Below are 115,343 nucleotides of genomic sequence, written 5' to 3' on the forward strand. Positions count from 1 at the left end.
GAGACCTATATGGGGATCAGCGACGATCATGATGGGTCGACGCAAGCTCAAACGGCATGGACTCAATTTCTTAGTAATGCAGACAAAATTGCTGAAGTTGAAGCACAGTTGAATAACGTGAATCTAATTCAAGATAACGAAGAGAGAGTCGCGACAACAACAGGCCTACAAGGTTGGTTAGCCACTTTCAAAGCTCATGCCATAGAGGGTGATGAGGCACAAAAACTCAAAGCAGAACTGATTGCATTCGAAGCTGAACTGTTTGAGAAAAAACAGAATCACACCATGACCTACACCAACGAAGAAGGTGAGCAAGTCGAAGGCTCGCTTCCTGTGCTGGGTTCTGCGATTCGAAACAGCGGCAGTGAGGCTGTGCGTCGTTCTGCTCACCAATCACTGCTTGATCTTGAACAGTGGCTCCTCGGCAACGGCTTCATTGAGCTCATCAAACAGAGAAATGCTTTCGCACGCGCACTAGGTTACAAAAACTACTTTGATTATTCAGTGGTGAAAACTGAGCAGATGACTTCGGAAGAGCTATTTTCGATCTTAGATGACTTTGAAGTGCGCACCCGAGACAGCCATTTAAAGAGTCTGGCTAACCTAGCGAAAGAGAAAGGCGAGTCAGCATTACTAGGTCACAACTTCACCTACTCTTTTGCTGGCGATGTGATGAACGAACTCGATCCTTACGTGCCGTTTTCAAAATCTCTGCGCCGTTGGGTAGAGTCATTTGGTCGTCTGAATATTGAGTACTCACAAGCCACATTGAAACTCGACCTGCTAGACCGTAAAGGCAAATACCCGAATGGTTTCTGTCACGGTCCAACACCATCATTTTACGACCAAAGCCAATGGGTACCTGCACAAGTCAATTTCACGAGTAACGCAAAGCCAGATCAAATTGGCAGTGGCTTTGACGGAATCAATACCCTCTTCCATGAAGGTGGTCATGCCGCGCACTTTGCTAACGTGAAGATGAACGCACCTTGCTTCTCGCAAGAGTTTTCACCAACGTCGATGGCTTATGCAGAAACACAATCTATGTTCTGTGATAGCTTGCTTGATGATGCTGATTGGTTAAAACAGTACGCATTAAATGAAAAAGGCGAGGCCGTACCTGATTCACTAATCAAAGCGATGATCGACAGCAAACAACCGTTCAAGGCGTATCAAGAGCGTTGTATTCTGGTTGTTCCGTACTTCGAGCGTGCCTTATATCAGCTTAATGATAACGAGCTAACGCCAGAAAACATTACTCAGCTTGCTCGTCGTACTGAGTTGGAAATCTTAGGGTTAGAATCAAGCCCACGTCCATTGATGGCAATTCCACATCTACTTTCTGATGAAGCCGCTTGTGCTTACCAAGGTTACCTGCTGGCACATATGGCGGTATACCAAACACGAGCGTACTTTACGAACAAGTTTGGTTACTTAACCGATAACCCAGAAATTGGGCCTCTATTGGCGGAACATTACTGGCATGCTGGTAATAGTGTTAACCACAACACCACCATTGAGCGTCTAACTGGGGAAGGTTTTAATGCTAAGTATTTAGCTGATGCCTGTAACCTGACGGTTGAGCAAGCTTGGGAGATTGAGCAAGAGAAGATAGCGGCATTCGCAACAAGAGAAAGAGCACATGCAAGTAGCTTGAATGCGAAGATCAGCATTGTTGATGGCGCCTTTGAGATCGCCAACAACCAACAATCAGATGAAGCTATGCTTACTGCATTTGAAGGTTATATCGCAGAGAAATACCACGCTTAGTGATCCAATCAATCTACGCTAGACCGCGCAAGCAACAGCCGCTCTCATCATTGTGATTTGAGCGGCTTTTTAGTAACTCAAGTAAACCAAGCACTACCTTAACGGGTGACAGCTAAAAGGCTTTGGTCTTGCTAAGCTCACTTAACATCCTAACTAGACCGATGTGGTAGTTTCAGTACCATGATAAACAATGTCGACAGAATCGATGCTTCGTAATGATTTACGATGAATACCAAAAACTTTCCCTGATAACACAATGTAGTAGTGATGGGTTTTGAGAAGCTTCAAAGCCTCTTCCAACGTATCAACATACACTTTGTTTTGTAAGTCTTGAGGGCGCGTTCCAGGCTCTCGACCTACCTTACGAGCCAGTTCATATTTACCTTCACGGTTTGGCTTGCACGTAAACAGTGTAGGGTTACCATAAATCACTCCCTGCGCTGTTATCTCTTTAATCATTTATAAATCTCAGAAAAAATGACACAAAAAGGCCACCTCAAGACGAAGTGGCCGAAAAATTAAACAGTGGATATATCATTAAGACACATAATCAGAGGGAGACCGGGCATGCCCCCTCAATACATGACTATTAGAAGTAGTAGTAAGCCGCTGCAAACACGTGAGTCTCTTCATCGTATTGTGTGTTACCACTGAAACGAGCGCCTTCTAGGTCTTGTTTGATATCGATACCCATGTCAGCGCTTGCAGAGATGCGGTACATTGCAGCAACGTTGATGTAAGAAGAGTCGATGTCAGATGCGTTGTCTTCTTCGTTGGTGTTGAACGCGTAACCTGCAGCAATAGTTAGGTCTTCAGATAGCGTGTAACCACCAGAGAAGTAGAAGCCTGTGTTCTTCATTTCATCGTTTTGGTCGATCCAAGAGTTCAGACCTAGAGTCATTGAGCCTAGCTTCATGTTGCCTGATAGAGAGTAAACCTCGTAGTCTTTCTCATCATCACGAGTTTCGTAACCCGCGTATACGCTGAATACTTCTTGCTCAAGACCGATGTAACCATTCACACCTTTGTCTGCGTCGTTGTGGTCATCGTCAGTTTCGAAGTAAGAGATACCATAAGCAAAGCCGTTAGTTGCACCTTGGAACTTAACTACGTTAAACGCATCTGATGCATCACCTGCAGAAGCACCGAACTCGTAAGTTGTGTCGCCAGCGCCGTCAACTTTATCTAGAGCTGTATCATTCTCCCAACCGAAAGACGCGATGCCGTAACCGGTATCAAAACCGATCCAAGCTTTATCAACGTGCGTTGCAGGGCCAGTATCGATGCCATTAACCCAATCAGAAGTTGCTGCGTCAGCATCTGCAACGTTGTTGTCTGTCGTATACTGAAGCATTAGGTCTGTTTCTACGTAAGCAACAACGCGGTTATTTCGGTAATTAAGAGCCAGTGTTAGACCTGTCGCCCAATCATCGTAAAATGCTTTTGAACCTGTATCGTAGTAACCACCAACACCGAAAGAACCAGACACAGAGAACTGATCTTTGTGCATTGGATTAAACGCGAACATTTCTTCGTTTTGGCTATTTTGGCTGCTTGTGTTTACAGCGAACGCAGAGCTAGAGATGCTTGCAATCGCAAGTGCAATTAGAGTTTTTTTCATGGTGACCACTACCTATATGTTGTGTTTGTTAAGTCTTTTATCAGCAAGACTTTTGGTGTGGCGCCATTCTTATTAAATTTCGTTTCATGAGGTACCGTAGATTTACGGCATTTCATAATTTCCCTGAATTTTATTTGAACTCTATATATACAACTCAGGTTATATTTGAATTCTAAAACTCAAGGTGAAAGCGATGTCCGTGCTGTTATCCATGTTACGGATGTTTTCAGTCATCAACGCTTCAATCATGACGGGGTGCAAGCGGTAGCGATAACCAAGCACCACTTCGTTAGAAGGTTCTGAAAAGTCAGGATCGTTGGTCGCCCAACCATGATAGTTCAATGACTCAAGAACAACACTGTGGCGTAAATTGAACATGTATTCGTATCAGACAGCCCAACTAAAGCTGAAGTTTTCAAGCTCAGTTACGTATTTGTCGCCGTTACGATGGACTAAACCCAAGGTTGAAAAAACTCGGTGCTGCGGGGTCATAAAGCTGTAGTTGGCCTGTACTCCTTGTTCGAAGCTTGAACGTGCGAATTCGCCATCTTTTACCTTGTTGTAGAACAGTGAACCACCCACAGACAGTGAACTTGGGCCTTGTGCATACAGCAGCAACTCGTTGTACCAAGTCACGGCATTGGTCAGGTCGTCTCCTTCAAAGTCCGATATCGAGATACCCGCCTTATGAAAGTCCATGGTGAACTGGTCGTTATCGACTTGGTCGCGACCATTTTGCCCAATGCCAAATAGGTCATGAAACCCCATCACAAAGCTGTCTAGACCATTATCTACTGCCGTTACTTTGCGATATTCCAACTCTGTTTTCCATACAGGAGATGCCTGCCATTGCAACGCTAGATGAGTCTGGTTTTGATAATAATCCAAAGCATAGTCACTGGTGTGAGCCCAAATACTTGCTTGTGTGTAGGAGGACTTAAACTCAAACGTCCCAGCCCTATTTGGCTCGGCACTCCTAAGTTGCGTCGACAACACATTAGAGTGAATGGGCGACTGAGCGTAGACAAACATCGGAGAGGAAACTGCATCAAAAGATAAGAACAACGTGGGAGAAAGAGCAGTTAATAAAGTAATGGGGTTTAGAGGCTTCATGACGATTACTGACTATAATAAAAACCGATGAATTGTCGTAAATTTCACCAATAGTTTATGCAGTACATCTACTGCTTTGCAGTCATCCAGTTTTCTTATCTATCATTACATGTTATAAATTTGCAATTGAACAGTGTACATAATCACTAATTTTTACCCATCTAATCGTTACAGTAACACCCGGTAGACACATGGACACAATCAAAAAGAGCTTCGAACAACTTGTCATGGAGCAGTCATCAGCCCTGATCAACTGCGACCCTACTAACTTCAATCAAGCCTGGTCTGAAGCGGGGTTTGATGTTCTCGATTGGTTTGATATCGACAGGTTAACGCTTTTCCCAAACTCAATGGTCTGTCTTGAAGAGGGGAAGACTTGTTCGGTATCCAAAAAACATATCCCTCAAATCAATAAGATTCTATTTGTTGGTGGGAATCATCTTGATTACCTAAAGCTACTGAAAACTTCAAAGACGTACCTGACTTTCAACGAGTATGAAATGCAAAACAGCGATAATTTTGTGTTGCAGCAGCTCTACCGAGAAGGGGGAAGATGGCACTGCATTATCCCGCTACAACTGTTTGGCCAACGCTGGGGAGCACTGTCGTTCAGTAACTTTCACGATCCATCAAGACAGCTTGCGAAAGAGGATATTCAACGCCTTAAGTTGATATGTGAAATTTGGCTCTGTTACTGGCAACACTCAACGCTAGCGCGCTCACTGAAACAGAGCGAAACCTGCCTTCAAGACGACAGTGATAAGCTGTTGCTGTTATCAAAGAAGCAGTCTCGAGTACTGGCGTTGATCGCTCAAGGCAATAGCGCAAGAGAATGCGCAGAAAAACTTCACCTGAGCCCAAGAACCATTGAGTCACATAAGTACCGAATGCTCGGGCTACTTGGGCTAGATAACCATATTGAGTTGACTCAGTTCGCACTGAGAAACGGACTTGGGATTGCTGAAAACTCCAACGCTATTCGTTAAAGCCTTCAACCTCGGCGAGAGCAAACTTAATCTCATCAGAAGAAAAACCTTTACGAGTGAGCATGGCATAGGCCTTTGCTCGCTCTTTATGATCACTCACATCATAAGATTTCTTTTGCAGTTGCTCTAAACAGCTTGAATAGAAATCTAATTGCTCCTCATTGATCAACCTGTCGACAAGTTCAGCGATGCCGCTGGTATCTATTTGTCGCTGTTTTAGCTCTTGCTTGATCGCTGTGAGACCTTTGCCTTTTCGAGCGTATTTCAAGACCTCCTTTTCCAAATCCGCCTTTTCTGCCTTTATCTGAATGTTGGTTTTCAGGTTTGAGCTACTCGGGTGTTGATCGATAGCGATCTTAACTTGTTGATAGCTAAATCCACGCTTCTGTAAGGTAGAAACCAACTTCTCACGACTCATATTGAAGTCATTGTAGTAGTTATTAATTCGATCATTGAGGAGCGATTGCTCGTCTATATTCTTGTCACTTTTAACCTTATGGATCGCATCATAGATATCGGAGTCTTTCAGACCTTTCTTCTTAAGCTTTTCAACAATATACGCGGAACCGAACTCGCCAAAAAACGACTGTTCAACAAACTGCTCAGCGAAATCTTGGTTTGATTTTAGATACCCAAAGTCACGCAACCGTTGAAGCACTTCGTCGATCCACTCTTGGTTGTCCGTTTTAACCTTCAACTTTGAGACAAGCTCATGTTCTGTCATGTCTCGCTGAGTCAGATGCCACATTGCAGAATTCATAACACTCTCAATGCGTGTCGCTTTTCTGATTCGAGGTTTTTGCTCTGGGTTATCCATGTCACTATTCTTCACTAATTCAGTCTGTGGCTATCATACCGAATTATTTGGCTTAACAGTCATTTATCGCTTAGCACTTATACCCTAAAAAATAGACGCCTACTTAGGCGTCTATTAATCAGTCCATTTTGTAACCACTCTATTTAGCTTTGCTCGTGATTGTAAATGTGCACATCGCGTTGAGGGAATGGAATAGTAATGCCTTCCTCGTCGAATCGTTTCTTCACGGTTTCTGTCACATCCCAATACACATCCCAGTAATCGTCGGTTTTCACCCAAGGCCTCACCACAAAATCCACCGAAGAAGTATTGAGTGTGTGCAGCTTGATCATATGCTCTGGCTTTTTCAGCACTTTAGGATGATTAACGATGATGTCATTCAATACCGATTTCGCTTTGTCGATATCATCGGAATAGCCAATACCGAAGACCATATCTACACGACGCACGCGCTCCGCTGTAATGTTGTTAATCACATCGCCCCAAATTTTGTTATTTGGAATCACTAAACGCTGGTTATCAATGGTCTGCACCGTGGTCGACACCAAACTCATGTCTTTTACTGTGCCTTGTACTCCCGCCACTTTAACCATATCGCCAACGTCGTAAGGGCGGTAGATGAGAATCATCAAACCTGAAGCGAAATTAGAGAGCGTATCTTGCAACGCGAAACCGATGATCACACCTGCTACACCAAAACCAGTGAGCAGTGGCGCAAGCTCGATTCCAATCTGAGATAGCGCAATCAGCAAGCCGATGAAGACAACGGCCTTAGATGCGATAGAGACAAAGAAATCCTGCATCAAGACACTAAAGTCCATCTTGGAATGAGAGACGCTCTTTCTCACTGTTTTTCGAGCTAACTTGGCAAGTAAACTCGTCGCGTAAAGAATCCCCAAGAACAGCGCAAGCTTCACCACAAACGATGGAGTATTCTCAAACGCCCATGAACCAAAGTTTCTTACCCAACCCTCTAACAGATCGCGAGCGACGTTCCACTCCAAAACGTCCGCATTAATATCGCCTGTGGTTGCCAATAACACTCGCTTGAATGATGTAACGTCAACCCCATAAGGCTCCATAAGTGAGATGGTTTCTTCTAAGCTAGCAACCATAACACTGGTGCGTTCACTAAAACGCTCTAGCTCGCTGTTAATGGTCGCCTTTTCTTCCTCTCCGACAAAAGCGAGACGTTTCTCTAAATCTTGACGTTGTGTATCTGTGTACAAAATAGCGTTGGTTAGATATTCAGACCGGACAACGAGCGCCTTTTTTAGTTTCTCTTTCGACGCTGCAACATCGATTCCACGATCGCTCGACCAAGTCAGCGTTTTAGCTAATTGACGATAATAGTCGTCCATCATGCCAATGCGTTTCTGTACACGTAGCTCAATACTCTTTTTGGCTTCGCCCTCTGTGGTCCGATTCTCCTTACTCAGAGTTACGATTTTAACTTCATTCATTTCGAGCAGTTGCTCAAGCATCGTCACTTGCTGCCCTAGGACTTTGTCCACCAGCTGTTTGTTATCGGAAGAGAGCTGAGTGAAAAGTTCATCACGTAGTGCTTGATTCTTACGCCTCAAAATATCTTCTAGAAAAGGCTTTTCAGCCTCATGAGCAGATTGCAGCTCTGCTAACTCCACCATTAACTGATCTTGAGTTTCTGATATTTTCTCTATGCTTTCTGCAAAACTCACAGACGTTACCAGTGCCAACATCAACAGTAGAAATCGCCAAAAATTCATCATCCTTAACCTCTAATAAAGTCCGAAAACCACTTTAAAGAGTAGTAAAAAGAATATGGATAACAATTATTTAAATGAAATTAATTCAGCTCTCACTCAGAATTACTAGAGAGTTCAAAAATTTGAGAGTTTCAATCTGTGCGGATGACCTGTAGAGTAGCGCCCAACAAGAAAACGCAACTCTATGACAAGCTATAATAGAAGTCGCTAAACAGTAAAAGAACGAGTAATAAAGATGAACAACGAACTTGAAATTATTGATTCTTTAGAAGAGCTAGAGAAATTTCTGATCGACGTAGAATCTGGCGGTCTAGGCCTAGAAGGTGTTGAAGGCGTAGGTATGGCAACCAACAACTCCGACGGTCGTCACTTCGTAGCGGTATTCAACAGCAGCCACCAGGTTCTTCTTGCTCGCTGGATCACTGATGAAGTATACGAAACGGGTAAAGACCTAGTGCGCAACGGCCCACGTCGTACTCACTAAATTAGCCTCACTCGCTAAGTTAGCCGTACTCACGAAATAAATCGTTTAAAGCCAGCCAAAGGGTTGGCTTTTTTGTATCACTTTCCCGTTAAGTCCGTTCTTCATTAACGATTGTTTTGTCCTAAATATCAGCCTCCCCATTCAACTTGTTACATTTGTTGTTGGCTTTAACGCGATTATGACTTGTCGACCAATCATTTATTCACTACCCTAGTTCACTCAATTTTATAATGTGCAGGATTCTACACTGTCTGTTTTACCTAACTATCACCAAACCCAGCAGCGCTCAATTTGGGCTTTAATGCTAACCGGGTTAGTCATCATGACTTGCTTGGCGTTTGGTATATCTCAAGGTAAATCACTCTCGAAGCCTGTACTTTCTATGGCTAATTCAGCTCAAGTTGCATCGTCTGTTGAATCAACCTCAGAGATGCAGTCGCTGTTCAACAATGTATTTGGACCTGAGGCTTCTCAGCCTTTAACTTCTCCTGATAAGAGTAGTTGTAGCCTTTCCAAAAACTTACCATCTTTTTCAGCGCCACTGACTGGCTGGGTTCTCCCTCTCACTTTCTTACTTGTTATTGCACTCGTTAGCGCGCCAAGATCATCTCGAATCCCAGCGAATCATGATCGAGCAGCAAGAACAGTAAAGCACCGCATTCATCTAGAGCACTGTATATTTAGAGAGTAGATAAAGGGCTTCTCACCCTTTTTATTTACTTTTTGGAGATACATTTGTGTACAACACACGAACCAATAGCGTTGCTGCGCGTTTAGCAACCATCACTCGCACATGCGTAAAATTTCTGGCTACGTTGTTAATACTGTTGCCAATGCTAGCTTCTGCTCAAAGCACAGGCTGGATCAGCGCGCCTGAGCATCCACCCGTAAAAATGCGGATGATGTCGACAGGTGAACAATCTAATGACGGCAAAATCATTCAAACCGTCCTCGATGTCGAGCTGTCTGGAGACTGGAAAACCTATTGGCGCAGCCCTGGTGAGGGTGGTATTCCGCCAAGTTGGGACTGGTCAGAATCCAACAACATTGAATCTGTCGAATGGCATTGGCCGATTCCGAAATATTACGAACAATTAGGCGTGATGACGCTCGGGTATAAAAAGCACGTCAGCTTCCCTGTAACACTGACGCTAAAAGATCCAAATCTACCCGCGCTGTTTCGAGCCAATCTGACGTTCCCATCGTGCACGACTATTTGTGTACTTCACGACTATGCGATCGAGTTGCCAATAGATGGCCAATCATTAGCACTTGATGAACAGGCCATGTTCTTGTTTAACCAAGGCATGAGCCGTGCACCTAAATCTGCTTATCACGTATCTAACGAACAACTTTTCTGGGACAAAGCCAATCAGCAGCTAGTTGTTCAACTCGACAACGATCAAGCTTGGGATAAGCCACAAGTCTTGATTGACGGTGAGTCTGTCATTGATGATTTCTTCGCTCAACCTGCTTTGCACATAACAGACAACACTCTAACCGCAGTGTTTGATGTTTCTAACTGGCTAGGCGAAGTCGACCTGACTGAACGCGTAGTTAACGTAACCGTTTCAGATACTAACTTTGCTGAAGAACTGTCTGCTAGTGTCGGCACCCAGCCGATTGTGTATGAGAACACTACCCAAGGCTTCTGGGTCATGGTTGGATTCGCGCTGGTTGGAGGCTTGATTCTTAATATTATGCCTTGTGTTCTGCCCGTACTTGGCATGAAACTCAACAGCATTATACAAAATCAAGGTGCGTCAAATAAGCACATCCGACTGTCCTTTATCGCATCGGCGTCAGGCGTCATCACTTCATTCGCGATTCTGGCCACTGGAATGACGTTACTTAAGCTCGGCGGCAACGCCGTTGGTTGGGGTATTCAATTTCAGAGTGTATGGTTCATCGCCTTAATGTTGATTATCACGTTGCTGTTCTCACTCAACTTACTTGGCCTATTCGAATTCAGACTGCCGTCGCGCATGAACACTTGGATGGCAACTCAAGGGGATAACTCGCACTCGGGTCATTTCGTGCAAGGCATGTTTGCGACCTTGTTAGCAACACCTTGTAGTGCGCCGTTTTTAGGAACTGCCGTCGCTTATGCCCTTGGAGCAAGCTACGTTGAACTGTGGGCTATCTTCTTGGCTTTAGGTCTGGGTATGAGTTCCCCATGGCTACTGTTCGCGCTTTTCCCAAGCCTAACCAGACTGCTACCAAAACCAGGCAATTGGATGAATCACGTCAAGCTTCTGTTTGGCTTAATGATGTTCATTACCAGTCTTTGGTTGGCAAGCCTGCTTAAGCCATTTATCGGGCTGTTTTCGACCATTGTGCTCTGCGCGACTATTTTCATCGCTGTATTGATCTGGGTGGGAGTGAAGCTCGGGCGCAAAGTAATGGTGCCTTTATTAGCAATCACGACAGTATTGTCTGGTGTCGGTTTGATTGCAGGAAGCATGACGGCTGAACACTGGAGAACGCCAATTGTTGACGATCTTCCTTGGCAACCACTTGATGCTAAGCAGATTCCAGCTTTAGTCGCTCAAGGGAAAACCGTGTTTGTTGATGTCACAGCAGATTGGTGTATCACTTGTAAGGCCAATAAAGTCGGCGTGATCTTACAAGACCCTGTCTACTCTCACCTACAGCAACCAGACATGGTATTGATGAAAGGTGACTGGACCACACCAAGTGAAAGCGTGACAGGATACTTACAAAGCAATGGCCGTTACGGCGTTCCATTCAATATTGTATATGGGCCGAAGGTTCCAACAGGCATACCACTGCCAGTTATTTTGGATGGCGATACCGTGGTTCAAGCAATTAACACTGCGAGGTAATCATCATGACTAAATCAAACCAATCCGAGCAGGATGATCAAACCGAGAATAAGGAGCAGAAGAGTCTAGGTCAGCGCATCAAGCGTTGGTCCAAAGAGCTGCTTTCTATCCTATTGATCGTCGGGGTGATTTCAGCGGCAATGGACTTCTATCGCTCACAGTCCATGCCTCAAGGTAACGCTATCCCTATGGTCGGTACTTCGATTCAAGGAGAAGAGATCGACTTGATAGAGTTGAGTAACCAAGGCGAGCCCGTGATCGTCTATTTTTGGGCGACCTGGTGTGGCGCTTGTAAATTTGTCAGTCCGAGTGTCGATTGGTTAGCCAAATCTCACAATGTCGTCTCTGTCTCTCTCTCTTCTGGCCCCGATGAGCGAGTGTCCCGTTACTTGCAAGCTAAGGACTACAACTTCGATGTACTCAACGACACCAGTGGACAAATTGGCCGTGACTGGGCGATCAGCGTTACACCGACCATCGCTATCATTAAAGATGGAGAGATCAAAAGTATTACAACGGGTGTTACCACACCGCTAGGTATTTGGTTGCGTGCTGCTTTGGCATAAACCAACCGAACTAATAATAATGCCACTCTTGCTAAAAAGAGTGGCCTCAAGAAAGAGAATCAATAATGAAGAAACAACTACTGGCTGGCATGATTTTAAGTGCTCTATTTTCGACGACTGCACTAGCAGCGCTTAGCCCTCAACAAGAGCAGCAACTGGAAGAGATCAATACCTTTTTAAAAGAGAACCCTGAAACCATTTCAGGTCTGCATACTAGCCTTCAACAATACTTAGCGGGTAAAGAGCAAGCAGAAAAGGCGCAAGCTGATAGTCAAGAATGGCTCTACAATAATCCGGCTCACCCGATTATGGGTAACCCAGATAGTAAGAACATCATCATTAACTTCACTGACTACAACTGTCCTTTCTGTAAACGATTAGAGAAAGCTCTTGGACAACTGGTAGAAGAAGAGAAAGATCTCAAAGTCATCAACGTTTACGTGTCGTTCAAGCAACAGAAGCTCGATAAGATCGAAACCAACTCTGCTCTGTATGCAATGAACGTTTGGCAACAAAAGCCAGAAGCGTACACCGAAGTTCATGACCTGCTCGTAGCAAAAAGCGGACTGCATACTACTCGTTCTTTAGAAGCAGTAGCGAAACGCACGGGTACAGAAGAGCTGCTAAAATCGACACCAGAGCTTGATTCGGTTCTCACCACTAACCATCAGACATTTTCAGCGCTGGGCTTAACTGGCACACCGACAATGATCATCAATGGCCAGTTCCTTCCGGGATACATGCCTTATGACAAACTTAAAGACGTCGTAGACCAAGCATTTTAATCAAGCATAAAAAATGGAAGCGAGTCACGCTTCCATTTTTCGTCATCTCAATGAAATTAAAGTGGTTTCAAAGTGTCATCATTAGTCCACATAAGTTTCACTTACAGCGACTAACTTAAAGGCGTTGAAACAAAGAGTTCAACACCCACGCCTACTCTATGGCACTGTCCTTTAACCGAGCTCTGCTCGGTTTTTTTTGTCTTCTGTTTGATGCGCTCTTTGTATCTAACAAAGTAAACGAGCAACCAAAGCACCTGGCTCCCTCAGAGCATCAACGTTATAGCTCAATACATGCCCTTTCGAAGGCGACAAATAACGACGACATTCGTTACCAAACGCATCGTATTGGATCGCTAACAAGTCACCAGCAACAACCTGCTGCAACATAGAGACTTGAGGCAATACAAAACCACCAATATCCGCTCGAATAGAGACAACACTGTCACCTGCAACCCAATCGATATCAGGTAAGACTGCAGCTTCAAGGTTTTCACTTAACATGTCGTAGTAGCTAAGTATATTGAACACACCATCCACAGCACGTTGAATCATCTCTGGCTGCGTGACTTTACCCATACCCACTTCAACGGTAACGCTTGGAATGCCACTACGGTTCCAAACCGTTTCCAAAATACCCGGATCACCCGGATCATTCAGAACACAATCAGGTTTCATTAAGCGTGCCATTTCAACACATTGCTCAATGCGATAGTCAGCAAATACATACAGAGGGTAAACTGCACCACGGGTTTGGGTGTGAAGATCAACAGCAAACGTCGCATTATGCTTGAGTAGATGCTCCCACAATGACGCGACAAATCGCTCTGCTGCCAAACCATGTGCATCTCCAGGAAATAGGCGATTTAAGTTGGCAGGGCACGACCCCGGATCCGATGATACAAAGTCACGGCTATGATTCAGCAGACCCGGCAAGTTGACGGTTGGGACGATTGTTACCGTTCCTTTCAACTCTTTTCCAACCAGTTCTCGAATGATCTGTTGTGCCGCGAGCACGCCATTCAATTCATCACCGTGAATACCTGCGGTTATCATCAACTTCGGACCGTCTTGGCTCCCTTTGAAAACAGACACTGGCATGTTTTTAGGTTGACCAAGGCCATCACTGGTCACTTGGAACCAAAACTGATGTTCGCCCACTGAGAGATCATCAACATTAAGAGAGGTAATTACCTGTCTTCCTTGTAACACATCTCCTAAATACTCTGTTTTCATTCAGTTTCCCCACAAGTGCGCCTAATTTGATCCGTTTGCCACAGTTTGAATCATAACCTAATCGATCCTTAGAACAACCTTTAATTCTATGAATGAATTGAAGCATAACAATAAGTTACCTATAGAGTTCCCTCTTACCCTAGGTGTGAATAGTTAGTCAAAAAGCACAAATAAAACCGACCAGATATGCAAACCAAAAAATAAAAATGAAACAAAAGTGCAATGAAATTAATAACTAAGGAAAAGTTCCCTATTCACGAAAATGTAATTTCCTAGAAATGAAAGCTTAATTTGGCTGCTCTAAATTAACCCCATCTCGAAAAGAACGAGCACAGCGCTCACGGAATTTACAATACAAGGTAAGTGATTATGAAAAAGGCAGTTCTAGCTTCTGCAGTGGTAGCAGCACTAGTTTCAGGTTCATCTCTAGCAGCAACAGTTTACAGCTCTGACGGCACCGAGCTTAAAATCGGCGGTCGTGCGGAATTCCGTGGCGATTTCATCGGTTCAGGCGGTGCTGAAGTTGAAGGGTCTATGGAAGACAAAACTCGCTTCCGTCTAAACCTGAAAGGTGAAACTCAATTAACTGATACAGCAACTGCGTTTGGCTTCTACGAAGCAGAACAAGGGTCTGGTGACAGTACGTTCAAAAACCGCTACATGTACGCTGGTGTTGATTTTGATGGCCAAGCTATCTCTTTCGGTCGTCAAGACATGGCTTCTGTTATTGTTTCTGATTTCACGGATATCACTGAGTTCTCTGGTGTTCAGCAAGTTATCGATTCAGCTTCTGACAAAGAAGACGGTGTATTCGCATACCGTGGTGGCTTCGATGCACTTCAACTAGAAGCAACTTACAAAACAAACAGTACAAAAGATTCTGATGGCTACGGCATTTCAGGTGTTTACTCTCTGCCAATCGGTCTAGATCTTGGTCTGACTTACGCAGCTGAAGACCTAGGTGCAGGCGCAGGTAGCGCAAACCAAGTTCTAGCTGGTGTTGCTTACTCGCTAGATAGCCTATACCTTGCAGCGACTTACTCTATGGGTGACCTAGATGATAAAGCGACGGGTACAGACGAAGAGTCGTTCACAGCTATGGAATTTGCAGCTCAGTACAAGTTCACTAAGCAAATCTCTGCAGCAGCGGTATACACTTACCAAGAGAACGAACTAGCGAACGGCACAAAAGTTGACGCTACAGACGGTATCGAACTTGCGGGTTACTACAAGTTCAACAGCAACTTCCGTACTTACCTATCGTACTACCTTAATGGCTTAGACGAAGTGAAGACTGCTGGTGTTGTAACTGAAGGTGAAGATACACTTCGCCTAGGTGTACGCTACGACTTCTAATCTCGTCTTCTAGATAGACTTTCTAAAAGCTGGGCAATTGCTCAGCTTTTTTGTTTCTTCAATTATTTTGACCAAGTTCATCAACGCTTTTTTCTGGTTTCATTGGCCTAAATCCGTATCATACGTAAACCACATCAATGAATTAGAAACATTATGTCTCAACATCACCCGATTCAAGGCGCAAGCTGGATGCTTACCGCTGGCCTTGCATTCGCGATCATCAACAGTTTAACCCAAATCGCCAGTATTCATTTTGGGCTCGCTTCTACTACTGTTGCTGTTATTCAATACGCCATTGCATTCTTTGCGATTCTTCCTTATTTGCAGACTCTGGGTATTCGTAGAGCCTTGCAAACCAACAATCTTAAAATGCACATCGCACGCGTATTTTTATCGGTTATTGGTATTCAGTTGTGGATATGGGCACTCGCCTATCCCGTGCCGATTTGGCAAGGTATTGCTCTACTGATGACCTCTCCACTATTTGCGACTGTTGGTTCAGGGTTGTTCTTAAAAGAGACTGTCGGTACTGCGCGCTGGGGAGCAACCATTGCAGGTTTTGCTGGTGCGATGATCATTTTAGAACCATGGGCAGAAGACTTTAGCTGGGCAACACTTTTACCTGTTGGCGCTGCTTTTTTCTGGGCATGCTACTCACTGATGGTGAAAAAGCTCTCTTCTGATGACAGTCCTTCAACCATGGTGGTGTACCTACTGCTACTCATCACGCCATTTAACATCCTGTTGGCAGCACCTGAATGGCAAATGCCAAGTGGTTTTAACATCTGGGCAATTCTGATTGTTATTGGTGTACTTACTGCACTGGCACAGTGGGCCATTGTAAAAGCGTATTCGGTTGCCGATGCCTCATTTGTTCAACCATTCGATCACGCGAAATTACCACTGAATGTGTTGGCGGGCTGGATTGTATTTAGCTGGGTACCACCTGGTCGTCTCTGGCTTGGTGCCGCGATCATCATCGCTTCAGTTGCTTTCATCACCCATTGGGAAACCAAGAAAGAGCGATAAGATTGTTGCGCTCATGCAAAATGCTGTAAGTGCTAAAAGATAGGGAAATACAGATAAATTTAAATTTCTTTGAAAGAAAAATTTGAGCTTATCGTTCTATATTTACAAGAGATTTAAAACGAGGATGTCACTATGAGCAAACCAATTAAAATTACCTTGTATCGCTGGGGCGGAAGCTGGGGACCATTCAAGGTCAATATCCCTTGTGGTGAGTGTACCCTAACCAAAGATATTCTACAGGACACGTTTGATAACGAGTTGTCTGATGTGGATGTCGAGCTAGAGGTGAAAGATTGGTTGTCTCACTGGTGGGAACCATTGAGATATGGCGCTTGGCATGCTCCAATCCTTGTCGTTGAAGGTAAAGTTGTTAGCCAAGGTGAAGCCCTAAACCGTGGCGTATTGGTACAGTCCGTCATCAAAGAGTGGACAGAGCGCGACACGCTAAAAGGCAACATTGTTTATGGTAAAGCGACCTGCCCTTTCTGTGTAAAAGCGAAGAAGATGCTTGATGAAGCGGGTATCGAATACCAGTACCACGACGTTGTAAAAGACAGTGCTGCACTGTACCGAATGATCCCTGAAGTGAAGGCGCACATTGGACAGAAAACACCCGTTACCGTGCCTCAAATCTGGCTAGACGGTCAATACATTGGTGGTGCTGACAACCTAGAGGCTTGGATGAAAGAGAAGGGTTTAGATGCCATCCCAAACAACGTGGTTGATCTTTCTAACCAATCCACTGGCTAAGATAGAGTTGCAAAGATCATCGCTCAGAATTTTGTGTCCATCCACAAAGAGACGTATCAACAGTAATCGCATTTGAACCGCTGTTCTGTTGAATACGAAAAAGGCCTTAAGCTTTTCGCTTAAGGCCTTTTAAAATCCTTTTAGATCAATGACTAGTTTGCCATTTTCTTCATCATTCGCTTAACGAATGAGATTTTCTTCTGTTTTGGTTTGCCATGTAGCGCTTCGTGCATCATGTTTTTCGCCACAATATGACCCACGTAAACATTGCCTAATTCGTAACTCATAATAATCACCACAGATGTAATAAATTTTCTTTATGTGGTAATTTTACACCTAAAAACCCCAAAAACAAGATTTAAATCACACTTTTTAGTAATTAATTTACATCACTAGTTAGATAGGCTCATTTATAGCTACAAAAAAGCTCTACCGAAGTAGAGCTTCATTTTTAAACTATTTGCGCTGCAACTTTTATCTTATAGCGTGGCTTGGTCTTATAACGTACTTACTCTTATAAAACAGACCAGTACAGACAATGCTGATTAGCTACGCTTAGGTTGACGATATGTTTTGCCTGCCGTTTGGTAGGTTTCTTTTTGCTTAACACCAAACATTGAGTCAAAGAACCACGCTGCGAATTTGATCAAGTCATCGCCTTCGTTCATTACATGCTCAACAAACTCTTGCTCTTCACCCTGCTCATTCTCTTGCTGAGTAACATGGTAAATACGCTTTTCGTTTTCTACTTCAGCAAGCGCAAATTGACCACTCAATGACGCTGCTGCTTCTGCGACTTCAGTCTCTTCGCTGCTCTTTAGCAGTTCTAGAGCTTGAGGAAGCGTCTCAAGATCACAGATAGCCTTTACCAATGTTTCGAATTCTTTATGCTGCATGATTTATTTACCTATTAAATGAACCCGCACATTGTAAGAAACGGCGTCGTTAAACTCAATCATTACGATGCATACTGCTTCGAACGGCTACTCTCTTCGACACCACGCTTATTTGAAGTAAACAGTACCAGCCCCATCACACTGCCTGATACCAGATAGAACCAACCAAGTTGCACATGAGTCGTAACCCAAGTTTCAACTAGGTATCCGCCTAACAAGCCAGCCAAACACATCTGAATTGAGCCAGAGAGTGCAGATACCGCACCCGCTTGTTTCTTATGAGGTTCAAGAAGCATACTGATCGATAGTGGAAAAGAGATACCTTGTGCGATAGCCAACCAAGTAAATGCCCATACCAGATTAAAGATCGTCAGTTCACTCATTAATAACCAAGTACCAGCCGCAAAAATGATCGTTATCGCCGCCGCCATTAGTTGAGTCGTTGAAAAACGTTTATTGAAGATATTCAACAGCACGCTACCCATCATCAGCCCAGCGGAAGGTACTATCATTAGTGAGCCGTAATCCGCGGCACTCAGCCCGAGTTTCTCTTGCATCAAAAACGGGAACAAAGACAATGTCACCAAACTGGCAAGATAACTCACCCAGTTATAGCTCGCACTACCAACCACTTGGCGATTTAACAGCAAACTGCCGTAATTCTTAATCACGCTTTTCCATTCAAAGCGGCTCTTACCGTAAGGTAGGGTCTCTGGCAGGACAAAGTATCCCAAGGTATAAATCGCCGACAAGTAAATCAGAACAAACAAGAACACCGATTCCCAACCTAAATGGAATGCAATCCAACCACCAAAAACCGGCGCAATGATAGGAATAATCGATGCCGTTAGTGAGATGTAAGAGAGCGCTTTGGTAAGTTGCCCGCCATCGTAGCTGTCTCTAAGTACGCTTCGTCCTAGTACCGAAGCACTACCTGCTCCCAAGCCCTGTAATAGACGACCAAACTCTAATGCGCCAACGCTATCTGAGAAGGTAAAACAGATCACTGTGCCAATCAGATAAACGCCCTGACCAAGCAAAAATATTGGTCGGCGACCGACCGCATCAGACATAGGACCGTAAAAGAGCTGAGATGCACCAAAACCCACTAGAAAGAGTGTGACAAGAAGTTGAACATCGACCTGAGAAATACCCAGATCCGATGAAATCAGTGGCAGTGATGGTAGATAAATACTCACCCCAACCTGCCCAGTCGCAATGATCATCATCGCAAGGAGCAGTGGCGTCTTTTTAAAGTCAGATGCGTTCAATATCGTTCCTTTTGGCTTAAATTTATTCATATAATGAGTCTACATTCAAAGCTAAGCGATGATAATTAGCCAATTTGGAATTAGATTAAGTCTTACTGGGAACGAATATGGATTGGATACTGAACGTTAAGAGTTACATCAAAGTGGTTGAAGAAGGCAGTTTTAACGGTGCGGCACGTTCGCTGAATACCACCAGCTCAGCCATCAGTAAGCGCGTTAATTGGTTAGAAGATCGCATTGGAACACAACTCCTGAAGCGCACTACTCGTTCTATCAGTCAGACTGAAGCTGGAGCCCTTTTTTATACTCGCTCAAAAGCGCAGTTAGAAAACTGGCAATCGATCGTAGATGAAACACGCTCAGTAAATCAGACACCTGCAGGCTTACTGAAAATCGGCGCTACCATTGCGGTAGGTTCCAAGTTTCTAGTGCAATATCTTGATGACTTTTTGGAAAAATACCCAGATATCAAGGTTCAACTGATCACCACGACTCCCGGCCAAGTACCTGAGCTCAGACTAGATTTGGTCATTAGCCGAGAATTAGAGCAGCTCAACTCACTTGCTTTTAAAAAGTCGCCACTGTTTGAGCACAAAGCGGGCTTTTATGCAGCGCCGAACTACCTAGAAAAGCACGGCACTCCACAAGATATTACAGAACTCGCTCAACATAATTCGTTGGTATGGGGAGAACGCCCTGACCGTGAAGTGAAGTTGGCCACAGGCAAACGGATTACCCTTCGCGGAAACTTTGCCACCACTAACCCAGAAGCTCTCTTTCATGCAGCAAAGCGTGGTATTGGCATTCTGTTAACTAACGGCACCATCATCAAAGAGGAACTCAAACAGGGTAACTTGGTTCGTATTCTGCCAGACGTCACTGCGGACGAACTGATGGTTTATGCCTACTACCCTAAACTCGACTACTCCCACACCTTGACCACGCTATTTCTGGATCACTTAAAAGAGCGTTTAAGACAAGAAGGGAGCCCACTCTATTAATCGCTCTGTCCCCCCCGAATCAGCGAGAAAAGTTCTCAACGCCATTTGAAATCTGATTAACAAACGCCATACTAACTAACATGCATATACTAAATTAGATAAGCAATGGCTAGGGGGTGCATATGGTATACGCCCATAATCGCACTGAAATTGAGCTCAAAACTGTCGGACAACTCCTCGAATTGGATGGGTTAGATCTTCTAGAGTCTGCCGTTTTGAGTCTACATAGCGCTTACGATACCGACTACACAAGCCTCGTTGAACGTAAGTATTTTCCCGATCAGATCTCACCGATGATCATCGCCCACGATCACCACATCCATCACGATAGAATTAATCCTCTGCATCGTCAGCTCTATCAAGAAGCCGTGCGTCATCATCATCCTGATAGTCACGCTGCGAGACACGTTATTGACATTCTGCCGTCAGAGGCCTTTACCCAAGTTGTTCAGACGAACCATTTGCTAGCAATCCCAACCAAAACGCCGAGCGGCGAAGTCATGGGGGTATTGCTGTCATCATTTAAGACGCCTTTGGATCAAGAGATTAAGCAAGAAATGATTCAACACCATCAGATCTTCGCCAACATCATGACGCATACCCTTAGAGAAATGTGGTTCAATGATCGATCTGAACAACTCGTTCACCAACTCAGTTACGAGGTTTCTCACGATAGTCTAACCGGCCTGCTCAATCGTTCTTGTTTAGCGGATACGCTGGAGTCGATTACTCAACAGAGCCACCCACCTTTCGCCTTGGCGATTCTCGACATAGACAGTTTTAAAGCCATCAACGACATGCACGGCAACTACATTGGAGACAAGGTATTACAGAAATTAGCCGACATTCTAAAAGCAGTGGTACCCGAGAAGAACCTAACATTCCGCACCGCTGGCAACGAGTTTGCCTTTATCACCTATCATTCAGATCCATTCAGTGTTTGTGACGCCATTTTAAGAGAGCTCAAACACAGTCGTATCGGCAGCACCTTGCAACTCGACTTCAACGTCAGTATTGGGTTAGCCCGCTCCCAGGACGGAATGAAAGACATCGAGCAACTCATCTTTAATACCAGCCTCGCTTTAAAGGCATGTAAACAGGCTCCCAATACTCGTGTTAAGTGTTATGACACGCACCTCAGTGCTGCTTATCATCGTAAGGCAGAACTTGTCACTGCATTAAAAGACGAGCTTTCACTACCCATCGATCCACGTTCAGAGCAAGGGTTATACGTTGCTGTTCAACCTATAGTGAGTGCTCAATCCCAACGCTGGGATTATTTTGAAGTCTTGGCGCGTTGGCGCACGAAAAAGCACGGAAATATCTCCCCTGTCGAGTTTATTGAAGTGGCTGAGGAGTCTGGGCTGATAGTCGAACTGGGAGAAAGAGTCATTGAACTCGCATGCCGAGCAAAAACACTTCTAGAGAAAGAGTTAGGGTACTCAGTGAAGCTTGGTATCAACTGTTCAGCGCACGAGTTACATGACAGCCAACGCTACCTCAACTACTTGACCAAGATGATTAAACATTTTCACTTCGACAAGCGCGACTTTGTTATCGAGCTAACAGAGACGGTGCTGCTGTCCCCGACTGAAGGGACTAAAAATGTGCTCAGCACGATGAGACAACAAGGCTTCACTATCGCACTTGATGACTTTGGTACTGGATATTCGAGCTTGAACTATATTCATAGCTACCCCATTGATTGCATCAAGATCGATGCGACCTTCATACAAGGGTTGCTGACCAGTGATACTGCTGAGAGCGTCGTCTGGCTTATTGTACAACTAGCAAATCGCCTAGGGGTATCGTTGGTTGCGGAGGGAGTTGAGCATAAAGAGCAGCTCGAAACATTGCACGCTATGGGATGCGATAAGATACAAGGCTTTTTCTTCTCTTGTCCCTTGCCCGCGCAAGACATGATCGCCAAAATCCAAGGGCGGCCAACTACTGAGTTAACTTCTAACAAAGATGAGATAGAGCTGGAGTGAACAGCCAACAACAGACAAACAAAAGCCATAAACAAATAAACCGTGAATAGCTAACTATTCACGGTTTATGTTTGAGCTTCACGATGACTTAAATGTTAGCTTGCTTCTCTAACAAAGCATCAGCTTTATCGCGCAATGCAAAGAACTCCGCTTTCTCTTTCTTAGGCACCGAGTTTGCCATCGGGATATTCGCTTTCATTGCGTCAACTGGGCGACCGCGTTCGATCAACTCATAGTGAAGGTGTGGACCCGTCACTCGACCTGTCTTACCCGATAGACCAATACGCTGACCACGCGACACTTGCTGTCCTTTGCGCACCAAGATCTTGCTTAGATGCAGGTAGCGGGTTTTGTAAGTGCTGCTGTGTTGAATGACCACATAGTTACCCGCGTAAGGGTGTTTGCGGGTCATAATAACCGTACCATCACCTGTCGACTGTACTGGCGTACCAATTGGCGTCGCAAAGTCAGTACCGTTATGAGGTGAAACGCGGCCCGTCACAGGGTGCAGACGCTTCGGATTAAAATGCGAGCTCAAGCGCCAGTTGCGGCTAACAGGGTATCTCTGGAAAGCTCTCTGTAGGCTATCACCCTTCGCATCATAGTATTGACCATCGCTATGCAGATAAGCGGAGACTAAACGCCCGCGATTAACGATCTTCACCGCTTCAATTTCACGTTTACCTGTCGCAACACCATCAACATATTGAGCACGTTGCAATACTTCAAAGGTGTCGCCAGCACGTAGGTCACGGCTAAAGTTAAGCTTGTCTTTAAGAAGAGAAACAACTTGGTCAATCTCGACACTACTTAGACCAAGTTTATTCGCTGAGGTAGAGAAACTGCCATGAATAGCCCCCACCATTGGCTTCTGCTTCCACTCGCCAGGGATAGAGATATCTTCAAACTCATAGCTGCCGTCTTCAAGGCGACGATAGACGACCTTATCAGCAACGTTGAAGCTTAGCTCCATCTTCTCAAGATTGTTCGTCTCTTCATTGCGCCAAAAACGCAGCTGGTTACCCGGCTGAAGCGTATCAAGCGCTAGGTAGTTTAGATCCGTCTCCATAACACTCATCATCGACTGATAAGAGAAGCCTAACTGAGTGAAAATACCACTCAAGCTGTCGCCAGTTTGGATCTGATATTCGAATGTCGGTGGTTCAGCCACGTTATGCGATGGAGAGAGAATTGACTCAATCACGGTTGAGTCTGGCAAGTTGAGTTCAATGGTTCCAGTTAAACTCGACTGGGATGAGTTGATTGCGACGCCGATTAAGGCGAATACAGGCAATCCCAAAATGGTTATCTTTTTTACGGGCGAAAGCGCAGCAAACGGAGATGAAAATAGTTTTGAATACACGGTAAACAGGTCTTTCTACGATATAAAGACCATAGGATATGCTTTTCAAACGCATAAATCATCAATACATTGTCATAATATGACGCTAATCTTACTCGATCATGCTAAGTCATTGAGTTATTATCGCCGAACTTTCCTAATATCTATTCACTAAAGAAATAAAAAAGCAGAGGCATTACAGCCTCTGCTTTATCATCCTTTAAAATCGCTAACCGCCGTTATGCATTAGCCGTTGATACTAAGCAGTTATCTTCGCCAAACTCATTCGGGATGTAGCTGTCAGCATTAGCGTCATTGACCCATTGCTGATCGTCCACTAAGTAACGGAATTGAAACTCTCCATCTTTTGGTAGACGTGTTTTAAACTTGTAGACTTTCCCTTTTGCCAACTTCTTCATTGGCGTGGCCTTCCAATCCAGGAAATCAGCGACAATAGACACTGAGTTCGCTTCTTGAGCCTCCAGCTCAAAGGTCACTTCTACTTCATCTTTGGTTTTAAAAAAGCGTTTGTTAATCATTCGCAAGCTCCATTTGTAAAAATCGTCCAACACAAAACCGATTTTGTGTCTAAATTTCAGTCAACTATCTAAGATAATATGTAATTTAGCTCACATAAACAACAAAACAATGCACGATTAAAACCTTTAATGCACTTCAATTGATTGCTTATTTACCGTAAAGCTCGATATCACTTTCTCGTCAGGGGCCTCTGCGTAAGACTGTTGAGCACTGTGTTGGTTGAAGCTCACCAAACCCTGATAGCTGTTTTGAGCTTCACCACCCGCATTTGTGATATCCAGAGTTTCTAATTGAATGCGATCACCTAAAAGAAGCTCATCCACCAACACTACACGACTGCGTGCTTTATCAAATTTAAACAATGCTAGGTAATGAAAGACGCCAGAGCCTTGATTGGAAACCCACATCGGTGCGACAAACATCTGATCTTGTCCAACGGTGAGTGCAACAATCATATCTGTAGCCACTTGCACCGTGCCGCGCTCAGCACCAGAGTCGTAACGACCAGAGGCTATATGCTTAGAGTCCATATATTCATCAATAAAAGCGAACGCTTGGGTCTCTGGCACTTTAATTGTCCAAGGGTTAGTTGCTTTTAAGTCAAACACCAACTCAACCACAGGGTCATAACTCACCTGAGACGAGGGGAATTTGGCCAGTATCTCTTCATCAGTCAAACTAAAGCGATATAGACCCGCAACAATCACAACCACCAGCATCACAATTGGGATCAACAGGATCAGGGGAATCGGTAAAATTTTCTTTTTCATGAACTTCTATTCTTTGATTTTCATCGACTTGTGCAGACCTTAAATGGCTTTAGTATAATTAGCAATATGAGCTTAACCAGAAAGCGAGTTGTGCATGAATACAAATAGTGCGAATGAAAAAGCTGTAAGAAGTTGTGAATGTCGTTGTGGTGCCACCAGTTTGGTCTGTCGTGGCGAGCCACTCAGAACCGCGGTATGCCATTGCTATGAATGCCAAAAAAGAACAGGAAGTGTGTTTGGCGTACAGGCTAGATTTGCTAGCGAACAAGTCACTCTCAGTGGAGAAGTCACCAGTTTTTCACGCATTAGCGATAGCGGCAATGAAGTCCACTATCAATTCTGCCCTAAATGCGGCACCACCATGTTGTTACAAACCACAGGAGCACCAGATGCTCTGATCGTTCCCCTTGGTCTTTTCAAAGAGCGCGACTTTCCTATCCCTAGTTTTTCCGTGTATGAAGAGCGCAAACATGGCTGGGTTAAGTTTGATTGTGAAATGGAACGCTTTAACTAAATCGCTATTGATTGCCTAAGATCAAACTCTATTAATGGACAACGCTAGCGTTAGATTTTGCTAGCGTTATAATCCGCCCCTTCTTTCATTCATCAGGCCACGCGCATGATCTCTAAACTCCCTCGTTGGATCGAATATGGTGCACTGCTGCTTGCCGGTTTGGCAGGAAGTGTTAATGCAATTGGCCTGCTTGGATTCCAACATCAAGCGATTTCACACCTATCAGGAACCCTCTCTTTATTAGGGAGTAGCCTACTCACACCCTCATTGATCTCTTGGCATCTACTGTTAATTGTTGTCAGTTTCATGCTTGGCGCCGCATTCAGTGGTTTCTTCATTGAGAATCAAGCACTCAAGCTGGGAAGACGTTACGGTGTGGCACTTTGTATTGAAGGAACGTTGCTCTTCATAGCGTTATGGGCACTGCTTAATGGTTACGCTTATGGTCAATACTTCGCATCAGCGGCGTGTGGACTGCAGAATGCGATGATCACCACCTATAGCGGCGCTATCATCCGCACCACTCACATGAGCGGCATCATTACTGACCTTGGCATTATGATTGGCGCTCGTTTAAAAGGGACGCCTTTCGATCGTCGTAAAGCAAAACTGCTACTCTTTATCGTAGTCGGCTTCTTATCAGGCGGTTTGGTGGGTGCTTGTCTATTCCAAAAATTCGAGATCACTGCATTGGCTTTCCCTGCATCTTTTGCATTTGTGATCGCGTTTGTCTACTGGCTATACCTCTACCGCCAAACGAATAAGCTAGATATTTTATAAAAAACTAGCAACATAACCAAAACAAAAGTAACATCTGCGAAACTTTATACTAGGCTTTCTGGCAATGGCAGCATGCAGGTGGTGAATATTTACCGATCCACGATGAATAGTATTGCAAGTTTGCATAATACTATGTAGTCTTGCCGCCAATGAAAGAATACGGATGTTTAGTGCATAAAAATGCCAAGGATGTGGCTTTTTACGAGTAGATATACGAGAACTATACAATGTCTAACAACATGAACACTGCGAATACTGAAAAATCAAAAAGCAGTTTCTGGATTTTCTTAATCCCATCGCTCATCGGTTTATTCTTATTCATGGCACCTATCAGCTATGAGGGTGATCTAACCATTCCTGTTGCAATCCTTGCAAAATCCATTCAAGCCGTTTTTGGTGATGTTTTGGTACCTGCAATCACAGCGATTGTTGCTTTTATGGCGCTCGCGTCTATTTGCACTAAACTTTTCAAGCCTACGTTTATTCAATCTAGCCCATTCCTAAACGGCCTATTCAACCCATCTCCATTGTGGTTAGCGGTACGTGTTATTGGTGGTGCAGCTGCTGTCATGACGTTCTTCCAAGTCGGTCCAATGGCTGTATGGGAAGAGAATACTGGTGGACTAGTGCTTGAAGGCCTACTGCCAACACTGTTCTCTGTTTTCATCTTTGCAGGTCTTCTACTGCCACTGCTACTTAACTTTGGTTTACTAGAGTTGTTTGGCACACTACTGAGTAAAGTAATGCGCCCTATCTTCAACCTACCAGGCCGTAGCGCGATCGATTGTATGGCATCTTGGTTAGGTGACGGCAGTGTCGGTATCCTGCTAACCAGCAAGCAGTACGAAAACAAGTTCTACACTCAGCGTGAAGCTGCAGTTGTTGGTACTACGTTCTCTGCGGTTTCTATTACTTTCAGCCTTGTGGTTATCGCACAGGTAGAGCTAGAGCACCTGTTCCTACCTTTCTACGCTGCGATCTGTTTAGCAGGTTTCGTTGCGGCGGTTGTTATTCCTCGCTTACCGCCACTAAGCATGAAAAAAGACACGTTTATTGACGGCTCTAAACCACAAGAAGATGCTGATGCAATCCCTGCAGGTCACAGCACTTTCTCTTGGGGTCTTGAGCTGGCGGTAAATAAAGCATCTCAAGTGAAGTCAGCGAAAGGTGTCTTTGGTGAAGGCGTGCGTAATGCTGTAGACATGGTATTTGGCGTACTTCCAGTTGTTATGGGTTTAGGTACTATCGCTCTTATTATTGCTGAGTACACCTCTATCTTCGCTATTCTTGGTCAGCCTTTCATTCCATTCTTGGAGCTACTAGGCGTACCTGAAGCGGTAGCAGCATCTGAAACGATCGTAGTTGGTTTCGCTGATATGTTTATCCCAGCAATCCTTGCAGCTTCTATTGATAACGAGATGACACGTTTCGTGATTGCAGCGATGTCGGTAACACAGCTTATCTACATGTCTGAAGTCGGTGCACTACTACTTGGAAGTAAGATCCCAGTTAACATCTTTGAACTGTTTATCATCTTCATTCTGCGTACGTTGATTACACTTCCAGTTATTGCTGGTGTAGCACATATGATATTCTAATTACGCATTGTGCAAAGATATTCAAAGCCTCACTTAACGTGAGGCTTTTTTATTTCCCACCTATACCAAACCGTTTGTATATTATTTAAACAACCGTTTCATTTATTGATTAAATTAAATTGATAAGCTTTAAAAATAATTGAGTAAGTAGCTCTTCCCAGTAGGCATTGTAATCGCCCAAGCCTTATGCATCATGCCCGCGCAAACGATTAACAAACTTGACACACAAGTCTATGAACTTAAATGAGAAATATATAAATTAACAATATATGGAATTTTGTGTTGTTTATTTTGTTGTGGTTTTGTAATCTTTTTTGTGAAAATATCTTCAAGTAAGGAATTTATTTGCCGATATATATAAAACAATAAAAACAAAAGTTAATTTGGTCTTCGCAAAGCCTGTGAGAAGGGGAATACTCAATGAAATTTAGCCATAAGGTGGTCGCAGCATCATCGGCCTTACTGCTAGTCACAGTATCACTACTGTCTATTCAGCAGCTATACACTGTTCGAGGTGCGGTTGAGAGTCACGTCAATGCCAGCCTCAAGGAGATGGTTGCAGGTGTAAAAAATACCGTTGTATCTGAAATGACGGCCAAAAAAGCACTTGCCCAATCGACAACCGAAGTTATCGAAATTGCACCGCAAGATCGTGACTACGTGAAAACTATTTTGGAAAAACCAAAACTAAAGAACAGCTTCTTGGCAGTGGGTTTCGGTTATGAAGCCAATGGATTTGTTATCGAAAACGATGACGGTTGGGATGCAGGTCCAGACTACGATCCTCGCGTTCGTCCTTGGTATATCGATGCGAAAACAAATAACTCTCTTGTTGTAACAGCTCCATACGTGGATGCATCAAGCAAGAAAGTCATCATCTCTGTGGGTACACCAGTTAAAGATAATGGCCAGTTCACGGCTGGTATGTTCTACGACCTAGAACTGACCAACTTAGCGACACTGGTAAACAAGGTGAACTTGTTTGACGCGGGTTACCTATTCCTAGTAACGGCAGACGGCACGACCATCGCGCACCCAGAAGCGAAAAATAACGGTGAGAAGCTATCAAGCTACCTACCACAAGCTTCTATTCGTGAAGGTTCACAGAGTATCGAGATTGATGGCAAGTCTTACCTAGTAAGCTTTACGCCAATCCCAAGCGAAAACTGGTACGTGGGTGCAATCCTAGATGAAGAGATCGCTTTCCAGACGGTTTCTGAGCTGAAAAATAGCTCTATCATCTACTCTTTGATTGCTGTTGTTCTAAGTGTTATCGCACTAACCGTTCTGATTCGCGTGCTAATGCGCCCACTGGATGCTCTGAACGAAGCGATCAATGACGTTGCAAGCGGTCAAGGTGATCTGACTAAGCGTCTAGATACCGACACTGACAAAGAGTTCTCTGAACTTGCGAAAGGCTTCAACACCTTTACCGAGAACCTTCAGAAACAGATCATTCAATCAAAAGCAATTGGTGTTGAAATCAAACGCGGCACTGAAATCACCGTTCAAGGTGCTGAAGAGTCTGCACACGCGATGAGCACGCAGCTTCAAGAGCTTGAACAGCTAGCAACCGCAATGAACGAGATGGCAGTTACGGCTACCGAAGTTGCTAACAATGCTCAAGGCGCAGCAGCAGCGGCTCGTGAAGCGGATGAAGCGACACTAGATGGTACTTCAGTAGTAAGCGATACAACGCAAGCCATTGACAACCTATCTTCTCGTATCGACCAAGCGGTAGCTGAAGTAGAAGTACTTGAGTCTGCGACAGCAAACATCGAAACGATCTTGAAAGTAATCAATGACATTGCTGACCAGACTAACCTACTGGCACTAAACGCGGCTATTGAAGCAGCACGTGCAGGTGAATCAGGTCGCGGCTTTGCGGTTGTAGCAGATGAGGTTCGTACTCTAGCCCAGCGCACACAAGAGTCGACTACTGAGATCCGCAACATGATCGAACAACTTCAAGCAGGTGCAAGCTCAGTATCGAACGCGATGAACCAGAGCAAAGACACAGCAACTGATGCAGTAGAGCGCGCTCAAGAAGCGAACTCGGCACTTGATCGTATCCGTGATGCAATTCAACGCATCTCTGATATGAACATTCAAATCGCATCTGCGGCGGAAGAGCAGAGCCTAGTAGCGGAAGAGATCAACAACAACACTGTTAAGATCAAAGACCTATCTACTCAGGTATCAGAGTCTGCACAGCAAGCAAATGAAGCGATGCAAGTTCAAACAGACAATGTTCGTCAACAAGATGAGCTATTGAACAAATTCATCGTGTAACTTGCGTTAACGTGCAATGGTTTAATCACCGTTAGTTAATGAAAAAAACAAAGGCCGGTTTGATAATCAACCGGCCTTTTTAATACAACTAATATACAGTCTGAGTGTTCAGTTACGCCGATTCATCCTCAGGGGTAGCAAGCAGCATCAAACAACTGTTGGCTTCCACTTTCAGCGTTAGCGTCTTTTCATCGCTCTCAAACACTTTACCTGAAAGCGTATCCGTCACAGAGCCACACCAAGTCAGATTGGCGGTTTTACTGCGCTTAGACTTGTTAATCACCACAATGCCTTTATCACCACGAACAAACACTAGTAGGTCATCATTCGCTTCAACGACACGCATTGTTTCTCCGTGCGTGCAGTTGTGGAACTGAATCATGCCGCGCATATATGGCGCTTTCCAATCGTTAAGCCAACGAGGCTGACCATCACGGTCTTTAATGCCACTGGTATCGAGCTCGCTGTAAATCAGAGGTACACCGCCATCACGTCCTAAGATGAAAGCAGTAGCCAACTTCTCAGCGTCTTCATCCATCATGTACTCAAGGAACACATCGTTATTTGGGATATCGTGTGTCACTGCAAAGGTAATCGCGCGCGTGTTTGAGAGTGCTTGTCCAAAACAGTATGGGTTAATCAACGACTTAAAGCTTCCCTTCTTATCAAACGCCTTAAAGATGGTATTGAACAACGGGAAATCATAAGCGCCTAAACGAGTGTGCTTAAGGTATGGCTCCAGAAACAGCTCGTACTCTTCTTCTGTTGCACCACCATCGGTAATGATCTCGCCGAAAATATGCATTTGCTCGCAAATATCGTCCGTCCATACCTTACGTAGGTGAGCTAACGTCATGTGCTTAGCGGCATCGATACGGAAGCCTTTCACACCCATGGATTTCAATGCCTTCAAGTAGCTACGCTGTTGCTCAACGACATTTTCATTGTCTAACAGAGTTGGTAAACCCGGATCGGTAGGGCCACCAGTAATACGACCATTCTGCACTTCCCACTTATCACGCCAGTTCTTAATGCCGAACGCTTCCACAAAGTCATTCTCATCAAATAGTGGCTGTGACAAATCACCGAACAGGCGAATCGATTCGTAATATTCAGGGTCTTGTTGGTAATCGTTGCGATCGCTTTGATTTGGGTACGTCAAGTCACTACGAATACTCGACTCATTCGCCATATGGTTAAACACCACGTCAACGTAGGTTCTTAGACCATGCTGTCTTAAGGTATCGACCATTGCAGCAAAGTCTTGGGTGTCACCCAACTGGTTGTCGATGACACGATAATCTTGGGGTTGGTAGCGCTGCCACCATTGGGTTGGTTTCTGTTGTGGTTTGTTCTTGTCACTACGTAGCGACTTCATTGCTGGTGAAACCAATACCGATTTGTAGCCTAATTCTTGAATCAGTGCAGCGCTATCCGCGATGTCTGCATAACGCCAATCGAAGGCGTGTAAAATAACATCCGTGGCTGGTTGGTTTAACATTGCTGAACTCTCCATGTGGTTCTCCTACCAAACTCAGTCGCAACCTTAAACTACAGAGTAAAAGACGAAGGTTGCAGATAAATTCTCTCTAAGAATGGCGTTCATTATATTGCTATGCCTAAGTTTTCCATCCTCCTACCTAGCAAGGGCTTAGGGGGATAAAACAGGGCGTAGCCTAAAATATCGCACAACATTTGGGATGAAGAACTCCGCCATATTTGAGTAAAACTGGCTTCAGGTATCAAAAAAGGAGCGTATTTACGCTCCTTTATATTCCATTGAATGCTTACAGCCAAGCTTATTCGCTATGAGCAGCACTAATCAGCCCGGCTCATATAAGGTTTTGATTGACGGTCTAAAAGAGCCAAAGATCGTTACAAGGCATTACAAAATCGTAGACAGGTGACCGTCAGCGGTTATGCTCACGAATTAAAACAACTGAACAAGTTTGTTCTACGCTGCAAACACAATTACTCATAATCATAAAGACACTGTGAAGGTTGATCATGTACATGAGTTTACTCCACTTAATTTAGAGCATTACTTATGAAGAAAGTAACAGCGGTGGCTTTGTCACTATTATGTACCCAAGCGAACGCAGGTGCTGAGGCTCACCTCGATGCAACGGAGCATTTTAAGCTCTTTAATAAGCTTGTAGCATGCAGCGCATTGATTAACGTCTCCAGTCAAAACATAGACACGCACGATTTAGATGTAGCGGCCGCTGAGCATTACCTCAAGGCAAGGGACTATGTACTCACTCCAGGAGGTGGTGGTGGGAAAGACCTCATGCTCCTCGCAGCAGGGATCGCGGTCGGCGAACGAAAAAGTGAAATGGTCGAAGTGTACAAGAATTACAATAACCAAGATGGTAACAACATTGAAGAGTACTTGTCCGAGTCTGAATGTAATAACTTGTACTCATTAACAAAGGGCTCGGCACTTGAATGGGTAGCCCAACCTTAAACTTTGAGTTTTGTCCCATAAGTGATGGCTCATGGCCAGAGCATTTTCATTGTAGGCATCTACCCATTCACTACCTTTCCTATGAGCCGATGTTTAGGGATTATTTTGTCTCGATATCTAGGGTAATGGAGTCAATCTGTTTGAGTGGGGAAAAGTCGTGGGTAGGGGATACTGTTTTCCATAAAACCTCCAAAAATCAGGAGGTTTTATGGGCGTAACAAGCGCTGTGTTAGGACTCTGAAAATTATACTAAGTTCTATACAGCACTTTCACTACGTGCCAGCCGAATTTGGTTTTCACCAAGTGTGGCACTAATGTTTCTCCGGTAAAGCACACTTTATCGAACTGAGGCACCATTTGGCCCTTTTTGAACTCACCTAAGTCGCCGCCTTTTTTGCCTGATGGGCAGGTTGAATACTTTTTAGCAAGAGTCTGAAATTTAGCACCTTTTTTCAGTTGCTTAATGATGTCTTCTGCCTGTTCTTTATGCTTCACTAAAATATGAAGCGCTGCTGCGGTTCTTGCCATGATCTTTCTCATTGTGTTGCGATGCGGTGATTTTAACTCAAGACTGACCAATCTTCACTCCATTAAGCTCGGCTAGGCCCAAAACAACGGTAAAATTGATTAAGTCCCTTGCCGCAGTGCGTGATTCCATTTACATTGCTTTTTATAAATAAAAAAACAACGACGAAATCAGGTGACAACAATGGCGAAAACGATCAGTAAGGCGAGCCAGTCTCAGGGGATGCTTATGTTTAAGCTTTCTTTGACTCAGAGTTTTGCAATCGGCACGTTGAAAGTAAGAGAGATCGTTCCCTTTCAACCAATGACTCAACTGCCCTACTCGCACCACCATGTTATCGGCACGGTCACCATTCGTGACTTAACCGTTCCTGTCATTGATATGTCGGCCGCAGTAGGCTTCCGTCCAATTTCACCTCAAGAGTACCAAAGCTGTGTTTTGATCGTCACAGACTGCTTGAGAACCGTTGTTGCATTCTTAGTCCGTTCTATCGATAAAATCATCGAGTGTGATTGGCGCAGTATCGAATCACCACCATCAAGTGTTGGTCAAAATGTGTTTGTGACTGGTATTACACGCTATGAAGATCGCATCGTACAGATGCTAGATGTCGAGCTACTGCTATCCAAAATCTACCCAGAATATGAGAATGCTCAGATCCCAATGCTGACCGACGTTGAACGCGAGCGACTCAAAGCTCTGAACATTCTTTTGGTTGATGACTCACTCATCGCCAGAAAGCAGCTCTCTGATGCGCTCGACAGTATCAATATTCCTTATAGCATCTGTAACAACGGTATGGACGCGCTGAAAATGATGCGTGAACAAGCGCAACGTGGGCAAGCGATCGACCTTCTGGTAAGTGATATTGAAATGCCCGGATTAGATGGCTATGAACTAGCCTTTGAAGTGCAAAACGATGATTCGCTGCGCCATGCTTACTGCATCTTACATACCTCATTATCAAGCGAAATCTGTGTGGATAGAGCCCAGCAGGTAGGTGCACACGAAGCACTAGAAAAGTTTAATGCAGGTGAGTTGATAGAAGCGATGCTTAAAGGCGCAAAATCGTTAGAAAACACACCTAAAAAGCAGCAAATTACGATTTAACGGTGAGAATCAGCTCACCGCTATCTTGAGCTTTATTTCTTCGGCATTGGGTAGCTTTTACTCACAAATTCTACCTCTTCCACACCTTCGATAAAATTGGTTAGCGACGCCAATGCATACAGAGTGTTGGCGACTAAGTTGGCGTATTTGAACAAGATATCAGCAGGTGATTTTTTACCGCTATGTTCGATCGCCACCAGTGCTCTTACCACTTTCTTTGCTTGGCAACGCGCTAGGTGCAACTCACTGGCTACTCGACAACCTCCCGGCAATACAAAGCCTGAGAAACCGCCCTCTAAGCGTTCACGTATCGCATGATAATCGGTTTTAAGTTCACTCAACTCTAACTCAGTGATCGCCAGCTTTCCTCGAACCGAACCATTCAAGTGATAAACATTCGGCTGCAGGCGAGTTAATACGTCACGTACTTGTGGTTCAAGATCCATGGTAAGAACTAAGCCTATGCGACAACAAAGCTCATCGGAAAGGATCTCAAAGTCGCACGCTGGACTCTCTTCGTAAATAAACGGATAACAGAACTCATCCCAATCTCGGCTTACTGGTTTCACTTAATGCTCCTAATAGGTATCTCGCGCACACTATTAGATAATACCTTGGCAAAAGCAAACATAAACCCAACCTTAGGCGCATAAAAAAGGCCCTCACCACAAGCGAGAGCCATTTATCAATCAAGCAAAAGCTCAGACTATTCGTTTGATACTTTTTTGTGACCTTCTTGTAGGTGAACGAAGTCTACCAGATCATCGCCAGACACTTGGTATGCTTGACCAAAGCCTTTAACGAACAGGCCGTTTTCAGCTTTAAGGTTAAACAGTGAGAAATCTTGAAGTTGGCTTAGACCATCAATGATCTCGCCAAAACGGTCCTTCATTTGTCCGATAACTTGAGTCCAAAGCTCACTCTCACGCTCAACGACGGATGCCGTTGCATCAAACGTTAGACGCTTGCGTGCATAAAGCTGCTTTGAGCTCTCTTCGTCTTCGATCATCATCAATGACACGTTCGGGTTCGCTTTCAGATTGCGAGCGTGACGTGCGATATCAGAAATTAAAACAAAATAGCCCTCTTGGTTTTGAACAAACGGCGCGTAGCTCACGTTTGGACGACCTTCTTCATCAACAGTAGCCAGTTGCAGCGTACGACGCTCTTGACGGAACTCTTTGATTTCAGGACCTAAACGACCTTGAAGACGTTCTTGTTTTACTTGCTGTTCCATGGTGATTCCTTTATTTACTTTCTCTAAATTATTATATTTTTAGCCAAGGAGAAACTCCGATGCCTCTCCTTGGTTCGCTCTAATCGTTGCTTGTCTCAAGTCGTGAAACTTGAAAATTAGCCTTGCGCCTTCAACGCGTTGAAGCGTTCTACTTGGTCAGCAATAAGCTCACGTTTCTCATCACGGCCTAGGTAGATCTTAAAGATGTTTTCGCCAGTCTCACTGAAGAAACCAAAGTAGTGACTCTCACGCCCCATGAATGGTTTGCTTACTAACGCCACATGTTTAACGTTGTCTAGTTTAAGGTGACCATGAAGCTCGCCCTCTTTGCCCATTAGGTTGTAGTAACCACGCGCCACTTTACCTTTAGGGAAAGGCGCTTTAACTTCAAAGATTGAACCGAACGAATGCACGATCGTCGTTACTGGGCCCCAGCCAACAAGACCTTCAAGGATCTCTTGAGCACGAGAGCCGTCTAGCATCACAGACATATCGCCTGGAAATGCAGCGACGACTTCTGCTTCTGTCACGTTCAGCTTTTCAGCAATAGCTGTAGGAAGTAGCTTTGGTTCTTCTTCAAGAATACGAGCGACGCTTTGCTCTAATGTGTCGATCATCTCTAGCGTTGTATCTGTCATTGAATTCATTTCCATTATTAATTATGCGTGTTTCTTTACAGCATGAGGGTGATGAGCAGGACGCGACGGTCTTGCTTGTGGATTCGCTTCAAAGTATTCCGCATTCAAAACTTGAATAACGCTTTGCGCTAATGTCACAGCCCAAAAGCTGCCCGCAATGGTTAAAGTTAAGTAGTCTTCAGACAATTCGACCAGTCCGTTACTTTGCCAATGCGAAAATAGAGGTTTTAAATAGTCAAACGTGTCTTGCCCCATGAAGGTCGGCAGTAAGCTTCTGCGTACCACTCCAGAATCAAAACCCGCTTTAAGTGAAGAGAAAATAGGTTCAAGCTCGCTTTGCTTAGTCATCATGGCGATTGGAAGCTCACCACGCTTAACCGAGTCCATGTAGGTCTCTAGCGTTCGATGCTGCATGATGCCGTGACCACCGACATTACCACCGGCACCACAACCGATAGGCAGTACTTCGGCGTATGTCTTAGCTAAGCTGTTGTAGATGCTGCGTTCACGATTGTCGCGAGCCCAATGGTTCACACTCAGTTTCTTAACTTTGTGTTTTTCCATAAACTCGACGCCTGCCAAATACATGCTTGCTTTATCAGGCGTTGTCGCAGGAGGCGGAATCTTACCTTTATCAACTAAGTTCAGCATTGGTGCATCACCACCCACGATCAATTGGTATAGATCAATACCGTGTGCGCCTGTCGACATGTAATCGTGTAAATCTTGCTCGAAGACATCCATGGTTTGATGTGGCAAACCATAAAGTAAGTCAAGTACGATTGGTGCTTGCTCGGTTTTACTCAACGAGCTGATTCTCTCTAGAACCACTTCGCGATCATCTAACCTTTTTGCACTGCGACGAACTTTGGTATTGAAGCTTTGAATACCAAAAGAAAATCGGTTGAAGCCACCTTCTAGCGCTCGGTCGAACATTTCATCACTGAAACGGTTAATTCGCCCTTCGAGAGTCATTTCCACGTCGTTCGCCAATGGGAAATGCTCACGAATCGCTTTGCCCAACAGTTCAACTTGCATTGCAGACAAATCCGTCGGAGTGCCTCCACCAATGTAAACCGCATGGAAAAGACCAGATTGAGCCCAAGGTGTTTTCGCTTTTTGCTTCAACTCACAAAGCAAGGCTTCGAAATAATCGTCAACAAGTTTGCGGCTGGCTGCGTTCTGGAAAAAATTACAAAAAGTACAACGCACTCGGCAAAAAGGTATGTGGATATACAAACAACGTTTATCCTGTTTCTTTCCTTCCGTTAGCATCAATTCGTCGAACAAATTCAACTTCTTATCTTGAGCGATTGGAGTCGCACTTCCACCAGCGTGTGCCGAGTGCTTTTTTGCAAACGCAAAACGCAGCGGATCCGGCGTTGAAACACCCAAAATAGATTCGTCAAATTTATAAATATCGAGAGTCATATAAATTACCTAAACGCTTACCGAGCCAAGCTTGGAAGACTATTCGCTAAAAACTGAGAGAATCATAAATAGCCTGAAATGATAATGCAATTGATAATTGATCTTATTTAGATTCTAGGCAATAATCGGTGCCAGATTTTCGTTTAGGTGAAGGGTTGATTGTGAACGTTCCAAGGTATGTCATAGCGGGGGGAGCCTCATTGGTGATTCATGCTGCGTTGTTGTTTGTCGCGCAAGAATCAAAGGTATTTGCTATGCCAGCTGGCGCAGAATCTAAAACTGTTGCTCTGAACTTTAAACCACAAACTCAACGTTCCGTTGAACGTGAAGAAACGGTCACCGAACCCGTTGAATCAGAAGTCACTCCTGAACCTGAAATTACAGAAACGCCTGTAGAACCCACACCACCTCCAGTAGCAGAACCGAAAAAGGTTCAGCCGAAAAAAGAAGCGATCACTAACAAGCCAAAAGCTGAGCCAAAAAAAGAGCTCGTCAAAAAGCCTGAGCCTAAACCGCCAGTTAAAAAGCAGGTAAAGAAAAAACCTGTACAGAAAAAGCCCGTCGAAAAAAAACTGGTAGAAAAGAAACCTGAGCCGGTTAAGCCACAACAGGACAAGAAAATCGCTGAGAAAAAAGTTGAGCGTAGCGAACACAGTGAAGCGCAACTTCAACCTGTAAACCAAGGTGTATCAAACTCTCAACCGGTATTGGTTAACAAGCCACGCTTTAGTGCTCGTCCGGTGCAACCTGTTTACCCAAGACAAGCTAGACGCAGAGGCGTAGAGGGTGTCGCAACCTATGAAATTTGGCTTGATGAAGACGGCAAGCAAGTTAAGCAAGCATTAGTGAACTCTTCAGGTGCACTACTTCTTGATAAGGCCGCACTCGACGCAATCAAAAAATGGAAATTTTCACCACACACCGTAAATGGTCGGGCGATCGCTCACCGTGTACGAGTACCTGTTCGTTTTAACTTGGACTAAGAAATGCAACAAATCAGTTATTTACAAGAGCAATTGGGTCTAATGACGTGGCCATTGCTTATCTGCTCAGCGCTTACAGCAATGATCATCGTTGAGCGTATTTTCCAAGTGATGCTAAGTATCGGCGTTGGACGCCGCGCTATTCGTAAAGAGCTTCACCAAATCTCACCAACCGACACTCATCAAATTGAAACACTAGCGGCGGACTTGTCCAACAAGCGCCCACTCCTTTACAAAGGCGTTTCGATGGTACTGGCTCATCACTCTTTTTCTAAGGGGTTACGTGAAGACGCCGCTGGAATCTGGCTTCAAGAGAAACGCCACCAGCTACATGCAGGTTTACGACTGCTTGGTTTGATCGGCGTTATCAGCCCACTGATCGGCCTACTGGGTACCGTTCTTGGATTAATCGAGATGTTTAAAGGCGTTGCTGCCACAACGGGCAGTATCACACCCAATGACCTAGCTGATGGACTTGGCCTTGCGATGCGCACCACAGCAGCAGGTTTGATCATCGCTCTTCCTGCCATTTCAGGCGCACAACTGCTAGGTCTATGGGCCGACAGAGTATTGGCTAAATTGGAGCACACTCTGAACTACGTCAATGTGTGGCTAGAAGGTATGTCGATGCAACCAACCACGGCTCAAGTTACCGCATCACAGCAGACCGTTACAACGGAAGGTGCGCGCTAGTCATGATCAAAGTCTCTCAGAATCACAATGCATCAAGCTTAACGCCTGATCTGACACCTCTTTTGGACATCATCTTTATCGTAATGGTGTTCTTGCTTCTTACTGCTTCCGTGAAGCTGGAGTCATTGGACGTTGAGTTACCGAGTAATGACAGCAGCAATGTGTCTGAGGTGCATAAAGACTCGATCAGTGTAAACCTGCTTAACCGCGAACCCTACTGGGCAATCAACGGCAAAGAGTACATTGATTGGGAGAACTTTAAGTTGGCGCTACTTGAAGAAGTCGGTTCTGGTGATAACAAGAAGCCAATCATCATTGGTGCGGACAAAACCGCGGATGTGCAGAACCTCGTTAAGTTGCTCTCCTTCCTACAGGACAACGGTATCCCAGCAACGCAACTACTGACTGAAGGCGAATAAGCAGCCGACGTTAGGCGGCAAACCTCAAAGGCGTAGGCACCAATCTACGCCTTGTAAACATTTCAAATCATGTCGGCTAAATATGTGGACCGACAAAAACAGACAATAAGAATAGAATTATGAATACAATTAAAGAGCTCAATCACAATCATTCAATTAAAAAGCCGCTTAAGAAGGGGCTACTTTCGATGGCAGCGCTTTTAGGCTTCTCCCTCGCGACTCATTCAGCGATTGCGGCCGACGATGCGCACCAACAACGTATTATCAGTGCCGGTAGTGCAGTCACGGAACTCGTATTGGCACTGGGCGCGGAAGATCAATTGGTCGCAATTGATGTTACTAGCCGTTTCCCGCAATCAGACAAACTTCCTAAAATTGGCTACCACCGTAATCTATCAGCAGAAGGTCTTATTGCTCTGCAACCGACCACTCTGATCGGCTCTGATGAAATGGGTCCAGATACAGCAATATCTCAACTGAAATCTGCAGGGGTTGATGTTGAAATCGTTAACACAGAAGCAAGCGTAGAGGGATTACTTAAGCGTATCGACCAAATCGCAGAGATCACGCATACAGAAGAGAATTCTAAAGCGGTAAAAGAGAGCGTGAATAAGAAAATCGCTGCGCTTGAAGCTAACCAAGTTCCTCAAAATGAAGCTAAAAAAGTGCTGTTCTTATTACTTCACGAAGGTCGCCCAGCGAATGTTGCGGGCAGTGAGACCTCTCCAAACGCGATCATCGAGCTTGCGGGTGGTATTAACCCAGCGGCTGAAAGCTTAACGTCTTATAAACCACTGTCTATGGAATCTATGGTTGAGATGCAACCAGACGTTATTCTTGTTAGTGGCCGTAGCTACCAAAAAATGGGCGGAGCAGACGCTATTTTGAAATCACTACCAATGCTAGCGGCGACACCAGCGGGTATGAACAAGCAGATCATCACCGTTAACGGTAGCGCACTAGTTGGCGGTCTTGGCTTAGCAAGTCTTGCCGAAGCAAAACGTTTAAACGCACGTATTTATCCACAATAACTTACTGATTGTGCGTTTAGTTTAAGGCTCTCATTATGCTGTTAAGAACCGTACCTTTAAAAACATCAATGGTAGGCTTTGGTATCGCCCTAGTCTTCATTGCCCTGTTTTCGATTACTGTTGGACCAATGAACATTAGCTTGAGCGACAGTGCGGCAAGCTTGTTCAATCCAAACAATGAACTCGCGCCTCACATCAACCTGGTGATCCAAGAGATTCGATTGCCACGAACCATTCTGTGCATGGTGATTGGTGCCATATTGGCGCTATGTGGCGCAGTGATGCAGGGTTTGTTCAGAAACCCATTAGCAGAGCCGGGAATCATTGGTGTTTCCGCTGGTGCTGCGTTAGGAGCTGCGTTAGCAATCGTTCTTTTTTCTGAACTGAGCCTTAGCTACCCAGGTTTCATGAACTTTGCAGCCGTACCAGTGTTCGCCTTTCTTGGTGGCGCATTAACGACACTTTTAGTTTATAAGCTGGGTACAGGTAAATTCGGTACTTCCGTGACCATCATGCTACTGGCAGGTGTCGCAATTAGTGCCCTATCTGGTGCTGGTATTGGTTTTTTAAACTTCATTGCTGACGATCAAATGCTGAGAGATCTCTCATTGTGGTCGATGGGGTCATTGGCGGGCGCTAAATGGTCTGGAATTGCATTGGCTCTTGTCACCTTGGTTGTACTGTTTATCTTGTTCTATCGCCAAGCTATGTCGTTAAATGCACTACTCCTTGGTGAGTCAGAAGCGCAACACTTAGGTATTCCCGTTCAAAAGCTCAAACGCCAGTTGATCTTACTGACTGCGGCAGGCGTCGGCATTACGGTAAGCCTCTCAGGTATGATTGGATTCATTGGGTTAGTGATTCCTCATCTGGGTCGCATGCTTGCTGGTCCTGATCACCGTGTACTACTCCCTCTATCCGCAGTCCTAGGCGCACTATTACTGACAGCCGCTGACATGTTCTCACGTGTGGTACTGGCACCAGCCGAGCTACCCGTTGGTATCGTGACTGCCATTATCGGCGCACCGTTTTTCCTATATCTACTCTTCCAACAAAAAGGGAGAATTCTGTAATGCACTCCCCAGCCTTAAAAGCCAGCGACATTCATGTAAAGTTTGGCAGCAAAGTGATTCTAGATAATGTCTCTATCGAGATTGAAGCGGGTAAAGTAACGACACTTCTTGGCCCGAATGGTGCCGGAAAAAGCACGTTGCTCAAAGCGTTATGTCAAGAGATCGAAAGCCAAGGTCACATCAATTACTTTGGCCGAGACAGAGCACTATGGTCACCGAGCACACTGGCGAAGCATTTAGCGATGCTCCCACAGCACAGCACACTCACTTTTCCATTCCTTGCTAACGAAGTGGTTGAACTTGGTGGTATTCCACTACAAGAATCCAATCGAGCACTGACTATAATCGCACAAGAGAAAATGGATACGGCGGACGTTTCTCATCTGGCTGACCGTCTCTACCCATCACTTTCTGGTGGTGAAAAGCAGCGTGTACATCTAGCGCGCGTGTTGACTCAACTGCATCACTCTGGTGACCAATGTGTATTGATGCTCGACGAGCCCACTTCAGCGCTCGATCTCGCTCATCAACACAACACACTGAAAATCGCTCGTAAAATGGCAGACGAACAAAACGCGGCAGTTATTGTGGTGCTACACGACTTGAACTTGGCCGCGCAGTATTCTGATCGTTTAGTCGTATTGAAAGGCGGGCAGTTAGTGTGTGATGGAACACCATGGGAAGCACTAAAGCCAGAGATGATTGAAGATGTCTACGGGTATCGGAGTATTGTTGAAAAACACCCTACTATGAGCTTCCCTCAAGTCCACCCTGCTGGCTAATAAACAAAAAGAGCACCTGACGGTGCTCTTTTTAGTTTCTAAAGGCTTAAAACGCCATTCACGGCCATTTAAGCTATTGTCCAGATTAACAATAGGTATTATTGCTAGAGATTTACATAATTCTGAACGATTACGTGTACCTAATCAGGTACCTCTAAACGTTAGTCACCTCACTGCTTTCGAAGCCACAATGAAAGCCAAATGATTGTTGACCACAAAAACAGCAGGCACAAAAAAAGCTCCTAATAAGGAGCTTTTCTTTCAATGGATTATTTGCTCATTTGAATTAGAGACTTACCAATTAACCATTCTAGTTCTTTACCACTTGTGTCGCCAAACTGAGTTTCAGTCAGTTTGTACAGGCGGTCAATACCGTTAGCAGCGAACTCGTGTGCGCTTTCTGAAGTAACGATATGGTGGAATAGCAGGCGTAAGATTGCTAGGAACTCAGCATCTTCCAGGGCTTTAATCCAGCTATCAGAAAATGCATCTAAACCATTTTCGAAATCAATGTGTTCCATGAACATTTTGAAGATACGACCATCAAGCGCTGCCGTAAAATCTGTCTTCTTTGGAAAGTGGTGGCTAATACCAGTACGAGAAACACCCGTTTGTTGACTCAACGTCGTGTATGACATCTTGTCGTAACCCAGTCTTAGTAGCTGGTCAACTACGGCATCCATGATTTTCTGGATAGTGATTTCTGTATCTTCTTTACTACGCTTTGGCATATTCAGGCTCTTCTTTTTGTAAATCCATCTAACTCATCAAATGAAGTCAGAATGAAAATCGTTATCAGCATTATGTGAGTAAGGCGATTTTTCGCAAGTATTTGCGCCCAATAACACGAGAATACTCTGTACGACCAATTTTACAGTGTTGCGTCTTTGCGCACTTTGTTTAATTAGTCTTCGGAATTCACCTTACCGTTCTAAAGCAGTGTTTTAAAATAACCGCTTAGAATATGAAATGCGAAACAATAAATTCATTATATAAATACCTATCAAGCGATAGATACTCTTATAAAATCATTCAGGGTGCAACTAACTGAATGATGTTCTGACAAATTAATGACACTAATTTTCAGAAAAATATGAGCTTGATCACACCCACATTCACATTTATAAAACGCCATGCTCATTGTTTTCCTCAACAAACAACATAGCATACCAATGCAAGATAGGCCAAAGGATTTAATTTTTGTAGATACAGATCAAATTGCTCGGTAAAATAACCTCAGATTTTGTAAGAGGATTATTTATGAACCAAGATGTTGGCACTAATGATGTATGCGAAGCTTGCGGTTGCGCAGGCGAAATGGGTTTCATCATTAAAGAAGGCGACGATGTAGCGGAAGTTGTAATCTACGGTAACTCGAAAGAAGCGATGGAAGCAGAGCTAGCTAAGTACATTGATTTAGCTAAACAAGTTTCAAGTAATGTTGAGTTTGAATCAACAGAACTGACAGAAGAAAGCAACGAACTACGTACACGTTTCAAGTTCGAAGTGAGCGCAGAGAAAATTATCTTTGAACTGAAAACACGTTCAATCGCACGATAACGCGCCCTACTCTATTGATTAAGACGAGCCTATTGCTCGTCTTTTTTTTCGAGTGTTTTCCATGAAAGAGCGCCATTTGTCTCGAAATCATTCTGTTCTGCACACTGAATCACTACTCCTGATATTTCCAGAACAGCACCTAAACTGTAAGCCTTATCATCGTAATAACAGACCCGTGGGTGCGTATTCTTTTGCGATACAACCACCGCCTTTTTCGCTGGTACAGAAATAATATTGTCGGCATACACGTTTGCATTATTCCCAAATAGACCTGAGATTACTGTCAAAGATATGACTTTAATTGCATTTAATCTTTTCACTTATATTTCACTCTCTGTTTAATTGGCTAAATTTAACAATTATCGGCAATATTTCTGGGCTCGTATGCAATTTCCGATATAGTAAGCGCAACTCTGTTAGAAGATCGTCATTATGCTCAGAATTGTCACATTGCTTGCGTGCTTACTCACCATATCAAATAGTTACTCCCAGCCCCTCGATCACTATCAAATATTGAATCATCTCGACAATTACGGAAATCTTTACCTGCGTAATAAGCCTTATACCGAATTACCGACAGGGTTAGTCGTCAAAGGTAATTTAAATATAGAGAAAACGTCTATCAAACAACTACCAAAAGAGCTCGAAATTGGTGGTAGTCTACAAGCGGCGAATAGCTTGCTCAGACGTGTACCCGCCGGCACCTCTATCAAAGGTTACGCCAACTTACTTGGAAGTCAGATACAAAGTTGGCCGAAGGGCGTCAAGGTTGGTGGCTTTATCAACTTCACCGATACGCCTCTTAAAAAGCTACCGAATGGTTTTCGAGTTAAGGGCGACTTGAGTTTGATTCGAACCCCGCTAACCGAACTGCCAAATGGCATTGTGGTTGAAGGGAATCTTTATATTGGTGGTTCTGCGATTACACAGTTCCCCGACGTGATGACGGTGAACGGCAATATCTACCTCGGTGGAAATGTCATTAGCAAATGGCCAACGACATTGAATCTGGGTGGCGCGGTAGCCCGCTAACTAGGAAGGTAGGGGCATGACGAGTTGCCATGTATTGCGATCAAAAAAGGAGCATCACGCTCCTTTTTGTTTTTATCAGCAGTCGTTAAATCATTAGACCGAATTTAGCCGACATTCTTTACTGGGTTAGCATAGCTATCGATCAGGTACTGATGCGCACCTTGAGGGATGCTTGATAGTTTCTCTTCAAACTCACGCTTCACCGCTTCAGTAATGCTGTCGTCTTCTTTATCTGCTGCCAGTAGGTTCACAGGGAACAGCTTGTAGTTCTCATGAATTTGACGGTCAATCTCTTCAGCTAGTGCTTCTGGCGTTTCAAAATCTTGGTCAATCACAGAACCAAAGCCAACATGTACATGGCCTTTATTGCCCACGATACCTTGAATGATGCTTTCGATATCTTCAAATTCGCCTTTCTCATACGAACCATTGACGTCTTTTTCAAACAGCTCTAGCGCTTTTGCCGTGTCACACGGGTCATTTTCGTAAGAGATCGCAACCGGTACGATCTTCAATGACTTAACATACTCAGCGAAAGCAACTTTCTGTTTACGACCTTCAACGTGGAACATCTTAAGAATCGCTGGATCAGTGAAGTCGTTACCGTCTTTTGCACGCCCTTCTTTCTGCGCAATCCAGATAGAGTTACCCGTATCTAGAGAGTGCTTAATATAAGAAGAGAGTTGGCCAAGCGCTTTCATCATCTCACGCGGCCCTTTAAGCGAGCGCTTAACAATAAAGCTCTTGTTCAAACGCATAAGTTCAGTCGCGCATGGTTTCTTAAGCAGGTTATCACCAATCGCAATACGGCATGTGTTGTGGTTTTGCTGGTGCAGTGCATAGTTAACCAAAGCCGGATCCATGGCGATATCGCGGTGGTTAGAGACAAACAAGTAAGACTGATTTTGATCTAACGATTCAAGTCCCGTGTAAGTCACACCTTTAGTAGTATTCGCCAAGGTATCACGAAGGTACTTTTTCACTTCGATCTGAATCGCTTCTACGCTCTGCAGCTTGCTCCACTTCATTTTTAGGTAAACACGCAAGATCGGGCTCATGATTGCTTGGAACCAAGCTGCGTGGTTAGAGAAACGATAGTTTAGGATCGCGCTGATGAATTCTTCATCATTGATTAGGCGATCAAGTGCCGCAGGAATTTCGTCGTCATTGTAAGGACGGATATCAATATATGGATCAGTCTGAGAGGTCATTTTTCACTACATCTAATAAAAAGCTGGCTCATTCTACGCATTGTTTTGCTTTCTCGCAGCTACAGAGCCCATACTTTTGACAAGGTCAGACCAGAAACATCGGATTTACCTGCATTATTGTTGGCATACGTTAAAATTAACGGTAATCTTAGCGGCCGCAAAACTAAGGACCTTCTATGAACTTCGCTATCGAATATACATCGGCTTACTACTCCCACCTAGAAATCACTCCTAGAAAAAAAGTGGTAAAACATAGCCTTGTATCCGTCGAAAGCGGATTAGTTTTGATTAAGATTGGTAAACAGGAACACGCCATTGAGCCAGGCCAAAGCCTTTGGATCCCGTTTGACTGTTTAACTTCCCTCACCTACTTTCCGAACACGAGAATCGCACGCGTCGACTTTTCAGTGCGCCTAACCGATGCTTTCCCTAAGCAAGCGGGCTACGTGAACCAAACACCACTTTCACAAGCTTTGCTCGATAAGCTCGCAACCTTGGCAGTTAAAAACAAAGACACCAACAATGCGTCTTCAACATTTAAAGAGCTATTAGCGGTAGTTAAGCAGGAAGTATTGACCTTTAAGCCATTGCTGTGTGAAAGCGAATTGTCGCAACGCTTCAACCGTTGGAACATTGAAGACTCACCACTATCTCAAGAACAAACTCTAGTGATGGTGATGCGTGAAGCGAAAAAACGCATGCAGTCAGGTCAGAAGAAAGAAAAGGTAATTGACGAGCTATTCTCTGGGCAAACCGAAGAATTCGAGCAGCTGTGTATGCTGGTGTTTGGCGACACGCTGTAAACTGACATAGTCCGCTCAGACAACGAAAAAGCCGCGAACTCTATGAGAGTCGCGGCTTTTTTAATTCGGTGTGTTTTTCTAGAGCCTATTTTTCCGGAAATGAGTTCTTTTAGAACGGAAACTCAATCTGCATCATCATGTCGGCTTCTCTAGCATCGTGCCAGCGATAATCGAATCGCATACGAGGTTCACCCACTGATTTCTCACCAAACCCAATGCTGAGCTGCAAACCATGGTTTAGGATCCACTCTTCTGTGGTCATGTCGTACTTTTTATCTTCCAGATCTTCAGGAAACCACATCCCCAAGCCAACATAGTTCGAGCTAATGCTTTGAGTAATGATTGGTGAATCTTTGGTTTGTAGTACCCAATCAGACCAGTAGTCGTTTGAAGAGGCTTCAGGTTCATCATTAAACCCACTCAGGCTCAGCATTCTTTGACTGAAAGATTCAAGGCTGTCTGAAAAATTGAGGCATGTCGTCTGCTCATCCGAATCAAACATAATTGAGTCTAGGCTGAATAGATCACACTCAGCATGCGCATGCAAGCTGAAGGTAACGACGAAGCTGGTCGTTAAAAGTGCTCTTTTTAGCATAGTGCTCTGACCTCTAAGAATTAAGGACTACATTGTCTTATACAGCCCACCGTCTTGCAAGATTTTTGTAACTGACTTTGTACTCAAATTTGCAAAGTCATCACCATTTATAATCGCATTACGAATATCGGTGCTACGCACTTTTACTTTTTCTGGGCAAGCCATCACAGACCAGCGCTCAGTGATCTCGTCAGACTTATAAAAAGACGAGAACTTAAAGAAGTTATCCGGCCCGATGACAAAAGTTATATCGGCCGTTGGATGAGATTCTTGAAGCTTTTTTAATACTGCGTACGTTGTGACGCTCTCACCTGGGGTGTACAAACTTTGCTCTACTAAAGATAGTTCAACTTGCTCAATAGCCAAGTCATTGATAAATACCTCAACAAGCTGACATCGAATATCATAATCCAACATGGTTTTACCCCACGCGTGAGCAATGCTCGGAACAAGTAAAATTCGGTCGAAGTGCACCAAAGACTCAATGACACTTTTATGCCCTAAACTTGGTGGGTTAAATGCACTACCAAAAACCGCTATTTTTTCCATCGCTTGTCGCTGCCTTCTTTTATCTCACTGTGTAAAGAGGTTTTTATCTCTCTTGATTTCGGTATGATAACACTAGATTTCAATTTGCTTGCAGGAAAGGAATACGAATGGAACAGTTAATTCGTGATGAAATGCGCGTTCTACCATCAATTGACGCTCAATTTGAAGTAGATCGTCGTGTAGAGTTCATCAAAACCAAATTACAACAATCAGGATGTAAGTCTCTTGTACTGGGTATCAGCGGTGGCGTCGACTCAACAACATGTGGCCGACTCGCTCAGCTAGCAGTAGACAGTCTTAACGAATCAAGCAACAGCAACGATTACCAGTTTATCGCCGTTCGCCTGCCTTACGGTGAGCAAAAAGACGAAGATGAAGCGCAGCTTGCTCTCTCTTTCATCCAACCATCTCAATCTGTATCAGTAAACATTAAAGCGGGCGTTGATGGCCTGCACGCCGCGTCTCATGTTGCGCTTGAAGGCACAGGTCTTCTTCCTACTGATTCAGCTAAGATTGATTTCGTAAAAGGTAACGTAAAAGCTCGTGCTCGCATGATCGCTCAATACGAAATCGCAGGTTACGTTGGTGGCTTAGTTATCGGTACTGACCACTCGGCAGAAAACATCACAGGTTTCTACACAAAGCACGGTGACGGCGCATGTGACCTTGCACCACTGTTTGGTCTAAGCAAACGTCAAGTTCGTGAGCTGGCAGCAACGTTAGGTGCACCAGAGCTTCTAGTGAAAAAAGTACCTACAGCTGACCTTGAAGAGCTAGATCCTCAGAAAGCAGACGAAGATGCACTAAACCTAACTTACGACCAGATCGATGACTTCCTAGAAGGCAAAGAGGTGTCTAAAGAGGTCTCTGATCGTCTAGTAAGCATTTACCAAGCGACGCAGCACAAACGTCAACCGATCCCAACGATCTACGACTAAGCTCAAGTTGGTTGCGCAGTAATCTGCGTGCCTACCTAGCTCAAGACTCGCTAAGCAAAAGGCCGACGGTGAACACCGTCGGCCTTTTCATTATGTTTTATCACCAGAATCTGTTGACCTTTGGCGATTAGTCGACCACTTCGATATCGGTTTGTGGTACACAGCAACACGCTAGTACTTGCCCCATATTACGCTCATGATCTTGCAGCGCAGGAACATCAGGTTGATGCACTTGCCCAGACTCTAGAGTCACCTTACACGCCCCACAAAATCCAGCTCGGCAGCTAGACGCAATTGAAACACCCGCAGCTTCCGCTTGGTCAAGCAAAGTACCTTGGTTGTTGCCCTCAAACAGATAACCATTAACGCTTAACTGCAGAGTTTTCACCACTTCTTCCGTTGCTTGGTTAACACCAAACGCTTCTTGATGATAATGCTGTGGATTTAAACCCATTTGAATCAGCATCTTTTTAGCATTGTCCATAAAGCCATCTGGGCCACAAACAAATGCTTGGCGTCGATGCAGGTCATCGATCTTCGCTATATGAGAAACGCTCAAACGCCCTGACAAACCTTGCCAATCTTTAGCTGGCTGACTAAGTGAGTAGATCACCTTTAGACCTGGGTGCTTATCAGCAATTTCTTGAATCTCTTGTTGATAAGGGATATCTAGCTCGCTGCTGCACTGATGATAGAACACCACGTCTTCTACTTGGTCGTGGTCGGCAAGGTAACGCAGCATAGAAAGCATAGGCGTTACACCGCTGCCTGCAGAAAGCAGCAATAGCGGGTGATTTGGATTATCTTCCAGATAGAAAGCGCCATCTGGGTTTTGTGCCACTAACGTATCACCCACTTGGAAATGGTCATTAAGCCAGTTTGAGATTCGGCCATCATCGACACGCTTTACCGAGATCGCAAGGCGACCTGCGCGTGATGGGCTTGAAGACAGTGTATAACGACGAGAAATCTTTTCGCCATCGATGGTCATCTCAATCGGTAGGTGCTGACCTGGCTGGTAGCTAGGTAGGACGTTGTCACCTTTGGCTGGCTCTAACCAAAACGTTGTGAAATCACGCGCGATCTCTTCACGCTCAACACACGTAAGGTGCAATGACTCAACCCACGTATCTTCATACTGCTCTTTAGGTTTGGTCTCTAGCACTTCAATCTTATCGCCTTCCTTAATCACACCTTCGTTTTTCGCTACAAGGTTCTGACCAAAGAAAACACTACCAGTCTTATCAGCGCGAAATTGAGAGAAGGTATTCAGTGGCTCTTTTGAAGGGCGGAACTCACCTTTGTCTACATCAACTGTGGTTAAAATACAGCGCTGACACGGTTTCACCGCTTCAAACTCGACTTCACCGATTCGAATGCGCTTCCAACCATCTTCACCAAACGCTTCGGTGTTCGAGACCACTAGGTTGGTACGAAATTGATCCATGGTATGCAGCTCTGGGCTGCGGCGATTAAGTTCCGCTAGCGATGCTTCACTAATAATAAGAAGTGGGTAACCATCAGCGAAACTCACATTATGTCCGAGCTTCTCACGCACGCGATTAGACTGCTCACCCGTAAACAGTAACTCGACACGTTGTCCGAGCACATCACTGAACCAATCATCTGCGGCATCATTGGTGGTGTATGCGGTGAAGTTGTCTTTCCAAACCGTGGCTGGTGTTTCCTGCATCTTGAACTCGCTGTATTTCACGCGCAGCGCAGGCTTACCTTCACATGTGAAAATCAAGCCATCCGGTTGCAAGCTAGAAGACACTTTTACCATTTGCGGATACTTACGAGCCGTTACCATTGAGCCATCCGCTAACGCCAACATAAAGCGTCGGTCAAAACTCAGACCTTGTTTTTCTACCCATGCACTTGATAGCGAGATCCCGCCAACTGATTTAACAGGATAAACATTCACCTGAGAGAGATAAGGACTTTGAGCTTCCGAGGACTTTGACATAACGACTCCAGTGTTATTAGATTTTTTACAATGCTAACAAATGCACCTAGTTTTAGGAACTCGCTCGCACTAAACACTTGATACTCAGCTATTATATTGAGAAGTGAGCAAAATATACTTTTAACCATTAGTCGTGTTATAAAAATCAGGAGCCTTGTGGTTGCGTATTTTTTATCAAGCTGCAAGGTGAGACTTTTGAAACGTCATTGAATAAAAAGGAATTATCATGAATAAGCTTCTCGTCATCATCTTATGTGTTCTTCTTCCACCACTTGGTGTGTTCGTCGCTCGTGGCGCAGGCAAAGACCTATTGATCAACATTGTACTCACGATCTTCTTCTGGGTTCCGGGAATGATTCACGGCTTATGGGTGGCGACTCGATAATCGAGCACATTTAATACAAATCAACCCTTTGCTTGTACAGATCGAAGCTTCTACCGATGAAGTAGTAAAAATAGGATGAAATAAAACGGCTTTTCCACTATCATCCTGTCGCCTAAACGTAAGCGATTGCTTTCACAGATTTCGCACTGTTTAGGCTCCAACTACATAACATTTCAATTGGTGGGAGCTTTCAATGACACAACTTACGATTACTCGTCCTGACGACTGGCACGTTCATCTACGCGATGGCGAAGTACTGAAAGATACAGTTCGCGATATCAGCCGTTACAATGGTCGAGCGTTAATCATGCCAAACACTGTCCCACCTGTAACTGATACAGAAATGGCGCTGGCTTACCGCGAGCGCATCATGGCAGAAAAGCCAAGTGATCAGTTCGAGCCACTGATGGCACTTTACCTAACAGACAACACAACTCCTGACGAGATCCGCAAAGCGAAAGCGTCTGGTGCAGTGGTAGCAGCGAAACTTTACCCGGCGGGTGCAACAACGAACTCTGATTCTGGTGTGACGTCTGCAAAGAACATCTACCACGTACTAGAAGCAATGCAAGAAGTAGGCATGTTGCTATTAGTTCATGGTGAAGTAACCACTCACGACGTTGATATCTTCGACCGTGAGAAAGAGTTCCTAGATACCGTTCTAGCACCTATCGTTAACGACTTCCCTAACCTTAAGATTGTTCTAGAGCACATCACAACGGCTGATGCAGCGACATTCGTTAAAAACGCTAACGAGAACGTTGCAGCAACCATCACAGCACACCACCTACTGTACAACCGTAACCACATGTTGGTTGGCGGCATCAAGCCACATTTCTACTGCCTACCGATTCTTAAGCGTAACACCCACCAGCAAGCGCTAATTGAAGCAGCAACAAGTGGTAGCAAGAAGTTTTTCCTAGGTACAGACTCTGCACCTCATGCAAAAGGCGCGAAAGAGTCGGCATGTGGCTGTGCTGGTTCATACACGGCGCATGCTGCAGTAGAACTTTACGCTGAAGTGTTTGAGCAAGAGGGTAAACTTGAGAACCTAGAAGCTTTTGCAAGCCACAACGGCCCTGACTTCTACGGTGTACCTCGCAACACCGACACTGTGACTCTTACCAAGGAAGAGTGGAACGTAGCAGAAACAATGCCATTCGGTTCAGACATTGTTGTGCCAATCCGTGGCGGTGAGACAATCGGTTGGACAGTTAAATAAGTTCTTAATTTGTCGCAAAAATAATACGCCCTGCACTATCTGTGTGGGGCTTTTTTGTTTGTGAACAAAGTCACTTGCGAATCCATTAATCGTATCTAATCTTATATAAATAGTAACCACACTTATTAAATGGTTTGCATGAATTTAGGCTTAGATATCCGCACACTCTGTTTAATCATGGTCTTTTTATCGGGCACCTATTGTGTCGGGTTGTTGATCAAACAACACAGTCAGCCTCAAACCACAGGTGTGCGCACGCTTTTCTATGCCATCTTGTTATTTATGATCGGCTTTTCGCTGCTCAGCTTCGGAAACGACATCAACTTATGGGTTTCCAAGATCCTTTCCAACGCGACTATTGCTGGCGGATTTTGCTTAATTGTATTGAGCTTATGCCAACTCAGACAATCACCAAAACACTATGCTGTGAGTAGCGGGTTAGCGCTACTGATAACCATTGCCGCTCTTATCTACTTCACCTTTATTGCCCCCTCAACAAACGCTCGCGTGATTGTAATGAGCCTGTACATTACGCTCTGTAGCCTAGCGAGCATCAAAGTCATTAATGTTGGTACAGCCAAAGACCCTAGTCCTGCGCTCAAACTTTTGCTCGTTGTCTTAATCCTCCATTCAGTGTTCATGATGTACCGAATCTGGTTTACGCTTAACGAACGCAACATAGGCGATTTCTTGTACGCAGGTAGCATTCATCAATTTGCCATCATTATCACTGCGCTTTTGATTAGTACTCTCGGGTTTACTTATAGCTGGATTCTTAACACTCGGCTCATGCAGTCTCTCTATAGCTCATCACTCAAAGACAGTCTTATCCAAGTCTACAACCGCGGTGCAATGACTGAGCTGATTCCTCGCGAGATCATACGCAACACTCGTTTTAACAACTCCATCTCTTTCATTATTCTGGATATTGATCATTTCAAGGAAATCAATGATCGATACGGTCATCAAACAGGTGACAGAGTGTTAAATGGTATAGGGCGATTACTGCTCAACGAATTAAGAGGCCATGATCTTGCTTTTCGCTACGGCGGAGAAGAGTTTTTGATCGTGCTCCCTGAAACCAACTTTGACGGCGCTTGTCAAGTCGCTGAAAAACTCAGATTGCTGATTGAGCGCCAAAGGTTTTGGCTCAAGCAACCAAAACCTATTACTGCTAGTTTTGGGGTAAGCCTTCACCAAAAGGAAAATAGTCTCGCTCGTACCGTTAAGCAAGCGGATATTGCGCTCTATTACGCCAAAGAACATGGTCGAAATGCCGTTGGATGCTTTGACCAAAACCACAACTCCTCTTCAATGGTAGACGAGGCTTACTTGCTCGGTACTTCATCTCATTAATACTTAAGTACATCGATTAAAATACGTGAGTTAAATGCATCATTAATGACTTCGCTACCTCATATCACTGATTCCAATAACAGTTGCTATCCAGTTAACAGCTGACTATTCTCTCTGCTTGCAATGGATTACACAGAGAAAGAATAATGAAAGACAGCTACTCCTACCCTATCGGTGAACCTGGCAAAAAGTGGACAGACGTTGAGCGCACAGCTTGGCGTGAAAGCCAAACGATCAAGCGTGAATATCAACAAGAAGTTGTGCCAAAGATCAAAGTACTGACTGAACGTTTCGATGTAGAGCAATACGGCGCACTGAGCTATGACGAAGCTCGCTTCCCTCTATTCGCCATCAAAACGAAAGCTTGGGATGAGAACAAGCCAACGGTACTCGTGACTGGTGGTGTTCATGGCTACGAAACCAGCGGTGTTCATGGCGCGCTGAAGTTTGCAGATACACAAGCTGAACACTACAGCCAATACTTCAACATCGTTGTAGCGCCTTGTGTGAGCCCTTGGGGTTACGAAGTGATCAACCGTTGGAATCCAAACGCTGTCGATCCAAACCGCTCTTTCTACGACAATACGCCTGCAGAAGAGTCAGCGAACTTACGTGCACTCGTTGCTTCACTTCCACAAGAAGTACTGATGCACATTGATCTTCATGAAACCACAGACTCTGATGAGACCGAGTTCCGCCCTGCTCTAGCTGCGCGCGATGGCCTTGAATACATCGAAGGTATGATTCCAGATGGCTTCTACACAGTAGGTGACACAGAAAACCCGCAGCCTGACTTCCAAGCAGCAGTTATCGCTTCTGTAGAGAAAGTTACACACATCGCGCCTGCGGATGCCGACGGTAAGATCATCGGTTCAGAGGTGACTCAATACGGCGTGATCAACTACCCAATGAAAGAGCTTGGTCTATGTGGCGGCGTAACCAACTGCAAGTACGGTACAACAACCGAGGTTTACCCAGATAGTGACAAAGTAACTGACGAAGTGTGTAATGATGCTCAAGTTGCGGCAATTGTGGGTGGCTTGGAGTATGTGATTAAGCATGAGCTAAGCGTTTAACGTACCCTATAAATAAAAGAGCGACTCGCATCAGATGCTGTCGCTCTTTTTTTGTATCTGCTATTCAGGATTATCCCTTATCGCTAAAGTCACCTTACAGTGCGAAACTAAAACCTAGGCTGTAATCATCGCCGTTTTTTGCTGTGTACTCTTTGTCTTCACTGCACGCAGTTGGTCGGCCTTTCTCATCACCTTGTACCAAACTAACCCAGTGTCTGATGCCTGAAGAGTAGCTCTCTTCCGTTTGACCAAATGTGGTACATGTCTCTAGCTGAATATCTTCGATATTTACAAGTTCTAGACGACCAGTGCCGGCACGAGCACCAATGGTAACCTCTACGTGTGTGCCGCTTTCGTCACGGAACAGGATTGCTGAAGGCTTAGACTTGTCGCCTGCGTAAGCCACAAAGTGCTTCGCTCTTTTCAGACCCGTGTGTTCACCATTCTTAAAGTAAACTTGCACGTGACGGTAATCGATCTCATAGCTAACTGCATCTTCATGCGAACCGCTTTCTAAAGGGAAAAGCGTATCTAGCAGCTGCTTCGCCATGCGTTGCTTTTCCATCTGTTTATCCGCTTTAACCATTTCGACAGCAAAGACAGCTTCAGCGATAAAGGTAGAATGGTTTCTGTGAAGTTCTGTTTTATCCAATGTAAGCATGTTCATAGTCTTTCCCTCGTACGGCTTTAAATTCCATCTAGATCAAAAAGCTTAATCGACCCGTTTTTAATTGATTATTGCGTTGTGTTTTGCAGTAACTAAAGACTACATCGATTTTAGAAACAATTTCACAACAAAAACTTCACAGTGTTAATTTTACAGATTTTGTCAATTTTACAGCGCGAGTTCATACTAATCAGAGGCCCAAAAACTGATTCAAAAATCTCCCTATATCACTGAAATCAAAAACAAAAAAAGCCGCACTAATGAGTGCGGCACCTTGGGCTTGGTAAATAACAGGGATTTTACAGTTTCACTTTTTTGTGAAATTCGTTTTATTAGATTTCTGTTATCTGGTCGATTCCTTTAACTTCAAGCGCATTGCATGAAGGACAGGTTCAGTGTAACCACTCGGCTGAGCACAGCCTTCAAAGACCAACTGACAAGCAGCTGAGAACGCAATGCTGTTTTCAAAATCATCCGCCATGTTGCGGTAATTTGGATCACCTGCGTTTTGCTCATCAACCACTGCAGCCATGCGCTTCATTGTGGCCATCACTTGCGCCTCATCACAGATACCGTGACGAATCCAGTTTGCAATGTGCTGACTTGAGATACGCAGTGTTGCACGGTCTTCCATCAAGCCAACATCGTTGATGTCTGGCACCTTAGAACAACCAACACCTTGGTCAATCCAGCGAACTACGTAACCCAAAATACCTTGGGTGTTGTTATCAAGTTCACTCTGAATATCTTGAGCAGTCAGCTTTTGGTTACCTAGTAATGGAATCGTTAGGATGTCGTCGACATTCGCTCTTACACGCTCACGGAGTTCTTTTTGACGACTCGGTACGCTCACTTGGTGGTAATGAAGTGCATGCAGTGTTGCTGCAGTCGGTGATGGAACCCATGCTGTGTTCGCACCCGCTTTAGGATGACCTAATTTAGCTTCCATCATCTTGGCCATGTTGTCTGGCTCTGGCCACATGCCTTTACCAATTTGCGCCTTGCCTTGTAGGCCACACGCTAAACCGAGATCGACGTTTTGATCTTCGTACGCGCCAATCCAAGTCATGGTTTTCAACTGTGCTTTTGGAGCAAACGGGCCCGCTTCCATGCTGGTATGAATCTCATCACCTGTGCGGTCTAGGAAACCGGTATTGATGAATACCACACGGTCTTTCGCGGCGCGGATACACTCTTTCAAGTTAACCGAGGTACGGCGCTCCTCATCCATAATGCCCACTTTAATCGTGAAACGCTCAAGACCTAGGGCATCTTCAATTCGACCAAACAACTCATTGGTAAACGCCACCTCTTCAGGGCCATGCATCTTAGGTTTTACGATGTTAATGCTATTGGCAGTCGAGTTTTGGTATGGGCTGTTACCCTTCAAATCATGCATTGCGATAAGCGAAGTAATCATGCCATCCATGATGCCTTCTGGTACTTCATTACCGTTTTCGTCGATGATTGCTGGGTTAGTCATTAGGTGCCCAACATTACGCACAAACAGCATGCTTCGGCCTTTCAGAGAGATCTCTCCGCCGCTAACACTTGTGTACTGACGATCTGGGTTGAGGCTGCGAACAATAGTCTTACCATTCTTCTCAAGCGACTCTTGTAAGTCACCTTTCATCAAACCTAACCAGTTTCGGTAAGCAAGCGCTTTATCTTCACCATCTACCGCAGCAACAGAGTCTTCACAGTCCATAATGGTCGTCAGTGCTGCTTCAACCAGAACGTCTTTAACCCCAGCAGCATCGACGCTGCCGATAGGTGCACTCGGGTCAATTTGGATTTCGATATGAAGGTTATTGTGTTTAAGAAGAATACAAGAAGGTGCACTTGCCTCACCTCGGTAACCGATGAACTGGCTGTGCTCAATAAGCGTAACTTCTTCACCATTCTCTAGCGTTGCGGTAAGAGTATTACCTTTGCTGACATTGCTAATGCTGTATTTGGTGACGTCTTTGTGGGAAACACCGTTTAATGGCGCAGCTTCGTCTAGAAACTCGCGAGCGTAAGCAACTACCTTGGCACCACGTACCGGGTTGAAACTACCCCCTTTCTCTGCGCCATCTTCTTCACTGATCACATCCGTGCCGTAAAGAGCATCGTATAGGCTACCCCAACGTGCGTTTGCTGCATTAAGTGCAAAACGCGCATTCATGATAGGCACTACAAGTTGCGGGCCTGCTTGAGTTGCGATCTCTGGTTCTACGCTGGCTGTGGTGACTTCGAAATCGTCACCTTCTGGTACAAGGTAACCAATCTGTTGTAGGAAATGCTTGTACTCAACCGGATCCAGCGTTTGACCAGCACGCTCTTGGTGCCACACATCAATTTGATGCTGAAGGTCATCACGCTTAATCAATAATTCTCGGTTCTTTGGGGCAAGGTCTTTAAGGATATCAGCAAAAGATTGCCAAAAATCTTCGGCGTTAATGCCTGTTCCCGGAATGACCTGTTCATTAATTAACTGGTAGAGGGTGCTATCAATGTTCAAGCTTCCCTGTTGAATACGACTGCTCATAAAATCTCTCTCAAATTAACCGATGACTACTCAATAAACTACGTAACGGACCAAAATTTAGCTAATTTATGCCATTTATATTGAATATTCATGAAAAAAATACCCGTAAATCGGGGCTATCCTGTCACGCCGCTCTCTATTTCACTAGCGACACTTTTAATCAAACGACGCATCCATTGATGGTCGGGATTACTCTGCAATAACGGACTCCATGCCATCTTCACCTCAAAAGGTTCAATAGCAAATGGCGCAGGCTTGATCAGCAAATTAGGATTATCTCTTTGCAGTTGAGCCGCCTTTGTTGGAATCGTCAGAATCAGATTCTTCTGTTGGGCAAAAAGAATGGCCGACAAATAATGTCGCGTAAACACCGTGATGTTTCTCGTTTTACCGATACGCATTAGTGCCTCATCTATCCACCCCAATTTCTGTGCTTCACTTGGGTTGATCCCGACGCCAGTACCCATTCCCGTCTTGCTTACCCAAATATGTTGAGCTTTTAAATACGACAAAAGGCTAAAGTCATCGGCAATTGGGTTGTCGCAACTGAACAAACAGGAGAACCCGTCGTGCCAAAGGCTCATCTGATGGAAGGACTGAGGGATGTTGTCAAAACGGTTGATAATAATATCAACGGTGCCCTGTTCTACGTCCTGATAACTCACGTCACTGGGCGTCATAATATCGAGACGAATCTTCGGCGCGATCTCACTAAGTCTTCTTAATAAGGGCTGAATAATTGTCGATTCTGCGTAGTCGCTCGCCATGATTCGGAACACGCGTTCGCTGTCCTCGGCCCGGAATTCGGTGGTTGGCTGCAATGTCTTCTCTACATTAGCCAAAATATTTCGAATCAACGGCTGAAGCTTTTGAGCGCGCTCCGTTGGTATCATCCCTTCACTGGTTCTCACCAATAATGGGTCCTCTAAAAGGTCGCGTAATCGACGAAGTCCATTACTCATGGCTGGCTGAGTAATACCCAATTGTTTGGCTGCGCGAGTCACGTTTCGCTCTCGCAATAACATGTCTAAATACACAAGTAGATTAAGGTCTATACGAGCAATATTCATATAAAAAATACCGAATATAATAACTATAAATTAACAAAATTATCACATGTGTGATTATTCTTTGTCCATAGCAAAGTTTTAATCCAAGCCAAATTTGGCAAACATACCCCACGTGAAACTAAGGAATAGTTATGTCGCAAATCACACAAGATATCGAAATGATCGAAGTTGCAAAACGTGCTGCTGGTGCTCCATGGGATGCTATCAACCCTGAATCTGCTGCTCGTATGCGTGCTCAAAATAAATTCAAAACCGGTCTAGACATTGCGCAATACACGGCAGACATTATGCGTGCAGATATGGAGGCTTATGACAAAGACAGCTCTCAATACACTCAATCTTTGGGTTGCTGGCATGGTTTTATCGGTCAACAAAAACTGATTTCAATTAAAAAGCATTTTGGCGGTAAAACAGATCGTCGTTACCTATACCTTTCTGGTTGGATGGTTGCCGCACTACGTTCAGAATTCGGTCCACTTCCAGACCAATCAATGCACGAAAAAACAACCGTTGCTGGCCTAGTTGAAGAGCTATACACATTTCTACGTCAAGCAGATGCTCGTGAGCTAGGTGGTCTATTCCGTGAACTAGACGCAGCACGTGAAGCAGGTGATATTGATCTACAAGACTCTATTCAAGACAAAATCGACAACCACGTAACACACGTTGTACCAATCATTGCGGATATCGATGCAGGTTTCGGTAACGCAGAAGCGACTTACCTAATGGCTAAGCAGATGATTGAAGCGGGTGCTTGTTGTCTACAGATTGAAAACCAAGTAGCGGATGAGAAGCAGTGTGGTCACCAAGACGGTAAAGTAACGGTACCTCACGCAGACTTCCACGCGAAACTACGTGCACTTCGTTACGCTTTCCTAGAGCTAGGCATCGACAACGGCATCATCGTTGCGCGTACTGACTCACAAGGTGCAGGTCTAACAAAAGAGATCGCTGTAGTGAAAGAGCCGGGTGATCAAGGCGATATCTATAACTCTTACCTAGATGTAGAAGAGATCGATGTAGCTGACATGAAGCAAGGCGACGTTTGCTTCAACCGTGACGGCAAGCTTGTTCGTCCTAAGCGTCTACCTTCAGGCCTATACCAATTCCGTCAAGGTACTGGTGAAGACCGCTGTGTATTTGACTGTATTGAAGCAATCAACGCAGGTGCTGACCTACTTTGGATTGAGACTGAGAAACCACACATTGGTCAAATCAAAGAGATGATGGATGGCGTTCGTGCAGTACACCCTAATGCGAAACTGGTATACAACAACTCACCATCATTCAACTGGACACTAAACTTCCGTCAACAAGCATACGATGCAATGGTTGAAGCTGGTGAAGACGTTTCTGCATACGACCGCGCTAGCCTAATGAGTGCTGAATACGACGAAACTGAGCTGTCTAAGCGCGCTGATGAGAAGATCCGTACCTTCCAAGCAGATGCGTCTCGTGAAGCAGGTATTTTCCACCACCTAATCACGCTACCAACGTACCACACGGCTGCGCTATCTACAGATAACCTAGCGAAAGAGTACTTCGGTGACCAAGGTATGCTGGGCTATGTTGCAAACGTTCAACGTAAAGAGATTCGCCAAGGCATTGCTTGTGTTAAACACCAAAACATGTCTGGTTCAGATATGGGTGATGATCACAAAGAGTACTTTGCTGGTGAGAACGCACTGAAAGCTGCGGGTGAGTTGAATACTTCACACCAATTTGACTAATCGCTTAACGAGCTTCCTCTCTTCTTCTCCTGGTGAGAGGGGAAGCTCATCTTACTAAGCTTTTATCCCCCGAAGGCTTGGTATCAAATAAACAAAACGCGATTTTTTCAAAAGCCAGATTTGCGTGATAAACCACTGTCCCTTCTCGCTCTTCTGGCTAAACTAATACCATTCATGTTGTTGAGAGTGCCTATGATTTCTGTACCTACCTACTTACAAGATGCAAAAGAACTGCTAACTGACGATGGCTTTGCAACCGGTGATATTTGGTATCACGGAACCTCTTCAGCCTTGCTTGCTTCCATTAAAGGTCAAGGGCTGAAACGCTCTGGAGACAAAGCACTGAATGAAGCAGCGCAGAAAACAATGGCCACGATTGGCAATAACTACACCGAATCGACTGAGCCTGTATTCCTGACTCAAAGTAAAGAGCTGGCATACTACTGGGCGCAACAAACGGTACGTGAACGTAGCGTACGTTTCGAAGGCGATGAGCAACCTATCGTACTGGCGGTTAACTTATCAGAAAAACAACGAGCGAAAGTAAGACCGGACGTGGGTGCAATGAGCCTATTAATGATGAGTATCGGAGAGAACTTCATGGCACACTTAGCTAAGGTATACCAAGAGTGTGGTATTGAAGGACCGGATATTGATCTTCGCTCCGCAGATCGTATGGACTACCAAAATAAGCTCGGCATGGCGTATATCAACGAAGACATCAGCCGCGCATGCATCAACGAAGTGCTTGAACCTGAAATGGCTGACTGATTGATACCACATTAAACTGCATAGAATTAAAAAGAGGACTCATTGAGTCCTCTTTGTCGTTTTGGCGTTGCTAGCTTGCTTAACTAAATCACCTAGCTAGCAATCAAACCGTTATTTGCCACCGATGTTACTTACCACCAATGCTTAGACGCGCGAAGCGCACATCTGGAGCAAAGAAGGTACGGCTATCATTGCTGAGTTGGCTATTACCTACAGCATCAATTTCTTCCAGCATCTTGTAGAAGTTGCCCGCAACCGTAATACCACGAACAGGTTGGACTCGCTCACCATCTCGGCACAAGAAACCACTCGCACCGAATGAGAAGTCACCGCTCACAGCATCGGCTCCAGAGTGGACACCTTGCAGTTCTACCAACTCCAAGTACTCGCCCGCTTTCACTTCTGCTACGCTACTTTGACCTGTTGTAATCACACGATGGTTTGCTGATACATCTAGGCTCGACTTAGCGCCACGTGCGGCACTTGCCGTCGATGTTGCACCTAGGTAGCTCGCTGTTTGGCTGTTATGAAGTAACGTATTTAACTGACCATCGACAATAATCGCATTGTCTTGAGTCGCAAAGCCTTCGCTATCAAAGCCTGCGATCGCCATGCCGTTTGGCATATACGCTTTATCGGTGAACGACAGCAGTTCACTCGCGATACCTTGACCTAGCTTGTCGCCGAGTGGCGTAATGCCCTTCATAGCGCTCACACCAGAAAATGCACTGCCGAACGCGCCGAACAAGCTGCTAAGCGCATTGATGTGGAAAATAGCTGAGTAGTTCCCAGTAGCAACTGGCGCACCATCAAGCAGATCACGAGCTAGGTTGTAACCTTCTTCAATGCAGTACGTAGGTTTGAGCTCATCAAAGCGACGACCCACTGACATTTTGCCCGCCATCGACTGCTTGCCATCTTTCTCAAATAACGTGTAGGCATAACAGTTAAATGAACGCTCAAAATGCTTACACAGAGAACCTTGAGTGTTCGCGATGATCAATTGAGACTCACCTTCGCTGTAACCATTGTAAGGCGAGCTCTTCGCATGAGGTTGACTCACTACACCTTGCTCAAGTGCTAAAGAGAGCTCGATTTTTTCATCGACCGACGTTGTATCTTGTTGAGCAATCTCAGCCACATCCGTAGTAATGGTGCTGTTTACACAGCTAATCGTTTGATGTTCATCCTGCTTAGAAAAACGAGCACTCTGGAGCGCATTGGTCAGCAGTAGATCAAGGCTTGGTTGCTCTAGGGATTCCGAGTAACTAGTCGCGACACGTGCATCTTTGACCACACGCACACCCAGAACTTGGCTTGAGCTCACTTTATATTCATCAAGCTGGCCTTGGTTCGCTTTAAGCGAGAAACTATTGCTGCTGTTAACGATAACGTCTGCTTCCGCACCTTGGCGTTTCGCTTCGGCAAGTACGTATTCAACGGCATTAAGAAGTTGTTGTTCTTGGCTCATTAGTTACCGCCTCCTACTAGGATGTTATCGACCTTCAAGGTAGGTTGACCAACCGTCGTCGGTACCGAACCACTCACCGAACCACACATACCCGGTGCTAACGCCATATCTTGTCCAACCATGCTGATCTCTTTCAGCACTTTAGGACCAGTGCTAATCAAAGTCGCTGTCTTCAATGGCTTGGTGACTTTACCATTCTCAATCAAGTAAGCTTCGCGGACCGCAAAGTTAAACTCACCAGTGCCCGGCTGCACCGAGCCACCGCCCAGCTTCTTCGCGTAGATACCGCGTTCAATGCCTGCGAACATCTCATCAAGAGTATGTTCACCCTCTTCGATGAAGGTATTACGCATACGAGACGTTGGTGCGAACTTGTAGTTTTGACGACGACCAGATCCCGTCGGCTCATAACCGGTTTTCATGCCACCCATTTTGTCGACCATAAAGCTGGTGAGCTTACCGTCTTTGATCAGCTGAGTACGCTGTGTCGGCATGCCTTCGTCATCAACGTGAATGGAGCCCCACTCATTCGTCATGGTGCCATCATCCACTGCATTTACAGCAGTATGCGCGATCATTTCACCCATTTGGTCATGGAATACAGATGCTTTCTTAGCAACAGAAGTTGTCTCTAGTAAGTGGCCACACGCTTCATGGAAAATTACCCCACCAAAACCATTACCAATCACCACTGGCATTTCACCAGATGGACAAACATCCGCACCCAGTTTAATTAGGGCTTGCTGGGCAATACTTTGACCAAGTTCTTTGGCATCTAACTGCTCGCTAAACTCCCAACCAGCAAGTGCGCCCGGACCTTCCATACCAGAAGACTGCTCAGTACCTTTTTGAGCAACTGTGTTGCCCGAGACACGAATGTAGTGGCGAGTATCGTCAACGTGAAGGCCTTCCGAGTTGAAGATAGAGACTTGCTGCTCGCGTTGTAGCGCACTGCCGATAAACTGACTGATGTACTCACTTTCTGCACGAGCCGCTTTGTCCGCTTGCAGTAAGAACGCAATTTTTGAATCAAGGTTCGCGTCTTTGCTCAATGGCATACGACAGCCATGCTGCACTGGGTAACGGTTCAGATTCAGAGCACCTGCAGAAGCAATTTGCTCACGTTTATCTTTTGCCGCAAGCAGTGATGTTACGCGTTTTAGTTCATTCTCATCGGTACTGTTGGTGTAGCCATAAAGGACTTTGTGACCGAAGAAGAGGCGAATACCGATACCAAAATCGATGCCCGAGTTAACCTTGTCCACTTCACCAGACGCAATTTGTACGCTGCTGGTTTGGTGGTGTTCAACGAATAGCTCTGCGAAATCAGCCCCTAAAAAGAGAGCGTGATCGATCACCGCTTTCGCCGTTACAGAATTAAGCATGAAATCTCCTTGCTCGTTGATATTCCTAGCCAATCTAGCCTACGCATCAGCGCCTCTTCATTATGCGATTCAATCGTTTACGGCACTGAAGACATGTTGGCAATGCGTTAAATTTTAACATTATTTGTAGTATATGCTCTAAACAAAGCCGAATTTATTAAGTTACTAAAAAGCTAAATTCTTTACACCGAGTGTAAAAACCCTGAAAGGTAAGCGATAACTTGATCCGCTAACGGGGGATACCGTCCTTAGTTCCACAGTATTTAAAAGACTTCCCAAAGAGCGTCATCACTACGAGAAACAAGGGCTCAGTGAATCCCAAAGCCATGTAAACCTCATCTCTTTCATAACTTTTTCTCGATGCACAGGGCCAAAACTCGGAACAAAATAGGTAGCGCTTTATACCGCATTTACGCCAGTAATCAGCGGTAGAATAATCATCAGAAAAACAGCGAGACCGAACCCGGAGTAGCCAGTATGAATGATGACGCCAAACACCTTCTTAACCAACTTTGCGCAGAATACGATGCCCTTTCTGAGACATGCCAGTCTCGACCATTTCCCGAGTTTTCCGAAACCATACACACCGAGTTTGGTCATTGCTTCGTGCGCTGCCCTGTGGGAAGCCAGCGCTTCAGCATTGTGTCGGTTAACTTCTCCCCCTCTGTCCGCAGTCAAGGTGTGCTAACTGAGTTCATCGACTATGTAAAACGCTCGCCTTACCACTACCGAGGCATTGAAGTCGCAATCATCGAAAACAGAAGATTGGCGCAGCATCTATTGTCACTCGGCTGGCGATACAAATCCCTGTTCACCAAACTCTTTCGATCCAAGACACCCACACTAGTACAAGATTTTTAAACTCAACCTCGCGTATTTACTACAAATTTAGTTCAATGGTATGACTAATTCACTAGAGCTAACCGCCTGATACATAAGGTTACAACTTGCTCTAATAACAGTCAGCAATACTGATCTGGGTTAATAAATCGGCTGCGACAAAACCTTACTTTTATAAAGGTTTAATAATAAAAATATAAGGAAGCAGTCATGAAAAAAATTCTAGCCCTCGCTATAGCTACAGCAGTCTCAACACCCGTATTCGCAGACCACACCACCATCAATGGTATGGACTTTGGCCCACTGGCGAAACTTGTCGGCACATGGAAATCTATTGATGCTGCAGGCGTAGATGTTTCACCCGGCCAGAAAGGCACGGAAGTTGGCGCTGGTGGCCCAGCGGTGACCCCGTTCTATGAAGTGATGACGTTTGAAGTCGCTGCGGATGCAACCAATGCCAGTGATCAGTACCTTGTTGCGCTGTACTACAAGCAAGAGGTGTTCAGAAAAGCGGACGACACTAAGTTCCACGATCAGCGTGGTTACTTCATTTACGATCAGAAGAATCAGATCGTCTACAACTCATTCTGCGTACCAAGAACTACCTGTGTTACAGCTGAAGGGCCTGCAGGTGACAACATGACACTGGTTTCTTCGAAGCGCGGCATCGCAGAATCTGAATACATGACCGACAACGCAAAGACCACTGACTTCACCATGAACATCGTGATTTCGGATGAGCAAATCACCTACTCTCAAACCACGGGCTTAGAGATCTATGACAATGTGTTCGCTCACACCGACTCAAGCACTTTGGTTAAGGTCGACTAGCAAGATCAAGCCTTCGAAGTAATAGTTCCAGAACAAAACTAACGCCCAATGCACATCTGCTTTGGGCGTTTTCTCATTCCCTTCTAAGCTCACTATTAATACCAAGTTATTAATAATTCGAACTAAATCGCGCCGTTATCTTTATTTGTGAGCTAAGATTTTAAGTAACTCAATTTATAAGCGTTACTGCTGAAACAAGCCCCTAGGGAGAGGTGATGGAAAGGCCACTCGTCGCACTTAAACGTGCCAGTAAAAGCTTTGTCGATGGCAAAGAAAACCATCAAGTATTAGAAGGTGTCGACTTTGCACTAAAGACAGGTTCAAGTGTGGCGTTAACAGGAGCCAGTGGAAGTGGGAAAAGCACTCTACTGAATATGATTGCAGGGTTTGAGCCGCTATCTTCTGGAGAGCTGTGGTTAGATGGCGACAACACCAACCTCTGGAAAGACCCACACTGGAGCCAGTTCCGCCATCAAAAACTCGGCGTGATCTTCCAGCAGTTCAACCTATTAACGCCCCTGAATGTTAAACAGAACATCGCCTTCCCACTGCATTTGAATCAACAACAATGGAATGACTGGTGTGACTATTTGGTCGAAACACTTGGCATCAGCCAACTGTTAGAAAGACATGTATCTGCGCTATCCGGCGGCCAACAGCAACGAGTGGCGATCGCACGTGCCCTAGCACACCAACCCAAACTGCTGCTCGCCGATGAGCCAACAGGCAACCTCGATCAAAAAGCCGGTATCGAAGTGATGAAGCTACTAAGTGAAATCACAACCCAAGGAAACACTGCAGTTCTGTTGGTCACCCACAGCAGTGACTGCGCCGAGTTTATACAGACACGCCTGCGCCTTGAAAACAGTGAACTGCATAACGATCAGCTAGTGCGTCCCCAATGCCAAAGCGACTTCTCCTATGAAGCGCACTAAAGTTAACGCTTTCAAACTCAATCATACCAAGCTTGCGCTGAATCTGTTCGCTGCCCACTATCGGCAAGCGCCCCTTCAAGCGGCCGCTATTTTGATTGGCATTGTATTGGCCGTAACCCTGTTTGTTGCAGTTCAAGCCATCAACCTCAACGCCAAGCGCAGCTATGCTGAATCAACCGAACAACTGAGTGCGCAAGCGCAGAACCTAATTATTCCACCAGCAGGGCAAAACTACTTACCAGAATCGCTCTACTTTACTATCAGACAGCAAGGATTGAGCGCTGCACTTCCCGTAATTGAAGGAAGAGTGAGAGACGAGCAAGGTCGCCGCTGGTCCATACAAGGCAGTGAACTGATCACTGCGATCACATCACGTTCGCGATACGCATCTAACAATGACTACAACGTTTCTCTGTTCGATAGCCTACTCCCACTTCCAGGACTGTTAGCGAGCGAGCCAATCGTGATGATGAGCCAGTCGCAATATCGAAATATCGGGGAGCTCGACACGCTGGTTTTGGATGACATTAAAACGCAAGTCGCGGTTTTACCCGATGAATGGCAGCTCGGTAGCCGAATGTTGATGGATATTGGATTTGCGCAGAGGTTGCTCAACAAACAAGGTCAACTCAGTTACATCGCCGTTTTCGATTTAGGCAATGACACTCAAGCCTTTTGGCAAAAATACATTAGAGACCAAGGGCAATGGATAACCAACAATCAAAGCACCGATTTAGGCTCTCTTACCGACAGCTTTCACCTCAACCTAACGGCAATGAGTTTACTCGCATTCCTAGTCGGACTGTTCATCGCCTATAACGGTGTAAAATACAGCTTACTCAAACGTAACCGACTGCTCGTGCAAATTCAGCAAGCCGGAATAGCACCCTCTCGAGTCCTCTCAGCCTTATTGGTCGAGCTCACCATCTTAGTGGCTATTGGTGCTTCAATCGGCTTTATTCTGGGTATGCAGCTCAGCCATTGGCTACACCCAACGGTTGCGCTTACCCTCGAACAACTTTATGGCGCGACGCTACTGCCGGGAACATGGCAGTGGCAATGGTGGGTTCAAGCTCTACTACTCACTTTGGCCGCGACACTGCTTGCGTGTTGGCAGCACTTTAAACAACGAGTGCAACAACCGCTCTCTTCCCATGGCGGATATTACCAAGCGCCAGATTCATCTAATGAAAACCAACTATTTATTGCAGGCGTGCTACTCACCATCATCGCATTAACAGGGCTTTGGCTGAGCGAACATCATCGTTTCACCATGGCATGGTTGGGGCTCTTGGTTGTGGCCATTCCTCTATACCTTCCCAAAACACTGACGGTATTAGCGGTTTGGTGCGAACAACGCACGCATTCTGGGTTAATGCAGTATCTGTTTGCTGAGCTGCGCGAGCTGATTTCTCCGCTTTCTCTCGCCATGATGGCACTGCTACTCGCCGTTACTGCCAATATGGGGATGAACACCTTAGTGGGTAGCTTCGAGTCCACCCTAAAACAGTGGCTAGAACAAAGGCTACACGCCGATATTTACGTCAGCCCTGCGCAAGGGGAAATCGCTAATGTAGAGCGTGTATTAGGGCAGTTCGACAAGGTAGAGACTGTCTACAAGCAATACTACGTCGACGATAACCTACAGGGCTTACCGATTTTGCTTGGTACCAAAGACAAAGACACCTTAGAGCAAACCATGGTGTTCAAATTGCATATGGAGAACTTCTGGCAGCGTTTTTACCAAGGTGAAGTCGTCGCCATCAGCGAACCAACTGCAGTGAAACTTGGGTTATCACTTGCAAGTGAATTTAAGCTCGACGCGATTCCCAACAAAGCACTCATCGTCGGCGCTGTTTTCCATGATTACGGGTCCCCAAATGGCGAAGTACTCTTAGCGCCGCAACTTTGGCGAGAAAGCGGTTTTACCAACTTGCCCACCAGCCTTGGTATTAAAGTGTCTGGCAATCCAGAGCTGGTTTATGAACAGTTACGTAAAGATCTAAACCTGCACCCAAGCCAGCTCTACGATCAGGCGCAGATCAAATCCATTGCCTTAGACATATTCTCGCAGACCTTTGCCATTACTCGAGCGTTAAATGGCGTCACATTGATGGTTGCTGTAATTGGACTGTTCACCGCCTGTTTTATGTTGCTCGATGCGCGCAAAGCCGCAATTGCAAGGTTGTATGCACTTGGTGTGAATCGTAAAAAGCTGATGGCGATGGTGATCGGGCAGATTGTCGCTTTGGTCAGTTTTACTCTGGTCATAGCCCTGCCCCTCGGTGCTATAGTGGGTTATGTGCTGACAGACATCGTCACCTTGCGCGCTTTTGGTTGGAGCCTAAATTATCTATGGAATTGGAGCGATGCCCTCAGCATTGCGGCAATCACCATATTGGTCGCGGTGATTGCAACCTTGATACCGCTGTGGCGATTGGTCAGCAAACCTGTCGTCTCCAGTTTGCAAAGTGAGGTTTTGTAATGATTCACCCCATCAGGCTCACCACTTTTACTCTACTCGCTCTAACACTGGTTGGTTGCGAAGAGCAGCAACCTCAAACCATGGGGACACTATTAGGAAGTGCTGGAAGCGACCAATCACAAGATGACCCGTTCACTCCGGTTACAGAAGGAGTTGAAATCAACTTCCCCGCAGACCACCAAGCTCATCCCGACTTTCGCCATGAATGGTGGTATTTAACCGCCAATTTAACCGATGAAGATGGACAATCACTCGGTGTACAGTGGACTCAATTTCGCTTCGCAGCCGCTCCACCATCTAATTCAAACGAAACCAAGAAAACACAATGGCAAAGCAGCCAGATCTACATGGCGCACAGTGCTGTCACAACGCAGAAAAAGCACTACGTAGATGAAAAATGGTCTCGTGACCACGCAGCTTTAGCTGGTGTCGATGTTTCACCATTTCGTGTTTATCTTGATGATTGGCAATGGACATCGTCAACCGATGAGCTTTTCCCAGCCACGTTGAATGCTAACTCCGAACAGTTTGGCTACTCGCTTACTCTCACCAGCCATGCCCCCTATCAAAAGCAAGGTAAGCAGGGTTACAGTGTAAAAAGTGCCGATGGGCAGGTGGCTTCTTACTACTACAGCCAACCGTTTATTGATGTTTCTGGAGAAGTATTCATTGATGGCGATACACATCAAGTTTCTGGCAAAGGCTGGATTGATAGAGAGTGGAGCTCGCAGTTCTTGCTTGATTCACAACAGGGGTGGGATTGGTTTGCGTTAAGGCTTGATGATAAAACTAGCCTAGTGGTATTCCAACTGCGCGACTCTGAAACAGGAAGCGCAAGTTACTCTAATGCACGCTTAATGCGTAAAGACGGTTCAGGCACAGCAATTACGCAAGATGAGATTGCAATGCGTGTGCAGAAACATACAGAAATCGATAACCGAGATTACCCAACGGAGTGGAAAATTTCGATTCCAAACCACGAAATTGAGCTTACCGTTTCAGCACTTAACCCCAACGCAAAAATGCCGCTGTCAGTCCCATACTGGGAAGGCCCAGTCACCATCCAAGGTTCTCACTCTGGAAGTGGCTATATGGAGCTGACGGGGTATTGAGTGAAAGATATTAGCTTTTGGGTAGAAACGGTTTGTAGCGGGTGCGTCAAACCGGTTCTTTAGGGTTAGGTCAACACCATGAGAGACTAACTGCTCAATCGCGTAAATGTCTAATGAACCGACATATTTTAAAAAACCTTCCACAAGGAGAGCTTTCTCCACTGAACATGTTTAAGTTAAAAGTAAGTATCGGGTTTCTCATCATAACCTTGTAAACAGAATGCTAAGTTCGCTACTCCTGTAGTCTTGCTATACGTGAGCGAGGAGAAACCTACAAGCTTTTAGCATCGCTGTTAAATACATTTTTATGTGGCATTTTCACAAGAAACTAATACTTCCACCTGTTCACTAGATAGATAAGTAATTTCCAGACAAGTTAAATGCCAAACACCGTCAATTAGCTCTGCTCTGGCATCGAACACGCCATCACCATGTATTCCTTCCACTTCATACTGCATTTCTGCATAGCCAGATATTTCAGAACTACTCAGTGTCCCCTGCTTTAAGTCGATAGAATACGGTGCACCTATATTCTCCTGGAACTTGCTAGTTTGTTCCAAAGTACTAAGAGCCAGCTTTGTGGAGCCTGACTCTTCAAATGAATCATTTACACTGATAGTAACCCCAATGGCGAGAACAACACCTGAGACTATTAATGTTAAAGACGCAACTGACCACCTCCTCTGTGATTTTTTAAATTCCTCGACACTGCTCCATTGGTTATGGTTCCAAGCCCATTCATTACCTTTGAAGCCCAAAATGAAGGGCATCACTAGGTTAACAAATGGTACCAATACCCATAATGCCCTATAAGTCCTGAAGCGAATACCCCAGATCCAATTGAAGAAAAATGCTCCCCAATTCCATCCTTTTAAATCATCTGGAAACTCTTTCTGATTTTGCATTTACCTTCGGACTCCTCTTGTCACATATCACGTGCTAAATGGTATTCAACGGACAGTAACAATACCCACGTGTTCCGAATCAACCTTGCACAACTCGTGAGTGCATTACTTAGTTTCTTATTCAACTACCTGTATCATCGCTCCAACAGTATTTAACTTGTCCGGAATGGGGCCGCATTTGACCTCATACGTTTCACCCGCTTTCACACTAGCTTTTACTGCAGGAAACGCATATTCATCACCAACTATACAGTGAGTCAAAACGACATAATCACCGGGCAACATATGAATTTCCTTCGGATAACCAATAAATGCATCACCGACGTCCTTAAAGTCTTTTTCATCATCAGATAAATCTGTATAGCTAGAAAAAAGGACACGATAGTTTCTACCAGCAAATTCTAGATTCTCACCTTTTAGAACAGCCACTTCACTCAAGGGCTTTTTCGAGCCTTCATATGTGTGAACGACTCCAACACACCCGCTTAGAGAAAATACTGTCAGAAGAATCGCTGACAAACTTAAACTATTTTTCACATCTACCCCTTAATACGTGTGATAAAAAATACAACAGTTCTTAGACAAAAACTTTATGCATTCAATGCTATAGATTTCCTGTCTAGTTTTTTGTCGCTAGAATTTTACAGGTGGTTTTTATTTATAAACAATGACTTAATGTTATACATAATGATGCATTGATCAAAATTTATAAAACCCACAAATAATTCAGCATCAAGAAATCAACCCCATAAAGTGCCAAAACTATTGATTCATATAAATCATCATCCCTCTAGTGACTTTCCCCCAAGTCACCTATGTCCAATCACGACACACCTATTGTCGTGTTGTTCACTCGCTTGTTGCCTGCAGCACTCTTTAAACTCACGCCATCTTTTCGAGTTTAGAGGTTGTTATGATCCGTTTCTTACTGTGTAGTTTTAGCTTTGTGCTGCTCTACCCGACTGCTATTGACCTGTATTTAGTTGGATTACCGCAAATCGCGGCGGATCTGAATGCGACCGAATCACAACTGCATACCGCATTTTCCATTTACCTAGCGGGTATGGCGAGCACTATGTTGTTAGCCGGTAAGGTGGCTGACCAACTCGGGCGCAAGCCTGTCATCATTATTGGTGCTTTGATCTTTATTGCAGCATCTCTGTTTGCGGGCAGCACCGAACAAATATTGGTGTTTTTGACGGGACGATTTTCCCAAGGGGTTGGCGCTGGAGCTTGTTACGTGGTCGCCTTTGCGATTCTCCGAGATGTACTAGATGACCAAGCTAGAGCTAAGGTGCTCTCTATGCTCAATGGCATCACTTGTATTATCCCAGTGGTTGGGCACATGATCATGCTCTACTCTCCGTGGCAAACCCTATTCACAGTAATGGCAGCGATTGGTGTTGTGGTATGTGTTCTCGCCACCTTTGTGCTGCGTGAAACCTTAACTAAAGAGCCATCCAAGGCCACTCAAGAACAGAGCTCAGAGTCATTTATCAATGGCTACTTTTTAAGAAGGCTGGCTATTACAACCCTAGGCGTTGCCACCATTCTTAGTTATGTAAACGTATCACCGATGGTGATCATGGGGATGCTAGAGATGGATCGTGGCGGTTACTCATCTGTCATGGCATACACTGCATTGGCGGGCATGCTCACCTCTTTCTGTACACCATTTGTCCTGAATCACGTGAATCAGAAGACCCTAATCGTCAGTGCACAGCTTCTATTTTCGACAGCGGCGACTGGGTTGTTGCTCTCTTCTCAATTACAGCTCGCGACACCTTATTTCCTCGCATCGTTCGTCGCTTTGTGTATCGGCTTCTCTTTGGGCTTTGGGGTAACAATGAGTCAGGCTTTAGCGCCATTTAGCCAACGTGCAGGGGTCGCTAGCTCACTACTTGGCATTAGCCATGTCTCTTTCTCGGCAGCCTATATTTGGCTAATGGGAGTGCTGGGCATTAATGCATTGAATATTCTGATCTTTATCCTAGTCCTAGGTAGTATCGCCAGTTGCGCTCTATTACTATTAGAACGAGTACAAACAACGAATCGTCACTATGAAGAACGCTCTCAACCGCCTTGATCTCAACTTACTTTTCACGCTGCAATTGCTAGTGCAAGAACGCAGCGTGTCTATGACGGCAAAAAAACTTAACGTTACACCGTCTACTGTGAGTAAGTCTTTGAACAAACTGAGGGATTGGTTTGATGACCCTCTATTTGTGAAGACTCCAAAAGGATTAGCGCCTACGCCCCTAATCGAGAGCATGGAGCAAGACCTGTCAGACTGGTTGCAAAAAAGCCATCAACTGATGGACAAACGCAGCGAAGCGGCAACCAATAAGGTGCACTTTGATCTCCATATTGAATCTCCCTTACTGCTGACGTTTTTGAACGAACTACTGCTCAAAATTGAGCAGCGTTATCCTAATGCGAGCGTTAAAACCAGAAACTGGGATTATGATTCGATAGATGCGTTAACTAGCGGTGAGGCTGATATTGCGTTTACTGGGCGTGAGACTCACCCAAGGTCAAAAGAGTCTCTTGATCTAATGCCCTACTCGATCGATTTTGAGATTTTGTTCAATGACGAGCCTAAGGTGTTCCTACGAGACGACCATCCCGCTTTAAAAGAAGAGTGGACGCTCAACACCTTTCTCAAATATACCCATATCAACATCGTATGGGAGAAGAGTGAGACGTGGGCATTGGATGAAGTTTTAAAAGAGATAGGGAGAACCCGCAATGCAGGTTTAACCCTATCTAGCTTTGAGCAGGCGCTTTATATGGCAGCGCAACCGGGACATCAAATGCTGACGACGTCTCCCGGTTATTGTGAGGACTATATCAAGCAGCTTCACCCAAACCTTGTGGCACTGCCGCTACCGTTAGACAACGAACAGCTAGAGAAAATGACGATTCCCTTCACTATGATTTGGCATAAACGCAACGCCTATAACCCTAAGATTGTCTGGCTTAAAGAGACACTCAGAAGCTTGATGGCGAACCAAGCCTAACAAAGTAGCCTTCGCTGGTTTATTTTGATTGGTTCACAGCATCGCGCAGTGACTGTAGCGAAGCTTTCAGTTGCTCTAATGGCGCAGCAAAGTTCATGCGATAGAAGTTCTTATCAGGCTCGCCAAACCAAGTACCTGGAGTCAGCGCCAGTTTCGCGTCGTTCACCAGTAGTGATTTAAGTTGTTCGGCCTCTAGGCCTAATCCCGTAAAATCAAACCAGATCTGATTCGTACCTTGTGGCTTGAACACTTTGACTTGCGGTAAGTGCTCCGCCATAAAGCTAACAATCCAATCACGACTCTGTTGAGTGTATTGGAGGAATTGCTCAAACCACGCTTCGCCCTGTTGGTAAGCCGCAATCGTCGCATAGGTGGTAAAAGCGTTACCGTGATTAAGTGCCATGGATTCTACAGTCGCGTTAATTTTCTCTTTCAGCTCATTATTAGCTGTGTAAATGTAACCATTGGAGATGCTGTTGAGGCCGAAGTTTTTCGCCGGAGATCCAATAATGGTCACGCTATTTTCATAATCGAACTCGGCCATGCTGGTAAATTTCGCGCCATCGAAAACAATATCCGCGTGTACTTCATCACTCACGATCAAAGTCTGGTATTTCTCTGCGATCTCAACCATTCGAGCCAGTTCCTGCTGTGTCCAAACTCGACCAACTGGGTTATGAGGGTTGCACAGCAAAACCATCTTCACATTACCATCACTAAGTTGATTTTCGAACGCATCAAAGTCCATCACATAATGGTCTTGTTCAATCTTAAGCGTGTTGTTGACCACGGTTCTCCCTGCCGACTCAATCAAGCGGCGGAATTGATGGTAAACCGGCGTTTGAATAAGGACGCCCTCACCTTTCTCTGTAAACTCGCGAATAAGAAGCGCAATCGCACTTAACACACCCGGCACCTGCACGAACTTAGTTGGCTCTAACTCCAAGCCATGACGTTTCTGATTCCAAAGCGCGATCTCTTTGAGAATGGTTTCAGAATCAAACTCATACGAATAAGTTTCGCGGCTCACCAAACCCTGCATGGCTGTAGTAATTGGCGTCGCAATAGGAAAAGCCATATCGGCAATCCAATAAGGGGTAACGTCATCCGAGCCATAAATTTGTTTGAGCATTTTGCTGTCATGCTTAATGAATTTATCGGCGGCGTTTGGGTTGTCAGGAATGGCTTTAAACATCTTTTCTCTCTACTAATCTCAAGTTTTGTATCTATAAGACGTCGCAGCAGAGAAAAAGATGCAAAATATTTTCAATTTTTTCGAAATATAACCGTTTTATTACAATAGTCGATTCTTATATTGCTCTGGTGTTTGGCCGGAATACTTCTTAAACATAGAAATAAAAGGGCTGGCTTGGTTGTAACCTAGGGTGAGTGCGACCTCTTTCACTGATTGGCCATTACGTAGCAGATCCATTGAATAGAGATAGCGAACACGTAAGCGCCATTCGGTGAAACTCATCCCCAATTCACTTTGGCAATGGCGTGACAATGTACGCTCTGTGGTATGAACACGCTCAGCCCAATCCTTAAGAGAAATCTCATCGGTTGGGTTCTCTTCAATTGCCGCAAGGATTGGAGCTAGGTATTTGTTATCGGTTGACGGTAAGAAGTGGTGTTCAACCTGTCGCTCTGCTAATTGATCAAGCAATACCTGAACTAAACGCTTGTCGGGTTCGCTTTCAGCGACATTGATGTTCCTTTCACGAAAATCATCAATGATCGACGATACGATCGGCGTGATCTTTATTAGGCTAGTCTTTTCTGGCAGGTGTTGAGTCAGCTCTGGCGCAATATTTAGTGAGCAGTAATCTAGGGGCTTACGATTGTAACTACAGTGCATGACGCCAGCTGGCACCCAAATAGCTAGATGTGGCGGTGCTAAGAAACGAGTTCCTTCCGCTTCCATTTCTAAGATGCCACCACTGATCAGTTGTACTTGTCCCCAAGGATGGCTGTGGACTCGGGTTTCAGTATTAGAGAGAAACGCTTCGAAATTCATAAATACGTTGGATGGTGCCTTATCAATTGATAAGGACGGATGAAGGTTTCTTGATTGTTTTTTCAAACTTGTCTTCCTATCGCGTTCGATGTCTTTTTAAAGATATCTGTTAGTGTAACGACCTGTCAAACTATGCACATCAACTCATTCTGCGATGGAATTCACATGTCATATCTTCTGCCATTTTTTACTGTTTGTATCTGGGGTGCCAATGCCATTGTGAATAAGATGGCGGCGAGCGTTATCGAGCCAAGCGCAATGAGTTTCTTCCGTTGGTTTGTCGCCATGCTCATTCTTACGCCTTTCTGCCTGCCGAGTGCCATTAAACAGTGGCCTGCGATTAAGCCGAATCTGGCAAAGCTAGCATTTCTGGCTTTGTTGGGAATGGTGTTGAATCAATCTCTTGGCTACTATGCTGGCCTTACTACCAGCGCATCAAACATGGCGCTGATTACCTCGCTGGTACCCTTGATTAGCGTGTTTTTGAGTGTTCCTCTGCTGCATAAGTCGATCTCATGGCTGAGCATTGTCGGTGGCGTGCTATCGCTATCGGGCTTGGCATTTATGCTGGGTAAAGGTGATCCACTGTTTTTCGTGCACCAAGAGCTCACCCAAGGTGATGGCTATATGTTGATTGCGGCTCTTGTCTACGCCTCTTACTGTGTACTGCTTAAACGCTGGAAGATGCCAGTAAGCAATTGGGTGGTGATTTACATGCAAGGCTTGTTTGCAGTCGCGATGTTAACGCCTCTATGGTTGTCAAGCAAACAACTGATGCCTTCTCAAGAGTCGCTGCCACTTATCGCTTACGCTGCAATCGCTGCCTCAGTATTGGCTCCTTGGATGTGGGTGAAAGCCATCGATGCAATTGGAGCAGACTCTAGCGCTATGTTTATGAACTTATTGCCTGTCGTCGCCGTCGTTCTTGCAGCAACTTGGCTTGGTGAAACGGTGCATGACTACCACTTCATGGGCGGTATCATGGTGATCTCTGGCGTGATTATGGCGCAAATCAAAAGAAAGCAGGTGGTCAAAGCGGCTGTTCCCCAACAAGGATAGTGCCGGTTAATCAAGAAAGTAGGCATGAAAACCTATGTAGCCGCTAAAAGCTCTGGCGATAACACCAAAACGACTCGCTCTTGAGCATTTGGTGGCTACCCAAACCTTCAACACTAATAAATCACCTACCGCTATCTCTTTTTATTGCCATCACCAAACTTACTTTTTAGGTAACTCCTTGAAAGGTTTACCAATCATTAACCCGAAAGGAAACATCTACGCGAAGGTCCCATATCTTGTGGTGAAATGTTCAAAATTGTATGGCAATACCCACACAATTAGTATAGGATACGCTATAGTTAACCGAATAAACAACGGTTAGTTGGCTATAAAAATAGAGGCTAGATAATCAGCCCAATCATGGAAGGCACCGAGCTCAATACTCGGTGTTTTTCATATCCGCACCAGTTAATTCTCCCAATAGCTCTCGCGTCAATATTTCCCCGCTCAACCAGTAAACTCTGCTTTTAATTCCTACGACTAAAGTATATGTTATTGGTAAGTAACATAGTTGTTGCAGTACAACATAAGAATAAAAAGGACTAAAGATGAGCAGTAGTCAAAATGGAAAGCGCGACGTAACCCTGCGTTTTTTAGCTGAGCCCGGAGATGTAAACTTTGGTGGTAAAGTTCACGGTGGTGCCGTGATGAAATGGATCGATTTAGCAGCCTACGCTTGTTCAGCAGGTTGGAGTGGTAAATACTGTATTACGGCCTATGCTGGTGGTATTCGTTTTGTTGCGCCGATCCACGTGGGTAACTTGGTCGAAGTAAGCGCAAAAGTGATCTACACAGGCTCTTCTTCCATGCATATCGCGATTGATGTACAAGCGAGTGATCCGAAAGAGCTCAATAACCGCCTAACGACCCACTGTATTGTTATCATGGTGGCGGTTGATGAAAATGGTTTACCAACCAAAGTGCCAGAGTGGGTACCAGAAACCCAAGAAGATATTGAATTACGCGACTCTGCTGTTCGCCTGATGAACATGCGCAAAGAGATTGGCGAAGAGATGGAAGCACACGTCAAATATCTGAAATAAATCTTAGAGTTACACACTTAACCTTTAAGTGTGTAACTCCATTTTCTCTTCTTGTTCGTTTATCAAGTCACGAGTCTGTAAAATATTATAACTGTAATAAAGTCGTCATTTAGCTCTGCTTAAATACTGCCATCTAACATGGACATCACTGTATTTCTGGAGCACCTCTTGAGCGTTACGCGCACTACTTTGAGTGAATCAACCCTAAACAATCTTAAGGCGGTTGAGTATCAATGGGTAAGAACCCTGTACGTAGAAGGCTACAACAACGAAGAGATCAATCACTATATCCAAACCTGTTTTGGTGGCGATAACACCTTCGCAGACCTCTTTAGACGTGTCGCTTTAGACCAAGAGAGTATCTACGTATTGCTGCAACACCTTGGCTGCGCTCCGTCCAATAGAGAACTCTAATCCAATACATTTCAGTCGCTTATAAATAGCAAATTATTGATAAGCGACTAATCCCTTTGTGGAACTCATCCTCAAACAGCCTTGCCATACAATTTTTATGCAACACTAATCATTGTTGCATGACTTTCATTGAAGTCTCACGCAGTGGGCTTTGACCAAAGTATCAATTCCCTTTTGCCTATTTATACTGGCTTTGCGATTAGTTATCTAGAGAGACAACGAGTGACTAGAGCAATGATGAGCATGTCATCTCGAACAGGGTAAGAAGCTCTTAAAGAGACGTAAGCGCATTTGAAAGGAATGGTTTTCTGAAGATATAAAAAAACCCAAGTAAGTACCTGGGTTAGAGTTACAAAAACCACTAATCATTGAATAGCGTAAGGAACCTGATTAGTAGCCAGCTATGCGTAACCTGAGGGTTATTTTTATTACTGATCGGCGGCCAAACCAAATGATGTAATAAAAATGCCAATATAGAGCGACCTTGCGGTCGCTCTTTGTCTTTCTTATAAGCTCTAGCTTATCCTTTTACACCACCTGCCGTCAAACCACCAACTAGCCAACGTTGTGCTAACAGGAAGACGATAGTGATAGGAAGTGCTGATAGTACTGCTGCTGCCGCAAAGTCACCCCATAGGTAGTTTTGTGGGTATAGATACTGCTGCATGCCAACCGCTAGTGTGTAAGAGTTCACGTCTGAAAGCAGGATAGATGCAACCGGAACCTCACCAACAACACCGATGAACGATAGGATAAATACTACCGCTAGAATTGGCACAGACAGTGGTAGTAGTACCAATCGGAATGCTTGCCATGGAGTAGCACCATCTAGCGCTGCCGCTTCTTCTAGAGAGTTATCAATCGTTTCAAAGTAACCTTTGATTGTCCAAACGTGCAGTGCAATACCCCCTAAGTAAGAGAAGATAAGACCACCGTGTGTGTTCAAGCCTAGGAATGGAATGTACTGACCTAGTTTGTCGAACAACGCGTAGATTGCAACCAGTGCTAGTACCGCTGGGAACATCTGGAAAATCATCATCGCTTTTAGAATCGTCTCTTTGCCCTTAAAGCGCATACGAGCGAATGCGTAAGCCGATGTTGTAGACAGTGCCACAATCAGGATTGATGTGATACCTGCAACTTTTACTGAGTTCCATAGCCAAGTTAGTACTGGGAATGGAGGCGGTGTTACCGAGCCATCTGCGTTAGTTACTGGGATACCAAGTGCCAGTTTCCAGTGCTCCAGTGATGGGTTCTCTGGAATCAAGCTACCTGTTGCAAAGTTACCTTCACGGAACGAGATCGCGATGATCATCAGTAGTGGGAAGATAATCAGTGCTAGGAAGCACCACAGCGCAATATGCGTTGCCCACACTCGGTATTTCAGGCTTTTACCTTGTACCATAGCCATTGTCGTGCTCCTTAATCTTGAGACAGTTTAGTGAAACGAAGGTTTAGTAACGCTAGGGCACCTACTAGTAGGAAGATAAGCGTTGCGATTGCACTTGCTAGACCGAAGTCTTGACCGCCGCCGCCTTCAAACGCGATTCGGTACGTGTAGCTTACAAGTAAGTCTGTGTAACCCGCAGGCTCAGAAGTACCAATCATGTTTGGACCACCGTTCGTCAACAGCTGAATCATTACGAAGTTGTTGAAGTTAAATGCGAATGCAGCAATCAGCAGTGGTGTTAGTGGCTTAATCATCAATGGGAACGTAATGCGCTTGAAGTTATCGATGAAGTTCGCACCATCAATCGCAGACGCTTCGTATAGGTCATCAGGAATCGCCTTCAATAGACCCATACATAGGATCATCATGTAAGGGAAACCTAGCCATGTGTTTACGATAAGCACCATGGTCTTCGCTAGGATTGGGTCAGAGAACCAGTTCGGCTTAAGACCGAAGATGCTCTCTAGCACCATGTTGATTTCACCAAAACTTTGGTTGAACAAACCTTTAAAGATAAGGATTGAGATAAACGCTGGTACTGCGTAAGGCAGAATCAGTAGAACACGGTAAACAGCGCGACCTTTCAGCTCTTCCCACTGTACGATGTTCGCAAGAATCAAACCAATCGCCAGAGTGAAGGCAACGGTACAAATCGAGAATACAACCGTCCAAATAAAGATGCTGATGAAAGGTTCTTTGATGCCTTCATCTTTCCAAACACGCTCAAAGTTAGCCGTACCGATTTCAACCACGAAGCCCGGTGAGATGGTGTTACCAATGAATGCACCATTCTCATCAACAGGTTGGTAGAAACCTACTTCCATATTTGGTTTTAGAGTTTCACCCGTTTCGTTGTTGTATAGCGTTTCGCCATCGTCTTGCATTGTGTAAAGCGGAACCACAGCAGCAAACTTACGTAGGCCGCTCATGCGGATGTCTTCACCTGATGGTAGGTGGAAATCAACAGCACTGATTGCAGTACGATTTTGGATGATCGTTTTGATCTTCTCTTTTTCGCCTTGAGCAGAGTCGATCGCCTTCAGATCCATGTCAGTGACGTTCAAGCCGTCTAACGAGAACTCTTCAGTCGCGAGAAGTTGCTCACCATCTTTAACCACGATTTGGTGGCCGTTGTCTGTTTTGTACAGAGTGAATGGGAAGCTGTCACCGCTTTGGAACGTACGGTCCATTAGGACAGTTTGAGTACGCTCAAGCGAAAGTTGGTTTTTTGCACTGTAGTTAGTGAACGCAAGACCGACGGTATAAGCCAAAGGGAAGAGAATGAAAAGAATCATTCCGGCAATACCAGGGTAGATATAACGGTGTGCGTAAGTTTTCTTGCTACCGAAAACGTAAAGAGCTAAAGCCGTTAGGATCACTGTAAGCAACGCGAATGCGAGCTCACCGCGAGAATACATTAGGATTGTAGCGTAGCCATTGATTAAGCCAACGCTACCAAGCAATCCCCACTTAATGAAGACGCTTTTACTTCCTGGAAGGCTTGTTGGTGCTTGAATAGCATCTGTACCTTGAACTGACTGCATAGAGGAACCTGCTAGCGATATATAAAATAGAAAAGTAAGGAGGGGTTACCCCCTCCTTAAAAGGGTGTTTCGTCGATATTATTTAGTCATGCGTGTTTCAGCAGCTTTAAGAGCTTGGTCTACAGTTTGACGACCGTCAACTACGTTACCAATTGCCTCTTCCATGCTGTACCAGAACGTTGTGAACTGAGGGATGTTAGGCATGATTTCGCCGTTCATCGCGTTGTCCATTGTCGCTGCGATACGAGTGTCGCTGTCTAGTTGACGTTGGAAAGAGTTAAGCGCTACAGCACCTAGTGGCTTGTCGTCGTTTAGGCTCTTAAGACCTTCGTCAGTCAGTAGGTAGTTCTCCATGAACTCAACCGCTAGGTCACGGTTTGGAGAAGCTGTGCTGATACCACCAGCCCATACACCAACGAAAGGCTTAGATGCTTTACCGTTGAATTTAGGTAGAGTTGCAACACCGTAATCTACGCCAGATTTCTCGATGTTTGCCCAGCCCCAAGGACCGTTGATTGTCATTGCTACGTTACCAGCAACGAACTCAGATTCTGCTACAGAGTAGTCCATGTCAGCAGAGATCACTTTGTCTTTAACCATCTTCTCGATGAAGCCTAGAGACTTCTGAACACCGTCAGTCGCTACGCCAGCATCTTTAATGTCGTAACCTTCAGCGCCTTGCTTGAATGCGTAACCGCCGTCAGCAGCAAGTAGAGGCCATGTGAAGTATGCGCCGCCACGTAGAGGCCACATGATCGCTTTCTTGCCGTCTTTTTGTAGCTCAGCGTTAAGTGCTGGGATCTCTTCCCAAGACTTAGGTGGCGTTTCGATAAGTGCTTTGTTGTAGATTAGAGAAACTGACTCAACCGCTACAGGGTATGCAATTGTTTTACCTTCGTAAGACACTGCGTCCCATGCGAAGTCTACGATACCTTCTTTAGTTTCTTTTGAAGGTTTGATATCCACAAGAAGACCCGCTTCTGCGAAGCCACCGAAACGGTCGTGTGCATAGAAAATCATGTCTGGGCCGTCACCCGCAGCTGCAACTTGAGAGAATTTCTCTTCTAGTTTGTCTGGGAAAGCTACAGTAACTTTTACGCCTGTGTCTTCTTCAAAGCGTTTACCTACTTCTGCCATGCCTTCGTAAGCTTTATCACCACCTACCCAGATTGTTAGTTGGCCTTCTTCGATAGCAGCGTTTGCACCGAAAGAACCCAGAGCAACTATTGTACCTAGAGCTACAGCGCTTAGAGCGTTTTTCATGTTAATATCCTTTTTATATTTATACGTAGGGCGCATTCATTTAAGACGAGCCAGTTTTCGATAGATATGATCTGAAAAAACCGTCTTAAGCTCATCATCCTAGCCACTACGCCCCAGCTATTATGGCTTAAATTCGTGATCACCATCGGGTCGGATTAGAGAGCGAAATCACAAAATTCGTAAGCACCGTGATCAATATCACCGTTATGCGATGAATTTATTTGAAGTGGATCGCCTATTGCGTTTCACCCTCTTTATCTACTCCTCCCCTCCTACTCCCCCTCGTTAATTTTCCATTAGGAGGATGTACTCTTTCTTGGATTAACCGAAACTGCAGTCATCCAAGAGTGGATAGTAAGAACCCTTTACCGGCAATTGTTTGTTGCTCTTATATAGACCGAACAATACTTGTTGGCTTGCATTGCCCGCTTTTGTCTTAAATTAAGCATCAAGCTAAACCAGTGATGGAATCACGGGGGAGGTTTAGCTTGATGTGGGGGAAAGAGACATCTGCTTGGCTATGAGGGTGTGCTTGGTTGGACTGATAATTTATTGAAACCACCAAGCACACCCGTTTTTTCTTACACACTCAATGCTTACCAATTCCTACAGTTACTGCTGACCCAATAATCTCTTATAATGATAAGCAGTAAATTTTAAAATTTGATCGATCGAGGACGAGCTAGATGGCGAGTGTCACGTTAAAAAACGTTTATAAATCATATGGTGATGTACAGATTTCTAAGGACGTAAACTTAGAGATCAACGAAGGTGAGTTTGTAGTATTCGTTGGACCATCAGGTTGTGGTAAATCGACACTATTGCGCTGTATCGCAGGTCTAGAAGATATCACTTCAGGTGATTTGTACATTGGCGACGAGCGTATGAACGACGTTGAGCCATCTAAGCGCGGCGTGGGCATGGTATTCCAATCTTACGCTCTATACCCTCACCTAAACCTATACGACAACATGTCTTTCGGTCTTAAGCTGGCAAAAGCAGACAAGGCTGAGATCGACAAACGTGTTGAACATGCTGCTGAAATCCTACAGCTAGGTCACCTACTAGAACGTCAACCAAAAGCGCTTTCTGGTGGTCAACGTCAGCGTGTTGCTATCGGTCGTACTCTGGTTTCTCAACCAAACGTATTCCTGCTGGATGAGCCTCTATCTAACCTAGATGCGGCACTACGTGTTCAAATGCGTTCTCAAATCACTAAGCTACAACGTCAGCTTGGTTGTACCATGATTTACGTAACGCATGACCAAGTAGAAGCGATGACGATGGCAGACAAAATCGTTGTTCTTGATGGCGGTTACGTATCTCAAGTCGGTAAGCCTCTTGACCTATACCACTACCCTCAAAACCGCTTCGTAGCAGGCTTCATCGGTTCACCTAAGATGAACTTCATGTCTGTTCACATTGAAGCAGTAGAGTCTGAGCGTGTAATGGTTCAACTTTCAAACGGCATGACTTTCTGGATTCCAGTAGATGGCACGACAGTTAACGTTGGTGACCGTATGTCACTGGGTGTTCGTCCTGAGCACTTGCTGTCTGCAGAAAACGGCGACGCAACCATCGAAGGCGAAGTGATGATTGTTGAGAAACTAGGTAACGAAACTCAGGTTTACTTAAACCTAGAGAGTGCAGATGCTGACGTTATCTTCCGTCAACCAGATACATTAGACGTTGAAGTAGGCGACAAGCTTGCTATCGGTATCCCAGCGCACCGTTGTCACCTATTCCACAGCGACGGTAAAGCATGTCGTCGTCTATACGTAGAAAAAGGTACAGAGTAAGCCTCGACGATAGATTCGAGCTCTGTTTCTAAGAATAAATTGCCCTATCAAAATCCCTCCTCGTGAGGGATTTTTTTGTCTCAAAGGTAGGGTGAATTGATATCAGCTAGATGACCAACATAAGTCACCTAGAAGGAGGTTCTACTCCCCTACTCCAAACCACCTAAAAGTCCTGTCAGCACCTACAAAAAAGGCCCAGCATTCGCTAGACCTTTGTCATTCTTTAGGGGTTTGCCCCGACACCGACCAGATTAGTGGATTGGTGTGTTCTTTTGGTTGAACTTACCGAAGTGCTCTTCTAGTACTTCTGGTGTCAGTTTACCTTCCGCTTCTAGACGCTTAAGCTCAGCAACAACGGCTTTTTGCTCTTCTAGTGACGGTAGTTTCACTTCTGGCTCGTCGCCCATCTCTTGAGACATAAGCTCAAGTTCTTTTTCAAAATCGCTCATGATTTTTTCTTACCTAAACATTAATACTAAGACAATTTTACTCATTTCTAAGCAATGATGCTAGGTGCTTTGACCTTACCCCAAAAACTAAGGTAAGGCCGATGCGCAAATCAATATTTTAAAACTAAAAGCTTAAAGCTTAAATGAGCCAACCATCTTATCAAGACGAGAAGAGAGCGAACGTAACTCTTGGCTTGCATCAGCCAGTTGTTCAGCTGTACCCGTAGTGACTTCGTTAATCGCGTTGATCTCTTCGATGTTCTGGTTGATGGTGTGAACCACTGTTGATTGCTCTTCAGTCGCTGTCGCCACTTGAGTGTTGCGATCAGTGATGTCTAGGATTCGATCAGAGATACCACCTAGCACTTCAACCGCCTCATCAGAAGCAGTTACACCTTCCATCGTAATGATCTTGCCAGCACTCATTGCCGTCACTGCGTCTTTCGCATCGCTCTGCAGCTGGTTGATCATCTTCTGAATCTCTTCCGTTGAATCTGCAGTGCGGCTTGCTAGGTTACGAACCTCATCCGCTACCACGGCAAAGCCACGACCTTGCTCACCAGCACGCGCTGCTTCAATCGCTGCGTTAAGTGCCAGTAGGTTAGTCTGCTCAGAGATATCACGAATCACACCAAGAATAGAGCCGATGTCTTGAGTGGTTGACGCTAACTGCTCGATCACCTGACCTGTGCTCTCAATGTCTTGAGCCAGTCGGCTGATTGCATCTTTCGCTTTGTTCACCACTTCACGACCGACTTCAGTGTTATCAGATGCGTGGGTCGCTGTTTCTGCTGCCGTTGCCGCGTTAGAAGCGATCTCGCTGATGGTCATACCCATCTGGTTTATTGCTGCTACCACTTGAATAGTTTGGTCACGTTGCTCTTGGCTGTTGTCATGAGTAATGTGAGCTTTGCTCGATACGCTTTCCGCCGCAACTTGAAGCGCTTGGCTGGTTTCGCACACCTCTTTCATCGATAGGTGAATCTTTTCGATGAAGCCATTAAAGCCTGCAGATAACTGTGCAATTTCGTCGTTACCTTTTACTTCGATACGCTGCGACAGGTCGCCATCGCCTTTACCTAGGTCAGTAAAGCGCTCAGAAAGAAGTTTAATTGGCTTGGTGATGCTGTTCGCTAATAAGAAGCCCATAAAGATGAACACTAGAGCAACAATCACCGTCATGATCAGCATCTTCTGTGCGGTTGCATCAAGTTCTGCGAACACTTCAGACGTTGGAACCACACCGATAACGAACCAATCCATTGACGAAACATAAAGACTTGCAACAAACAGTTCTTGGCCTTGGAACTCTGTCGTAATCAGGTTAAAGCCTGATTTGTTCAACAACTGGCTTGCTTGCGCGCCATATAGTTGTTGTAGAGATGAATCACTGCGCGCTCTGTCACGGTGAATCTGTACATCACCTTGGCTGTTGGTTAAAAAGACAAAACCGGTATTCTCAATCTTGAAGCTGTTTAACAAGTTAACCATGTCATCCATGGACTTAGACAAACCAGACATTGCTTTGCCAGCAGGTTGCTGATAGTTCGCGAACATCTTCACTTCGCCGTTCGCTTCTTGGAACATGCTTACCATGGTCGGTTGACCAGATTGAGTAAAACCAAAGAACCAGCCATCTTGCTGCTGGTTGAGCTGGCGTAGGAAGCCATTTTGGTTCCAGTAGTAAGCCGTTTCACGGTTTGCTACCGAGGCATCATTCAACTGGTATTGATTGCGAACGTTGTTGAGCTGCTTGACTAGCTTGGCTTCAACTTCAGGATCGCGATAGGTTGATTCAATCGCATCAGCAATGAACTCATTCGACGCAACTTGTTCAGCTGCAAGTAACAGTTGCGATACTTCACGGTCGATTTCGCCATTGATGCGCTCGAGTAAGCCTGGAAGCTCGATATCTATCAAACGGTGGCTTAGTACGTCTCTAGCTTGACGCTGGGCCATTGCACCAACGATGACCGTTGACGCTAGTACCGCAAAAGTGATTCCGGCAACCACTTTCTGCTTAATACTCATTGAATTTAAATTGAACATCTCTCTACACCTAAATTGGGCAAGTAAAATTGTAACTCACTTATAATCGGCCAATTATTCATAAGCTTTAGCGTATGGCAACACTAAAACCATAAATCTCGATGACCTTTAAGCAAACGTTTGGAATGGCAAACATTGCTACCAATATGCGTGTAAATGTTAGTAAAAGACGAGAAAACGATGCGTTCTTCTGCCTAAAAAATATTTATTATTTTGATTATTGTCACTGAATTGAAGATAAAACCATCAATCAAAATCAGTTCTTTGTTAGTTCTTAACATTCTGCGGAACTTTTGGCTAGATTTTCTAACCAAGTAGCTAATACACTGTGATTACACAGAAAATTCCAACTTCAATACAAGATACTCCGAGACAACGTCATGCATTCAAACGCCTTCAACACGCTAAAAACTTATCTAGAGGCTCAAATCATTGGACAACAGGAGCTGGTTAAACAGCTGATGGTTGCGCTGCTCGCCGATGGTCACATTTTGGTTGAAGGTCCACCGGGACTGGCAAAAACTCGCGCCGTTAAATCGCTTGCAGATTGCGTAGAAGGTGACTTCCACCGTATTCAATTTACGCCGGACTTATTGCCTGCCGATCTAACCGGAACGGATATCTTCCGCCCTGAGACGGGGGACTTTACCTTTCAGGCGGGGCCAATTTTTAACTCTTTGATTCTTGCCGATGAAATCAACCGAGCCCCCGCGAAGGTACAAGCTGCAATGCTAGAGGCAATGGCAGAAAAACAAGTGACAGCCGGGCGCAAGACTTACCCACTACCAGAGCTTTTTCTCGTCATGGCGACGCAAAACCCGATTGAGCAAGAAGGCACCTACCCGTTGCCAGAAGCACAGCTCGACCGTTTTCTACTGCACCTTGATGTCGCTTACCCAGATATGGAAAGTGAACTAGCAATACTTCGCTTAAATCGAGGTGAGGCTCAAGGCCAAGCACTCGAGCAGCCAGAACCAATGCCGCAACAAGCTGTATTTGAAGCGAGACAAGAAGTGTTGAATGTGCACATGGCTGAGAGCATTGAGCAATATATTGTGAGACTGGTTATGGCAACTCGTCAGCCAGAGAAATACAGCCCACAGCTCGCTCAATGGTTAGAGATGGGGGTTAGTCCTCGTGCCACTATTGCGCTCGATCGCTGTGCGCGTGCTCATGCATGGTTGTCTGGCCGTGACTATGTCACTCCTGAAGACGTACAAACGATGGCCTTCCCAGTGCTGCGTCACCGTTTATTGCGTAGCTACCACGCACAAGCTGAAGGTATCACGCCAAATCAGGTGATCACTCATCTTATTTCTCTTGTTGGCAGCGCGTAGTTTTTAGCATGAATCAGCAACTCCCTCGGCACAGTAACGGTGTGTTACTCAGCTTAGATGAGCTTTTGCAATATAAAGCTCAAGCGATTCGTTGGCTGCCACCCGCAAAAAGCCTTTGGTCCCAGCTCAACGGCCAACATGAAAGTCGTAGTAAAGGCAGAGGCATGAACTTTTCAGAAGTTCGTCAATACCAAGCTGGCGATGACATTCGCAGTATTGATTGGCGTGTCACGGCCCGTACTGGTAAGCCGCATACTAAGATATTTTCTGAAGAGCGAGAGCAACCTGTCATCCTCTACTTGGATATGTCGAATAGCATGATGTTTGGGTCGACTCTATTGTTAAAGTCGGTTCAGCTTGCACATCTAACCAGCCAACTCTGCTGGCTGACGATTGCTGGTAAAGACCGTATAGGTGCAGTCATCGATGACGGCCAAACGCTAACTGAGATCAAACCAAGCTCTAGCCACCACGCACCATTACGTATCTTGCAGCAGTTGATTGCGATTAATAACCAGTCGGTACAATCGACTAGGCTTCCTTGTCAGACAGATTTTTCAATGGCACTCAAGTCATTGAACCGGCTCAGTCCTAAAGGAAGCGACATTATTTTCTTAAGCGACTTCAATCGTTATAAAGATAGTGACTACTCACTACTAAATCAGATGCGTCAACACAACAGAATCCGTTTTGTTCACTTCTATGACCCTTTAGAGCAAGGCAACACCAGTTTTAAAGGCATGAAGCATGTCAGCGATGGTGAGCGAACTCAATGGTTTAACTTCTCTTCAAAAGCGGAGAAGAACAAGCTAAAGACCGCCTTCGAAGAGCATCAACAACAGATCAAAGACCTCTGCTTACGTCTTGCTATTCCTCATAGCTCGATCACCAGTGCAGAGCCTTTGACGAAGCAAATTTCTGGGGGTAAGCATGACGCCTAAATTAGACCTTAGTCCCGTTATTACTCCCGAAGCACCACATTGGTGGCCACTCGCTTGGGGTTGGTGGTGCCTTGCTATTGCCGTCATCGCACTCGCTGTGATTGGTCGAATGCTTTACAAAAGATATAAGCAGGAGCGCAAGGTTCAAAAAATCGCTCTAACTAAACTGACGCAGAATAGTGAGCTTTCACCCGCTCAGGCACTCGCAACAGTTCGCCAAGCAGCAATGAGCTACTTCCCTCGAGAAACGATCGCCTCTTTGCAGGGAGAACAGTGGTATAAATTTCTTGATGCGCAGATAAAGTCACCTCGTTTTGTTGACCATAGCGAGGCGTGGCAGCGAACTCTATATCAGAGCGAGCGGGCTCCAATCGATCCCTCAACGCGCAACATGTTGATCGATGATTGTATCTATTGGGTTCGCCATGCATTGCCACCAAAGAGAGCTCAATTATGAGTAGTTTGTTGAATATTGAATTTGTGTGGTGGTGGATGTTTTTGCTGTTGCCGTTACCACTGCTTGTACTTCGTTTGGCACCAGCCGCCAAGCCAACAGACACACTGACACTGCCTTTTTTACCTAGCAACACCAAGGGTAAAGCGCCTAGCACTCGCCTACCTAAAGTTCTAGCCTCGTTGATATGGCTGATGCTAATCACGGCCAGTGCCAGACCCGTCTGGTTCGGAGAGCCAGTGGAGTTTCAACCTAAACACCGTGACTTGATGTTAGTGGTCGATCTCTCTTACTCAATGAGCCAAGAGGATATGGCGTTTAATGGCGAGTACATCGACCGTTTATCGGCGGTAAAACGTGTGCTCAGTGACTTCATCGATAAACGCAAAGGAGATCGCGTCGGACTCGTACTGTTTGCCGATCACGCGTATCTACAAACGCCACTCACGCTCGACAGAAACACACTCAGCCAGCAGCTTAATCAAGCGGTGTTGAGGCTCATCGGCACTCAAACAGCGATTGGCGACGGCATTGGCCTTGCCACTAAAACCTTTGTCGACAGTGATGCACCACAGCGTGTGATGATCTTGCTCAGTGATGGCAGTAATACCGCTGGCGTTCTCGATCCGCTTGAAGCGGCAGATATTGCTAAGAAATTCGACACCACTATTTACACCGTTGGCGTGGGTGCTGGCGAAATGGTGGTTAAAGAGTTCTTTATGTCACGTAAGGTGAATACTGCCGAAGACCTTGATGAGAGAACGCTGATGGACATAGCAGAGCGGACCGGAGGCCAATACTTCCGAGCGCGCGATAGCCAAGATTTGGCGACTATCTATGACACGATTAATAGTTTAGAGCCAATATCAGGCGCAACTAAGGTATGGCGTCCACAGCAAGAGTGGTTCCACTGGCCGCTTACAGTTGCTGTCGCTTTATCACTGATTTTGTTAGTCATTAGGAGAAACAATGTCTAACTTTACCTTTATCTATCCAGCTTGGTTGCTCGCTTTGTTTGCGCTGCCTGTGATTTTGATGCTATCGCGCCGTAACCAAAAGCAAGGGTTACTCGCGCCACACATCGCGCAGTACTTAGACCCGGCGAAAGTAACCAATTCGCGCAGCAAGCTATCACTTTTCTCTGTTTGGTGGACCATCACCATCATCGCGCTTGCGGGCCCAAGTTTCAGTACCAGCGAACGCCCAAGCTTTGAAAAGACTCAAGCACGAGTTTTGATCATGGATATGTCAATGTCGATGTATGCCACCGACGTGAAACCTAACCGATTAACCCAAGCTCGTTACAAGGCGTTGGATCTGCTTTCTCAATGGCGTGAAGGAGTAACAGGCATGGTCGCTTACGCGGGTGACGCTTATACTGTCAGCCCTCTTACTACCGACAGCGCAACCATCGCAAACCTTGTCCCTAACCTGTCGCCAGATATTATGCCTTATCAAGGTGCTGATGCAGCCAAGGCGGTCAAGCGAAGTATTGAGATGCTGCAACGCGCCAATGTCTCTCAGGGCGATCTGATATTGATCGCTGATGACATCGACGACAACGAGAAAGGAGCGATCAATGACCTACTTTCTGGTACACCTTGGCGCTTGTCAGTTTTAGCCGTTGGTACTCGAGCTGGTTCACCGATCACGATGAGCAATGGTTCCATGCTCACTCAAGATTCAGGCCAAACGGTAATCGCCAAAAGCGACATCAGTAACATGCGTTCAATCAGCCAGTCCAACCAAGGTGCGTTTGCTTTGGTACAAGCTGACAACTCAGACATAGAGACAATTACCCAGTTTATTGAATCTCACATCCTAAGCGCTGAAGTTGAGAAGACGACACAAGGTGTCACTAGCCGCGTTAATCACGGCTTTTGGCTGCTACCTCTGATCCTACTCCCTGCTCTAGGATTGTTCAGACCGGGCGTGATCTGGAGCGTACTAGGCTTTGCGTTATTGGCCACTCAACCAAACCCAGCTTTTGCAAGCCCTTGGCAAACCGATGATCAGATAGCCCATCAATACTATGAACAAGGTGACTTTGAGCAAGCAGCAAAACTGTTTACTGATCCGGAATGGAAAGGGGTCGCTCAATATCAAGCCGGACAATACCAAGAGGCCGAAAACACACTGTCTGCTTTAGATACAGAGCGTGCGCGCTACAACCACGCCAATGCGCTCGCACAGCAAGGTAAGTACGAACCTGCCATCGACGAGTACAAACGCATCCTTCAGAACAACCCTAACCACGTCTTTGCTAAAAGCAATCTAGAGATTCTGGAGCAACAGCAACAGCAACAGCAACAGCAACAGCAACAGCAACAGCAACAGCAACATGGTGATCAGAGCCAACCTCAAGATCAAGCAAATCAGCAAGGTCAGCAAGGTCAGCAAGGTCAGCAAGGTCAGCAAGGAGAAAATGACCAAAGCCAGGATAGTTCGTCAAACTCCCAAGGCCAGTCACAACAATCGGCTTCTGATTCAGGTGGAGAACAGTCTCAACAATCAGCGAGCCAAAGCCAACAACAGAGTGGCAACAGTGGTGACGGCCAAACATCATCATCTGAACAGGAGCTATCACAGGCAAGCGGTAGCAATGCTAGCCAAACTCAAGCTGGCGAGGGGGATGAAAAACAAGGCTCGACCGCCTCGGCTAAGCCAACTTCAGCCCAGCAACAAAAGTCTGATACCGAAGGTTCGCCGCAAATGGCACATACTCAACCCTCAGAAGCCTCGCAAGACCCAGACCGTAAAAAACTTGAGCAAGTCGAGAGCGTACGCGACCCAAGTCGCCTGCTTCGAGCTCAAATGATGTTACAAGCGCAAGAACAAGGCGCTCCAAATAACCAATCGAAAAAGTGGTAACCATGCAACGTATTCATACACCATTTTTGACGCTACTGTTCACGCTCATCATGAGTATTTTCAGTAGCCATACCGCCTACGCAGCGACAGCCGTTGCCAGTGTTAGCGAGAACCAAGTGACTAAAGATGAAGTATTTCTATTAAGAGTTTCAACCGATGAAAAAGTCAGCTCAGACGCTTTAGATTTGACTGCGCTTGAGAGTGACTTTTACATTGGCAGGCCAAACTTTGGTTCTTCGATTCGCATCATCAATGGTAGCCGCACTGTTTCAAGCGAATGGACCATCACCCTGGCACCACTGAGACTGGGTAAGTTAACTATTCCAGCCTTTGATATTGAAGGGGCACAAACTCAACCGATTCAAATCAATGTCGCTCAAAACAAAGCCGCGCCAACACAAGATCAGATGGCTGAATTCAAACTCGACCTGAATAGAGACTCGCTCTATGTCGGTGAGGTGGCGATTTTAGATGTGAAGCTGATCATCAAAGCCGACCCAAGACGCTTGCAAGATCCGCGTATTGAACCACCAAGCTCTTCGAGCCTAAAAGTAGAACCTATTGGGGAATCTAAGCAGTACCAAGATGTATACCACGGCAAAGAGGTGACGGTCGTTCAGCAGAGCTTTGAGATATCTTCAGATACCGTGGGTAAGTTTGAGTTGCGCGGGCCAAAATTGACAGGTGCTGTGGTCTACTCTGCCAACAACTCAAACAAGACGCGCCTATTTCAGCTCGACACGCCAGTTCAAACGCTACCAGTCGAGGTATTATCCATTCCAGGCGATGCACAAGGTGATTGGTTGCCAACGGCCGACTTAAGCGCCAATCAAGTATGGAGCATTAACGATACTAGGCTTACTCGCACCCCAGAACAACTAGATCTAGAAGCAGGCGATGCCTTAACACGTACCATTACTGTGAGTGCTAAAGGCATTAAAGCTCATCAGTTGCCAAGTGTTAATGTTCAGTACCCAAGTAGCGTACGTGTTTATGAAGAGAAGCCTCAGTTTGGTAAAACAGACGCAGGAGACAACCTTGTTGTTTATAAACAGGTATTGATTCCAAAATCAGCAGGTACGATTGAGCTTCCAGGGCTGGAACAAGCTTGGTTTAACACTGAAACCAAACAGAAAGCCACCAGCCAAATTAAAGGGCTAACCTTAAACGTCACTGGTAATAACGATGCGCTAGTGCAGGCTCCAACATCAACAGATAAGCCAAATAACGTTGAAGTAGTAACAACTTACCAACCAGGTATTTGGCCTTACCTAACCGCGCTTTTTGCCTTATTGTGGCTAATCACTTCTGTATTTGCCTTAAGCCTATGGCGTAAAAAAGGTTCAAAGAGCACAGTGACACCGAAAGTCGTCAGCAAAGACAAGACACAAGCTGAGCTTATCGATGCGATTCAGAGAAAAGATGCCCTGATGGCGAGCGCCAAACTCAGTCAGTGGCAACAAGAGAATCCAGATCTTCCACAACAGCACATTGATACAGTGAAGCAAGAAATCGACACACTCAACCAACACCTATTTGGTCCGCAAGCGGATGATGGTTCAGGCTGGTCACCAAATTCGGCCATTGAAGCTATTAATGCAGCCAACCGCAATCACACGATACAAACAAGTGACCAACTTGCAGCTTTATAGCTTATCGTCAGAAGCTTAAAACGCAGATAAAACTAAGCCCCTAAGTTCGAGATAGAACTCAGGGGCTTTTTATTTCGGCCATTTAATCTAACGGGCTGGCTCTTGGCTAATAAAATGTCGCCTCTATCTGGCTGTTTTCAAACGCTGAGACCACGCGATTACGTCCTCGATCTTTGGCTTGATACAGCGCCTTATCAGCCATGTCATAGAGTAAGTCAAAATCAAGACAATCCAAGCTCGCACTCAAAGAGGCGAAACCCACTGAAGCTGTTAGGTAATCGCTGGTCGAACTCTCACTATGCGGGATCTGCGCCTCTTCAATACAACGCCTGATACTGTCGGCACGCTGCTGGGTTTCGCTATCACAAGTATCCACCATCAACAGCATAAATTCTTCGCCACCAATGCGACAGAAGGTGTCATTCTCATGCAGAATATGGTCGTTTAGAATTTTTCCAACCGAGCGCAGCGCAGAGTCCCCTTCCGTATGACCATAAACACTGTTATACAAACCAAAATGATCTAAGTCGAGCAAGATCAAACCAAACACTACTTTCTCATTGGGCCTGCTTGGTTCAAAGTGGGTTGAATTTAGGTTCTCTAATACCTGTGCCAACATACGGCGATTGCCGAGGCGCGTCAGAGGATCCAACTTGGAGATGACATCCAGTTGCTCATTAGCCAATTGCAGCTCTAAGGTGCGTTTTTTCACCTCTTCCTCTAGCCTTTCATTGAGCTCCTTAAGTTCTTCCTGAGCCATAGTTCTTTGCAGCACTTCAGCCAAGCTCGATGCAAAGATACGTATTACTTCTCGAAGCTGAGAAGTTAATGAACTGCGCGTTAGTAAGTTATCGGCAGCAATAAAAGCTATCGGCACGCCTGTATTACTGGTCAGTAGTGTCATCGCCGTCCACCCCACCCCAACGATATTGTAGTCATGGTAGATAGGTACGGACTCTTCAAAAGCGACTTCGTTAGGGCGCGACCTTGCTGCCGCTACGATGTCACGCTCAACCAGATCAGAGTGATAGTAGGACTCATCGACAATATTACCTTGGATATCGGTACCCCAAGTCCCCTGCATGTAGGAGCACTCTTTATCGGTTAAGAACACCGCTAGGCGATCAATACCGAGGTGCTGAATAGCAAAGCTTACCGCCGATTTACACACCGCACTGACGTTGTCACAGCGTGATAGTTCGACCATGCTGGAGTGCAACATACGAATATTCTGCTCTTGGCGTTTGCGAATGTAGATCTGAGACAATAGCGAGCCAAAAGACTCCAACATCTGTTTTTGATAACCGGTTATTGGAGCGCGGTTAATGTAGTTATCCATCGCTATCCAACCAACTGGCTTATCCCCTTCCCTCAAGATCAGCATTCCGTTCCAACCCTGCCCCACCACTTGGCCTGCGGTATAAAGTGGGGCTTGTTCGATGATAACTAAATTAGTGTGGTCGTCTGAAAGCGCCTCTATGTATTCATTTTCCAACTGATGGAGATCGTACTGAGTATGGTGTTCGCTGTTGGTCTTTCCATGCTCATCGGTACCGTAAGTACCACTAAAGCAGCGCTTTTTCATATCAAGCAACATGAAGATTGCGCGATCAAAGCCGAGACGATCTCTAACCGCTTCAACCGACGCTTTATAGAGCGCATCTAACGAATCTGGGTTAGAAAGATCTAACGCGACCTGATGCACTAGCTTCATGTTCTCAACGAACTGCTCTCTGAGGTTAATCTCATCAAGGTACTGCGCTTCACGTGTGTCTCTATTCTTTATTTCAATTGCGGCATTTTTTTCAGCACGTATGCATTGCCACCTCGCTGCCGCCAACTGCAGCACATCAAACCCATCACGGAAGGTTTGATTCACTCTTTCAGCAGCGCAGTTCTGAATAATGAGATAGGTTCGACAACTCGGACAGTTGTCTAGCATCAAGATAAAAGACTCACCACCGAGGGCATCGAAGTGATCCCAATTGCAGGTATTGATCGCCATAGGCAAAACGCCATCAGCGGTATCAAATTGAGACACCCAAGTCCAAAAAGTCGCTGGGTAATTATTGAGACTAGTCAGTTCACCGCACTGATACATGGGTGTGCGATTAGAGAGAGAGGCTGGCTCGACAAAAATGCCAATACCATGTGGGTCTAATAGATGAGACAGGTATTCAAACAGAGAATCAGCCAAAAGACGGTGGTCGCGAGTGGAAGATATTTGTTTTGCAAAGGCTTTAACTGGCACGACGTTCCATCCGATGGCTGTAAGGTGTAGCAAAAATACCTAAGCCTGAATATGCAATCAATCCAAGACAAAATGAGATGTTAAGCGACTCGCAATTTCCTATTTTCCTTTATCACAAGCTTGAGAAGCGCTACAAAAATGGGATTTTCTGCCCAAATTTTCGTCGACAAAATGGCTTTCTTCAATACACAAAAAAGCCCCACGAATGAGTGGGGCAAAAGTCCATCGCTTATTATTGTAGTGATATGCCAGTAAATTAATCGCGGTGATGGCAAAGGTTAAAATTAACCAAAATCACCATTTACGTAACCCTTAGTACGATCGTCTTTCGGGTCACTGAAAATAACTTGTGTGTCATCGTGCTCAACCAGTTCACCCATTAGGAAGAATGCAGTTCGGTCTGAGATACGACGCGCTTGTTGCATTGAGTGCGTTACGATAACGATGGTGTAGTTCTTCTTCAGATCTTCCATCAACTCTTCGATTTTGTGTGTTGCGATTGGATCAAGTGCCGATGTAGGTTCATCCATCAAAATCACATCTGGCTCCATCGCGATAGTACGAGCAATACACAGACGTTGTTGCTGACCACCTGACAAACCAAATGCGTGAGATTTCAAACGATCTTTCACCTCATCCCAAAGTGCTGCACCACGTAGTGAGCGTTCTACTACTTCATCAATGTGCTTCTTATCTTTGATACCTTGAGCGCGTAGGCCGTATGCCACGTTCTCGTAGATGCTCATTGGGAATGGGTTCGGCTTTTGGAAAACCATACCAACACGGATACGCAGGTCTGCAACATCGATGTCACCATAGATGTTCGTGCCATCCATATCCAGCTTACCCTTAATCGTTACACCTTCGATTAAGTCGTTCATGCGGTTCAGGCAGCGTAGCAGTGTAGATTTACCACAACCTGATGGACCAATCAGAGCCGTAACTTGGCGCGTTGGGATTGGCAGGTTGATAGATTTAAGTGCTTGGTTTTCGCCGTAAAACAGATCTAGGTTTTCAATATCAAATTTGTTCATGTTCTTAATCTCTAAATTCTTAAATTCGTGTCTAACTTGATGCTTTGTCAGTGGGCTCTCCTTAGAGCCCTGTACTATGGGCATTTCTCTTTCTATGCCCGGGAGTCGTTAGTACGTTGCTGTGTTAAAGCGTCTTGCAATTAGTTTTGTGACCATGTTGATCAGAAGAACAAGCACAATCAGGACTGTCGCTGTACCGTAAGCTTGGTTCCACTCATCGATAGTGAATAGCTCGGTAGTTAGCTTATATAAGTGAACCGTTAGGGTACGACCGGAATCCATTAGAGACTCTGGAATACGTGCCACCATACCTGCTGTTAAGAAAACAGGCGCTGATTCACCGATTACACGACCAATACTAAGAATGACCGAAGTTAAGATACCTGGCATCGCGCTAGGCAAGATTAAGCGCCAGATAGTGTAGATCTTTGAAGCGCCAAGGCCGTAAGAGCCTTCGCGGTATGTTTGTGGTACCGCCATCAATGCTTCTTCTGTAGTACGGATGATTACAGGAAGAATCAGGATACTTAGTGTTAGGGCGCCCGATAGAATCGAGAAGCCAAGACCAAGAATCGATACGAAGAAAGTCATACCAAACAGACCAAAGATGATCGATGGAATACCCGCTAGTGATTCAGTACAGAATCGAATGACTTTCACTAAACGGCTACCCACTTTCGCGTATTCCGTTAAGTAGATTGCCGTCATGATGCCCAATGGTGCTGCCACCGCAATCGATGCGATAACCATGTAGATGGTTGCAACGATCATTGGGAAGATACCGTGTTCAGTACCCGTACGTGTGTAGTTATCCGTAATGAAGTTCCAATCTACGTGCTGTAGGCCGTTAGAAAGGATGTACCAGATGATCCAAAATAGGAAACCGACTGTGACAGCCGCTGCTACCCAAATAAAGGCATTCAATACATTGTCTTTATTCTGGCGAGACTGCTTTAATTTTACACGATCCATTTTTTCCACCTTCCGCTTACTTTGCTTTTTCGCGGTTTAGATAAAGTAGAGCACCATTTAGCATCATGATGAACACTAGAAGTACCACACCCGTTGCGTACAGAGCGTTAGCATGAACACCACTTGCGTAAGACATTTCAATCGCGATGTTTGCTGTTAGTGTACGAGCTGAGTCTAAAATGCCTTCAGGCATCGCTGGGGCGTTACCCATAACCATGATGATTGCCATGGTTTCACCAAGTGCACGACCGATACCCAGAATCACACCTGTCATAATGCCCGAACGAGCAGCAGGAACGAGAAGTTTAAAGATGGTAAAGATCTTTGAAGCACCAAGCGCTAGAGAGCCTTCCTTGTAGGTACGAGGTACCGCGCGAATTGAAGTCTCAGATACTGTGATAACGGTTGGTAGAATCATGATACCCAGAACAATGATACCCGCTAGGATAGTGTTACCCGCTGGTACTGAGAAGATGTTCTGAATCATTGGAACAATAATGACAAGGCCAAAGAAACCGTATACCACTGAAGGAATGCCTGCCAAAAGCTCAACTGCTGGACGGATAATGTCAGCAAGGCGCTTTGGTGCGATTTCAGCGATAAAGATAGCGGTTAAAACACCAACGGGTACACCTACTACAACCGCGCCTAATGTTGAAACGATAGAAGCAACAATCATAGTTGCAACACCGAATAGCGCTGGTGGTAGCCAATCTACACCGAGAACGATGCCAGAGACGCCAGCCTCTTGGAATGCAGGAATACTCTCTGCAACGATAAAATAAGCGATTACTGCCAGTGAAACGATGCCGATTACAGCACTCGTTAAGAATAAACCGTGGAAAATGCGTTCTTTCCAGTCGATACGCTTTTTAGTACGTAGGCTCGGCTTACTAACTTGTGTAGCTTCAGTATTCATAAGCTTTTCACTATGTGCGATGGTCATATTTAAAATCTCATGCTTTGTGGACAACAAAGCTGAAAGAAAAGGCTCAGCCTAAAGGCAGGCTGAGCAATAATTAAAGTCTTGATTAAATTCAGATTAGTTTACAGTGATGTAACCTTTCTTAGCCGAGATAGCTTGAGCTTCGTCAGCTACCATCCAGTCTAGGAACTTCTGAGTTTCAGCAGATGGCGCACCATCTTTGTAAAGAACTAGGAAAGGTCGAGCTACTTTGTAAGAACCGTTCTTAACGTTATCAACTGTTGCTGCTGCGCCGTCGATAGTTAGAGCTTGAACAGAGTTGTCTACAGTACCTAGAGAGATGTAGCCGATTGCGTATGGGTTACTTGCTACAGATACTTTAAGAGCACCGTTACCGTTAGCAACTTGAGCGCGTTGAGAGATTGCTGATACTTTCTTGTCACCAATCTTTTTCTTAAGCTTTAGGATGTCTTCGAATGCACCACGTGTACCAGAAGCTGTATCACGAGTGATTGCTACGATAGGCTTGTCAGCACCGCCAACGTCTTTCCAGTTAGAGATTTCACCTTTGTAGATTGCTGTAATTTGGTCTGCTGTTAGTGCAGATACTTCGTTGCTTGGGTTAACTACAACCGCGATACCGTCACGAGCGATAACTAGCTCTTTTAGGTCAGCTGCTTTTTCTTCAGCTTTCAAGTCACGAGAAGAGATACCTAGGTCAGCACTTCCATTTTTTGCTGCTTTGATGCCTGCAGATGAGCCAGGAGCTTGAATCTCGATGAAAACATTTTCACCTTTATTCATGTATGTTTCTGCAAAAACTTCAACCAGTGGAGAAGCACTGTTAGAGCCAACTACAGAGATAGTTTCTTTAGCTGAAGCTGTATTCACTGTTAGTGCGCCTAGTAGTGCCATTGCACCGATAACTGTCTTTTTCATCACAATTTCCTTAAGTGGCGTTATTGCCGTTGTGTTTTACTTGAACGGTGCTCACTTTAAGTTTCGAATATGACAGTTGTGTTTCAGTAAATTGAAGCCTATATGACAACTGCAATTTTTGTATTTCTATTCCTCCCACCTTTTAGAGTGACTTTGCTAACCCTTTGTTCCAAAAGACTCTTTTTATTTATAAATTCGTAAATTAATCCTACATATCTTTATTTCATTTCTGTAATATGTCGCACGACTCACAATAATTATCAATATAAGTGAGTGATTAATCAGCATATTAATTACTAAATGTAATTCAACATGGCTCGCACATAACAAAATGTAATCTTTTATTGATTGAAGTATCAGTCTCATTAGTTAGAATTCAGTTTCAAAAATAACAAATAAGAACAATTCTCAATTACGCATTACCAAGAGGACCTATTCATGCGCCAGTTACTCAATGGCTTATCCATTAAAATGCAAGTTTTACTCCCCGTACTTTTCTCCGTCGTCCTATTGCTCGCCGGAGTCATTATAGGAGGAGAGAAACTTGAAGAGGCTTTCCAAGACGTTTCTACAGCAACAGACAACCTGATTGTCCATAAAGAAGAACTGAGCGACATCGTCGACAATAGCTATGGTATGCGTATTAAAGCTATTTACAGTCTGTTTAATCCAGAAGACATTCAGACTTTAATGGATGTCCTCAATCAGAAATTCCAAGCCAACAACCAACTACTTAACTCTTTAAGCACCGTTGATGGGTTGCAAAATGAAGTGGCAGACCTTCGCAAAGCGATGACACATTATGTCGACTTCTCTCAACATACCATGCTCCCTCTTTTGAAAATCAAGCACAGTAATGGTTTCCCACCGAACAACTTTGAGTCTCAATACCAAACCGCCATTGTTCAATATCGAAACGCTGGTAATGCAATGGTAAAAGCGATCAATGACCTATCTAAAAAGCTCAACCACATTGCTCTACAAGAGGTTGAGACAAACGGTGCGAAACACGACACTACGTTAACTTCAGCGAAAATCGGTCTTATCGTCATTCTATCTATCGCTCTGATCATCAGCTGGACTCTGGCAGGTGTGATCGTTGAACCTATCCGTGAGCTTCAAAAAACCATGCGTGAAGTTGCTAAAGGCAACCTATTGGTGAAAGCAAAGGCTGAAGGCGACAACGAGATCACTCACCTTGCTCAAGACGTAAACCAAACCGTTGACCAACTTCGTGAAACCGTCAGTTCACTGTCTCGCATCAGTATTGAGGTGGCGTCAGCGTCGACAGAGCTTGCTGCAGTAATGACTCAATCTAGCGTCAACTCTGATCAAGAGAAGCAAGAAGTGGAACAAGTAGCCTCGGCAATTAACCAACTGGAATCGACGGCAACAGAAGTTTCAAGCAACGCTCAACAAGCTGACAATGCTTCAAGCCAAGCTAGCCAACTCACAACGCAAAGTTTAAACATGTTCGAAGAGAGCACGCGTGCAAGTGAAAAGATGGCTGACCAACTAAACAAAGCGGCAGACGTTGTTACTTCCCTTAAAGATCAATCAGAACAGATTGGTAAAGTCATCGAAGTAATCGAAAGCATCTCTGAGCAAACTAACCTACTAGCACTCAACGCGGCGATTGAAGCGGCTCGTGCAGGTGAAAGCGGCCGTGGTTTTGCAGTAGTAGCAGATGAAGTACGTATGCTTGCGGCTCGCACTCAAGAATCGACCAAAGAGATCCAGACCATTATTGAAGAGCTACAGACTCAATCAGGTCAAGCGAATGAGAGCATGCACTCTAGCCTAGCAATGCTAGAAGACAACCGCGCCCTTGCAACTCAAGTGAGTGGTTCTCTTAGCGATATCAGTAACGCCATTGCCGACCTAAACAGCATCAATACTCAAGTAGCGACGGCCTCAGAAGAGCAAAAACAGGTGACTTCAGACATTAACAATAACCTGAGCACTATTTATGAACTAGTAAGCCAAAATGTAACCGGCATTACTCAATCTGCTGCTGCTGCACACGAACTGTCTGGGCTATCTGAAAGACAGAAGCAAGCGCTGAACTACTTTAAGGTATAGATAAAAAGAAGACATGCATAAAAAAGCACCACCATATTGGCGGTGCTTTTACATCGAGTCCAGTTACTGGTCTTCGTCGGTTACCAGTAAAACGGAGTAAGTTTCAGAAGGTGCGTACTCATATACCTCACCATTAACAGAATCAAACGCGATTACTTGCGAACCATTACCATGTGGAGTGCTGCTCCAAATATAGCCAGCCAAATCGCCTACTTCTAGTTCATAACCACTGGCAAATGCGGTTCCGTTCAGCGCGGGTCCATAACAAGCATGCTCTGTTAGTGCTACTAACTCCTTAATGTTTGGTAGTCGCCAGTTCTTTTTGCCGCCAAATTCATATAATGCATGGTTGCCATTTTCATCACGAATCTGTTTTGCTGTAAGTAGCGCACTCTGCCATGTCACTTTATCAGCTGCGCCAGTACACACTTCACTGTTCTTGTCCCAAGTTGTACCTACCGGGCAACGCATCCAAGTTAGACCCGTTTTAAGGTCTGTCACAATACCAGCATCAGAGTACGTGTATCGTGTGTTAGGTGCAGATTTAGAAAAATCAACAGAACATTCTTGAGCTGCGAAAGCCATCTGAGAAACTAACGCTAAAGATAATACAGAAATAAGTTTTTTCATCTTACTGACCCTTTACTGCAACTAGACGAATTGGAAATTGGTAAGACGCACCGCTATCTTGATCAGCTTTATCTGTATAGATTTGATCAAAACTAATGTTGCCTCGGTAGTCTCCTCTAGTAACAATAAATGCAAAGTATTTTGCAGTATCGTCACCAGCTGTTGAGTAATTTATGTAACTAAAATCATGAACCCACATAGAACCGGCTTCTACATCAGGACTTCCTATACCTTGATTTGGGAAATAGGCATGGTTTAAGCCATATAATTCACCGTCAGAGTCTCGCTCAGTCTCACCGAAATCTAGTACATCGTACAATTCTAAATATGTAGGCAAACGCCATTCATTTACACCACATAGTGATTGTTGATTGATATGAGCCGCATACTGGTTCGTTGAACAGATTTCATCACCGGCAGCGACACAACCTACAGCAGCCAAGTCTTCAGAATATGGCTTAAAGGTATCTGACTCGTAAACAAACGTACGGTCTTTAAACTGTACGGAATTTGTATCAGCACTCTTGTTTTCCCAAATAAGTCCTGTTCTCTCATCTAAAGTACACGACCATTCCGTCGCATCCGCAGCTAGGGTTGCACCTTTATCGTCAAGTTTTACGAATTTGAAGCCAGCACCCGTTGTTGCTTGTAGGTCGTTTTTATCAAATCCATACTCAGCATCTTGACCAGGGAAATCACTCTGAGCGTCTGCAACGTCGCTAGCGCCATCAGCAAAGTGCAGCACAGCACCGGTGTCGTTCGAGCCTGATGTTTGAGCAGCAACAATAGATAACTCTTGAGTAAATGCTGTAGTTTCTGCTGGTGATAGTAAACCTGAAACGAGAGATTTGTTCTCGTAACTCAACTTCTTAGCAACTAGAGCGACACCTTGAGTCATTTCTTCTTCTTTCATCTCAGTAAGTAGTGCAATGATATTTTGCTCAAGGTTGCTTAGATCATTTACCGCTGGGTCAGACATGACAGTTCCGGTTAACGAGACACCCGCACTTGCTACTTGCGTTTTGACGGTTTCATCAGCTTGGGCAACTGTTTGACCGTCAATAACTAAACCTGCAACCAGAGTCGTAACTGCATTAATAGAGTTACCAGATGCTAAACCTTGACCTGGAGCGGCAATACGCAGTGTTTTGCTCGAACCGGCATCGACTTCTGCAAGAATGGTGCTATTCAAAATATTTTTGTCTGTCGAAGTCAGCGTAAATTGACCTGTATTGTCACTTTTCGCACTTGGCTCGTTACTATCACATGCGAAGTTTTGGTTTAAATCAATACAAACAGGAGTATCAAGTAAGGAACCTTGGGAGCGAATAGTACCAGCAACATCGTAAGTTGGTGCCGCTGCGTCACTACCAGAGCCACCGCCACAGCCAGCAAGGGCCAGCGATACAGCAATGAAAGAATATTGTAACTTCATAAATTTATCTTCTTTTAATTAATAGTTTGTGGCTTATCGAGAGCGAATCACTCTCACCATTGATAGCATTAGCAGGACAATCAAACCCAAAGGTGAACCACTACCACCTGAGCTACCGCTACTGCTTTCATTAGTGGCATCAGCATTACACTGATATTGAGCAAAGTGACTCACACCCCACTCTTTCAAGACCCCAGAATTTCCTGAAACACGATCAGAAACTTCAAGGCGCCAAGTTCCCCAGCTCGGTTCACCGACAAGTTCTTTTAACTCGTCGTCATACTGAGCTGTGAAATAACCTTTAAAACCATTACTGCTGCTTGATTGGTGGTTAAGTAGAACCACCGACTTGCCTTGAGGAGAAACCAATTTGACATGCAGATCTTCAAGCGAGGCATGTTCGATATTCAAATAGACTGCAAAGGTGTCATCAATCGTTAATCCTTTGTCAGACAAGTTTTGAACGAATATTTTGTCGCCATAAGTTGTACGTCCGAGATCATCAATCACGGTATCAGGAAGTGTCGAGTTTGTAGTGGTTGGCAAGGTGCCTAACTTAGGTAGGCCATTTACCAGTTTCGAACTATTTAGCCATTGGTGTGTTTGGAGATCTTGACCAAATTGATAGTCTAGTGATACTGCAGAATCGAACTGCACACCACAAGCCAAGTTAGAAGGCAATGAAACGCTCATACTTGATGAATCAGACAACGTTTGATCAATGTCGAAAACCGACTCACTATTCAGTCGCCATTGACCTTTCACTGTCGCTTGGCGACCATTTTGTGCCAAATGAACAGTTACATCATCGCCTTCACCGATATAGCGATTATCGTGGCGAACCACAAAAGGAGGCTTCAATAAGTTATGTTGATTGAAGCTATCAGTAAGAAATTGAGCATACTCTTTGTCTGGAAACAGTGCGTTAGCAGCAAATACCGTCGACTCAGCGAGATCGTGCATTTTTACGCCACGACCGACACCATAAAGCCCTTCAACAACAATGGCGTCGAACTCACGAAAAACGCTATCTGTGCCATCACCATAACGCTCTATAGCAGCTTTTAAAGCTTGGAAAAGCGGAGTTGACCAAAGTTCGTCACCTAGCTCTCCTCCTACACTCACGTGGGCAGGGTATTCTGCTCGTTCAAAGTAGCGCGCGCGCTGATTCCACAAACTACGAGTAGTGCGGCGAACACCAAACAAGCCATCCCAGTTAAACACGGTATCCAGTTCGAATTCTTGTCCACGACGAGAAGCGTCTAGGTATTGTGAACGATAGCTCGCACTACCAGCCCAATAGTCACCGACACCTTCGCCAATTGCACCAGTATGACCGTAAGCCCAATCCGGTACGGCTTGGTAATGAATACCGTGTCCAAGTTCGTGCAAGACAACATCTGAATCAACAGCATCTGGTGAAGCACCGCCGATACCAAAAGTGACCACCCTCGGACCGTAATAGTATGATGAGTTATCGAGAGATAACCCTCTTCCATCAAAGCGCAACGGGTCATCAAATAATTGATAAGACAAACTTTCTAGATATTTCAAAGACGTATCAAGGTGATAAAAAGCCATAATCTGCGGAAAAGCATCATCACCAAAACGCACATTTTCAATGGCTTCAACGCTATCGAACGATTGAACACCTTCTGGGCTCAAGAAACTAGAAGTGTCTCGAACCGGTTCTCCTCCGTCAGAGGGAACAGTGATTAGTGCGGTAACATCAACCTGGTTCAGCCTTGAATTAGACAGATAATAGTTACCACCAGATTGCAGAACCTGAATGGACTTAGTTACATATTCGATTGGCTGGGGGTATTCTGAAACCAATGACCAAGTCGATGCAGGCGCTTCCTGTTGCTGCATCGTTCTTAAATCAGGATCAAATAGAGATACATCGACATTCACCAAGCTCCCCGAGTTCAGTGGGGGTGGCGCATCCGCTTCAAGAGAGCGCGGCGCTTCCAATTCAGCAGCAACAGTAGGTACACCTGATCTTAATATCGTATCTTCAAAACTTTTAAACACGCGCACGACACGTTGTGTCTTATCGGTAGTTACGACGACTGCGCGTTGCGGCTGATATTCACCGTTGACCCAAACATTAAAATTAAAATGCTCGCCTAACTGCGATTCGGTTTTGTAGCGAAATACAAAATCACCAAACTCAGAGTAATTGGAGTCGAGGTAGCTTTTTACTGCCGCTTGATCGTTAAGCACAACGTTAGCTGAAGGGTAGTCCCATTCAGCAGCCTGAACGATCGGAGCGCACGCTAGAACAAGTGATATTGCTAATGGCTTAAGTTTCATAATTCTGCCTTAGAACTGATATTTGGCGTGTACAGTGAAGTAACGTCCGGGTTCAGTTGAGTAGTGCTTATTTGAGTCGATAATACCCGCTACGTCTTGGTATCGGATGTACTCTTTATCAAACAGGTTGATTACGTTTGCTGATACGTCTAGACCAAAGTTCCAAGAGTAACTAACGCCCATGTCGACGGTTGCCCAGCCAGACGTTGTTGCACAATCTACCGTCAAACCAATATCATTTTCACATTCCGGCACATCATCCATTGCTTGTGCCCAATTAAGCATCGTGTAAGCAGAAAGAGATTCATTGTCGTAATTAAGAGCGACGTTTCCTTCCCACGGAGTCAATGTGCGGATCTTTTCACCCTCGTCATTCTCTCCATCAACAAAGCCCAGTTTTGTAGTGACACTCCAAGATTCATTCAAACGTTGTGCTGCTGTTGCTTCGAAGCCATAGGTCTCGACCCCACTAACATTCTGATATTGTTTGTAATACATCCCATTGTTATTAGTATCAGGACGAGACGTTATCTGCTTCACGTCAATAAAATCTTCAAACTTTTGATAAAAGACAGCGGCATAAAGCACTGTTTGACCATTGTCGAACTTACTCCCCAATTCAAATGAATCGCTGGTCTCTTTATCAAGATCTTCATTAGGCACAATTTCAAACGGTGTAATCGGCACAAAATCATGGTTCTGGTAACCGTAAATTTTGTCGTAAGTTGGCGCTCGGAAACCATGGTTATAAGAAATGTATGAGTTCAGTGAATCCGTCATTTGATAAGCGAGGGACAAACTTGGTGACAACTCACCTGTCGTTTTATCGCTTACCTTATACCCTTCAATTGAACTATCTGAGTCTGGTGTAATTTGGTGAATATCAACGCGAGCGCCTGCAGTAATTGTCCAACGATCTACTTCAATCACATCTCGTAGGTTCGCAGCAAAAACATAAGAACGTGCAGACGCAAAAGGCTTAGCGTCTTTCTGGGTAAGACCATTCCAGTCGAGGATTTGTGAGTTACTTGGTCGTTCATGAAAAGTGGTATCGAAGCTCACCCCATACGAGAGTGTATGAGTTAAACCCGATCGTGAGAAAGAACTGATAAAGTCAGCATCCGCACCGATAACTTCATCTGTGAAGTGACGATCATCGATCAATCGACGAAATGCAGTAATGTTACCTTGCTCTTGCGAAATAAGAGCATTCACCGCTTCGTCGGCTACAGTATTGCGCCAATAAATTTTGGTATCGAGCTCTTCAAACCATGAGTCTGTTGGGAAATATTCGGCTCCCACATAGGCAGTGTATGACTCGGTATAGGCTTGTTGGTCAAATTCTTCTGTTTCCCAGAGACCATCCTTTTGAATTTTGGCTAAGCCTTCTTTCCTACCAAGATTTTCTTTGTAGTAATCAACCTTAGCTTTGAACATAAGATCATCTTGCGCCCAGTAATTCAAAGTGTAAGCACCGCTAACACCATCAATGTCGCGTTTATACAAATTTTCATCGTAATTTCGTGTTTCTCCACCTTCCCAGTAAGCCAGATTAACCAAGCTTTCAAAGCTACCAGATCTAAAAGCAAGCCTCGTTGAGCCTCGATATTTATCGCTCACACCAGTGTAGGTACCAGAAACATCACTGTAAAAATCACTATCTTTAAGATAGTCCCCTGGTTGTTTTGTTTTAATAACGACAGCACCGCCAATTGCACCAGAACCGTGAACCGAAGAACTCGCACCTTTGACAATTTCAACACTGTCAATGTCAGCAAGATCAAACGAGTTGCGGCCCACTTTGTCGTTAATGTCGCTTGCACCAAAACCATCTGACGACTTTATTCCATCTTTAACCACTAAAATTCGGTTGCCAGTCATACCACGGATAGTAATGTTCTGAGGTCGACCAGCCCCGCCACTCACGCTAACACCCGGTTCATTTCTGATTGCATCGTAAAGCTCGGTCGCGCCGTTTTTTTCGATCTGTTCACCATCGATAACAGCAACGGAACCAGCCACTTCAGATAGGGGTTGTTCGATTTTATTCGCGGTAACCACGACCTCTTCAAACTGAAAAACCTCGGATTCGGCGTGCACGACGTTGGCAGCAAGTACACTCAGTACTGCCGCTGATAGGGGTGAAAGCTTCATTTACTGCTCCGCTTTAGTATTTTTATACGTAAGTGATAATAGGAATGCGTATTCAAACGCTTGTTGTGATAAAGACTGCTGCCTGTCACTCGAATGACCTTGGCTAAAATTGGTCGACAGCAAATAAGGGCCACTTCCTGTCGTCAAAGATTTCAACTTGGCTTGATATTTAGCGCCTTCCCAATAGGGAACCCGTCGATCATTTAGGCCAACACTGATTAAAACAGGTGGATAGTCGGCTTTGGAAAGATTGAAATATGGGTCATAAGCTTTCATTGCTAAAAGTTCAGACTCTTGATGAGGGTCACCCCACTCGGCATACTGCTGAGCAGTTAGCGGCAACGTCTCATCCGACATACTGTTGATCACATCAACAAATGGGACCTTAAGGGACGCGCCAGCAAATACTTCAGGAGCTTCATTTAAGGCTCCTGCCACTAAGGTGCCGCCAGCACTTGACCCCATTGCCAAGATAGCTCGTTCGCCTTGTTGAAAGTTTTGAAGTGTTCTGGCTGCAGCAACGAAGTCAGAGATACTGTTCGATTTGTTTAGGCCTTTACCAGCGAGATACCATTGTTCACCTTTAAAACCTCCGCCTCTGACATGAGCAACAGCGTAGATAACACCACGATCAAGTAAACTGATTGTTTGCGGCATAAAGTAAGGTTTCATCGTGACACCGTAAGCGCCATACCCATATAGAACTACCGGATTCTGCTTATTAAGAAGTTCTTTTCGGTAAGCGAGCGTCACTGGGACAGCATGTCCATCATTCTCAACATTCAAAGTTTGAGTAACGTACATCTCTGCTTGATAATTTGGATAGACATCTTGCCCAATCGATTCACGAGTTGCCGTTAGCGTATTAAAGCGTTCCCAAAGGCCCGGTTGGATCATAGACATGCTTCGGATATGTAGCTTATTGCTGTTGTAGTCTCCCACTTGGCTTACCCAAGCGACGCCACCTTCACGAGCAACGTTTTCAATCTTTATCAGCTTGTCGCTTTCATCAAAGACGTGCAGTTTTTGCTTACCTTGCAGATTGGTTTGAACCACGACACCTGAACGGAATAGGTGAAAGTTGTTGATTGCCTCACCCGTTTCAAAATCACCAAATAAATGCCAAGCATCTATGTTCATTAAATCAGAACGACTCACACGATAGATCTGGAAATTTTTGCGTTGGTGATTGCTATTGATATACACATGATCGGCAAAACGATCTGCATAGTATTCAATGCCTTCTTGGCGCTGTTGAATGGGTGGTGATAACTCACCAGTGTTAAGATCGAGAAAGCGTTGTTCACTGCTGTTGTCGCTGTTGCTCTGGACAACGGCGAAATTTCTATCGCTTGTTAGGTATGTTGAAAGCAGCCAAGCATTTTCATGTTCTTGAAAAAGCGATGTCTCAACTCCGCTTTTCAATGACTTATTGATCAAAGTATGTGGTCGCTGTGTCTTTGGCTCCTGTTTTACCAAATACAGCGATTTCCCATCATTCGACCAAACGATAGATGGCTCAACACCAGTGATAAGGTGCGTGATTTTATTGGTCGCTAGCTCAACAATGCTGATTTGATACTGTTCAGAACCATCAAGATCTTCTGCAATAGCGAGTAAGGAATTGTCAGGGCTTAGTTTCCAACCACCAATTTGATAATACTCGTGTTGATCAGCGTGATGTTTGGCATCGAAAATGACAGTTGTCACACCAACACTGCTTGGTGCGCGCGACAACAGTGTGTAGTCATTCCAAGCATATTCTACGCCATTGGTTTCTCGCCAAGGCTTCTCTGAACGTTGCGGTCGGTTCTCTCGCCACATGGATTGCAGCGAGTCGATTTCATTTTGTAAGGTCTTCTGATACGCGTCGGTCGTCTCATTCTGTTTCTCGAGATAACCCAATACGCGCTCACTGCTTCTAGAATCGTCTCTCAACCAAGAGAACTGATCCGCAGCAGTCACGCTTCCTGAAACTAAAGTTGCTAAAACAAGCAGGCAACACGTTTTCATAAACCCAATAAATCCATACGCCAATTTAATAAATTTCGCGTATACTGCACCCAAATGGTAATGAGATCAATTATCATTTTCATGATTTAGTGATATGAATCTCAATTATTGTGCTCGATTGACTAGATTTACTGGTTTATTATTCTGTCTAACTATTCATTTTAAGGGTGTTAAGCGATTACTTTAGTTTTTTTCACTATCATGAATTCGCTCTAGCGCTTCTACTCGCTTTATCTGTTGCTCGTTAAACAGATCGTTTCTCAACAAAGCAACTTCCTGTGCTTGCTGATCTGCACTCAAATTGGGGTTATCAAGTATCGTCTCTCTTTGAGTGATAAACCGTTGGAAATCACTATCAAATTGCTCACGTTGGGCGTCTAGTGCACTTAATCGTTGTGCAGCACTTTCGCCGACAATCTCTACTCGATTGAGGTATTTTTGCTGGTTATCTAAACTGTTTGCGTGACTAAGCTGGGTTAAGGTTACAGTATTTTTCTGCGTTTGTTGAACATACTCAGGTTGAAGAGTTAATGCCTCGAGCCACTGCTTTTCAAATTCAATTGGGTCAGTATATTCTTGCCTCATTTTTAGTTTTTCAATCGCTAGCTCGCGCATTCGATTTTCATGGGCAAATAGCAACTCTTGTTCACTCACAGTAAAGTAATAGGCCTGTTGATCCATCAATAGTTCGTGTAACTCTGTCAGCTCTTCAATGCTTAAATTAGAATAATTATTCGAAAAATCTATCTGCTCTAGTGCCGATTTGTACTCCAAATATTTTTCAAATAATCGATCATCTATCACGCTATTAAGAGCGATATTATTGAAGTCAGAGACATTCTCTTTGACCTGATTGAGGTCAATATCAACCATTGCTGCCATAAAATAATCCATCGTATCTTTGGCTGAACTTTGATCAATCTCCGTGTCACTTTGAGACTCACTCTTGAGGTGCTTTGCCGATACGGCTTGCGCTCGTGATTGGCCTTGGTAAAAGACCGCACTGAAACTTCCTACAGCGATCATTGATATCAGTAACAGTGTGGCCTTTTTCATCGATTAACTCCTTCAATAATAAAGGTTTACAAGCCCGCAAGCTTGAGGCGATTGGCGTGTTGACGATAGAGAGTGACAGGGTCTGTTTCAAAAAGGTGGTGGATCCCTAACGTCCCGTTGATTTCATCCAAGTGATTCATTTTGTAGTTGTCGCCAATCACACGACCTAAATGAGCACTACAAGTCCCCACTAGACCATCACTAGGACCATCAAACGCTAAACCTAAAATTGTCATTGCTCCATCCGTCGGGTCGAGCAAGTTGGTAAAGGTCGACGATCCCGTCCAAGAGTAGTAATAGACACCATTGCTCGCTTGCCATTCGCCATCTCCACACGCCGATGTCGGTACACCCTCCGGGTAATGCTGATTAAATGCTAGAGAGCCCTCAGTCGTGAGTGCTTCTAATGAAGCGAGCCCATCCTGTTCAAGATCGCTTCCGCCTGAAAGTAAGTTAATCAAAGTGGTTAGGCCACCAGCCAACTTAACTGCAATCGACTCAGTAATGGATCCTTCTGCGACATTGCCTCGCACTAAATCCGCAACTTTAGAGCCTTTATGAACCCCACCGACACTGGTGACCGATGCAACAAGATCTGGCCTCACTGAGCCTACATATCTTGCAGTAGGACCACCATGGCTATGACCAACTAAGTTAACCTTCTCTGCCCCAGTAACGGCGATAATAGTTTCTACTTGCGCAAGAAGTTGTTCTCCTCGCACCTCTGAACTATTCGTCGCAGAGACCTGAGCGACATAAACGTTGGCCCCATCTTTCGCTAGAGACTCGGGAATACCGTAAAAGTAATCGACACCAGCTAACGTGTCGAAACCAAATAACCCGTGTACCAACACAATTGGGTACTGTGTTTGCGTGTACCCTGAATGTTCCAGTGGCGCGGTGCTCGTTCCAGCGTACACACTGGCACTTCCCACGCAAAGGGCCGCCATCAGCATCATCTTTTTCAACGTCTTTCTCCTTTACTAATTAGACCTCGGATGAGTTGAAAAGCTAGGAGAGGAATTCAAAAAGTAGAAATTTATAAATTAAGAATCGTGAGCAATAACGACCATTCAACACCTAAATTAAACATCAACCACTCATTCACAGGAATGCAGTTCCAACAATTTCGCTCTGCTAAGAACTCAGAAGCCTTAATGACACTTCTATATTTAAGGCTTTGTTTTTATTGGGTTAAAGTAAAAGGTTATACTTTAACAATCAGTAAAAACAAATTTTAACGAACAAGACAAGGTTGTTTTTTAGACAGATTTTCGTTGAAAAATGGATCTTAGTACCAGATAGAGAAAATTATAAAATCAAATGGATTGACCAAAACGCATCACTAAGACATATAGGTCTGACCAGTTTTCAATAAACAATACTGATTACTGGTCTATTCAATTCCTCACACTCAATTGAAAGATCCTACATATGAAAAAAACAACGTTAGTTTTGGCTCTATTGATGCCATTTGGTGCGGTTTCAGCACAAGATAACACCATGACTCCAGAGTCAATCACATCAGCGCAAGTTGCACAAACACAATCAGATTCCACTTATACCTACGTTAGGTGCTGGTATCGAACCGATGCAAGTCATGACTCACCCGCTACGGATTGGGAATGGGCTAGAAAAGAAAACGGTGACTATTACACCATTGACGGTTACTGGTGGTCTTCAATCTCCTTTAAAAACATGTTCTACAGCGAGACCCCACAACAAGAGATTAAACAGCGTTGTGTAGAGACATTAGATGTTCAACACGACAAAGCCGATATTACCTACTTTGCTGCAGACAATCGCTTCTCTTACAACCACTCCATCTGGACTAACGACCACGGCTTTCAAGCCAATCAAATCAACCGAATCGTCGCTTTTGGCGATAGCCTTTCAGACACAGGCAACCTATTCAATGGCTCACAGTGGATCTTCCCTAACCCAAACTCTTGGTTCTTAGGTCACTTCTCGAATGGTTTTGTTTGGACTGAATACCTAGCTAACGCTAAGGGCGTCCCACTCTATAACTGGGCTGTGGGTGGCGCAGCAGGGACCAATCAATATGTCGCTCTCACTGGCGTCTATGATCAGGTAACTTCGTATCTTACTTACATGAAGATGGCGAAAAACTATCGACCAGAGAACACCCTGTTCACATTAGAGTTCGGGTTGAATGATTTTATGAATTACGGACGCGAAGTGGCTGATGTAAAAGCCGATTTCAGCAGCGCATTGATCCGCTTAACCGACGCTGGCGCAA

The 115,343-nt window shown here is 44.9% G+C and carries 101 protein-coding genes and 2 pseudogenes (2 of these 103 cut by a window edge); 53 read left to right on the forward strand and 50 right to left on the reverse strand.

What is annotated here, in order from left to right:
• Positions 1–1,770, forward strand: partial view of a M3 family metallopeptidase gene (locus AC6R05_RS21240; RefSeq protein ID WP_500648539.1) — the 3' portion only. The gene continues 78 nt to the left of window position 1, outside the view; 1,770 of the gene's 1,848 nt are visible here — the last part of the coding sequence; its start codon lies beyond the left edge, outside the window; it ends in the stop codon at positions 1,768–1,770.
• A 153-nt stretch (positions 1,771–1,923) separates the two neighbouring features.
• On the opposite strand, the gene AC6R05_RS21245 is transcribed toward AC6R05_RS21240, so the two are convergent.
• The 3 genes and pseudogenes from AC6R05_RS21245 to AC6R05_RS21255 all read right to left on the reverse strand — a co-directional run bounded on the left by AC6R05_RS21245 (position 1,924) and on the right by AC6R05_RS21255 (position 4,423).
• The gene (locus AC6R05_RS21245; protein WP_500648540.1) at positions 1,924–2,229 is read right to left on the reverse strand and encodes a hypothetical protein; all 306 of its coding nucleotides are present in this window, start codon (positions 2,227–2,229) and stop codon (positions 1,924–1,926) included.
• Positions 2,230–2,359: 130 nt separating this feature from the next.
• Positions 2,360–3,391, reverse strand: coding sequence for a porin (locus AC6R05_RS21250; protein WP_500648541.1), 1,032 nt, complete (start codon positions 3,389–3,391; stop codon positions 2,360–2,362).
• 159 nt (positions 3,392–3,550) lie between these two features.
• Positions 3,551–4,423, reverse strand: a pseudogene (locus AC6R05_RS21255) (DUF3187 family protein).
• A gap of 272 nt (positions 4,424–4,695) precedes the next feature.
• Between AC6R05_RS21255 and AC6R05_RS21260 the strand changes: the two are divergent.
• Positions 4,696–5,490 (forward strand): response regulator transcription factor, encoded by a 795-nt coding sequence (locus AC6R05_RS21260; RefSeq protein WP_152469811.1) that lies wholly within the window; start codon positions 4,696–4,698, stop codon positions 5,488–5,490.
• Here AC6R05_RS21260 and AC6R05_RS21265 read toward each other — a convergent pair.
• Together AC6R05_RS21265 and AC6R05_RS21270 are read right to left on the reverse strand one after the other, a co-directional pair.
• Positions 5,480–6,307 carry a recombinase A gene (locus tag AC6R05_RS21265; protein ID WP_500648542.1) on the reverse strand — a complete coding sequence of 276 codons (828 nt, stop codon included), beginning with the start codon at positions 6,305–6,307 and terminating at the stop codon, positions 5,480–5,482. The genes AC6R05_RS21260 and AC6R05_RS21265 overlap by 11 nt on opposite strands.
• 143 nt (positions 6,308–6,450) lie before the next feature.
• Positions 6,451–8,055 carry a mechanosensitive ion channel domain-containing protein gene (locus AC6R05_RS21270; protein WP_500648543.1) on the reverse strand — a complete coding sequence of 535 codons (1,605 nt, stop codon included), beginning with the start codon at positions 8,053–8,055 and terminating at the stop codon, positions 6,451–6,453.
• 232 nt (positions 8,056–8,287) lie between these two features.
• Here AC6R05_RS21270 and AC6R05_RS21275 point away from each other — a divergent pair, with 232 nt between their 5' ends.
• The 5 genes from AC6R05_RS21275 to AC6R05_RS21295 all read left to right on the forward strand — a co-directional run bounded on the left by AC6R05_RS21275 (position 8,288) and on the right by AC6R05_RS21295 (position 12,733).
• A complete protein-coding gene (locus AC6R05_RS21275) occupies positions 8,288–8,536 on the forward strand; it encodes a hypothetical protein (protein WP_032550422.1) in 249 nt (82 codons plus the stop codon).
• A 232-nt stretch (positions 8,537–8,768) separates the two neighbouring features.
• On the forward strand, positions 8,769–9,227 hold the full coding sequence (locus tag AC6R05_RS21280; RefSeq protein ID WP_500648544.1) for a hypothetical protein: 459 nt from the start codon (positions 8,769–8,771) through the stop codon (positions 9,225–9,227).
• A gap of 142 nt (positions 9,228–9,369) precedes the next feature.
• Positions 9,370–11,382, forward strand: a complete 2,013-nt coding sequence (locus tag AC6R05_RS21285) for a protein-disulfide reductase DsbD family protein (protein WP_500648791.1) — start codon at positions 9,370–9,372, stop codon at positions 11,380–11,382.
• Between the two features lie 5 nt (positions 11,383–11,387).
• Complete coding sequence (locus AC6R05_RS21290) at positions 11,388–11,948, forward strand: protein disulfide oxidoreductase (RefSeq protein ID WP_500648545.1); 561 nt, start codon at positions 11,388–11,390, stop codon at positions 11,946–11,948.
• 65 nt (positions 11,949–12,013) lie between these two features.
• Complete coding sequence (locus AC6R05_RS21295; RefSeq protein WP_500648546.1) at positions 12,014–12,733, forward strand: DsbA family protein; 720 nt, start codon at positions 12,014–12,016, stop codon at positions 12,731–12,733.
• Between the two features lie 225 nt (positions 12,734–12,958).
• On the opposite strand, the gene AC6R05_RS21300 is transcribed toward AC6R05_RS21295, so the two are convergent.
• Positions 12,959–13,966: a succinylglutamate desuccinylase/aspartoacylase family protein gene (locus AC6R05_RS21300; RefSeq protein WP_500648547.1), complete on the reverse strand. Its 1,008-nt coding sequence runs from the start codon at positions 13,964–13,966 to the stop codon at positions 12,959–12,961.
• A gap of 369 nt (positions 13,967–14,335) precedes the next feature.
• Between AC6R05_RS21300 and AC6R05_RS21305 the strand changes: the two genes are divergently transcribed.
• The 3 genes from AC6R05_RS21305 (at position 14,336) to AC6R05_RS21315 (ending at position 17,101) form a co-directional block, all read left to right on the forward strand.
• Positions 14,336–15,322 carry a porin gene (locus AC6R05_RS21305; protein WP_500648548.1) on the forward strand — a complete coding sequence of 329 codons (987 nt, stop codon included), beginning with the start codon at positions 14,336–14,338 and terminating at the stop codon, positions 15,320–15,322.
• 153 nt (positions 15,323–15,475) lie between these two features.
• Positions 15,476–16,351: a DMT family transporter gene (locus AC6R05_RS21310; RefSeq protein WP_500648549.1), complete on the forward strand. Its 876-nt coding sequence runs from the start codon at positions 15,476–15,478 to the stop codon at positions 16,349–16,351.
• A 132-nt stretch (positions 16,352–16,483) separates the two neighbouring features.
• Positions 16,484–17,101 (forward strand): glutaredoxin domain-containing protein, encoded by a 618-nt coding sequence (locus AC6R05_RS21315; protein WP_032550430.1) that lies wholly within the window; start codon positions 16,484–16,486, stop codon positions 17,099–17,101.
• A gap of 152 nt (positions 17,102–17,253) precedes the next feature.
• On the opposite strand, the gene AC6R05_RS21320 is transcribed toward AC6R05_RS21315, so the two are convergent.
• The 3 genes from AC6R05_RS21320 to AC6R05_RS21330 form a co-directional block, all read right to left on the reverse strand.
• Positions 17,254–17,388 carry a hypothetical protein gene (locus tag AC6R05_RS21320; protein WP_255232076.1) on the reverse strand — a complete coding sequence of 45 codons (135 nt, stop codon included), beginning with the start codon at positions 17,386–17,388 and terminating at the stop codon, positions 17,254–17,256.
• Between the two features lie 258 nt (positions 17,389–17,646).
• On the reverse strand, positions 17,647–17,997 hold the full coding sequence (locus tag AC6R05_RS21325; protein ID WP_032550431.1) for a hypothetical protein: 351 nt from the start codon (positions 17,995–17,997) through the stop codon (positions 17,647–17,649).
• A 62-nt stretch (positions 17,998–18,059) separates the two neighbouring features.
• On the reverse strand, positions 18,060–19,268 hold the full coding sequence (locus tag AC6R05_RS21330; RefSeq protein ID WP_500648792.1) for a multidrug effflux MFS transporter: 1,209 nt from the start codon (positions 19,266–19,268) through the stop codon (positions 18,060–18,062).
• 107 nt (positions 19,269–19,375) lie between these two features.
• Between AC6R05_RS21330 and AC6R05_RS21335 the strand changes: the two genes are divergently transcribed.
• The gene (locus tag AC6R05_RS21335) at positions 19,376–20,269 is read left to right on the forward strand and encodes a LysR family transcriptional regulator (protein ID WP_500648550.1); all 894 of its coding nucleotides are present in this window, start codon (positions 19,376–19,378) and stop codon (positions 20,267–20,269) included.
• 122 nt (positions 20,270–20,391) lie between these two features.
• Complete coding sequence (locus AC6R05_RS21340; RefSeq protein WP_500648551.1) at positions 20,392–22,260, forward strand: putative bifunctional diguanylate cyclase/phosphodiesterase; 1,869 nt, start codon at positions 20,392–20,394, stop codon at positions 22,258–22,260.
• Positions 22,261–22,348: 88 nt separating this feature from the next.
• Here AC6R05_RS21340 and shyA read toward each other — a convergent pair whose 3' ends face one another.
• The 3 genes from shyA to AC6R05_RS21355 form a co-directional block, all read right to left on the reverse strand.
• On the reverse strand, positions 22,349–23,623 hold the full coding sequence (gene shyA / locus AC6R05_RS21345; RefSeq protein ID WP_150870017.1) for a peptidoglycan DD-endopeptidase ShyA: 1,275 nt from the start codon (positions 23,621–23,623) through the stop codon (positions 22,349–22,351).
• A 218-nt stretch (positions 23,624–23,841) separates the two neighbouring features.
• Positions 23,842–24,141: an isoamylase early set domain-containing protein gene (locus AC6R05_RS21350; RefSeq protein WP_032550435.1), complete on the reverse strand. Its 300-nt coding sequence runs from the start codon at positions 24,139–24,141 to the stop codon at positions 23,842–23,844.
• A gap of 126 nt (positions 24,142–24,267) precedes the next feature.
• A complete protein-coding gene (locus tag AC6R05_RS21355) occupies positions 24,268–24,912 on the reverse strand; it encodes a hypothetical protein (protein ID WP_500648552.1) in 645 nt (214 codons plus the stop codon).
• 94 nt (positions 24,913–25,006) lie between these two features.
• Between AC6R05_RS21355 and AC6R05_RS21360 the strand changes: the two genes are divergently transcribed.
• From AC6R05_RS21360 to AC6R05_RS21375, 4 genes are all read left to right on the forward strand, one after another.
• Entirely contained in the window at positions 25,007–25,426 is a 420-nt protein-coding gene (locus tag AC6R05_RS21360) for a GFA family protein (RefSeq protein ID WP_084181840.1), read from the forward strand.
• A 105-nt stretch (positions 25,427–25,531) separates the two neighbouring features.
• On the forward strand, positions 25,532–26,206 hold the full coding sequence (locus AC6R05_RS21365; protein WP_032550437.1) for a YoaK family protein: 675 nt from the start codon (positions 25,532–25,534) through the stop codon (positions 26,204–26,206).
• A gap of 227 nt (positions 26,207–26,433) precedes the next feature.
• Entirely contained in the window at positions 26,434–27,804 is a 1,371-nt protein-coding gene (locus AC6R05_RS21370) for a YjiH family protein (protein WP_500648553.1), read from the forward strand.
• A 420-nt stretch (positions 27,805–28,224) separates the two neighbouring features.
• The gene (locus AC6R05_RS21375) at positions 28,225–30,096 is read left to right on the forward strand and encodes a methyl-accepting chemotaxis protein (RefSeq protein ID WP_500648554.1); all 1,872 of its coding nucleotides are present in this window, start codon (positions 28,225–28,227) and stop codon (positions 30,094–30,096) included.
• Positions 30,097–30,208: 112 nt separating this feature from the next.
• Here the strand turns inward: AC6R05_RS21375 and AC6R05_RS21380 are convergent, their stop codons facing one another.
• Positions 30,209–31,612: an alpha-amylase family glycosyl hydrolase gene (locus AC6R05_RS21380; RefSeq protein WP_500648555.1), complete on the reverse strand. Its 1,404-nt coding sequence runs from the start codon at positions 31,610–31,612 to the stop codon at positions 30,209–30,211.
• A 531-nt stretch (positions 31,613–32,143) separates the two neighbouring features.
• On the opposite strand from AC6R05_RS21380, the gene AC6R05_RS21385 reads away from it, so the two are divergent.
• A complete protein-coding gene (locus AC6R05_RS21385; protein ID WP_500648556.1) occupies positions 32,144–32,563 on the forward strand; it encodes a hypothetical protein in 420 nt (139 codons plus the stop codon).
• A gap of 249 nt (positions 32,564–32,812) precedes the next feature.
• On the opposite strand, the gene ppiC is transcribed toward AC6R05_RS21385, so the two are convergent.
• Complete coding sequence (ppiC, locus tag AC6R05_RS21390; RefSeq protein WP_032550441.1) at positions 32,813–33,091, reverse strand: peptidylprolyl isomerase PpiC; 279 nt, start codon at positions 33,089–33,091, stop codon at positions 32,813–32,815.
• A 181-nt stretch (positions 33,092–33,272) separates the two neighbouring features.
• Here ppiC and AC6R05_RS21395 point away from each other — a divergent pair, with 181 nt between their 5' ends.
• A complete protein-coding gene (locus tag AC6R05_RS21395) occupies positions 33,273–34,199 on the forward strand; it encodes a chemotaxis protein (RefSeq protein WP_150896718.1) in 927 nt (308 codons plus the stop codon).
• Positions 34,200–34,231: 32 nt separating this feature from the next.
• On the opposite strand, the gene AC6R05_RS21400 is transcribed toward AC6R05_RS21395, so the two are convergent.
• The 4 genes from AC6R05_RS21400 to hutW form a co-directional block, all read right to left on the reverse strand.
• Positions 34,232–34,768 (reverse strand): cobalamin adenosyltransferase family protein, encoded by a 537-nt coding sequence (locus AC6R05_RS21400; protein ID WP_285468569.1) that lies wholly within the window; start codon positions 34,766–34,768, stop codon positions 34,232–34,234.
• Positions 34,769–34,905: 137 nt separating this feature from the next.
• Positions 34,906–35,436: a heme utilization protein HutZ gene (hutZ, locus tag AC6R05_RS21405; protein ID WP_152469826.1), complete on the reverse strand. Its 531-nt coding sequence runs from the start codon at positions 35,434–35,436 to the stop codon at positions 34,906–34,908.
• Positions 35,437–35,552: 116 nt separating this feature from the next.
• Positions 35,553–36,074 (reverse strand): heme utilization cystosolic carrier protein HutX, encoded by a 522-nt coding sequence (hutX, locus tag AC6R05_RS21410; RefSeq protein WP_500648557.1) that lies wholly within the window; start codon positions 36,072–36,074, stop codon positions 35,553–35,555.
• A 21-nt stretch (positions 36,075–36,095) separates the two neighbouring features.
• Entirely contained in the window at positions 36,096–37,505 is a 1,410-nt protein-coding gene (hutW, locus tag AC6R05_RS21415) for a heme anaerobic degradation radical SAM methyltransferase ChuW/HutW (protein WP_390520283.1), read from the reverse strand.
• A gap of 161 nt (positions 37,506–37,666) precedes the next feature.
• Here hutW and AC6R05_RS21420 point away from each other — a divergent pair, with 161 nt between their 5' ends.
• The 6 genes from AC6R05_RS21420 (at position 37,667) to AC6R05_RS21445 (ending at position 42,486) form a co-directional block, all read left to right on the forward strand.
• Positions 37,667–38,488, forward strand: a complete 822-nt coding sequence (locus AC6R05_RS21420; protein ID WP_500648793.1) for an energy transducer TonB — start codon at positions 37,667–37,669, stop codon at positions 38,486–38,488.
• Positions 38,489–38,491: 3 nt separating this feature from the next.
• Positions 38,492–39,181, forward strand: a complete 690-nt coding sequence (locus AC6R05_RS21425; protein WP_032550448.1) for a MotA/TolQ/ExbB proton channel family protein — start codon at positions 38,492–38,494, stop codon at positions 39,179–39,181.
• A gap of 2 nt (positions 39,182–39,183) precedes the next feature.
• Positions 39,184–39,600, forward strand: coding sequence for an ExbD/TolR family protein (locus tag AC6R05_RS21430; protein ID WP_032550449.1), 417 nt, complete (start codon positions 39,184–39,186; stop codon positions 39,598–39,600).
• A gap of 188 nt (positions 39,601–39,788) precedes the next feature.
• Positions 39,789–40,631 carry a heme/hemin ABC transporter substrate-binding protein gene (locus AC6R05_RS21435; RefSeq protein ID WP_235201682.1) on the forward strand — a complete coding sequence of 281 codons (843 nt, stop codon included), beginning with the start codon at positions 39,789–39,791 and terminating at the stop codon, positions 40,629–40,631.
• A 35-nt stretch (positions 40,632–40,666) separates the two neighbouring features.
• The gene (locus tag AC6R05_RS21440; RefSeq protein ID WP_500648558.1) at positions 40,667–41,704 is read left to right on the forward strand and encodes a FecCD family ABC transporter permease; all 1,038 of its coding nucleotides are present in this window, start codon (positions 40,667–40,669) and stop codon (positions 41,702–41,704) included.
• Complete coding sequence (locus AC6R05_RS21445) at positions 41,704–42,486, forward strand: heme ABC transporter ATP-binding protein (RefSeq protein WP_500648559.1); 783 nt, start codon at positions 41,704–41,706, stop codon at positions 42,484–42,486. Before AC6R05_RS21440 ends, AC6R05_RS21445 begins: the two co-directional genes overlap by 1 nt.
• Positions 42,487–42,755: 269 nt before the next feature.
• Here the strand turns inward: AC6R05_RS21445 and AC6R05_RS21450 are convergent, their stop codons facing one another.
• Positions 42,756–43,217, reverse strand: coding sequence for a TetR/AcrR family transcriptional regulator (locus tag AC6R05_RS21450; protein WP_032550453.1), 462 nt, complete (start codon positions 43,215–43,217; stop codon positions 42,756–42,758).
• 529 nt (positions 43,218–43,746) lie between these two features.
• Here AC6R05_RS21450 and AC6R05_RS21455 point away from each other — a divergent pair.
• Positions 43,747–44,046, forward strand: coding sequence for a YfcZ/YiiS family protein (locus AC6R05_RS21455; RefSeq protein ID WP_285467873.1), 300 nt, complete (start codon positions 43,747–43,749; stop codon positions 44,044–44,046).
• Positions 44,047–44,075: 29 nt separating this feature from the next.
• Here the strand turns inward: AC6R05_RS21455 and AC6R05_RS21460 are convergent, their stop codons facing one another.
• Positions 44,076–44,339, reverse strand: a complete 264-nt coding sequence (locus AC6R05_RS21460; protein ID WP_285467880.1) for a DUF1496 domain-containing protein — start codon at positions 44,337–44,339, stop codon at positions 44,076–44,078.
• A 139-nt stretch (positions 44,340–44,478) separates the two neighbouring features.
• On the opposite strand from AC6R05_RS21460, the gene AC6R05_RS21465 reads away from it, so the two are divergent.
• Positions 44,479–45,078 (forward strand): hypothetical protein, encoded by a 600-nt coding sequence (locus AC6R05_RS21465; protein ID WP_152469834.1) that lies wholly within the window; start codon positions 44,479–44,481, stop codon positions 45,076–45,078.
• Between the two features lie 104 nt (positions 45,079–45,182).
• On the opposite strand, the gene AC6R05_RS21470 is transcribed toward AC6R05_RS21465, so the two are convergent.
• A complete protein-coding gene (locus tag AC6R05_RS21470) occupies positions 45,183–46,289 on the reverse strand; it encodes a 1-acyl-sn-glycerol-3-phosphate acyltransferase (protein WP_152469835.1) in 1,107 nt (368 codons plus the stop codon).
• Positions 46,290–46,465: 176 nt separating this feature from the next.
• On the opposite strand from AC6R05_RS21470, the gene AC6R05_RS21475 reads away from it, so the two are divergent.
• Positions 46,466–47,092: an AraC family transcriptional regulator gene (locus AC6R05_RS21475; protein ID WP_032550458.1), complete on the forward strand. Its 627-nt coding sequence runs from the start codon at positions 46,466–46,468 to the stop codon at positions 47,090–47,092.
• Positions 47,093–47,201: 109 nt separating this feature from the next.
• Here AC6R05_RS21475 and AC6R05_RS21480 read toward each other — a convergent pair whose 3' ends face one another.
• Positions 47,202–47,687 carry a hypothetical protein gene (locus AC6R05_RS21480; RefSeq protein ID WP_500648560.1) on the reverse strand — a complete coding sequence of 162 codons (486 nt, stop codon included), beginning with the start codon at positions 47,685–47,687 and terminating at the stop codon, positions 47,202–47,204.
• A 27-nt stretch (positions 47,688–47,714) separates the two neighbouring features.
• Entirely contained in the window at positions 47,715–48,236 is a 522-nt protein-coding gene (locus AC6R05_RS21485) for a nicotinate-nicotinamide nucleotide adenylyltransferase (RefSeq protein ID WP_500648561.1), read from the reverse strand.
• Positions 48,237–48,343: 107 nt separating this feature from the next.
• Here AC6R05_RS21485 and nadE point away from each other — a divergent pair, with 107 nt between their 5' ends.
• The gene (gene nadE, locus AC6R05_RS21490) at positions 48,344–49,174 is read left to right on the forward strand and encodes an NAD(+) synthase (RefSeq protein ID WP_032550461.1); all 831 of its coding nucleotides are present in this window, start codon (positions 48,344–48,346) and stop codon (positions 49,172–49,174) included.
• 127 nt (positions 49,175–49,301) lie between these two features.
• On the opposite strand, the gene AC6R05_RS21495 is transcribed toward nadE, so the two are convergent.
• Entirely contained in the window at positions 49,302–51,143 is a 1,842-nt protein-coding gene (locus AC6R05_RS21495) for an MOSC N-terminal beta barrel domain-containing protein (RefSeq protein WP_500648562.1), read from the reverse strand.
• 226 nt (positions 51,144–51,369) lie between these two features.
• Between AC6R05_RS21495 and AC6R05_RS21500 the strand changes: the two genes are divergently transcribed.
• The 4 genes from AC6R05_RS21500 (at position 51,370) to AC6R05_RS21515 (ending at position 55,182) form a co-directional block, all read left to right on the forward strand.
• Positions 51,370–51,528, forward strand: a complete 159-nt coding sequence (locus AC6R05_RS21500; RefSeq protein WP_032550463.1) for a YqaE/Pmp3 family membrane protein — start codon at positions 51,370–51,372, stop codon at positions 51,526–51,528.
• A gap of 193 nt (positions 51,529–51,721) precedes the next feature.
• Positions 51,722–52,750 (forward strand): dihydroorotase, encoded by a 1,029-nt coding sequence (gene pyrC, locus AC6R05_RS21505; protein ID WP_152469839.1) that lies wholly within the window; start codon positions 51,722–51,724, stop codon positions 52,748–52,750.
• A 138-nt stretch (positions 52,751–52,888) separates the two neighbouring features.
• Positions 52,889–54,106: a GGDEF domain-containing protein gene (locus AC6R05_RS21510; protein WP_500648563.1), complete on the forward strand. Its 1,218-nt coding sequence runs from the start codon at positions 52,889–52,891 to the stop codon at positions 54,104–54,106.
• A gap of 146 nt (positions 54,107–54,252) precedes the next feature.
• Entirely contained in the window at positions 54,253–55,182 is a 930-nt protein-coding gene (locus tag AC6R05_RS21515; protein ID WP_500648564.1) for a M14 family metallopeptidase, read from the forward strand.
• Positions 55,183–55,276: 94 nt separating this feature from the next.
• On the opposite strand, the gene AC6R05_RS21520 is transcribed toward AC6R05_RS21515, so the two are convergent.
• The 3 genes from AC6R05_RS21520 to AC6R05_RS21530 all read right to left on the reverse strand — a co-directional run bounded on the left by AC6R05_RS21520 (position 55,277) and on the right by AC6R05_RS21530 (position 59,449).
• A complete protein-coding gene (locus AC6R05_RS21520; RefSeq protein ID WP_032550467.1) occupies positions 55,277–55,849 on the reverse strand; it encodes an aldolase/citrate lyase/malate synthase family protein in 573 nt (190 codons plus the stop codon).
• A gap of 343 nt (positions 55,850–56,192) precedes the next feature.
• Positions 56,193–58,379: a malate synthase G gene (locus AC6R05_RS21525; protein WP_500648565.1), complete on the reverse strand. Its 2,187-nt coding sequence runs from the start codon at positions 58,377–58,379 to the stop codon at positions 56,193–56,195.
• A 116-nt stretch (positions 58,380–58,495) separates the two neighbouring features.
• Entirely contained in the window at positions 58,496–59,449 is a 954-nt protein-coding gene (locus AC6R05_RS21530; RefSeq protein ID WP_032550470.1) for a LysR family transcriptional regulator, read from the reverse strand.
• A 131-nt stretch (positions 59,450–59,580) separates the two neighbouring features.
• On the opposite strand from AC6R05_RS21530, the gene AC6R05_RS21535 reads away from it, so the two are divergent.
• Complete coding sequence (locus AC6R05_RS21535) at positions 59,581–61,179, forward strand: isocitrate lyase (protein WP_285401649.1); 1,599 nt, start codon at positions 59,581–59,583, stop codon at positions 61,177–61,179.
• Positions 61,180–61,371: 192 nt separating this feature from the next.
• A complete protein-coding gene (locus AC6R05_RS21540) occupies positions 61,372–61,950 on the forward strand; it encodes a hypothetical protein (protein WP_500648566.1) in 579 nt (192 codons plus the stop codon).
• A gap of 127 nt (positions 61,951–62,077) precedes the next feature.
• On the opposite strand, the gene AC6R05_RS21545 is transcribed toward AC6R05_RS21540, so the two are convergent.
• Together AC6R05_RS21545 and AC6R05_RS21550 are read right to left on the reverse strand one after the other, a co-directional pair.
• Entirely contained in the window at positions 62,078–63,421 is a 1,344-nt protein-coding gene (locus AC6R05_RS21545; RefSeq protein ID WP_500648567.1) for a TldD/PmbA family protein, read from the reverse strand.
• Entirely contained in the window at positions 63,421–64,806 is a 1,386-nt protein-coding gene (locus AC6R05_RS21550; protein WP_152469846.1) for a TldD/PmbA family protein, read from the reverse strand. Before AC6R05_RS21550 ends, AC6R05_RS21545 begins: the two co-directional genes overlap by 1 nt.
• A 477-nt stretch (positions 64,807–65,283) precedes the next feature.
• Here AC6R05_RS21550 and AC6R05_RS21555 point away from each other — a divergent pair, with 477 nt between their 5' ends.
• The 5 genes from AC6R05_RS21555 to AC6R05_RS21575 all read left to right on the forward strand — a co-directional run bounded on the left by AC6R05_RS21555 (position 65,284) and on the right by AC6R05_RS21575 (position 71,009).
• Positions 65,284–65,667 carry a hypothetical protein gene (locus tag AC6R05_RS21555; protein WP_084181841.1) on the forward strand — a complete coding sequence of 128 codons (384 nt, stop codon included), beginning with the start codon at positions 65,284–65,286 and terminating at the stop codon, positions 65,665–65,667.
• Positions 65,668–65,856: 189 nt separating this feature from the next.
• A complete protein-coding gene (locus AC6R05_RS21560; protein ID WP_500648568.1) occupies positions 65,857–66,477 on the forward strand; it encodes a heme-binding beta-barrel domain-containing protein in 621 nt (206 codons plus the stop codon).
• A 215-nt stretch (positions 66,478–66,692) separates the two neighbouring features.
• Positions 66,693–67,412 carry an ABC transporter ATP-binding protein gene (locus AC6R05_RS21565; protein ID WP_500648569.1) on the forward strand — a complete coding sequence of 240 codons (720 nt, stop codon included), beginning with the start codon at positions 66,693–66,695 and terminating at the stop codon, positions 67,410–67,412.
• Positions 67,399–69,897 (forward strand): ABC transporter permease, encoded by a 2,499-nt coding sequence (locus tag AC6R05_RS21570; RefSeq protein WP_500648570.1) that lies wholly within the window; start codon positions 67,399–67,401, stop codon positions 69,895–69,897. The genes AC6R05_RS21565 and AC6R05_RS21570 overlap by 14 nt, the downstream gene beginning before the upstream one ends.
• Positions 69,897–71,009, forward strand: a complete 1,113-nt coding sequence (locus AC6R05_RS21575) for a lipocalin-like domain-containing protein (protein ID WP_500648571.1) — start codon at positions 69,897–69,899, stop codon at positions 71,007–71,009. The genes AC6R05_RS21570 and AC6R05_RS21575 overlap by 1 nt, the downstream gene beginning before the upstream one ends.
• 305 nt (positions 71,010–71,314) lie before the next feature.
• Here the strand turns inward: AC6R05_RS21575 and AC6R05_RS21580 are convergent.
• Together AC6R05_RS21580 and AC6R05_RS21585 are read right to left on the reverse strand one after the other, a co-directional pair.
• Positions 71,315–71,710 (reverse strand): annotated as a pseudogene (locus tag AC6R05_RS21580) (cytochrome c oxidase assembly factor Coa1 family protein); the annotation flags it as partial.
• Positions 71,711–72,031: 321 nt separating this feature from the next.
• Positions 72,032–72,451, reverse strand: a complete 420-nt coding sequence (locus AC6R05_RS21585; RefSeq protein WP_500648572.1) for a hypothetical protein — start codon at positions 72,449–72,451, stop codon at positions 72,032–72,034.
• Positions 72,452–72,827: 376 nt separating this feature from the next.
• Between AC6R05_RS21585 and AC6R05_RS21590 the strand changes: the two genes are divergently transcribed.
• Positions 72,828–74,000, forward strand: a complete 1,173-nt coding sequence (locus AC6R05_RS21590) for an MFS transporter (RefSeq protein WP_500648573.1) — start codon at positions 72,828–72,830, stop codon at positions 73,998–74,000.
• Positions 73,975–74,934, forward strand: coding sequence for an HTH-type transcriptional regulator YidZ (yidZ, locus tag AC6R05_RS21595; protein ID WP_500648574.1), 960 nt, complete (start codon positions 73,975–73,977; stop codon positions 74,932–74,934). The genes AC6R05_RS21590 and yidZ overlap by 26 nt, the downstream gene beginning before the upstream one ends.
• A gap of 19 nt (positions 74,935–74,953) precedes the next feature.
• Here yidZ and AC6R05_RS21600 read toward each other — a convergent pair whose 3' ends face one another.
• Together AC6R05_RS21600 and AC6R05_RS21605 are read right to left on the reverse strand one after the other, a co-directional pair.
• Positions 74,954–76,129, reverse strand: a complete 1,176-nt coding sequence (locus tag AC6R05_RS21600; RefSeq protein WP_500648575.1) for a MalY/PatB family protein — start codon at positions 76,127–76,129, stop codon at positions 74,954–74,956.
• Between the two features lie 99 nt (positions 76,130–76,228).
• A complete protein-coding gene (locus AC6R05_RS21605; RefSeq protein WP_032550484.1) occupies positions 76,229–77,017 on the reverse strand; it encodes an AraC family transcriptional regulator in 789 nt (262 codons plus the stop codon).
• A 99-nt stretch (positions 77,018–77,116) separates the two neighbouring features.
• Between AC6R05_RS21605 and AC6R05_RS21610 the strand changes: the two genes are divergently transcribed.
• The 3 genes from AC6R05_RS21610 (at position 77,117) to AC6R05_RS21620 (ending at position 79,467) form a co-directional block, all read left to right on the forward strand.
• The gene (locus tag AC6R05_RS21610; protein WP_500648576.1) at positions 77,117–78,010 is read left to right on the forward strand and encodes a DMT family transporter; all 894 of its coding nucleotides are present in this window, start codon (positions 77,117–77,119) and stop codon (positions 78,008–78,010) included.
• Positions 78,011–78,558: 548 nt separating this feature from the next.
• A complete protein-coding gene (locus tag AC6R05_RS21615; protein ID WP_032550487.1) occupies positions 78,559–79,053 on the forward strand; it encodes an acyl-CoA thioesterase in 495 nt (164 codons plus the stop codon).
• Between the two features lie 168 nt (positions 79,054–79,221).
• A complete protein-coding gene (locus tag AC6R05_RS21620) occupies positions 79,222–79,467 on the forward strand; it encodes a hypothetical protein (protein ID WP_032550642.1) in 246 nt (81 codons plus the stop codon).
• A 520-nt stretch (positions 79,468–79,987) separates the two neighbouring features.
• Here the strand turns inward: AC6R05_RS21620 and malG are convergent.
• The 3 genes from malG to malE all read right to left on the reverse strand — a co-directional run bounded on the left by malG (position 79,988) and on the right by malE (position 83,724).
• On the reverse strand, positions 79,988–80,878 hold the full coding sequence (malG, locus tag AC6R05_RS21625; RefSeq protein WP_239839628.1) for a maltose ABC transporter permease MalG: 891 nt from the start codon (positions 80,876–80,878) through the stop codon (positions 79,988–79,990).
• Between the two features lie 11 nt (positions 80,879–80,889).
• Positions 80,890–82,461 (reverse strand): maltose ABC transporter permease MalF, encoded by a 1,572-nt coding sequence (gene malF, locus AC6R05_RS21630; RefSeq protein WP_032550489.1) that lies wholly within the window; start codon positions 82,459–82,461, stop codon positions 80,890–80,892.
• 78 nt (positions 82,462–82,539) lie between these two features.
• A complete protein-coding gene (gene malE / locus AC6R05_RS21635; protein ID WP_032550490.1) occupies positions 82,540–83,724 on the reverse strand; it encodes a maltose/maltodextrin ABC transporter substrate-binding protein MalE in 1,185 nt (394 codons plus the stop codon).
• A gap of 686 nt (positions 83,725–84,410) precedes the next feature.
• Here malE and malK point away from each other — a divergent pair.
• Positions 84,411–85,523 (forward strand): maltose/maltodextrin ABC transporter ATP-binding protein MalK, encoded by a 1,113-nt coding sequence (malK, locus tag AC6R05_RS21640; protein WP_150896753.1) that lies wholly within the window; start codon positions 84,411–84,413, stop codon positions 85,521–85,523.
• 251 nt (positions 85,524–85,774) lie between these two features.
• Here malK and AC6R05_RS21645 read toward each other — a convergent pair whose 3' ends face one another.
• Both AC6R05_RS21645 and AC6R05_RS21650 read right to left on the reverse strand, forming a co-directional pair.
• Positions 85,775–85,972 (reverse strand): restriction endonuclease subunit S domain-containing protein, encoded by a 198-nt coding sequence (locus AC6R05_RS21645; RefSeq protein ID WP_032550492.1) that lies wholly within the window; start codon positions 85,970–85,972, stop codon positions 85,775–85,777.
• 132 nt (positions 85,973–86,104) lie between these two features.
• Positions 86,105–88,021, reverse strand: a complete 1,917-nt coding sequence (locus AC6R05_RS21650) for a methyl-accepting chemotaxis protein (RefSeq protein ID WP_152469861.1) — start codon at positions 88,019–88,021, stop codon at positions 86,105–86,107.
• A gap of 380 nt (positions 88,022–88,401) precedes the next feature.
• Here AC6R05_RS21650 and AC6R05_RS21655 point away from each other — a divergent pair, with 380 nt between their 5' ends.
• From AC6R05_RS21655 to AC6R05_RS21680, 6 genes are read left to right on the forward strand one after another with little or no spacing between them, the layout of a single operon-like run.
• Entirely contained in the window at positions 88,402–89,358 is a 957-nt protein-coding gene (locus tag AC6R05_RS21655) for an AAA family ATPase (RefSeq protein ID WP_500648577.1), read from the forward strand.
• Between the two features lie 8 nt (positions 89,359–89,366).
• The gene (locus tag AC6R05_RS21660) at positions 89,367–90,299 is read left to right on the forward strand and encodes a DUF58 domain-containing protein (RefSeq protein ID WP_500648578.1); all 933 of its coding nucleotides are present in this window, start codon (positions 89,367–89,369) and stop codon (positions 90,297–90,299) included.
• Positions 90,289–90,756 (forward strand): DUF4381 domain-containing protein, encoded by a 468-nt coding sequence (locus AC6R05_RS21665; protein ID WP_500648579.1) that lies wholly within the window; start codon positions 90,289–90,291, stop codon positions 90,754–90,756. The genes AC6R05_RS21660 and AC6R05_RS21665 overlap by 11 nt, the downstream gene beginning before the upstream one ends.
• Positions 90,753–91,730, forward strand: coding sequence for a vWA domain-containing protein (locus AC6R05_RS21670; RefSeq protein ID WP_500648580.1), 978 nt, complete (start codon positions 90,753–90,755; stop codon positions 91,728–91,730). The genes AC6R05_RS21665 and AC6R05_RS21670 overlap by 4 nt, the downstream gene beginning before the upstream one ends.
• Entirely contained in the window at positions 91,723–93,624 is a 1,902-nt protein-coding gene (locus AC6R05_RS21675) for a VWA domain-containing protein (protein ID WP_500648581.1), read from the forward strand. The genes AC6R05_RS21670 and AC6R05_RS21675 overlap by 8 nt, the downstream gene beginning before the upstream one ends.
• Before the next feature lie 2 nt (positions 93,625–93,626).
• Entirely contained in the window at positions 93,627–95,276 is a 1,650-nt protein-coding gene (locus AC6R05_RS21680) for a BatD family protein (RefSeq protein WP_500648582.1), read from the forward strand.
• A gap of 106 nt (positions 95,277–95,382) precedes the next feature.
• Here the strand turns inward: AC6R05_RS21680 and AC6R05_RS21685 are convergent, their stop codons facing one another.
• The 5 genes from AC6R05_RS21685 to AC6R05_RS21705 form a co-directional block, all read right to left on the reverse strand.
• Positions 95,383–97,527 carry a diguanylate cyclase domain-containing protein gene (locus AC6R05_RS21685; protein WP_500648583.1) on the reverse strand — a complete coding sequence of 715 codons (2,145 nt, stop codon included), beginning with the start codon at positions 97,525–97,527 and terminating at the stop codon, positions 95,383–95,385.
• Positions 97,528–97,811: 284 nt separating this feature from the next.
• On the reverse strand, positions 97,812–98,561 hold the full coding sequence (gene pstB / locus AC6R05_RS21690; RefSeq protein WP_032550501.1) for a phosphate ABC transporter ATP-binding protein PstB: 750 nt from the start codon (positions 98,559–98,561) through the stop codon (positions 97,812–97,814).
• 108 nt (positions 98,562–98,669) lie between these two features.
• On the reverse strand, positions 98,670–99,533 hold the full coding sequence (gene pstA / locus AC6R05_RS21695; RefSeq protein WP_500648584.1) for a phosphate ABC transporter permease PstA: 864 nt from the start codon (positions 99,531–99,533) through the stop codon (positions 98,670–98,672).
• Between the two features lie 16 nt (positions 99,534–99,549).
• A complete protein-coding gene (pstC, locus tag AC6R05_RS21700) occupies positions 99,550–100,479 on the reverse strand; it encodes a phosphate ABC transporter permease subunit PstC (protein WP_032550503.1) in 930 nt (309 codons plus the stop codon).
• Between the two features lie 96 nt (positions 100,480–100,575).
• Positions 100,576–101,397: a phosphate ABC transporter substrate-binding protein gene (locus AC6R05_RS21705; RefSeq protein WP_500648585.1), complete on the reverse strand. Its 822-nt coding sequence runs from the start codon at positions 101,395–101,397 to the stop codon at positions 100,576–100,578.
• A 438-nt stretch (positions 101,398–101,835) separates the two neighbouring features.
• On the opposite strand from AC6R05_RS21705, the gene AC6R05_RS21710 reads away from it, so the two are divergent.
• Positions 101,836–103,479, forward strand: coding sequence for a methyl-accepting chemotaxis protein (locus tag AC6R05_RS21710; protein WP_500648586.1), 1,644 nt, complete (start codon positions 101,836–101,838; stop codon positions 103,477–103,479).
• 63 nt (positions 103,480–103,542) lie between these two features.
• Here AC6R05_RS21710 and AC6R05_RS21715 read toward each other — a convergent pair whose 3' ends face one another.
• From AC6R05_RS21715 to AC6R05_RS21745, 7 genes are all read right to left on the reverse strand, one after another.
• Complete coding sequence (locus AC6R05_RS21715; RefSeq protein WP_500648587.1) at positions 103,543–104,109, reverse strand: Lcl C-terminal domain-containing protein; 567 nt, start codon at positions 104,107–104,109, stop codon at positions 103,543–103,545.
• Between the two features lies 1 nt (position 104,110).
• Complete coding sequence (locus AC6R05_RS21720) at positions 104,111–105,544, reverse strand: Lcl domain-containing protein (RefSeq protein WP_500648588.1); 1,434 nt, start codon at positions 105,542–105,544, stop codon at positions 104,111–104,113.
• A 33-nt stretch (positions 105,545–105,577) separates the two neighbouring features.
• Positions 105,578–107,860 (reverse strand): proprotein convertase P-domain-containing protein, encoded by a 2,283-nt coding sequence (locus tag AC6R05_RS21725; RefSeq protein ID WP_500648589.1) that lies wholly within the window; start codon positions 107,858–107,860, stop codon positions 105,578–105,580.
• A gap of 9 nt (positions 107,861–107,869) precedes the next feature.
• On the reverse strand, positions 107,870–110,014 hold the full coding sequence (locus AC6R05_RS21730; RefSeq protein WP_500648590.1) for a TonB-dependent hemoglobin/transferrin/lactoferrin family receptor: 2,145 nt from the start codon (positions 110,012–110,014) through the stop codon (positions 107,870–107,872).
• The gene (locus tag AC6R05_RS21735) at positions 110,015–112,027 is read right to left on the reverse strand and encodes a prolyl oligopeptidase family serine peptidase (protein ID WP_500648591.1); all 2,013 of its coding nucleotides are present in this window, start codon (positions 112,025–112,027) and stop codon (positions 110,015–110,017) included.
• 183 nt (positions 112,028–112,210) lie between these two features.
• The gene (locus AC6R05_RS21740; protein WP_500648592.1) at positions 112,211–112,909 is read right to left on the reverse strand and encodes a lipase secretion chaperone; all 699 of its coding nucleotides are present in this window, start codon (positions 112,907–112,909) and stop codon (positions 112,211–112,213) included.
• A 200-nt stretch (positions 112,910–113,109) separates the two neighbouring features.
• On the reverse strand, positions 113,110–114,042 hold the full coding sequence (locus AC6R05_RS21745) for an esterase/lipase family protein (protein WP_500648794.1): 933 nt from the start codon (positions 114,040–114,042) through the stop codon (positions 113,110–113,112).
• Between the two features lie 475 nt (positions 114,043–114,517).
• Between AC6R05_RS21745 and AC6R05_RS21750 the strand changes: the two genes are divergently transcribed.
• On the forward strand, positions 114,518–115,343 hold the 5' portion of the coding sequence (locus AC6R05_RS21750) for an SGNH/GDSL hydrolase family protein (RefSeq protein WP_500648593.1). 422 nt of this gene lie beyond the right edge of the window; the window shows 826 of its 1,248 coding nt (coding positions 1–826); its start codon is at positions 114,518–114,520; its stop codon lies beyond the right edge, outside the window.

This window comes from Vibrio sp. R11-SG3-ISO9 (genome assembly GCF_059834255.1).

Excerpts from the sequence above, each read along its gene's own strand:
- AC6R05_RS21245 (WP_500648540.1), bottom strand. The coding sequence starts at position 2,229 with ATGATTAAAGAGATAACAGCGCAGGGAGTGATTTATGGTAACCCTACA.
- AC6R05_RS21250 (WP_500648541.1), bottom strand. The coding sequence starts at position 3,391 with ATGAAAAAAACTCTAATTGCACTTGCGATTGCAAGCATCTCTAGCTCT.
- AC6R05_RS21260 (WP_152469811.1), top strand. The coding sequence starts at position 4,696 with ATGGACACAATCAAAAAGAGCTTCGAACAACTTGTCATGGAGCAGTCA.
- AC6R05_RS21265 (WP_500648542.1), bottom strand. The coding sequence starts at position 6,307 with ATGGATAACCCAGAGCAAAAACCTCGAATCAGAAAAGCGACACGCATT.
- AC6R05_RS21270 (WP_500648543.1), bottom strand. The coding sequence starts at position 8,055 with ATGATGAATTTTTGGCGATTTCTACTGTTGATGTTGGCACTGGTAACG.
- AC6R05_RS21275 (WP_032550422.1), top strand. The coding sequence starts at position 8,288 with ATGAACAACGAACTTGAAATTATTGATTCTTTAGAAGAGCTAGAGAAA.
- AC6R05_RS21285 (WP_500648791.1), top strand. The coding sequence starts at position 9,370 with ATGCTAGCTTCTGCTCAAAGCACAGGCTGGATCAGCGCGCCTGAGCAT.
- AC6R05_RS21290 (WP_500648545.1), top strand. The coding sequence starts at position 11,388 with ATGACTAAATCAAACCAATCCGAGCAGGATGATCAAACCGAGAATAAG.
- AC6R05_RS21295 (WP_500648546.1), top strand. The coding sequence starts at position 12,014 with ATGAAGAAACAACTACTGGCTGGCATGATTTTAAGTGCTCTATTTTCG.
- AC6R05_RS21300 (WP_500648547.1), bottom strand. The coding sequence starts at position 13,966 with ATGAAAACAGAGTATTTAGGAGATGTGTTACAAGGAAGACAGGTAATT.
- AC6R05_RS21305 (WP_500648548.1), top strand. The coding sequence starts at position 14,336 with ATGAAAAAGGCAGTTCTAGCTTCTGCAGTGGTAGCAGCACTAGTTTCA.
- AC6R05_RS21310 (WP_500648549.1), top strand. The coding sequence starts at position 15,476 with ATGTCTCAACATCACCCGATTCAAGGCGCAAGCTGGATGCTTACCGCT.
- AC6R05_RS21315 (WP_032550430.1), top strand. The coding sequence starts at position 16,484 with ATGAGCAAACCAATTAAAATTACCTTGTATCGCTGGGGCGGAAGCTGG.
- AC6R05_RS21320 (WP_255232076.1), bottom strand. The coding sequence starts at position 17,388 with ATGAGTTACGAATTAGGCAATGTTTACGTGGGTCATATTGTGGCGAAA.
- AC6R05_RS21325 (WP_032550431.1), bottom strand. The coding sequence starts at position 17,997 with ATGCAGCATAAAGAATTCGAAACATTGGTAAAGGCTATCTGTGATCTT.
- AC6R05_RS21335 (WP_500648550.1), top strand. The coding sequence starts at position 19,376 with ATGGATTGGATACTGAACGTTAAGAGTTACATCAAAGTGGTTGAAGAA.
- AC6R05_RS21340 (WP_500648551.1), top strand. The coding sequence starts at position 20,392 with ATGGTATACGCCCATAATCGCACTGAAATTGAGCTCAAAACTGTCGGA.
- AC6R05_RS21350 (WP_032550435.1), bottom strand. The coding sequence starts at position 24,141 with ATGATTAACAAACGCTTTTTTAAAACCAAAGATGAAGTAGAAGTGACC.
- AC6R05_RS21355 (WP_500648552.1), bottom strand. The coding sequence starts at position 24,912 with ATGAAAAAGAAAATTTTACCGATTCCCCTGATCCTGTTGATCCCAATT.
- AC6R05_RS21360 (WP_084181840.1), top strand. The coding sequence starts at position 25,007 with ATGAATACAAATAGTGCGAATGAAAAAGCTGTAAGAAGTTGTGAATGT.
- AC6R05_RS21365 (WP_032550437.1), top strand. The coding sequence starts at position 25,532 with ATGATCTCTAAACTCCCTCGTTGGATCGAATATGGTGCACTGCTGCTT.
- AC6R05_RS21370 (WP_500648553.1), top strand. The coding sequence starts at position 26,434 with ATGTCTAACAACATGAACACTGCGAATACTGAAAAATCAAAAAGCAGT.
- AC6R05_RS21375 (WP_500648554.1), top strand. The coding sequence starts at position 28,225 with ATGAAATTTAGCCATAAGGTGGTCGCAGCATCATCGGCCTTACTGCTA.
- AC6R05_RS21380 (WP_500648555.1), bottom strand. The coding sequence starts at position 31,612 with ATGGAGAGTTCAGCAATGTTAAACCAACCAGCCACGGATGTTATTTTA.
- AC6R05_RS21385 (WP_500648556.1), top strand. The coding sequence starts at position 32,144 with ATGAAGAAAGTAACAGCGGTGGCTTTGTCACTATTATGTACCCAAGCG.
- ppiC (WP_032550441.1), bottom strand. The coding sequence starts at position 33,091 with ATGGCAAGAACCGCAGCAGCGCTTCATATTTTAGTGAAGCATAAAGAA.
- AC6R05_RS21395 (WP_150896718.1), top strand. The coding sequence starts at position 33,273 with ATGGCGAAAACGATCAGTAAGGCGAGCCAGTCTCAGGGGATGCTTATG.
- hutZ (WP_152469826.1), bottom strand. The coding sequence starts at position 35,436 with ATGGAACAGCAAGTAAAACAAGAACGTCTTCAAGGTCGTTTAGGTCCT.
- hutX (WP_500648557.1), bottom strand. The coding sequence starts at position 36,074 with ATGACAGATACAACGCTAGAGATGATCGACACATTAGAGCAAAGCGTC.
- hutW (WP_390520283.1), bottom strand. The coding sequence starts at position 37,505 with ATGACTCTCGATATTTATAAATTTGACGAATCTATTTTGGGTGTTTCA.
- AC6R05_RS21425 (WP_032550448.1), top strand. The coding sequence starts at position 38,492 with ATGCAACAAATCAGTTATTTACAAGAGCAATTGGGTCTAATGACGTGG.
- AC6R05_RS21430 (WP_032550449.1), top strand. The coding sequence starts at position 39,184 with ATGATCAAAGTCTCTCAGAATCACAATGCATCAAGCTTAACGCCTGAT.
- AC6R05_RS21435 (WP_235201682.1), top strand. The coding sequence starts at position 39,789 with ATGGCAGCGCTTTTAGGCTTCTCCCTCGCGACTCATTCAGCGATTGCG.
- AC6R05_RS21440 (WP_500648558.1), top strand. The coding sequence starts at position 40,667 with ATGCTGTTAAGAACCGTACCTTTAAAAACATCAATGGTAGGCTTTGGT.
- AC6R05_RS21445 (WP_500648559.1), top strand. The coding sequence starts at position 41,704 with ATGCACTCCCCAGCCTTAAAAGCCAGCGACATTCATGTAAAGTTTGGC.
- AC6R05_RS21450 (WP_032550453.1), bottom strand. The coding sequence starts at position 43,217 with ATGCCAAAGCGTAGTAAAGAAGATACAGAAATCACTATCCAGAAAATC.
- AC6R05_RS21455 (WP_285467873.1), top strand. The coding sequence starts at position 43,747 with ATGAACCAAGATGTTGGCACTAATGATGTATGCGAAGCTTGCGGTTGC.
- AC6R05_RS21465 (WP_152469834.1), top strand. The coding sequence starts at position 44,479 with ATGCTCAGAATTGTCACATTGCTTGCGTGCTTACTCACCATATCAAAT.
- AC6R05_RS21470 (WP_152469835.1), bottom strand. The coding sequence starts at position 46,289 with ATGACCTCTCAGACTGATCCATATATTGATATCCGTCCTTACAATGAC.
- AC6R05_RS21475 (WP_032550458.1), top strand. The coding sequence starts at position 46,466 with ATGAACTTCGCTATCGAATATACATCGGCTTACTACTCCCACCTAGAA.
- AC6R05_RS21480 (WP_500648560.1), bottom strand. The coding sequence starts at position 47,687 with ATGCTAAAAAGAGCACTTTTAACGACCAGCTTCGTCGTTACCTTCAGC.
- AC6R05_RS21485 (WP_500648561.1), bottom strand. The coding sequence starts at position 48,236 with ATGGAAAAAATAGCGGTTTTTGGTAGTGCATTTAACCCACCAAGTTTA.
- nadE (WP_032550461.1), top strand. The coding sequence starts at position 48,344 with ATGGAACAGTTAATTCGTGATGAAATGCGCGTTCTACCATCAATTGAC.
- AC6R05_RS21495 (WP_500648562.1), bottom strand. The coding sequence starts at position 51,143 with ATGTCAAAGTCCTCGGAAGCTCAAAGTCCTTATCTCTCTCAGGTGAAT.
- AC6R05_RS21500 (WP_032550463.1), top strand. The coding sequence starts at position 51,370 with ATGAATAAGCTTCTCGTCATCATCTTATGTGTTCTTCTTCCACCACTT.
- pyrC (WP_152469839.1), top strand. The coding sequence starts at position 51,722 with ATGACACAACTTACGATTACTCGTCCTGACGACTGGCACGTTCATCTA.
- AC6R05_RS21510 (WP_500648563.1), top strand. The coding sequence starts at position 52,889 with ATGAATTTAGGCTTAGATATCCGCACACTCTGTTTAATCATGGTCTTT.
- AC6R05_RS21515 (WP_500648564.1), top strand. The coding sequence starts at position 54,253 with ATGAAAGACAGCTACTCCTACCCTATCGGTGAACCTGGCAAAAAGTGG.
- AC6R05_RS21520 (WP_032550467.1), bottom strand. The coding sequence starts at position 55,849 with ATGAACATGCTTACATTGGATAAAACAGAACTTCACAGAAACCATTCT.
- AC6R05_RS21525 (WP_500648565.1), bottom strand. The coding sequence starts at position 58,379 with ATGAGCAGTCGTATTCAACAGGGAAGCTTGAACATTGATAGCACCCTC.
- AC6R05_RS21530 (WP_032550470.1), bottom strand. The coding sequence starts at position 59,449 with ATGAATATTGCTCGTATAGACCTTAATCTACTTGTGTATTTAGACATG.
- AC6R05_RS21535 (WP_285401649.1), top strand. The coding sequence starts at position 59,581 with ATGTCGCAAATCACACAAGATATCGAAATGATCGAAGTTGCAAAACGT.
- AC6R05_RS21540 (WP_500648566.1), top strand. The coding sequence starts at position 61,372 with ATGATTTCTGTACCTACCTACTTACAAGATGCAAAAGAACTGCTAACT.
- AC6R05_RS21545 (WP_500648567.1), bottom strand. The coding sequence starts at position 63,421 with ATGAGCCAAGAACAACAACTTCTTAATGCCGTTGAATACGTACTTGCC.
- AC6R05_RS21550 (WP_152469846.1), bottom strand. The coding sequence starts at position 64,806 with ATGCTTAATTCTGTAACGGCGAAAGCGGTGATCGATCACGCTCTCTTT.
- AC6R05_RS21555 (WP_084181841.1), top strand. The coding sequence starts at position 65,284 with ATGAATGATGACGCCAAACACCTTCTTAACCAACTTTGCGCAGAATAC.
- AC6R05_RS21560 (WP_500648568.1), top strand. The coding sequence starts at position 65,857 with ATGAAAAAAATTCTAGCCCTCGCTATAGCTACAGCAGTCTCAACACCC.
- AC6R05_RS21565 (WP_500648569.1), top strand. The coding sequence starts at position 66,693 with ATGGAAAGGCCACTCGTCGCACTTAAACGTGCCAGTAAAAGCTTTGTC.
- AC6R05_RS21570 (WP_500648570.1), top strand. The coding sequence starts at position 67,399 with ATGAAGCGCACTAAAGTTAACGCTTTCAAACTCAATCATACCAAGCTT.
- AC6R05_RS21575 (WP_500648571.1), top strand. The coding sequence starts at position 69,897 with ATGATTCACCCCATCAGGCTCACCACTTTTACTCTACTCGCTCTAACA.
- AC6R05_RS21590 (WP_500648573.1), top strand. The coding sequence starts at position 72,828 with ATGATCCGTTTCTTACTGTGTAGTTTTAGCTTTGTGCTGCTCTACCCG.
- yidZ (WP_500648574.1), top strand. The coding sequence starts at position 73,975 with ATGAAGAACGCTCTCAACCGCCTTGATCTCAACTTACTTTTCACGCTG.
- AC6R05_RS21600 (WP_500648575.1), bottom strand. The coding sequence starts at position 76,129 with ATGTTTAAAGCCATTCCTGACAACCCAAACGCCGCCGATAAATTCATT.
- AC6R05_RS21610 (WP_500648576.1), top strand. The coding sequence starts at position 77,117 with ATGTCATATCTTCTGCCATTTTTTACTGTTTGTATCTGGGGTGCCAAT.
- AC6R05_RS21615 (WP_032550487.1), top strand. The coding sequence starts at position 78,559 with ATGAGCAGTAGTCAAAATGGAAAGCGCGACGTAACCCTGCGTTTTTTA.
- malG (WP_239839628.1), bottom strand. The coding sequence starts at position 80,878 with ATGGCTATGGTACAAGGTAAAAGCCTGAAATACCGAGTGTGGGCAACG.
- malF (WP_032550489.1), bottom strand. The coding sequence starts at position 82,461 with ATGCAGTCAGTTCAAGGTACAGATGCTATTCAAGCACCAACAAGCCTT.
- malE (WP_032550490.1), bottom strand. The coding sequence starts at position 83,724 with ATGAAAAACGCTCTAAGCGCTGTAGCTCTAGGTACAATAGTTGCTCTG.
- malK (WP_150896753.1), top strand. The coding sequence starts at position 84,411 with ATGGCGAGTGTCACGTTAAAAAACGTTTATAAATCATATGGTGATGTA.
- AC6R05_RS21645 (WP_032550492.1), bottom strand. The coding sequence starts at position 85,972 with ATGAGCGATTTTGAAAAAGAACTTGAGCTTATGTCTCAAGAGATGGGC.
- AC6R05_RS21650 (WP_152469861.1), bottom strand. The coding sequence starts at position 88,021 with ATGTTCAATTTAAATTCAATGAGTATTAAGCAGAAAGTGGTTGCCGGA.
- AC6R05_RS21655 (WP_500648577.1), top strand. The coding sequence starts at position 88,402 with ATGCATTCAAACGCCTTCAACACGCTAAAAACTTATCTAGAGGCTCAA.
- AC6R05_RS21660 (WP_500648578.1), top strand. The coding sequence starts at position 89,367 with ATGAATCAGCAACTCCCTCGGCACAGTAACGGTGTGTTACTCAGCTTA.
- AC6R05_RS21665 (WP_500648579.1), top strand. The coding sequence starts at position 90,289 with ATGACGCCTAAATTAGACCTTAGTCCCGTTATTACTCCCGAAGCACCA.
- AC6R05_RS21670 (WP_500648580.1), top strand. The coding sequence starts at position 90,753 with ATGAGTAGTTTGTTGAATATTGAATTTGTGTGGTGGTGGATGTTTTTG.
- AC6R05_RS21675 (WP_500648581.1), top strand. The coding sequence starts at position 91,723 with ATGTCTAACTTTACCTTTATCTATCCAGCTTGGTTGCTCGCTTTGTTT.
- AC6R05_RS21680 (WP_500648582.1), top strand. The coding sequence starts at position 93,627 with ATGCAACGTATTCATACACCATTTTTGACGCTACTGTTCACGCTCATC.
- pstB (WP_032550501.1), bottom strand. The coding sequence starts at position 98,561 with ATGAACAAATTTGATATTGAAAACCTAGATCTGTTTTACGGCGAAAAC.
- pstA (WP_500648584.1), bottom strand. The coding sequence starts at position 99,533 with ATGGATCGTGTAAAATTAAAGCAGTCTCGCCAGAATAAAGACAATGTA.
- pstC (WP_032550503.1), bottom strand. The coding sequence starts at position 100,479 with ATGACCATCGCACATAGTGAAAAGCTTATGAATACTGAAGCTACACAA.
- AC6R05_RS21705 (WP_500648585.1), bottom strand. The coding sequence starts at position 101,397 with ATGAAAAAGACAGTTATCGGTGCAATGGCACTACTAGGCGCACTAACA.
- AC6R05_RS21710 (WP_500648586.1), top strand. The coding sequence starts at position 101,836 with ATGCGCCAGTTACTCAATGGCTTATCCATTAAAATGCAAGTTTTACTC.
- AC6R05_RS21715 (WP_500648587.1), bottom strand. The coding sequence starts at position 104,109 with ATGAAAAAACTTATTTCTGTATTATCTTTAGCGTTAGTTTCTCAGATG.
- AC6R05_RS21720 (WP_500648588.1), bottom strand. The coding sequence starts at position 105,544 with ATGAAGTTACAATATTCTTTCATTGCTGTATCGCTGGCCCTTGCTGGC.
- AC6R05_RS21725 (WP_500648589.1), bottom strand. The coding sequence starts at position 107,860 with ATGAAACTTAAGCCATTAGCAATATCACTTGTTCTAGCGTGCGCTCCG.
- AC6R05_RS21730 (WP_500648590.1), bottom strand. The coding sequence starts at position 110,014 with ATGAAGCTTTCACCCCTATCAGCGGCAGTACTGAGTGTACTTGCTGCC.
- AC6R05_RS21735 (WP_500648591.1), bottom strand. The coding sequence starts at position 112,027 with ATGAAAACGTGTTGCCTGCTTGTTTTAGCAACTTTAGTTTCAGGAAGC.
- AC6R05_RS21740 (WP_500648592.1), bottom strand. The coding sequence starts at position 112,909 with ATGGCAGCAATGGTTGATATTGACCTCAATCAGGTCAAAGAGAATGTC.
- AC6R05_RS21745 (WP_500648794.1), bottom strand. The coding sequence starts at position 114,042 with ATGATGCTGATGGCGGCCCTTTGCGTGGGAAGTGCCAGTGTGTACGCT.